94 protein-coding genes and 1 CRISPR repeat array (1 of these 95 running past the window's edge) are annotated in these 115,343 nt (G+C 68.6%); of the genes, 43 read left to right on the top strand and 51 right to left on the bottom strand.

Annotated elements, in window-relative coordinates; translation table 11 throughout:
• From EYW49_RS09450 to EYW49_RS09405, 10 genes are all read right to left on the bottom strand, one after another.
• Positions 1-760 carry the 5' portion of an isoprenyl transferase gene (locus EYW49_RS09450; protein ID WP_131308760.1) on the bottom strand. 11 nt of this gene lie to the left of the window's left edge, so only the first 760 of its 771 coding nucleotides appear in the window; its start codon is at positions 758-760; the stop codon falls past the left edge of the window.
• A gap of 40 nt (positions 761-800) precedes the next feature.
• Entirely contained in the window at positions 801-1,358 is a 558-nt protein-coding gene (gene frr, locus EYW49_RS09445) for a ribosome recycling factor (RefSeq protein ID WP_131308757.1), read from the bottom strand.
• Between the two features lie 136 nt (positions 1,359-1,494).
• Positions 1,495-2,220, bottom strand: a complete 726-nt coding sequence (pyrH, locus tag EYW49_RS09440) for a UMP kinase (RefSeq protein ID WP_131308754.1) — start codon at positions 2,218-2,220, stop codon at positions 1,495-1,497.
• A 160-nt stretch (positions 2,221-2,380) separates the two neighbouring features.
• Positions 2,381-3,310, bottom strand: a complete 930-nt coding sequence (tsf, locus tag EYW49_RS09435) for a translation elongation factor Ts (RefSeq protein WP_131308752.1) — start codon at positions 3,308-3,310, stop codon at positions 2,381-2,383.
• A gap of 231 nt (positions 3,311-3,541) precedes the next feature.
• A complete protein-coding gene (gene rpsB, locus EYW49_RS09430; RefSeq protein ID WP_131308749.1) occupies positions 3,542-4,312 on the bottom strand; it encodes a 30S ribosomal protein S2 in 771 nt (256 codons plus the stop codon).
• 186 nt (positions 4,313-4,498) lie between these two features.
• Positions 4,499-4,957: a type II toxin-antitoxin system RatA family toxin gene (locus tag EYW49_RS09425; RefSeq protein ID WP_131308746.1), complete on the bottom strand. Its 459-nt coding sequence runs from the start codon at positions 4,955-4,957 to the stop codon at positions 4,499-4,501.
• Entirely contained in the window at positions 4,944-5,483 is a 540-nt protein-coding gene (locus tag EYW49_RS09420) for a P-loop NTPase family protein (protein WP_131308743.1), read from the bottom strand. Before EYW49_RS09420 ends, EYW49_RS09425 begins: the two co-directional genes overlap by 14 nt.
• A gap of 23 nt (positions 5,484-5,506) precedes the next feature.
• On the bottom strand, positions 5,507-6,463 hold the full coding sequence (gene lipA / locus EYW49_RS09415) for a lipoyl synthase (RefSeq protein WP_131308740.1): 957 nt from the start codon (positions 6,461-6,463) through the stop codon (positions 5,507-5,509).
• A 131-nt stretch (positions 6,464-6,594) separates the two neighbouring features.
• Positions 6,595-7,026 carry a hypothetical protein gene (locus EYW49_RS09410; protein WP_131308737.1) on the bottom strand — a complete coding sequence of 144 codons (432 nt, stop codon included), beginning with the start codon at positions 7,024-7,026 and terminating at the stop codon, positions 6,595-6,597.
• Positions 7,027-7,120: 94 nt separating this feature from the next.
• On the bottom strand, positions 7,121-7,987 hold the full coding sequence (locus tag EYW49_RS09405; protein ID WP_131308734.1) for a xanthine dehydrogenase: 867 nt from the start codon (positions 7,985-7,987) through the stop codon (positions 7,121-7,123).
• A gap of 478 nt (positions 7,988-8,465) precedes the next feature.
• Here EYW49_RS09405 and EYW49_RS09400 point away from each other — a divergent pair, with 478 nt between their 5' ends.
• From EYW49_RS09400 to EYW49_RS09390, 3 genes are all read left to right on the top strand, one after another.
• Entirely contained in the window at positions 8,466-10,016 is a 1,551-nt protein-coding gene (locus EYW49_RS09400; protein ID WP_131308731.1) for a glucan biosynthesis protein, read from the top strand.
• Positions 10,013-12,262 (top strand): glucans biosynthesis glucosyltransferase MdoH, encoded by a 2,250-nt coding sequence (gene mdoH / locus EYW49_RS09395; RefSeq protein WP_131308729.1) that lies wholly within the window; start codon positions 10,013-10,015, stop codon positions 12,260-12,262. Before EYW49_RS09400 ends, mdoH begins: the two co-directional genes overlap by 4 nt.
• Before the next feature lie 129 nt (positions 12,263-12,391).
• Complete coding sequence (locus tag EYW49_RS09390) at positions 12,392-14,920, top strand: cation-translocating P-type ATPase (protein WP_131308726.1); 2,529 nt, start codon at positions 12,392-12,394, stop codon at positions 14,918-14,920.
• Positions 14,921-14,923: 3 nt separating this feature from the next.
• Here EYW49_RS09390 and tgt read toward each other — a convergent pair whose 3' ends face one another.
• The 14 genes from tgt to EYW49_RS09320 form a co-directional block, all read right to left on the bottom strand.
• On the bottom strand, positions 14,924-16,090 hold the full coding sequence (tgt, locus tag EYW49_RS09385; RefSeq protein WP_131308723.1) for a tRNA guanosine(34) transglycosylase Tgt: 1,167 nt from the start codon (positions 16,088-16,090) through the stop codon (positions 14,924-14,926).
• The gene (gene queA / locus EYW49_RS09380) at positions 16,087-17,169 is read right to left on the bottom strand and encodes a tRNA preQ1(34) S-adenosylmethionine ribosyltransferase-isomerase QueA (protein WP_131308720.1); all 1,083 of its coding nucleotides are present in this window, start codon (positions 17,167-17,169) and stop codon (positions 16,087-16,089) included. The genes tgt and queA overlap by 4 nt, the downstream gene beginning before the upstream one ends.
• Positions 17,170-17,224: 55 nt before the next feature.
• A complete protein-coding gene (locus tag EYW49_RS09375; RefSeq protein ID WP_228259553.1) occupies positions 17,225-17,461 on the bottom strand; it encodes a BrnA antitoxin family protein in 237 nt (78 codons plus the stop codon).
• On the bottom strand, positions 17,451-17,738 hold the full coding sequence (locus EYW49_RS09370; protein WP_131308714.1) for a BrnT family toxin: 288 nt from the start codon (positions 17,736-17,738) through the stop codon (positions 17,451-17,453). The genes EYW49_RS09375 and EYW49_RS09370 overlap by 11 nt, the downstream gene beginning before the upstream one ends.
• 197 nt (positions 17,739-17,935) lie before the next feature.
• Positions 17,936-18,412, bottom strand: a complete 477-nt coding sequence (locus EYW49_RS09365; protein WP_131308711.1) for a peptidylprolyl isomerase — start codon at positions 18,410-18,412, stop codon at positions 17,936-17,938.
• 138 nt (positions 18,413-18,550) lie between these two features.
• A complete protein-coding gene (locus tag EYW49_RS09360) occupies positions 18,551-18,931 on the bottom strand; it encodes a TfoX/Sxy family protein (protein ID WP_131308708.1) in 381 nt (126 codons plus the stop codon).
• Between the two features lie 4 nt (positions 18,932-18,935).
• Positions 18,936-19,601, bottom strand: a complete 666-nt coding sequence (locus tag EYW49_RS09355; RefSeq protein WP_131308705.1) for a LysE family translocator — start codon at positions 19,599-19,601, stop codon at positions 18,936-18,938.
• Between the two features lie 111 nt (positions 19,602-19,712).
• A complete protein-coding gene (locus EYW49_RS09350; protein WP_131308702.1) occupies positions 19,713-20,075 on the bottom strand; it encodes a HesB/IscA family protein in 363 nt (120 codons plus the stop codon).
• Positions 20,076-20,095: 20 nt separating this feature from the next.
• Positions 20,096-20,482: an SUF system Fe-S cluster assembly protein gene (locus tag EYW49_RS09345; RefSeq protein ID WP_131308699.1), complete on the bottom strand. Its 387-nt coding sequence runs from the start codon at positions 20,480-20,482 to the stop codon at positions 20,096-20,098.
• 56 nt (positions 20,483-20,538) lie between these two features.
• Positions 20,539-21,780 (bottom strand): cysteine desulfurase, encoded by a 1,242-nt coding sequence (locus tag EYW49_RS09340; RefSeq protein WP_131308696.1) that lies wholly within the window; start codon positions 21,778-21,780, stop codon positions 20,539-20,541.
• Positions 21,777-23,129, bottom strand: a complete 1,353-nt coding sequence (gene sufD / locus EYW49_RS09335) for a Fe-S cluster assembly protein SufD (RefSeq protein WP_131308693.1) — start codon at positions 23,127-23,129, stop codon at positions 21,777-21,779. The genes EYW49_RS09340 and sufD overlap by 4 nt, the downstream gene beginning before the upstream one ends.
• 10 nt (positions 23,130-23,139) lie before the next feature.
• Positions 23,140-23,895, bottom strand: coding sequence for a Fe-S cluster assembly ATPase SufC (gene sufC, locus EYW49_RS09330; protein ID WP_131308690.1), 756 nt, complete (start codon positions 23,893-23,895; stop codon positions 23,140-23,142).
• Positions 23,896-24,132: 237 nt separating this feature from the next.
• Entirely contained in the window at positions 24,133-25,602 is a 1,470-nt protein-coding gene (gene sufB, locus EYW49_RS09325) for a Fe-S cluster assembly protein SufB (RefSeq protein ID WP_131308687.1), read from the bottom strand.
• Between the two features lie 85 nt (positions 25,603-25,687).
• Positions 25,688-26,839, bottom strand: coding sequence for a cysteine desulfurase family protein (locus EYW49_RS09320; protein WP_131308684.1), 1,152 nt, complete (start codon positions 26,837-26,839; stop codon positions 25,688-25,690).
• Positions 26,840-27,083: 244 nt separating this feature from the next.
• On the opposite strand from EYW49_RS09320, the gene EYW49_RS09315 reads away from it, so the two are divergent.
• Both EYW49_RS09315 and dapB read left to right on the top strand, forming a co-directional pair.
• Entirely contained in the window at positions 27,084-27,740 is a 657-nt protein-coding gene (locus EYW49_RS09315; RefSeq protein WP_131308681.1) for an alpha/beta hydrolase, read from the top strand.
• A 158-nt stretch (positions 27,741-27,898) separates the two neighbouring features.
• Positions 27,899-28,708, top strand: a complete 810-nt coding sequence (gene dapB / locus EYW49_RS09310) for a 4-hydroxy-tetrahydrodipicolinate reductase (protein ID WP_131308678.1) — start codon at positions 27,899-27,901, stop codon at positions 28,706-28,708.
• Between the two features lie 3 nt (positions 28,709-28,711).
• Here dapB and EYW49_RS09305 read toward each other — a convergent pair whose 3' ends face one another.
• Positions 28,712-29,839 carry an anhydro-N-acetylmuramic acid kinase gene (locus EYW49_RS09305; protein WP_131308675.1) on the bottom strand — a complete coding sequence of 376 codons (1,128 nt, stop codon included), beginning with the start codon at positions 29,837-29,839 and terminating at the stop codon, positions 28,712-28,714.
• A 120-nt stretch (positions 29,840-29,959) separates the two neighbouring features.
• Between EYW49_RS09305 and tyrS the strand changes: the two genes are divergently transcribed.
• A complete protein-coding gene (tyrS, locus tag EYW49_RS09300) occupies positions 29,960-31,207 on the top strand; it encodes a tyrosine--tRNA ligase (RefSeq protein WP_131308672.1) in 1,248 nt (415 codons plus the stop codon).
• 134 nt (positions 31,208-31,341) lie between these two features.
• On the opposite strand, the gene EYW49_RS09295 is transcribed toward tyrS, so the two are convergent.
• The gene (locus EYW49_RS09295; protein WP_165498194.1) at positions 31,342-33,039 is read right to left on the bottom strand and encodes a methyl-accepting chemotaxis protein; all 1,698 of its coding nucleotides are present in this window, start codon (positions 33,037-33,039) and stop codon (positions 31,342-31,344) included.
• A gap of 460 nt (positions 33,040-33,499) precedes the next feature.
• Here EYW49_RS09295 and EYW49_RS09290 point away from each other — a divergent pair, with 460 nt between their 5' ends.
• The 4 genes from EYW49_RS09290 to gltA all read left to right on the top strand — a co-directional run bounded on the left by EYW49_RS09290 (position 33,500) and on the right by gltA (position 40,356).
• Entirely contained in the window at positions 33,500-34,174 is a 675-nt protein-coding gene (locus EYW49_RS09290; protein ID WP_206365430.1) for a GntR family transcriptional regulator, read from the top strand.
• 548 nt (positions 34,175-34,722) lie between these two features.
• Positions 34,723-35,697 (top strand): 2-hydroxyacid dehydrogenase, encoded by a 975-nt coding sequence (locus EYW49_RS09285; protein ID WP_131308666.1) that lies wholly within the window; start codon positions 34,723-34,725, stop codon positions 35,695-35,697.
• Between the two features lie 33 nt (positions 35,698-35,730).
• Entirely contained in the window at positions 35,731-37,095 is a 1,365-nt protein-coding gene (locus tag EYW49_RS09280; protein WP_323052987.1) for an MFS transporter, read from the top strand.
• Between the two features lie 261 nt (positions 37,096-37,356).
• Positions 37,357-40,356 (top strand): NADPH-dependent glutamate synthase, encoded by a 3,000-nt coding sequence (gltA, locus tag EYW49_RS09275; RefSeq protein WP_131308663.1) that lies wholly within the window; start codon positions 37,357-37,359, stop codon positions 40,354-40,356.
• Between the two features lie 93 nt (positions 40,357-40,449).
• Here gltA and EYW49_RS09270 read toward each other — a convergent pair whose 3' ends face one another.
• Positions 40,450-40,842 (bottom strand): DUF4280 domain-containing protein, encoded by a 393-nt coding sequence (locus EYW49_RS09270; protein ID WP_131308660.1) that lies wholly within the window; start codon positions 40,840-40,842, stop codon positions 40,450-40,452.
• A 344-nt stretch (positions 40,843-41,186) separates the two neighbouring features.
• On the opposite strand from EYW49_RS09270, the gene EYW49_RS09265 reads away from it, so the two are divergent.
• Positions 41,187-41,615 (top strand): hypothetical protein, encoded by a 429-nt coding sequence (locus EYW49_RS09265; RefSeq protein ID WP_131308657.1) that lies wholly within the window; start codon positions 41,187-41,189, stop codon positions 41,613-41,615.
• A 393-nt stretch (positions 41,616-42,008) separates the two neighbouring features.
• Entirely contained in the window at positions 42,009-42,272 is a 264-nt protein-coding gene (locus EYW49_RS09260) for a hypothetical protein (protein ID WP_131308654.1), read from the top strand.
• Between the two features lie 286 nt (positions 42,273-42,558).
• Here the strand turns inward: EYW49_RS09260 and EYW49_RS09255 are convergent, their stop codons facing one another.
• The 5 genes from EYW49_RS09255 to EYW49_RS09235 form a co-directional block, all read right to left on the bottom strand.
• Positions 42,559-44,214 (bottom strand): methyl-accepting chemotaxis protein, encoded by a 1,656-nt coding sequence (locus tag EYW49_RS09255; protein ID WP_131308651.1) that lies wholly within the window; start codon positions 44,212-44,214, stop codon positions 42,559-42,561.
• Positions 44,215-44,999: 785 nt separating this feature from the next.
• On the bottom strand, positions 45,000-45,605 hold the full coding sequence (locus tag EYW49_RS09250) for a hypothetical protein (RefSeq protein ID WP_131308648.1): 606 nt from the start codon (positions 45,603-45,605) through the stop codon (positions 45,000-45,002).
• A 19-nt stretch (positions 45,606-45,624) separates the two neighbouring features.
• Positions 45,625-50,010: a beta strand repeat-containing protein gene (locus EYW49_RS09245; protein WP_131308645.1), complete on the bottom strand. Its 4,386-nt coding sequence runs from the start codon at positions 50,008-50,010 to the stop codon at positions 45,625-45,627.
• A gap of 1,096 nt (positions 50,011-51,106) precedes the next feature.
• Entirely contained in the window at positions 51,107-52,570 is a 1,464-nt protein-coding gene (gene hydA, locus EYW49_RS09240; RefSeq protein WP_131308643.1) for a dihydropyrimidinase, read from the bottom strand.
• A 31-nt stretch (positions 52,571-52,601) separates the two neighbouring features.
• Complete coding sequence (locus EYW49_RS09235) at positions 52,602-53,531, bottom strand: N-carbamoyl-D-amino-acid hydrolase (RefSeq protein WP_131308640.1); 930 nt, start codon at positions 53,529-53,531, stop codon at positions 52,602-52,604.
• Between the two features lie 316 nt (positions 53,532-53,847).
• On the opposite strand from EYW49_RS09235, the gene EYW49_RS09230 reads away from it, so the two are divergent.
• The 6 genes from EYW49_RS09230 (at position 53,848) to EYW49_RS09205 (ending at position 59,408) form a co-directional block, all read left to right on the top strand.
• The gene (locus EYW49_RS09230; RefSeq protein WP_165498193.1) at positions 53,848-54,789 is read left to right on the top strand and encodes a MurR/RpiR family transcriptional regulator; all 942 of its coding nucleotides are present in this window, start codon (positions 53,848-53,850) and stop codon (positions 54,787-54,789) included.
• Between the two features lie 126 nt (positions 54,790-54,915).
• Positions 54,916-56,001: an extracellular solute-binding protein gene (locus tag EYW49_RS09225; RefSeq protein WP_228259552.1), complete on the top strand. Its 1,086-nt coding sequence runs from the start codon at positions 54,916-54,918 to the stop codon at positions 55,999-56,001.
• 2 nt (positions 56,002-56,003) lie between these two features.
• The gene (locus EYW49_RS09220; protein WP_228259551.1) at positions 56,004-57,122 is read left to right on the top strand and encodes an ABC transporter ATP-binding protein; all 1,119 of its coding nucleotides are present in this window, start codon (positions 56,004-56,006) and stop codon (positions 57,120-57,122) included.
• Positions 57,112-57,981 (top strand): ABC transporter permease, encoded by an 870-nt coding sequence (locus EYW49_RS09215; protein WP_131308634.1) that lies wholly within the window; start codon positions 57,112-57,114, stop codon positions 57,979-57,981. The genes EYW49_RS09220 and EYW49_RS09215 overlap by 11 nt, the downstream gene beginning before the upstream one ends.
• Before the next feature lie 2 nt (positions 57,982-57,983).
• The gene (locus EYW49_RS09210) at positions 57,984-58,769 is read left to right on the top strand and encodes an ABC transporter permease (protein ID WP_131308631.1); all 786 of its coding nucleotides are present in this window, start codon (positions 57,984-57,986) and stop codon (positions 58,767-58,769) included.
• A gap of 171 nt (positions 58,770-58,940) precedes the next feature.
• Complete coding sequence (locus EYW49_RS09205; protein WP_131308628.1) at positions 58,941-59,408, top strand: hypothetical protein; 468 nt, start codon at positions 58,941-58,943, stop codon at positions 59,406-59,408.
• A 46-nt stretch (positions 59,409-59,454) separates the two neighbouring features.
• On the opposite strand, the gene cls is transcribed toward EYW49_RS09205, so the two are convergent.
• Both cls and EYW49_RS09195 read right to left on the bottom strand, forming a co-directional pair.
• Positions 59,455-60,915: a cardiolipin synthase gene (gene cls, locus EYW49_RS09200; protein ID WP_165498192.1), complete on the bottom strand. Its 1,461-nt coding sequence runs from the start codon at positions 60,913-60,915 to the stop codon at positions 59,455-59,457.
• Between the two features lie 70 nt (positions 60,916-60,985).
• Positions 60,986-61,855: an ADP-polyphosphate phosphotransferase gene (locus EYW49_RS09195; protein WP_131308622.1), complete on the bottom strand. Its 870-nt coding sequence runs from the start codon at positions 61,853-61,855 to the stop codon at positions 60,986-60,988.
• 258 nt (positions 61,856-62,113) lie between these two features.
• On the opposite strand from EYW49_RS09195, the gene EYW49_RS09190 reads away from it, so the two are divergent.
• Both EYW49_RS09190 and EYW49_RS09185 read left to right on the top strand, forming a co-directional pair.
• Entirely contained in the window at positions 62,114-63,010 is an 897-nt protein-coding gene (locus EYW49_RS09190) for a DnaJ C-terminal domain-containing protein (RefSeq protein WP_131308619.1), read from the top strand.
• Positions 63,007-63,285 (top strand): chaperone modulator CbpM, encoded by a 279-nt coding sequence (locus EYW49_RS09185; protein ID WP_131308616.1) that lies wholly within the window; start codon positions 63,007-63,009, stop codon positions 63,283-63,285. The genes EYW49_RS09190 and EYW49_RS09185 overlap by 4 nt, the downstream gene beginning before the upstream one ends.
• Positions 63,286-63,307: 22 nt before the next feature.
• Here the strand turns inward: EYW49_RS09185 and EYW49_RS09180 are convergent, their stop codons facing one another.
• The 8 genes from EYW49_RS09180 to EYW49_RS09145 all read right to left on the bottom strand — a co-directional run bounded on the left by EYW49_RS09180 (position 63,308) and on the right by EYW49_RS09145 (position 71,003).
• On the bottom strand, positions 63,308-64,153 hold the full coding sequence (locus EYW49_RS09180) for a GNAT family N-acetyltransferase (protein ID WP_131308613.1): 846 nt from the start codon (positions 64,151-64,153) through the stop codon (positions 63,308-63,310).
• A 116-nt stretch (positions 64,154-64,269) separates the two neighbouring features.
• Positions 64,270-65,520 carry a 6-phosphofructokinase gene (locus tag EYW49_RS09175; protein WP_131308610.1) on the bottom strand — a complete coding sequence of 417 codons (1,251 nt, stop codon included), beginning with the start codon at positions 65,518-65,520 and terminating at the stop codon, positions 64,270-64,272.
• Positions 65,521-65,807: 287 nt separating this feature from the next.
• A complete protein-coding gene (locus tag EYW49_RS09170; RefSeq protein ID WP_131308607.1) occupies positions 65,808-67,304 on the bottom strand; it encodes a heterodisulfide reductase-related iron-sulfur binding cluster in 1,497 nt (498 codons plus the stop codon).
• Between the two features lie 87 nt (positions 67,305-67,391).
• A complete protein-coding gene (locus tag EYW49_RS09165; protein ID WP_131308604.1) occupies positions 67,392-67,691 on the bottom strand; it encodes a MoaD/ThiS family protein in 300 nt (99 codons plus the stop codon).
• Positions 67,688-68,449, bottom strand: coding sequence for a HesA/MoeB/ThiF family protein (locus EYW49_RS09160; protein WP_131308601.1), 762 nt, complete (start codon positions 68,447-68,449; stop codon positions 67,688-67,690). Before EYW49_RS09160 ends, EYW49_RS09165 begins: the two co-directional genes overlap by 4 nt.
• A 7-nt stretch (positions 68,450-68,456) precedes the next feature.
• Complete coding sequence (locus tag EYW49_RS09155) at positions 68,457-68,681, bottom strand: MoaD/ThiS family protein (protein ID WP_131308598.1); 225 nt, start codon at positions 68,679-68,681, stop codon at positions 68,457-68,459.
• Positions 68,682-68,715: 34 nt separating this feature from the next.
• Complete coding sequence (locus tag EYW49_RS09150; protein WP_131308595.1) at positions 68,716-70,446, bottom strand: aldehyde ferredoxin oxidoreductase C-terminal domain-containing protein; 1,731 nt, start codon at positions 70,444-70,446, stop codon at positions 68,716-68,718.
• Between the two features lie 167 nt (positions 70,447-70,613).
• On the bottom strand, positions 70,614-71,003 hold the full coding sequence (locus EYW49_RS09145) for a winged helix-turn-helix domain-containing protein (protein WP_131308592.1): 390 nt from the start codon (positions 71,001-71,003) through the stop codon (positions 70,614-70,616).
• Positions 71,004-71,142: 139 nt separating this feature from the next.
• Here EYW49_RS09145 and EYW49_RS09140 point away from each other — a divergent pair, with 139 nt between their 5' ends.
• From EYW49_RS09140 to EYW49_RS09100, 9 genes are all read left to right on the top strand, one after another.
• The gene (locus tag EYW49_RS09140; protein WP_131308589.1) at positions 71,143-72,393 is read left to right on the top strand and encodes a molybdopterin molybdotransferase MoeA; all 1,251 of its coding nucleotides are present in this window, start codon (positions 71,143-71,145) and stop codon (positions 72,391-72,393) included.
• Between the two features lie 110 nt (positions 72,394-72,503).
• Positions 72,504-73,208 (top strand): ABC transporter permease, encoded by a 705-nt coding sequence (locus tag EYW49_RS09135; protein ID WP_407695469.1) that lies wholly within the window; start codon positions 72,504-72,506, stop codon positions 73,206-73,208.
• A gap of 5 nt (positions 73,209-73,213) precedes the next feature.
• Entirely contained in the window at positions 73,214-73,942 is a 729-nt protein-coding gene (locus EYW49_RS09130; protein ID WP_131308586.1) for an ATP-binding cassette domain-containing protein, read from the top strand.
• A gap of 23 nt (positions 73,943-73,965) precedes the next feature.
• The gene (locus tag EYW49_RS09125; protein WP_131308583.1) at positions 73,966-74,793 is read left to right on the top strand and encodes a substrate-binding domain-containing protein; all 828 of its coding nucleotides are present in this window, start codon (positions 73,966-73,968) and stop codon (positions 74,791-74,793) included.
• Positions 74,786-75,886 carry a molybdopterin-binding protein gene (locus tag EYW49_RS09120; protein WP_131308580.1) on the top strand — a complete coding sequence of 367 codons (1,101 nt, stop codon included), beginning with the start codon at positions 74,786-74,788 and terminating at the stop codon, positions 75,884-75,886. Before EYW49_RS09125 ends, EYW49_RS09120 begins: the two co-directional genes overlap by 8 nt.
• Positions 75,887-75,899: 13 nt before the next feature.
• On the top strand, positions 75,900-77,837 hold the full coding sequence (locus EYW49_RS09115) for a molybdopterin biosynthesis protein (protein WP_228259550.1): 1,938 nt from the start codon (positions 75,900-75,902) through the stop codon (positions 77,835-77,837).
• Between the two features lie 230 nt (positions 77,838-78,067).
• Positions 78,068-78,322: a hypothetical protein gene (locus EYW49_RS09110; protein WP_131308574.1), complete on the top strand. Its 255-nt coding sequence runs from the start codon at positions 78,068-78,070 to the stop codon at positions 78,320-78,322.
• A gap of 207 nt (positions 78,323-78,529) precedes the next feature.
• The gene (locus EYW49_RS09105; protein ID WP_131308571.1) at positions 78,530-80,335 is read left to right on the top strand and encodes a gamma-glutamyltransferase family protein; all 1,806 of its coding nucleotides are present in this window, start codon (positions 78,530-78,532) and stop codon (positions 80,333-80,335) included.
• Positions 80,336-80,431: 96 nt separating this feature from the next.
• On the top strand, positions 80,432-81,436 hold the full coding sequence (locus EYW49_RS09100; RefSeq protein WP_131308568.1) for a bile acid:sodium symporter family protein: 1,005 nt from the start codon (positions 80,432-80,434) through the stop codon (positions 81,434-81,436).
• A gap of 79 nt (positions 81,437-81,515) precedes the next feature.
• On the opposite strand, the gene EYW49_RS09095 is transcribed toward EYW49_RS09100, so the two are convergent.
• The gene (locus tag EYW49_RS09095) at positions 81,516-82,085 is read right to left on the bottom strand and encodes a TetR/AcrR family transcriptional regulator (RefSeq protein ID WP_131308565.1); all 570 of its coding nucleotides are present in this window, start codon (positions 82,083-82,085) and stop codon (positions 81,516-81,518) included.
• A gap of 122 nt (positions 82,086-82,207) precedes the next feature.
• On the opposite strand from EYW49_RS09095, the gene EYW49_RS09090 reads away from it, so the two are divergent.
• Together EYW49_RS09090 and EYW49_RS09085 are read left to right on the top strand one after the other, a co-directional pair.
• Positions 82,208-83,416 carry an MFS transporter gene (locus tag EYW49_RS09090; protein WP_131308561.1) on the top strand — a complete coding sequence of 403 codons (1,209 nt, stop codon included), beginning with the start codon at positions 82,208-82,210 and terminating at the stop codon, positions 83,414-83,416.
• Between the two features lie 662 nt (positions 83,417-84,078).
• A complete protein-coding gene (locus tag EYW49_RS09085) occupies positions 84,079-85,374 on the top strand; it encodes a tyrosine-type recombinase/integrase (protein ID WP_131308558.1) in 1,296 nt (431 codons plus the stop codon).
• Between the two features lie 21 nt (positions 85,375-85,395).
• On the opposite strand, the gene EYW49_RS09080 is transcribed toward EYW49_RS09085, so the two are convergent.
• Positions 85,396-86,976 (bottom strand): hypothetical protein, encoded by a 1,581-nt coding sequence (locus EYW49_RS09080; protein ID WP_131308555.1) that lies wholly within the window; start codon positions 86,974-86,976, stop codon positions 85,396-85,398.
• Positions 86,977-87,016: 40 nt separating this feature from the next.
• On the bottom strand, positions 87,017-87,280 hold the full coding sequence (locus EYW49_RS09075; protein ID WP_131308552.1) for a helix-turn-helix domain-containing protein: 264 nt from the start codon (positions 87,278-87,280) through the stop codon (positions 87,017-87,019).
• 877 nt (positions 87,281-88,157) lie between these two features.
• Here EYW49_RS09075 and EYW49_RS09070 point away from each other — a divergent pair.
• The 11 genes from EYW49_RS09070 to cas2 all read left to right on the top strand — a co-directional run bounded on the left by EYW49_RS09070 (position 88,158) and on the right by cas2 (position 99,671).
• The gene (locus EYW49_RS09070) at positions 88,158-88,370 is read left to right on the top strand and encodes a helix-turn-helix transcriptional regulator (protein WP_206365428.1); all 213 of its coding nucleotides are present in this window, start codon (positions 88,158-88,160) and stop codon (positions 88,368-88,370) included.
• On the top strand, positions 88,367-89,029 hold the full coding sequence (locus EYW49_RS09065; protein ID WP_131308546.1) for a hypothetical protein: 663 nt from the start codon (positions 88,367-88,369) through the stop codon (positions 89,027-89,029). The genes EYW49_RS09070 and EYW49_RS09065 overlap by 4 nt, the downstream gene beginning before the upstream one ends.
• Positions 89,026-89,343 carry a hypothetical protein gene (locus EYW49_RS09060; RefSeq protein WP_131308543.1) on the top strand — a complete coding sequence of 106 codons (318 nt, stop codon included), beginning with the start codon at positions 89,026-89,028 and terminating at the stop codon, positions 89,341-89,343. The genes EYW49_RS09065 and EYW49_RS09060 overlap by 4 nt, the downstream gene beginning before the upstream one ends.
• Positions 89,336-91,612: a DUF6371 domain-containing protein gene (locus EYW49_RS09055; protein ID WP_131308541.1), complete on the top strand. Its 2,277-nt coding sequence runs from the start codon at positions 89,336-89,338 to the stop codon at positions 91,610-91,612. The genes EYW49_RS09060 and EYW49_RS09055 overlap by 8 nt, the downstream gene beginning before the upstream one ends.
• A gap of 350 nt (positions 91,613-91,962) precedes the next feature.
• Positions 91,963-94,230, top strand: a complete 2,268-nt coding sequence (gene cas3 / locus EYW49_RS09050; RefSeq protein ID WP_131308538.1) for a CRISPR-associated helicase Cas3' — start codon at positions 91,963-91,965, stop codon at positions 94,228-94,230.
• Positions 94,231-94,241: 11 nt separating this feature from the next.
• Positions 94,242-94,907: a type I-C CRISPR-associated protein Cas5c gene (gene cas5c, locus EYW49_RS09045; protein ID WP_131308535.1), complete on the top strand. Its 666-nt coding sequence runs from the start codon at positions 94,242-94,244 to the stop codon at positions 94,905-94,907.
• Positions 94,904-96,688, top strand: coding sequence for a type I-C CRISPR-associated protein Cas8c/Csd1 (gene cas8c, locus EYW49_RS09040; RefSeq protein ID WP_131308532.1), 1,785 nt, complete (start codon positions 94,904-94,906; stop codon positions 96,686-96,688). Before cas5c ends, cas8c begins: the two co-directional genes overlap by 4 nt.
• A complete protein-coding gene (gene cas7c / locus EYW49_RS09035; protein WP_131308529.1) occupies positions 96,685-97,638 on the top strand; it encodes a type I-C CRISPR-associated protein Cas7/Csd2 in 954 nt (317 codons plus the stop codon). Before cas8c ends, cas7c begins: the two co-directional genes overlap by 4 nt.
• 17 nt (positions 97,639-97,655) lie before the next feature.
• Positions 97,656-98,327 carry a CRISPR-associated protein Cas4 gene (gene cas4, locus EYW49_RS09030; protein ID WP_131308526.1) on the top strand — a complete coding sequence of 224 codons (672 nt, stop codon included), beginning with the start codon at positions 97,656-97,658 and terminating at the stop codon, positions 98,325-98,327.
• Positions 98,324-99,358 carry a type I-C CRISPR-associated endonuclease Cas1c gene (gene cas1c / locus EYW49_RS09025; protein WP_131308523.1) on the top strand — a complete coding sequence of 345 codons (1,035 nt, stop codon included), beginning with the start codon at positions 98,324-98,326 and terminating at the stop codon, positions 99,356-99,358. The genes cas4 and cas1c overlap by 4 nt, the downstream gene beginning before the upstream one ends.
• A 22-nt stretch (positions 99,359-99,380) precedes the next feature.
• Positions 99,381-99,671 (top strand): CRISPR-associated endonuclease Cas2, encoded by a 291-nt coding sequence (gene cas2, locus EYW49_RS09020; protein ID WP_131308520.1) that lies wholly within the window; start codon positions 99,381-99,383, stop codon positions 99,669-99,671.
• Between the two features lie 208 nt (positions 99,672-99,879).
• A CRISPR array of direct repeats spans positions 99,880-103,128; the repeat unit is 31 nt; unit sequence GTCGCCCCTTCACCGGGGCGTGGATCGAAAC.
• A gap of 96 nt (positions 103,129-103,224) precedes the next feature.
• Here cas2 and EYW49_RS09015 read toward each other — a convergent pair.
• The 6 genes from EYW49_RS09015 to EYW49_RS08990 are packed head-to-tail and all read right to left on the bottom strand — an operon-like array spanning position 103,225 to position 114,491.
• On the bottom strand, positions 103,225-105,690 hold the full coding sequence (locus tag EYW49_RS09015; RefSeq protein ID WP_131308517.1) for a hypothetical protein: 2,466 nt from the start codon (positions 105,688-105,690) through the stop codon (positions 103,225-103,227).
• Positions 105,683-107,248, bottom strand: a complete 1,566-nt coding sequence (locus tag EYW49_RS09010) for a DUF2357 domain-containing protein (RefSeq protein WP_131308514.1) — start codon at positions 107,246-107,248, stop codon at positions 105,683-105,685. Before EYW49_RS09010 ends, EYW49_RS09015 begins: the two co-directional genes overlap by 8 nt.
• 3 nt (positions 107,249-107,251) lie before the next feature.
• The gene (locus EYW49_RS09005) at positions 107,252-109,327 is read right to left on the bottom strand and encodes an AAA family ATPase (protein ID WP_131308511.1); all 2,076 of its coding nucleotides are present in this window, start codon (positions 109,325-109,327) and stop codon (positions 107,252-107,254) included.
• Positions 109,324-111,075 carry a coiled-coil domain-containing protein gene (locus EYW49_RS09000; RefSeq protein ID WP_131308508.1) on the bottom strand — a complete coding sequence of 584 codons (1,752 nt, stop codon included), beginning with the start codon at positions 111,073-111,075 and terminating at the stop codon, positions 109,324-109,326. Before EYW49_RS09000 ends, EYW49_RS09005 begins: the two co-directional genes overlap by 4 nt.
• Entirely contained in the window at positions 111,041-114,154 is a 3,114-nt protein-coding gene (locus EYW49_RS08995) for an AAA domain-containing protein (RefSeq protein ID WP_165498191.1), read from the bottom strand. The genes EYW49_RS09000 and EYW49_RS08995 overlap by 35 nt, the downstream gene beginning before the upstream one ends.
• Positions 114,155-114,206: 52 nt before the next feature.
• A complete protein-coding gene (locus tag EYW49_RS08990) occupies positions 114,207-114,491 on the bottom strand; it encodes a recombinase family protein (RefSeq protein WP_131308806.1) in 285 nt (94 codons plus the stop codon).
• 141 nt (positions 114,492-114,632) lie between these two features.
• Between EYW49_RS08990 and EYW49_RS08985 the strand changes: the two genes are divergently transcribed.
• Positions 114,633-115,058: a hypothetical protein gene (locus tag EYW49_RS08985; protein WP_131308503.1), complete on the top strand. Its 426-nt coding sequence runs from the start codon at positions 114,633-114,635 to the stop codon at positions 115,056-115,058.
• The last annotated feature ends 285 nt before the right edge of the window (positions 115,059-115,343 follow it).

Raw genomic sequence — 115,343 nt, 5'->3', positions numbered from 1 at the left:
CCTGCCGCGCGCCGACGCCGCCGAAGCGTCGCTCACGGGCGTTGTATTCGCGGATCGCCTCGTCGAACCGGGCCTCGTCGAAGTCGGGCCAGTGGACGGGCGAGAACACCAGTTCGGAATAGGCCGACTGCCACAACAGGAAGTTCGACAGCCGCTGTTCGCCGGAGGTGCGGATCACCAGATCGGGATCAGGCAGGCCGGCGGTGAACAGCCGTTCGCCGATCGCGTCCGAATCGATCGCCGCCGGATCGAGGCGCCCGGCCGCGACCTCGACCGCCAGGGCGCGCACCGCCTCGGCGATCTCGGCGCGCGAACCGTAGTTGAAGGCGATCACCAGGGTCAGGCCGTCGTTGCCGGCAGTCAGCGACTCGGCCTCGTCGAGGAGCGCGGCGATGTCGGGGGCGAGCCCCTCGCGCAGGCCGATCACCCGGATGCGCACCCGCTCGGCATGGAGCTCGGCGAGGTCGCGGCGGATGAAGAACCGCAAGAGGCTCATCAGGAAGCCGACCTCCTCGGCCGGCCGCCGCCAGTTCTCGGAGGAGAACGAGTAGAGCGTGAGATAGCCGACGCCGATCCCCGAGGCGTGGCGGATGATCCGCCGGAGCGATTCCATGCCCCGACGGTGGCCCTCGGTGCGCGGCAGGCCGCGCGCCTGGGCCCATCGGCCGTTGCCGTCCATGATCACGGCGACGTGGCGCGGGATCTCTCCCGGCCCTTCGTCGCTCACGTGTCCGGCCGGGTCTTCCGTGGCCTTGGTCATATCTCGGGCCTCCGCCCTGCCTTCGCGAGATCGACCGCGCTCAGACCTTGGTGATGTCCTGTTCCTTGGCGATCAGGAGCTTGTCGATGTCCGAGATGACCTCGTCGGTGAGCTTCTGGACGCGGTCCTGGAGGCGGCTCTCCTCGTCCTCGCTCATGCCGTCCTTCAACGCCTTCTTCAACAGGTCGATGCCGTCGCGGCGGATGTGGCGGATCGAGACCCGGGCCGCTTCCGCGTATTTGTGGGCGACCTTGACCAGTTCCTTGCGGCGGTCGGCGTTGAGCTCGGGGATCGGCACCCGCATGGTGGCGCCTTCGACGATCGGGTTGAGGCCGAGGTTGGCCTCGCGGATCGCCTTCTCCACCGCATGGGCCATGCTGCGATCCCACACCGAGACCAGCAGCATGCGCGGCTCGGGCACCGAGACGGTGGCGACCTGGTTGAGCGTCATGCGCTGGCCATAGGCCTCGACGGTCACCGGCTCGAGCAGGTTGGTGGAGGCGCGGCCGGTGCGCAGACCGGCGAGTTCGTCCTTGAAGACTTGCACCGACTGGGTCATGCGCCGCTTGAGGTCGTCGATTTCGAACTTGTGTGCCATGGGATTTCCTCGAGGATGGCCCTCTGTTGTGACGGATCGACGGCACTCCCGGCGGGGAACGCGTCGGTTGCGACGTCGCGCGCCGTCGAACTCCGTCCGTCGCTGTCGAGAGGGCAGATGCGACGGCGGAGCGGGATCAGTCCCGGCCGGCGACCACGGTGGCCCGGCCCACGCCCTCCAGCACGCCGACCAGCGCGCCGGGCTCCTGCAGCGAGAACACGATTATCGGAATCCCGTTGTCGCGGGCAAGAGCGAATGCCGCGGTATCGAGCACCTTGAGATCGCGGCGGATCGCTTCGTCGAATGTCAGCCGGTCGAAGCGGGTGGCGGTCGGATCCTTCTTGGGGTCGGCGGTATAGACGCCGTCGACGTTGGTCGCCTTCAGCACCGCGTCGCAGCGCATCTCGCTCGCCCGCATCGCCGCCGTGGTGTCGGTGGTCAGGAACGGCACGCCGAGCCCGCCGGCGAACAGCACCACCCGGTCGCGGGCGAAGGCGGCGAGCGCATCACGCTGCGTGAAGGTGTCGCACACGGTCGGCACCGCCAGCCCGCTCAGCACCCGCGCCGCCAGCCCACGGGCCGCCAGCGCCTCGCGCATCGCCAGGGCGTTCATGATCGTCGCCATCATGCCCATGTGGTCGCCGGTGACGCGGTCGGTGCCGCGGCTCGCCAGCCAGGCACCGCGGAACAGATTGCCGCCGCCGATGACGATGCCGATCTCGGCGCCGAGCGCCGTCGCCGCGACGATGTCGTCGGCGATCCGCCCGACCACCTCCGGATCGATGCCGAACGGCGCGCCGCCGGCCAGCGCTTCGCCGGAGAGTTTGAGGATCACGCGTTTCCAGGCCAGTGTCTCGCCCATGCCTTGCCCCCGAGGTGTGAGGTCGACGTCGCCGCCGAACGGATTCGCTCGTCGCCCCCCGCCGATACACGAAGGGCGCCGGTTCGTCACCAGCGCCCACGTCGTCTCTGCCGATCGGAAGGTCGACCGCCGCCCGCGCACTTCGCCGGCGGCAGGGGGATCAGACGCCGGCGGCCGCCGCGACTTCCGCCGCGAAGTCGCTGGTTTCCTTCTCGATGCCCTCGCCGATCACCATGCGCACGAACGCCTTGACGACGATCGGCGCGCCGATGTCGGCGGCGGCGGCGGCGACGGTGCCTTCGATGGTCAGATCCGGGTTCATGACGAAGTTCTGCTTCAGCAGGGTGACTTCCTCGTAGAACTTGCGGATGCGGCCCTCGACCATCTTCTCGACGACCGCGGCCGGCTTGCCGGACTCGAGCGCCTGTTCGGAGAAGAACTTGCGCTCGTGCTCGACCAGCGCCGGCTCGATCTCTTCGGTGCGGACCGCGACCGGGGTCGGATCGTGGGCGGCGACGTGCATGGCGATCTGCTTGCCGAGCAGGGCGAGCTTGGCCTTGTCGCCGGTCGACTCGAGCGCCACCAGGACGCCGATCTTGCCGAGGCCGTCGGCGGCCTGATTGTGGACGTAGGAGGCGACCACGCCGTCGGTCACCGACAGAGCGGCGGTGCGGCGCAGCTGCATGTTCTCGCCGATGGTGGCGACGGCGTCGGTGATCGAATCGACGACCGGCTTGCCGGTGGTCGGCAGGATCAGCGCGCCGAGCTTGGCGACGTCGCCGGCGGCGTCGAGCGCCACCGAGGCGACGCCCTTGACCAGCGTCTGGAAGCCTTCGTTGCGGGCGACGAAGTCGGTCTCGGAGTTGACCTCGACGACGGCGCCGCGGGTGCCGTCGGTGACGACCCCGACCAGGCCCTCGGCGGCGGTGCGGCCGGACTTCTTGGCGGCCTTGGACAGGCCCTTCTTGCGCAGCCAGTCGATCGCCGCCTCGACGTCGCCGTCGTTCTCCTTCAGCGCCGTCTTGCAGTCCATCATGCCCGCGCCGGTCAACTCGCGGAGGTCCTTCACCTGGGAAGCCGAAATCGTCATGTTCGCCTCTGAATGTGCTTCAGACAGAATCTTCGGGGGGATCGGATCGGCGGTCTCGCGGCCGGGGACCCGGGGCCGTGGCGGCCCGCCGTCGGGAGGATCGATGCCACCGATGGGGCCGGGTCGCACGCTGGGTGCGCCCCTGTCCCGGGCGGCGACGGTGATCGAACCGGACACTCCACGACGGCATGATGACGACCGGCCCGGAGCGCGTCCGGGCCGGTCGAGAGATCAGCCGGCGGCGGTCTCTTCCGAGAGCACCGGCTCTTCGATCGGCGTCTCGGCCTCGCCGAGATCGAGGCCCGAGTCGCCCTGAGAGCGCGACAGGCCGTCGATGGCGGCGCGGGCCACCAGCTCGGTGTAGAGGGCGATCGCCCGGCCGGCGTCGTCGTTGCCCGGGATCGGATAGGTGATGCCTTCCGGATCGCAGTTGGAATCGAGGATCGCCGCGACCGGGATGCCGAGTCGCTTGGCTTCCTGGATGGCCAGACCTTCGCGGTTGGTGTCGATGATGAACACCAGATCCGGCAGGCCGCCCATGTCCTTGATGCCGCCGAGCGACCGGTCGAGCTTCTGACGCTCGCGATCGAGGTTCAGGCGCTCCTTCTTGGTCAGCAGGTTGGCGTCACCGGCGAGCATCTCGTCGATCTTGCGCAGGCGCTGGATCGAGTTGGAGATGGTCTTCCAGTTGGTCAGCATGCCGCCGAGCCAGCGGGCGTTGACGAAGTACTGGGCCGAGCGGCGGGCCGCATCGGCGACCGGCTCCTGGGCCTGGCGCTTGGTGCCGACGATCAGCACGCGGCCGCCACGGGCGACGGTGTCGGAGATCGCCTTCAGCGCCTGATGCAGCAGCGGAACGGTCTGCGCCAGATCGATGATGTGGATGTTGTTGCGGGTGCCGAAGATGAACGGCGCCATCTTCGGGTTCCAGCGATGCTTCTGGTGGCCGAAGTGGACGCCGGCTTCGAGCAGCTGACGCATCGTGTAATCGGGCAGAGCCATGGGCCCGTATCTCCTGTTTCACCGGTTGAACCGCCGCGAGCCGGTCATGGTTCCCCTTCGGGAAACACCGGTAGGGACGCTTGACAATCGGACCCGGGGATCCGATCGAGCGCCCTCGGCCCGCGTGTGGAATGGTCGCGCTTATAGGGTGGCTTCACCGGCTTGGCAAGTCTCGGGGCGGAAAACTCAGGCGGCCCGTCCGTAGATCGCGTCGGCGCGGGCCTCAAAGGCTTCGGCGAACTTGCGGAAGGCGCGGTCGAACACCGCGCCCATCAGGGCGCCCAATGTGCGGCTGCGGAACTCGTAGTCGATCAGGAAACCGATGTCGCAGGTCCCCTCCCCGGTCGCGGTGAACAGCCAGCGATTGTCGAGGTGGCGGAACGGGCCGTCCAGATAGGCGACGTCGATGCGCATCGCCGCCGGATCGAGCCGGACGCGGCTGGTGAAGGTCTCGCGCACCAGCTTGAACGACACCGTCATGTCGGCGACGAGCAGGGTCGCGCCTTCGTCGAGGTCCTGGCGGCCGCGGACCTTCAGGGCCTCGCACAGCGGCAGGAAGCGCGGGTAGGATTCGACGTCGGCGACGAGGTCGAACATCTGGCGGGCCGAATGGCGGACCCGCCGCGACGTCTCATATCTGGGCATGGACTCGATTTCCGGAGATCGCGACCCCACCCGAGAGATAGGACGCGACGTCGGCGCAGGTGGCGAAGCGATGGATGGTGAGGTGGGCGCCGTGATGGGTCAACGCCTCGAGGATGCGCGGCCGATGGATGCGCCGGAAGCCCGCGACATAGCGCAGGAACTCGCGGTCGAAGCGCTCGGGGCAGTCCGGCGCCATGTCCGGGCGGGTACGGCCGTAGCCGGCGATCGCTCGCCGGATCACCCGGCCGAGGCAGAACAGGGTCGGGAAGTCGAACCAGAACACCGTGTCGGCACGGGTCAGCCGCTGCTCGAGGCAGCCGCCGTAGTTGCCGTCGAGGATCCAGGCGTCGCGCGCCACCAGTTCCGTGTGGCGGCCGAGCCAGGCCGCGCGGTCGGTCGCCTGCCAGCCCGGGCGCCAGAACTCGGCGTCGAGATGGACCAGCGGCAGGCCGGTCACCTCCGCCAGCGACCGCGCGAAATGTGACTTTCCCGCTCCCGAACAGCCGATCACCGCGACTCGACGCATCGCTCGCCCCCTTCTCGCGCCCGTCAGCGGGCTCGGCTCGCCGCGCGCGCGTCCCGCAGGCGGGCGAAGTCGTCGCCGGCATGGTGGGACGAACGGGTCAGCGGGCTCGCCGACACCATCAGGAAGCCCTTGGTGTAGGCGATCGTCTCGTAGCTCTTGAACTCGTCCGGGGTGACGAAGTGGGTCACCTCGTGGTGCTTCTTGGTCGGCTGCAGATACTGGCCGATGGTGATGAAGTCGACGTCGGCCGACCGCAGGTCGTCCATCAGCTGCAACACCTCGGTGCGCTCCTCGCCGAGGCCGACCATGATGCCGGACTTGGTGAAGATCTCCGGATCGAGCTCCTTGACCCGCTGCAACAGCCGCACCGAGTGGAAGTAGCGCGCGCCCGGGCGCACCGTCAGGTAATTGCCGGGCACCGTCTCGAGATTGTGGTTGAACACGTCGGGCTTGGCCGCCACGACCAGCTCGAGGGCGCCCTCCTTGCGCAGGAAGTCGGGAGTCAGGACCTCGATGGTGGTCGCCGGCGAGCGCGCCCGGATCGCCCGGATCGTCGCGGCGATGTGGGCGGCGCCGCCGTCCGCGAGATCGTCACGGTCGACCGAGGTGATCACCACGTGGAGCAACCCGAGGGTCTCGACGGCGATCGCCACGTTCTCCGGCTCGGCCGGGTCGAGGGGCTGCGGCACGCCGGTGGCGACGTTGCAGAAGGCGCAGGCGCGGGTGCAGGTGTCGCCCATCACCATGAAGGTGGAATGTTTCTTCGACCAGCACTCGCCGATGTTCGGGCAGCCGGCCTCTTCGCACACCGTCACCAGATTGTTGGCGCGGACGATGTCGCGGGTCTCGTTGTAGACCGGCGATCCCGGCGCCTTGACGCGAATCCATGCCGGCTTGCGGGCGACCGGCTGATCCGGACGATGAGCCTTCTCCGGATGGCGCGGACGCCGGCCTTCGATCGTGTCGACCAGGGTGACCATGAAACGCCTTTCTCGTGGAGCGGGCATTGGTCGAGTGGTCGGACCACGTTCCGACTTCGACTTTCGGCCCTACTCAAGACATTTCAGATATAGGGGAGACGCGGCGAGAACAAGCCGCAGATCGCGCCGATTCACTCGATTCGACGTCCTTCGACCACGCGAATCGGGGTCGTCGGACGTCCTTTGAGGTCGAGCGGCACCGAAATCGTCGCATTCCCGTCGAATGGGGCGGCGAGATCGATCCGACCTGTCAGACCGCTCTGGGTCCAGGCGGTCGGTGCCGGTCCGCCCTCGGCCTCGTAGACCAGGGTCGAGACGCCCTTCGACGGCACGATCCGCAACTGCCACACCACCCGGCCGGCGCCGCAGTCCGACCGCGCCACCTCCCAGGCCGCGCCGTCGCTCACGCCGCGGGTCGTGACCGTCGCCGGGCACAGGTCGCGGGCCAGCCGATCGCGGATCAGGCTCGGAGCGATGGTCAGCGCCGCCGCCGCGACGACGAACGCCGCCAGCCACCAGCGACCACGCCGACGCCGCCGTGCCGAGCCTTCGTCGTTCGCCATGTCGCCCATGTCCCTCCGCCCGCGTCGGCGGCACTCTAGCGCAGCGCCGCCGCGCGACAAGCGGCGGATGGGACCCGGGACGTACGCCCCGCGCTCAGTGAAGCTGATCGAGCCCGACGGGCGACCGGCGGTCGGCGGAGGCGCGGGCCGCCGCGGCGACCACGGCGGAAGCGATCGCCCGGCCGCGCTCGTCGATACCGGTCCAGCGCGCCGCGCGACCACGCGGATCGATCTCGACCAGTTTGGCGCGGATGGTCACCTCGGTCGCGTCGCGCACCACACCGCGCAGGATCCCGTCGAAGGGCGCGACGATCGCCTCGCCGTCGACCCGCCCGACCACCTGGCCGCGGTAGATGCGCTGGCCGATGTCGTGGGGGGTGTGCCAGCGGCCGGCCTGCGGCGCGCGCAGCAGGCGATCGCCGCCGACCGCGCCGAGCAGCGGCGAGCATCCGTCGGCCCGCCGCGTCGCGCCGCCGAACAGCACCCGCCCGACCACTTCCGGATGGGTCTCGATGGCCACGTCGCAATTGACCCCGACCGCGAAATTCGGCCCGACGCCGATGGCGATCGCCGCCAGACCGCGCAGGTCGGGGGCGGTGCGGTCCTTCTGCAGCCGCGCGTCGACCAGCACGGCGGGCGAGCGCAGCGCCAGGAGATGCGACAGATCGAGCAGGGTCGGGGCGACGCGATGGGGCTCGGCCAACGCCGCCACCACCTCGAGGGTGGTCTCGCAGCGCAAGCCGGTGATTCCCTCGACGGTCGCCGGATCGCCGTAGAGCGCGTCGTCGAAGGCCATCGCCCGGCGCAGCACCGGCGGGTGCGGGTCGTGGACCAGAGCCACCCCGTCGCCGGCCCGGGTCAGGTGCACGGCGATCGCCGAGGCGATCTCGTTGGTGCCGAGCACCACCGCGAAGGGGCGCCCCCTCCCGCTCAGAAAAGTCGCCAGATCGGATCCCAGCATGGTCGCTCCCTCGTCGGTCGGCCAACCCCAAGCAAGGCACGTGCCGCCCCGCTGCGGGGTGCGCGCCGTCGTTCCCCCGTCGAATCGGGGCCTTATCGGCGATCGTCGCACGGCCGCCGCGTCGCGAACCGGACGTCGCGGACCATCGGTGTGCTGTATTGTCGAAGACACAACAAGCTTCGTCGGCTCGCGTCCCGCCGCCCGTCGCGCCGGTGATCGTCGGCTCCTGCTACCGTCGCAGCGGCGACCGGCTCAGCGACGCTCGCGCGACCGTCACGGGAGCGTCGAAACCACCCGCGGCGACCGATTGAAGTCTTTGACCGGTCATCGGAATGGGCTATGGTCCGCCGCTCGCCGGACGCGCGGATCCGGTGGCGCCGCGCGTTCTTCGACCAAGGGCGGGCGACCCGCTCCGCCGAAGCTCGCCCCCCTCCCGATGCCGTAATTCCGGCCATGTTTCGTCCGACGGATCTCCACCATGGATCGCCGAGACTTTCTCACCTCGTCCCTGGCCGCAGCCGCCGCACTCGGGCTCGGCGTGGCGCCCGCCGCCGCGCAGGACGCGCCCATTCCGGAAGTGCCCGCGCGTCGGCCCGAGCCGCAGGAGCAGCCCGCCGCGTTCTCCTTCGCCGGCCTCAAGGACGAGGCCCGCAAGATGGCCGCGGCCGCCTGGAACGATCCGGGCGCCGATGTGCCGCAGCGGTTCCGCGACCTCTCCTTCGATCAGTATCGCGACATCCGTTGGAAGCGCGACCGGATGATCTGGCGCGACGATCGTGTCGGCTTCCGCCTCGAGCCGATGGCCGCCGGTTCGGTCTACAACCGCGCCGTCCGCATCTATCTGGTGGAAGGCGGTCAGGCGCTGCCGATCGGCGCCGACCGCGACAGCTTCGACTGGGGCGCCTCGATCAAGGCGCCCGAAGAGGTCGTCGCCATGCCGCTGTCGGGCCTCAAGCTGCGCCGGCCCGGCGACAACAACCGCAACCCCGAATTCGCGGTGTTCCAGGGCGCGTCCTATTTCAAGGCGCTGGCCCGCGGCCTGCAATACGGCCTGACCGCCCGCGGTCTCGCCATCAACACCGCCGATCCCGAGGGCGAGATCTTCCCGGTGTTCACCCGCTTCTATGTCGAGAAGCCCGAGGAGAACGCCCAGTCGATCCGCCTCTACGGGCTGCTCGAGAGCCGCCCGGTGGTCGGCGCCTACCGCTTCACCCTGCGCCCCGGCGACGAGACCTCGATCGACGTGGAACTGACGCTGTTTCCGCGTGAGGAGATGTCGCACATCGGGCTGGGCGCGCTCAACACCATGTTCCTCTACGGCGGCATCGGCCGCAGCCGCTTCGACGACGTGCGCCAGGCGGTGCATCTGTCCGACGGGCTGGCGGTCCAGACCGGTCAGGGCGAACGCCTGTGGCGGCCCACCGCGAATCCGAAGAATCTCCAGATCTCGGCCTTCGGCGACGAGAATCCGCTCGGCTTCGGCCTCGTCCAGCGCGCCCGCGACTTCACCGACTATCTCGACCTCGACAACCGCTGGGACCTGCGCCCGACCGCCTGGGTCGAGCCGGTCGGCGACTGGGGCAAGGGCTCGGTGGTGCTGGTCGAGATCCCCTCCGACGGCGAGATCCACGAAAACATCGTCGCCTATTGGCGCCCCAAGGCCAAGCTGCCGGCCGGCCAGGAGTTTTCCGCCGCCTACCGGCTGCGCTGGCTCGCCGACGGCAGCCTGCCCGCCAGCCTCGGCTGGGTCGACGACACCCGCGAGGGCCAGGGCGCCGAAGGCAACTGGCGGCGCTGGATGATCGACTTCGTCGGTCCGATGCCCGCCCCCGCCCAGGTCAAACTGGTCGCCACGGCCTCGGCCGGCAAACTGGTCGCGCCGACCCTGAAACCCAACCCGGTGACCGGCGGTTATCGCGTGACCTTCGACCTCGATCCGCGCAACGCGCCGCTCTCCGAACTCCGGGTGCAACTGACCGACGGTACCAAGCCGGTCAGCGAGACCTGGCTCTATCGGTGGGTGGCATGACCGATCTGCCCGTTTCCGCCGACCTCCGGATTGCCCCTTTGACCGCCGAGCCCCTCGCTTCGCCGCCCGCCTTCCCGTCGCCGGTTCCGCCCGAGGCGCCGATCCCGATGCCGGTCCAACGTCTCGACCGCTGGACCGGGCCGAGCGCGACCGAGGTCGACGGCCCGCCGACCTCGGCGACGCAGGTCACCCGGATCTTCGTGTTCGGCGTGGCGGCGCTGCTGTCGGCCTATGGCGTGCGCGAAATGGTCGGAGTGGTCTCGGCCGGCGGCATCGTCGGCCTGGAATGGCCGTTGATCGTGTTCTTCGGCCTGACCTTCTCGTGGATCGCCCTGTCGGCGGCGAGCGGCATCGCCGGATTCGTCGCCGGCTTCTTCGAGCGCCGCCCGACCGACCTCGACCGCCCGCTCGGCGTCGTCACCGCCCTGGTGATGCCGGTCTACAACGAGAGCCCGGCCCGCACCCTCGGCGCCCTCGAGGCGATGGCCGAGGAGATCATCGCGCTGGGCGCCGGCGAGCACTTCGAGATCTTCGTCTGTTCCGACACCACCGATCAGACGGTTTGGGTCGAGGAGGAACTGGCGATCGACCGGCTGCGCGGCCGGCTCGGCGGGCGCATGAAGGTCTGGTATCGCCGCCGTCACAAGAACATCGCGCGCAAGGCAGGCAATCTCGAGGATTTCGTCACCCGCTGGGGCGGCCGCTACGAGCACATGCTGGTGCTCGACGCCGACAGCCTTATGATGGGCGAGACGCTGATCACCCTCGCCCGGCTGATGGAGGACGATCCCAAGGCCGGGATCATCCAGACCCTGCCGGTGATCGCCAACCGCAACACCCTGTTCGCCCGCCTGCAGCAGTTCGCCGGCCGCATCTACGGGCCGGTGATCGCCCGCGGCCTCGCCGTGTGGCACGGCCGCGACGGCAACTACTGGGGCCACAACGCGATCATCCGCACCCGCGCCTTCGCTGCCTGCTGTGGCCTGCCGGAGCTCAAGGGCCGCAAGCCCTTCGGGGGTCACGTGATGAGCCACGACTTCGTCGAGGCGGCGCTGATCCGCCGCGGCGGCTGGGCGGTCTACATGGTGCCGTGGCTCGGCGGCTCCTACGAGGAGAGCCCGCCGTCGCTGCTCGACGTGGCGATCCGCGACCGCCGCTGGGCCCAGGGCAATCTCCAGCACATCGCCGTGCTGCCGACCCGCGGTCTGGTGTGGCCGTCGCGCGTCCACTTCGCCACCGGCATCATGAGCTACCTCGCCTCGCCGATCTGGCTGGCGCTGCTGATGGTCGGCCTGGCGCTCGCCCTGCAGGCCCGGTTCATCCGGCCGGAATATTTCTCCAAGGAATTCTCGCTCTATCCGGCCTGGCCGCGCTTCGACAGCGAACGCGCGCTCCAGCTGTTCATCATCACCATGGGGGTGCTGCTGCTGCCGAAGCTGCTCGGCACCATCGAGTCGATCCTGCGCTCCGACATCCGCAAGCGCTCCGGCGGCACCGTCTCGATCATCGTCGGGATGCTGCTCGAGACCGTGGTCTCGGCGCTGGTCGCCCCGGTGATGATGTTGCTGCAGAGCCGCCACGTCGCGGAGATCCTGCTCGGCGCCGATTCCGGCTGGAAGACCCAGCGCCGCGACGACGGCGGCATTCCGCTGGCCGAAGTCATCCGCCATCACTGGCAGCACGCGGCGATCGGCGCGATGATGGCGCTCGCGGCCTATGTCATCTCGCCGGCGATCCTCGCCTGGATGGCGCCGACCCTGATCGGCCTGCTCTTCGCCGTGCCGATCTCCTGGACCTCCGGGTCGCTGGCCGCCGGTCTGTGGCTGAAGCGCCGCCACCTGCTGCTGATCCCCGAGGAGACCGATCCGCCGGCCATCCTCGCGGCCGCCGCGCACGCCCAGAGCCTCGCCCAGGCCGACCTGCCGGAGGTCGAAGACGGGCTGACCGCGGTGGTCGAAGTGCCGGCGATCCGCGCCGTTCATGCGCGCATGCATCTGCCGATCCCGCTCAGGGCCCGCGGCCGGCCGGAGCTCGATCCGGTGATGGCCGCCGCCAAGATCGACGAGGCGACCCATTTCGACGAGGTCCTGGCCTGGCTCGGCCAGAAGGAGCGCATGGCGGTGCTGTGCGATCCCCATCTGATCGCCGCCATCGACCGGCTGATCGTCGAGCCGGAGCCGACCCCGACGATCGTGCCGGCGGAAGCCGCGCCGGCCGCCGCACCGTCGCCCCTTCCGACATCCTGAACGCCACCGACATTCGTCGTCCGCAACCGCGCCGCCTGCCGTTGCGACTGGAACGTCACCCGATCGGACCGCCATCCGTGCTAGGTTGAGGCGTCCCGGCCCCACCGGGACGCCAGCCTGGACGACGCCATGGCCGATGACAGCGCCGTCGATCCCTCCCGCGGATTGACCGGACCCGAGGCTGCCGCCCGTCTCGCCGCCGAAGGCGCCAACGAGCTTCCCGCCGCCGGGCGCCGCGACATCCTGCGGATCGTCCTGGAGGTGCTGCGCGAACCGATGCTGGCCCTGCTGATCGGCGGCGGGGTGATCTATTCGATCCTCGGCAGTCTCGCCGAAGCGCTGGTGCTCCTGGTCTTCGCCGGCCTGTCGGTGGCGATCACCGTGGTCCAGGAGAGCCGTACCGAGCGGGTGCTCGAGGCGCTCCGCGATCTGTCGGCGCCCCAGGCGCGGGTGGTGCGCGACGGCGCGGTCCGCCTGATCGCCGGCCGCGAGGTGGTGCGCGGCGACATTCTGGTGCTCGCCGACGGCGACCGCATCGCCGCCGACGCGGTGATCGTCGACGGCTGGGAGCTCGAGGTCGACGAGTCGTTGCTGACCGGCGAGTCGGTGGCGGTGCACAAGCGCCCCGCCGCGGCGGACGAGGCCCTGGTCGCCCGCCGTCCCGGCGGCGCCGATCTGCCCAACGTCTATGCCGGCACCTTCGTGGTGCGGGGCCAAGGCCGCGCTCAGGTGATCGCCACCGGACCGGCCGGCGAGATCGGCCGCATCGGCAAGTCCCTCGACGAACTCACCACCGAACCGCCGCGCCTGCGGCAGCAGATGCTGGTGATCGTGCGCTGGTGCGCCATCGGCGGCGGCGGCGTCGCGCTGGCCGTGGTGGGGCTCTACGGCCTGTTGCGCGGCAGTTGGCTCGACGCGCTGCTCGCCGGCATCGCCATCGGCATGTCGATGCTGCCGGAGGAGTTTCCGGTGGTCCTCACCGTGTTCCTGGCGATGGGCGCCCGCCGCATCTCCGAGGCCCGGGTGCTGACCCGCCGCGCCGCGGCGATCGAGACCCTCGGCTCGGCGACCGTGCTGTGCACCGACAAGACCGGCACGCTGACCCGCAACCGCATGACCATCGCCGAACTGCACCCCGACGGCCGGGCGGCGGCCGCCGCCGAGGACGATGCCGCGGCGCTGGCGCTCGTCGCCTGTGGTCGCCTCGCCTCGTCGGTCGATCCGACCGACCCGATGGAAAAGGCCTTCTTCGCCCATCCGCTCGCTGCCGCGGCGACCCCGGCCGAGCGACCGCTCCACACCTGGGGCATCAGCCGCGACCTTCTGGCGGTGACCAACCTGTGGCCGCGCGCCGCGGGTGCCCCCGGCTTCCGCCTCGCCGCCAAGGGCGCGCCGGAGGCGATCGCCGGCCTGTGCCGCCTCCCCGAGGCCGCTCGCACCGAAATCCGCGCCACCGTCGAGACCATGGCCGCCGCCGGCCTGCGGGTGCTCGGCGTGGCCGAGGCCGAGACCGACGGGATCGCGCGGCCGGCGGCCCCCGGCGACGTCGCCTTCGCGTTCCTCGGGCTGGTCGGCCTCGCCGACCCCTTGCGCGAGGGGGTGCCGGCGGCGGTCGCCGAATGCCGCGCCGCCGGGATCCGGGTGGTGATGATCACCGGCGACCATCCCGCGACCGCCCGCGCCATCGCCGCCGGCGCCGGCATCGGCGCCGAGCGGGTGGTCACCGGCACCGAGATGTCCGAGATGTCGGACGCCGATCTCGCCCTCCGGGTGCGCGACACCTCGGTCTTCGCCCGCATCCTGCCGGAACAGAAGCTGCGCATCGTCGAGGCCCTGAAGAGCGACGGCGAAGTGGTCGGGATGACCGGCGACGGCGTCAACGATGCCCCGTCGCTGAAGGCCGCCCACATCGGCATCGCCATGGGCGGGCGCGGCACCGACGTCGCCCGTCAGGCCGCGTCGATGGTCCTGCTCGACGACGATTTCGGCTCGATCGTCCGGGCGATCCGGCTCGGCCGTCGCATCTACGACAATCTGCGCAAGGCGATGGGCTTCATCTTCGCCATCCATGTGCCGATCGCCGGCCTCGCCCTGATGCCGCTGATGCTCGGTTTGCCGCTGCTGTTCGGACCGATGCACATCGCGGTGCTGGAGATGGTGATCGATCCGGTGTGCTCGCTGGTGTTCGAGGCCGAGATCGAAGAGGCCAACGTCATGAAGCGGCCGCCGCGCGATCCCGCGGCGCCGCTGTTCTCGATCCCGCTGGTGGTGTGGAGCGTGCTGCAGGGCGTGCTGGCCTTCGCCACGGTGGCGGCGATCACTCTCTTCGCCCTCCATCGCGGCATGCCCGAGACGGAAGTCCGGGCGCTCGCCTTCTTCTCGCTGATCATGGCGCTGATCGGGCTGGCGCTGGTCAACCGCAGCTTCGGCACCTCGCTGGTGACCGCGCTGATCCGGCCCAACGCCGCGCTGATCGCCGTGCTGGTCGGCATCGCGGCGATCGCGGCGGTGACCCTGACCTGGCCGCCGGCGAGCCGGCTGTTCCGCTTCGGCCCGCTGCACGGCGACGATCTTCTGGTGACGCTCGCCGCCGGTGCCCTGGTGCTGGTGGTGCTCGAAGGGCTCAAGCGGCCGTTCCGGGCGCGCTTCGCGGCGTGAGATTCACAGCGCGGCGATGTCGCCGCGCGCCCAGTCGGCCTCGATCTGCGCCTTCACTTCCGCGAAGCGGCCGGTCTCGATCGCCACCCGCAGCTCGGCCATCAGGCTCTGGTAATAGGCGACGTTGACGTGGGTCAGCAGCATCGCGCCGAGCGCCTCGCCGGTGCGCACCAGATGGTGGAGATAGGCCCGCGACCAGTCGCGCGCCGCCGGGCAATCGGAGGCCGCGTCGAGCGGTCGGGGATCGTCGGCGTGGCGGGCGTTGCGCAGATTGACCTTGCCGTAGCGGGTATAGGCGAGCCCATGCCGGCCGGCCCGGGTCGGCATCACGCAGTCGAACATGTCGATGCCGCGGGCGACGCCGCCGAGGATGTCCTGCGGCGTGCCGACCCCCATCAGATAGCGCGGCCGGTCGGCCGGCAGGGCCGGGGCGGTCGCCTCGATCACCCGGAACATCACCTCCTGCGGCTCGCCGACCGCCAGGCCGCCGAGCGCATAGCCGTCGAAGCCGATCTCCACCAGCCCGGCCGCGGAGCGGGCGCGGAGCTCCTCGTCGTCGCCGCCCTGGACGATGCCGAACAGGCCGTGGCCGCGGCGCCCGAAGAACGCCGCCTTGGAGCGCGCCGCCCAGCGCAGGCTGAGCTCCATCGCCCGTTCCATCTCGCGCCGGTCGGCCGGCAGGGCGACACATTCGTCGAGCTGCATCTGGATGTCCGAGCCGAGCAGACCCTGGATTTCCAGCGATCGCTCCGGCGTCAACTCGTGGCGCGAGCCGTCGACGTGGCTCTGGAAGGTGACGCCCTTCTCGGTGATTTTTCTGAGCTTGGCGAGCGACATGACCTGGAAGCCGCCGGAATCGGTGAGGATCGGATGGGGCCAGTTCATGAAGCGGTGCAGGCCCCCCTGCCCCGCCACCCGCTCGGCGCCGGGGCGCAGCATCAGGTGATAGGTGTTGCCGAGCAGGATGTCGGCACCGGTCGCGCGCACCTGCTCGGGATAGAGGCACTTGACCGTGCCGAGCGTGCCCACCGGCATGAAGGCCGGGGTGCGGATCTCGCCGTGGGCGGTCGTCACCGTGCCGCGCCGCGCGGTGCCGTCGGTGGCGTGTAGCGCGAAGCCGAAGGCCGGCGCTTCGGAAGGGGCCGCGTCGGGACGGGTGAGTTCGGTCATGTCGGATCCGGAAACAACAGCGAGGCGTCGCCGTAGGAATAGAAGCGGTAGCCGGTGGCGACCGCATGGGCATAGGCCGCGCGCATGCGGTCGAGCCCGGAGAAGGCCGAGACCAGCATGAACAGCGTCGAGCGCGGCAGGTGGAAGTTGGTCATCAAGGCGTCGACCGAGCGCACCCGCCGGCCGGGCGTGATGAAGATGTCGGTGGCCCCCGACCACGGCGCGAGCCGCCCGGCTTCGTCGCAGGCGCTCTCGAGGATCCGGAGCGAAGTGGTGCCGACCGCGACGATCCGCCCGCCGCGCGCCCGCACCGCATTGAGTGCCGCCGCGGTGTCGGCGCCGAGCGTGCCGCTCTCGAAATGCATCTTGTGATCGGCGGTATCGTCGACCTTGACCGGCAGGAAGGTGCCGGCGCCGACGTGGAGGGTGACGAAGTGCCGTTCGACCCCGAGGGCGGCGAGCCGGTCCATCAGCGCCGGCGTGAAGTGCAGCCCGGCGGTCGGCGCCGCCACCGCCCCCTCTTCGCGGGCGTAGATGGTCTGGTAGTCGCGGGTATCGGCGTCATCGGCCTTGCGCCGCGCCGAGATGTAGGGCGGCAGCGGCATGCTGCCGAGCGCCCGGATCGCCGCGTCGAGATCGGGTCCGGCGAGATCGAAGGCGAGATCGACCACCCCGTCGTCGTCCTTGGCGGTGACGCTGGCCCAGGCCTCGCCGAGCTGGCAGGCGGAGCCGGTCGCCCCGAACAGCACCCGGTCGCCGGCCTTCAGGCGTTTGCCCGGCCGCGCGAAGGCCCGCCAGTGCGAGGCATCGACCCGTTCGATCAGGTTGAAGGCGACGCCGGCGCGCGCCTCTTCGCGGATGCGGACGCCGTGGAGTTCGGCCGGGATCACCCGCGTGTCGTTGAACACCAGGGCGTCGCCGGCGCGCAGCCAGGACGGCAGGTCGGCGACAGTGGCGTCGACGAGCGGTGGCTCCGCGCCCGGCCGGACGACGAGCAGCCGCGCGCTCTCCCGCGGCGAGGCGGGGCGCAGGGCGATGCTTTCCGGCGGAAGTTCGAAATCGAAGAGGTCGACGCGCATCGGGGTGTCTTACCCGAAGCAGGGGCCGAAAAGCCAGCGCCTCCCGCCCCGGCCCTCACCCGGCCTCGGGGTGCGCCGCCAGCCAGTCCTTCAGCGCCGCGTCGATCCGCGTCTGCCAGCCGCGGCCGCCGGCCTTGAACCGGGCGACGACGTCGGCCGACAGGCGGATGTTGACCGCGACCTTGGGGGTGGCGGATTTCGGCCGGCCGCGCCGGATCAGCGTCTCGCCGACGTAGAGATCGGCGCGCTCGAACATCTCGTCGGTCCACTCCGGCGCGTCGTCAGGATCCACCCATTCGCCGGAGGGCTTCTTCGAAACGCCTGCGTTCCCGGTCATTGGCATACCTCATCGAAATGATCCGGCGGCTCTCGCCGCGCGCCGTCCACACCACCGACACCATCCGCAGACGCAGAAAGCCGAAAGTGGCGATCCGCACCTCGCCGTAGTCGAAGCGTCGGTCCGGGATGTCGAAATGCACGCCGTCGAAGACCAGCGCGGCGTCGGCGAAATCGAGGCCGCGCTCGGCGAGCGTGGCGTCGCGCTTGGCGGGATCCCAGGTGATCTCCACGATCGACCTCCGCGAAGATTAGGCCGACTCCGATTAAATGTCACTACAAGAATGGAGCGCCCGACCGAATCTCGCGCCGGGCGCGGGAAAAAGCAATCGCAGATTGCAGAATTCACGCACTCCAAAAGCAAACGGCCGGAGCGTGAGGCTCCGGCCGTCGCAGGACTCGCATCGGCAGGCGCCGCGGCGCCCTCGGCTCACGCCGCGATGTCGGCCAACACCTTGACCGAGATCATCTTGTCGGGATCCTTGACCGGCTCGCCGCGCTTGATCTTGTCGACGTTCTCCATGCCTTCGACCACCGCGCCCCACACCGTGTACTGACGGTTGAGGAAGCCGGCATCGCCGAAGCAGATGAAGAACTGCGAATTGGCCGAATTCGGGCTCTGGGCGCGGGCCATCGAGGCGGTGCCGCGGACATGCGGCTCGGCGTTGAATTCGGCGGGCAGGTTCGGGTACTTCGAGCCGCCGGTGCCGGTGCCGTTCGGGCAGCCGGTCTGGGCCATGAAGCCCTCGATCACCCGATGGAACACGATGCCGTCGTAGAAGCCTTCACGCACCAGGGTCTTGATGTGGGCGACGTGCTTGGGGGCGAGGTCCGGACGCATGGCGATCACCACGCGGCCCTTGGTGGTTTCGATGACGAGGGTGTTTTCCGGGTCGAGATCGCTCATGTGGCTCGGTCCTTGGTTCGTGTGTCCCGTCTCGCGGGTCGCCGTCACGGCGGCACCTCGCGAGGCCGCCCGCCTTATCGACCGAAACCGCCATCGGGGCAACCACGCAAGTCGCAGGATCTCGCCGGCGACCGCCGATCACTCGACCGGAAACGCCGGGCGCCGCGCCCGCCGCCGCGGTTCGGCCGCCGCCAGCGCGGTGCGTCGGGCCGCGGCGATCGCCGCCTGCGCCCGCTCGGCGAAGGCGTCAGGGTCGTCGAACACCTCTTCCGGCGCCCGGGCATAGCTCATCACCGTGCGCCGCCCGCCCTTGGTGGTGTAGGCGAAGCGCTCGAGCCCCCGCGCCTCGTAGAAGCCGGCGCTCTCGTCGTCGACCTTGAAGTGCAACACGTCGCCGGCGACCAGCGCGAACATCCGCCCCTCGGCCATCAGGCCCCAACCGCCGAACATCCGCTTGAAGGCGACCGGCCCGAGCGGCTCGCAGAACTCGCGCAACAATTCGATGGTGCCGTCGTCCATGGCCTCACCCCCGGATGCCGAACCAGCCGGCGATGTCGACCGCCGCCGGCCACAGCGACACGATCAGCAGCGCCGCCATGGTCACGTTGAAGATTCGAAGCCGCATCGGCTCGCGCAGGAACCGCGCCACCAGACTGCCGAAGGCCGCCCACTGGACGGTCGAGATCACCCCGGTGATCAGGGTGACACCGAACAGCAGCGCCGCTCCGCCGATCGCCGTATAGCTCTCGGGCACGTAGACCGACACCGCCGAGATGGCGATGATCCAGGCCTTGACGTTGACCCATTGGAAGGCGACCGCCGCGAGGAAGCTCATCGGCCGCGCCGACGAGCGCGGACGGCCATCCGCGGCGTCGGGGGCACTCGGGCCGATCTCGACGCCGACCGGCGCCGCGGCGATCTTCCAGGCGAGCCACAGGAGATAGACGACGCCGATCACCTCGATCACGTCGTGGATCCGCGGTTCGGCGCGAAACGCCGAGCCGAGCCCCAGCGCCACCGCCGCCATCATCACCGGAAAGCCGATCGACACCCCGGCCATGTGCGGCACGGTGCGCCGGAAGCCGAAATTGACCCCGGAAGCGAGCAACATGACGTTGTTCGGCCCCGGCGTGCAGGCCGAGATCAGCGAGAACAGGAACAGAGCGACGAAGGGATCGGCTGCGGACATGGCGGTTCTCGACCCCGACGATCAGGTCAGGATTGCTGACATGAGGCCCGCACGCGGTCAAGGCGCCGCCACACGCCACCGCGGCAGAGCGCGGAAGCGCCGCTGCTCGCCTCACACCTTGGCGGGTTCGATCGCCACCGATTCGCCGCAGCCGCAGGCCGAGACCTGGTTGGGGTTCTCGAACACGAAGGTCGAGGCCATCTTGGTGGTCTGGAAGTCGACCGTGGTGCCGAGCAGGAACAGCGTCGCCGACGGGTCGACGAACACCTGGACGCCGTCGATGGCGACCACGTCGTCGCGCGGATCGGGCGTCTCGACCATCGTGAAGGTGTAGGTCATGCCGGCGCAGCCGCCCTTCTCGAGGCCGAGCCGCAACCCGGCGAGCGGCGTCGCCGAGGCGGCGACGATCGCCTTGACCCGGGCCACCGCGGCATCGGTCAGCTTGACCACCGGAAGATCACCGAACAGTCCCATTCCTCGTCCTCTCTGGTCGCTCAATACATGTCGAGGGCGATGCGCGCCTCGTCCGACATGCGCGTCTGGTCCCACGGCGGATCGAACACCATCGCCACCGTGACTTCGTTGACGCCCGGTACCGCCGACACGGCATTCTTGACCCATTCGGGCATCTCGCCGGCCACCGGGCAGCCCGGCGCGGTCAGCGTCATGTCGATCGCGATGTTGCGATCGTCGTCGATGTCGACCTTGTAGATCAGACCGAGCTCGTAGATGTCGGCCGGAATCTCCGGGTCGTAGACGGTCTTCAGGGCGCCGACGATGTCGTCGGTCAACCGTGCCAGTTCCATCGGCGGGATCGCCGAGCCGCCGGAGGTGGTCACCGCGGCGGGTCCCGCCGAGAAGTCCGGTTCTGCTGAGTCCATCGTCCGCCCCCTGGCGATCGGTCCCGCGTCGACGACGCGGGGAGCTTGTGGGAAGGTCACGAGAAGAAGGCCTGGGCCCGGGCGAGGCCTTCGACCAGCTGGTCGACCTCGTCGCGGGTATTGTAGAGGCCGAACGACGCCCGGCAGGTCGACGACACGCCGTAGCGCTTCAGCAGCGGCTGGGCGCAGTGGGTGCCGGCCCTGACCGCGATGCCGTAGCGATCGAGGATGGTCGCGACGTCGTGGGCATGGGCCCCGGTCATCTCGAAGGCGACGATCGCCCCCTTGCCCGGGGCATTGCCGAAGATCCGCACCGAATTGAGGCTCGACAGCCGGCGATGGGCATAGGCCGCGAGATCCGCCTCGTGCGCGGCGATCGCCGCCCGCCCGAGCTTCTCCATGTAGCGCAGCGCCGCGCCGAGCCCGGCGGCTTCGACGATCGGCGGCGTGCCGGCCTCGAAGCGCTGCGGTGGCGCGCCGTAGGTCACCCGGTCCTCGGCGACCTCGAGGATCATCTCGCCGCCGCCCAGGAACGGCGGCATCGCCGCGAGCACTTCGGTCTTGCCGTAGAGCGCGCCGATGCCGGTCGGCCCATAGAGCTTGTGGCCGGTGATGCAGTAGAAGTCGCAGTCGAGATCGACCACGTCGACCGGCAGATGCACCGCGCCCTGGCTGCCGTCGACCAGCACCTTGGCGCCGACCGCATGGGCGAGGCGGGCGACCTCCTTGACCGGCACCACCGTGCCGGTGACGTTGGACATGTGGGTGATCGCCACGATCCTGGTCCGCGGCGACAGCAGCTTCTCGAACTCGTCGAGGAGGAAGCTGCCGTCGTCGGCGATCGGCGCCCACTTGATCACCGCGCCCTTGCGTTCCCGAAGAAAATGCCAGGGCACGATGTTGGAATGATGTTCGAGAATCGACAGGATGATCTCGTCACCCTCGCCGATCGACTGACCGAGCGAATTGGCGACCAGATTGATCGCCTCGGTCGACGACTTGGTGAACACGATCTCGTCGACGGACGCCGCACCGATGAAGCCGCGCACGATCTCGCGGGCGCCTTCGTAGGCCTCGGTCGCGGCATTGGCGAGGTGATGCAGACCGCGATGGACGTTGGCGTAGCGCCGGCTCATCACGTCGACCATCTCGTCCATCACAGCCTTCGGCTTCTGGGCCGAGGCGCCGTTGTCGAGATAGACCAGCGGATGGTCGTTGACCGTGGTGGCGAGGATCGGGAAGTCGCGGCGCACCGCCTCGACGTCGTAGGTCGCGATCGGACCGGCGTTCACGTTCATGCGCTTCTCTCCCGTCCGTCGATCCACGCCTCGACGTCGGCCTCGATCACCGCGCGCACCGGCTCGCTGGCGACGGCATCGGTGACTTCGCCGAGGAAGGCGCGGATCAACAGCTTCTCGGTCTCGGCGGCGGGGATGCCGCGGCTCATCAGATAGAACTTCAGCGCGTCGTCGAGCGCCCCGACGGTGGCGCCATGGGCGCAGGCGACGTCGTCGGCGAAGATCTCGAGCTCGGGCTTGGCCATCGCCTCGGCGCGATCGGAGAGCAGCACGGCGTGCGCCCCCATCCGGCCGTCGGTGCCCTGGGCGACCGGATCGACGCGGATCCGCCCCTGGAACACCGAGCGCGCCTCGTCGTCGACCGCCGACTTGTAGAGTTCGCGGCTGACCGCGTCCTCGCCGACGTGATCGACCACCAGCGTCGCATCGGCGTGCGCCCGGCCGCGCACCAGCGTGGCGCCGCGCGAGGTCAGTTGCGTCCGCGCGCCGAGCCGGGCGAAGACCTGGGTGCGGGCGAGCCGCGCACCCAACGTCACCACCGTGTGGTCGAGGACAGCGTCGTCGGCGACCGCCACCGCGAGCGTCGAGAAGCGCATCGCCTGGTCGCCCTCGCACTGGCGATCGACCAGCGACAGGGTCGCGCCGGCGCCGATCGTCGCCTCCGTCAGGCCATGGGCATGGATCTCGACGCCGTCGGGGCTGGCGTGGGTCTCGAGGACCTCGGCCGCGCCGCCGTCGCCGACCACGATCAGGTGGCGGACATGGGCCGACACCGACGCGCCGGAGGCGAGATGGCGGATCTCCAGCGGCCGGGCCATCCGCGTGCCGGGGGCGACCCGCAGCACCACGCCGTCGGTGTAGAAGGCGCAGGCCAGCGCCACCAGCGGATCGGCCGCCGCGCCGCCGTCGGCGAGGCGCTCGCCGAGCCCGTCGAGGCCGCGGCCGGCGAGCTGCCGCCCGCCGAGCAGGCCGGCGCCGACCGAGGATACGCTCACGCCGTCGCCGAGGCCGGCGAGATCGGACAAATCGGGGCAGAACCAGCCGTCGACGAGCACGAAGCGCGCCGCACCGGCCGCCGCGAAGGCGTCGACCCCGGCGGCGAGCGCGGTGGCGCGGGCGACCTCCGGGCTCGGCCGGCGCGCCGGCTCGGGCGCCGCGGTGACCAGAGTGTGCAGGTCGGTGAAGTGATAGGCCTCGATCCGCCGATGCGGCAGACCGTCGGTGGCGAAGCGCGCGAAGGCCTCGGAGCGACCGGCTCCGGGCAGATCGGCACGCACCGCCGCGAAGGCGGCGTCGATCGCGGTTTCGGCGCGGGTCCGGCGTTTCAGCGCGGCGGGAACCAGGGTCATGTCCGCTCCTTCACGCCGCTTCTTCGGCGAAGTCGGCATAGCCCTTCGCCTCGAGTTCGAGCGCCAGCTCCGGCCCGCCCGACTTGACGATCCGGCCCTTGGCGAGCACGTGGACGAAGTCCGGCACGATGTGGTCGAGCAGGCGCTGGTAATGGGTGATCACCACGAAGGCGCGGTCCGGCGAGCGCAACCCGTTGACGCCCTCGGCGACGACCTTCAGCGCGTCGATGTCGAGGCCGGAATCGGTCTCGTCGAGGATGCACAATTTCGGCTGCAGGATCGCCATCTGCAGGATCTCATTGCGCTTCTTCTCGCCGCCGGAGAAGCCGACGTTGACCGGCCGCTTCAGCATGTCCTGGGAGATCTCCAGGCGGCCGGCGGCGCCGCGCAGCAGGCGCATGAAGTCCGGCGTCGAGATCTCGCCCTCGCCGCGGGCGCGGCGCTGGGCGTTGAGCGCCGCCTTGAGGAAGGTGACGTTGCCGACCCCGGGGATCTCGACCGGATACTGGAAGGCCAGGAACACCCCGGCCGCGGCGCGCGCCGCGGGATCGAGGCCGAGGAGGTCGACGCCGTCGAGGGTGGCGGTGCCTTCGGTGACGAGATAGCCGGGCTTGCCCGCCAGCACGTGGCTGAGCGTCGACTTGCCGGCGCCGTTCGGCCCCATGATCGCGTGGATCTCGCCGGGCTTCACCACGAGGTCGAGCCCGCGCAGGATCTCGCGACCCTCGGATTCGATCTCGGCATGGAGGTTGGTGATTTCGAGCATCGCGTCGTCCTTTCGTCGCGATCGCAATCGGCGATCCAGCGAATTCATGTGTTCTTTCGCCCACCTCGCCACGTCGTCCCTCCCCCCTTGTGGGGGAGGGACAGGGAGGGGGGTATGCGGCGCCCCATTCGATCGCTGCGGAGGAGGAGAGCTCTCACCCCCCTCTCTGTCTCTCCCCCACAAGGGGGGAGAGGACCACCCCTCAGAGGCTCGAGACGAAGGCGACGCAGAGGTCGGTCATCCCACGCTGCCCTCGAGGCTGACCCCGATCAGCTTCTGGGCTTCGACCGCGAATTCCATCGGCAGCTGCTGGAGCACGTCGCGGACGAAGCCGTTGACGATCAGCGCCACCGCCTCCTCCGCCGAGAGCCCGCGCGAGATGCAGTAGAACAGCTGGTCGTCGGAGATCTTCGAGGTGGTCGCCTCGTGCTCGACCTTGGCCGACGGCGTCCGGCTCTCGATGTAGGGCACGGTGTGGGCGCCGCAGCCCTGGCCGATCAGCAGACTGTCGCAGTTGGTGAAGGAACGCGCGCCGGTCGCCTTGCGGTTGACCGAAACCTGACCGCGATAGGTGTTCTGCGAATGGCCCGCCGAGATGCCCTTGGAGACGATGCGGCTCTTGGTGTTCTTGCCGAGGTGCAGCATCTTGGTGCCGCTGTCGACCTGCTGGCGGCCGTTGGACACGGCGATCGACCAGAACTCGCCCTGCGAATCGTCGCCGCGCAGGATGCAGCTCGGATATTTCCAGGTGATCGCCGAGCCGGTCTCGACCTGGGTCCAGGAGATCTTGGAGCGGTCGCCGCGGCAGTCGCCACGCTTGGTGACGAAGTTGTAGATGCCGCCCTTGCCGTCCTTGTCGCCGGGGTACCAGTTCTGGACCGTCGAGTATTTGATCTCGGCGTCGTCCATGGCGATCAGCTCGACCACCGCGGCGTGCAGCTGATTCTCGTCGCGCTGCGGCGCGGTGCAACCCTCGAGGTAACTGACGTAGGAGCCCTTCTCGGCGATGATCAGGGTGCGCTCGAACTGGCCGGTGTTGCGCTCGTTGATCCGGAAATAGGTCGACAGCTCCATCGGGCAACGCACGCCCTCGGGGATGTAGACGAAGGATCCGTCCGAGAACACGGCGGAATTCAGAGTCGCGTAATAATTGTCGGTGACCGGCACGACCGAGCCGATGTACTTCCGCACGAGCTCGGGATGCTCACGCATCGCCTCGGAGATCGAACAGAAGATCACGCCCTTCTTGGCGAGCTCTTCCCGGAACGTGGTGACCACCGAGACCGAATCGAACACCGCGTCGACGGCGATCTTGGCGCCCTCGACCCCGGCCAGAACCGCCTGTTCCCTCAACGGGATGCCGAGCTTCTCATAGACCTTGAGCAGCTCCGGATCGACCTCGTCGAGGCTCTTGGGTCCGGCGGTGCTCTTCGGCGCGGAATAGTAATAGATCTCCTGGAAGTCGATCTGCGGGTATTCGACCCGCGCCCAGGTCGGCTCGTCCATGGTCAGCCAACGCCGGTAGGCGTCGAGGCGCCACTCGAGCATCCACTCCGGTTCGTTCTTCTTGGCGGAGATGAAGCGGACGACGTCTTCGCCCAGCCCCTTGCGCGCACGATCCGACGCGATGTCGGATTCGAAGCCGTACTTGTATTGATCGACGTCGATCGCCCGGACCTGGTCGACCGTTTCCTTCACAGCAGCCATCTTGCTCTCTTTTCGCAGCGCGGTTTCAAGGACCGCGGGTTCGAGAAGCCGTCGTCACTCTAGTCCATCTCGGCGCGGCCGTCGCTCACGTTCGCGCCAACCGTCCCATCACCTCGGCCCAGGTCGCGACCAGGCGTTCGAGATCGGCGCGGGTCGTCTCCCGCCCCAGCGAGATCCGGATCCCCGAGCGGATCAGATCCGCCCCCAATCCCATCGCCTGCGCGACGTGGCTCGGTCCGACCTTGCCCGACGAACAGGCCGAGCCGGCCGATACCGCGATGCCTTCGAGATCGAAGGCGATCACCGCCGTCTCCGCCGCGACCCCCGGCACCGCCACCATGGTGGTGTTGGCGATGCGCGGCGCACCGGCGCCGAAGACTTTCACATCGCCAGATATAATACGCAACTGCGTCTCCAACCAGTCCCGCTTCTCAACTGTCTGCGTAATTTCCCGTATGCCAGCCCGCGCCGCCGCCGCGGCGACCCCGAAGGCGACGATTCCGGGGGTGTTCTGGGTGCCGGCGCGGCGGTTGGATTCCTGGCCGCCGCCGGGCAGCAACGGCGCCAACTCGAGGTCGGGCCGCCTGAGCAGAAGCGCGCCGACGCCCGGTAATCCGCCGATCTTGTGGGCCGACAGCGACAGCATGTCGACGTCGAGGGCGGGATCGTCGAGGGCGATGCGCCCGGCCGCCTGGACCGCGTCACAATGCAGCAGTGCGCCGGCCGCATGGACGAGGCCGGCGATCTCGGCGATCGGCTGGATCACTCCGGTCTCGGAATTGGCCAGTTGCACCGCCACCAGCACCGTCTCGCCGGCGGCGCGACACTCGGCGAGGCGACGGGCGAGGTGGGCGCGATCGATCACCCCGTCGCCGTCGACCGGCAAGGGCTCGAGCGCTTGCGCCGCGAAACGGCCGCCGGCCAGCACCGAGGGGTGTTCGGTCGCCCCGACCAGCAGGCGGTCGACCCGGATCTCCGCCGCCCCGAGGCGCAGGCGCGGCGACAGCCCCGTGGCGTTGGCCTCGGTCGCGCCGGAGGTGAACACCACCCGGGCGGGGGCCACGCCGCCGAGCAGGGCCACCTCGCGCCGTGCCTCCTCGATCCGCCGCCGCGCGGCGCGGCCTTCGCCGTGCACCGACGACGGGTTGCCGCCGGCTTCGGCCGCCGCCACCGCCGCCGCGAGGGCATCGGCTCGGACCGGCGCACCGGCGTTGTGGTCGAGGTAGAGACGGGTCACGGCGGTACCGATCGGCGGGAGGAGGAGGACGCGGGCGGGGCGGCGGAGCGATCGCAGGCTCGGCTCGACGGAATTGCTTGAAAGTCGCCCCCCCGGTCATGCTAACAGTGGCGATCGGTCGGGCGGATGGCCCGACGCCACCACATACCCCAGGGGATGTGGCCGACGCGCCTGGGGTCGATCGGGGTCGATCGCCGCCACGAGGCCGACGTCCGGTCCTCCCGATCACAGGACGATCCTATCCATGCCCGAGGTGATCTTCAACGGACCGGCCGGTCGCATCGAAGGGCGATTCCAGCCCGCCAAGGTGCGCAACGCGCCGATCGCCCTGATCCTTCATCCCCACCCGCAGTTCGGCGGGACGATGAACAACCAGATCGCCTATCAGCTCTACTACATGTTCGCCAAGCGCGGCTTCGCGGTGCTGCGCTTCAACTTCCGCGGCGTCGGCCGCTCCCAGGGTGCCTTCGACCACGGCGCCGGCGAGCTGTCGGATGCGGCCTCGGCCCTCGACTGGGTCCAGACCATCCACCCCGACGCGCGCTCGTGCTGGATCGCCGGCTTCTCCTTCGGCGCCTGGATCGGTATGCAGCTCTTGATGCGCCGCCCGGAGATCGAGGGCTTCATCTCGATCGCCCCGCCGGCCAACCTCAACGACTTCTCGTTCCTCGCCCCGTGCCCGTCTTCCGGCCTGATCATCCACGGCGACATCGACAAGGTGGTGCCGATCAAGGACGTCCAGACCCTGGTCGATAAGCTGAAGACCCAGAAGGGCATCGTCATCGATCAGCGCATCATCGAAGGCGCCAACCACTTCTTCGAAGGCAAGGTCGACGAGTTGCTCGCCAACTGCGAGCAATATGTCGACATGCGGCTGGCGGCCAACGCCGAGAGCGCCTGACCGTCCCACCACCGTCCGTTTCGTCCGACGCCGGCGACCCACGCGGTCGCCGGCGTCGTCACATCAGCGCGACGTGATCGATCGGTGCGTCGAATTCGATGGCCGCCGTCGCCGCGCTGCGGCAGTCTCGGCGCAAATCAACCCTCGGGAGCCGTTCCATGAGCCTTCGCATCGTCGTCGCCGGCGCCACCGGCTGGGTCGGCCGCGCCCTGATCACCGCGATCGCCGCGGCCCCGGACCTCGAACTCGCCGCCGCGGTGTCGCGGGCCCGCGCCGGTGAGGACGCCGGCACGGTCGCCGGCGGCGCGCCCCTCGGCGTGGCCCTGGTCGGCAGCCTCGAGGAGGCGCTGACCGTGCCCTCCGACGTGGTGATCGACTACACCGCCCCGGACGCTGTCGCCGCCCATGTCCACGCCGCGCTCGCCGCCGGCCGCCACGTGGTGGTCGGCACGTCGGGTCTCGGCTCGGCCGACTACGGGGCGATCGACGCCGCCGCCCGCGCCGCAGGCCGCGGGGTGGTCGCCGCCGGCAATTTCTCGATCACCGCGACGCTGTTGAAGCGCTTCGCCCTCGAGGCGGCGCGCTGGGTCGACGACGTCGAAGTGATCGACTACGCCTCGCCGCGCAAGCCCGACACGCCGTCGGGCACGGCGCGCGAACTCGCCGAAGCGCTGTCCGAGGTGCGCCGCCCGGCCACCTCGCTGCCGCCCGAGACGCTGGCCGGCCTGCCCGCGACCCGCGGCGCGACGATCGCCGAGCCGACGCCGATCCAGGTCCATTCGCTGCGATTGCCGTCCTTCGTGCTGTCCTGCGAAGCGATCTTCGGCGCCCCCGACGAGCGGCTGGTGATCCGCCACGACGCCGGCTCCTCGCCGACGCCCTATGTCGCCGGGACGCTGCTCGCCGCCCGCCGGGTGGTCGAGCGGGTCGGGCTCACGCGGGGGCTCGATCCGCTGCTGGTCGGGTGATCCTCACCAGCGTGCCGATACCCCGCCGCGCATCGGATGCGGCACGCCGGTGGTGCGGGGGAAGCTCAGCGGCAGGCCTTCGAGATGGCGCACCGCCAGATGCGCGAAGGCCTGGGCCTCCAGGAAGTCGGTCGACCAGCCGACCGCGTCGGCGGTGGTGACGGCGGCGTCGGTGCGCGCGCGGATCATCGCCAGCAAGGTCGGATTGTGGGCGCCGCCGCCGGCGACGATCAGGCTCGCCGGCCGCGTCGGCAGGAGGTCGAGGCCGCGGGCGATCGCCGCCGCGGTGAAGGCGGTCAGCGTCGCCGCGCCGTCCTCGAGGGAGAGCCCGGCCACGGCGTCCGATCCGAAGGCCTTGCGGTCGAGCGACTTCGGCGCCGGCAGATGAAAGAACGGATCGGCGAGCAGGCGGGCGACGATCGCCTCGTCGACCCGGCCGGCGGCGGCGAAGCGGCCCTCGAAGTCCATCGCCCGGCCGGCCCGCGCCAGACACCAGTCGTCGATCGATCCGTTGCCGGGGCCGCAGTCGAAGGCGACGAGATCTTCGGCGGTCGGTTCCGCCCCGGCCGCGGTGCCGATCCAGGTGAGATTGGCGACGCCGCCGACGTTGAGCACGGCGATCGGCCGGTCGACCGCGAGCGAGGCGGCGAGCGCGGCGTGATAGATCGGCACGAAGGGCGCCCCCTCCCCGCCCGCCGCGACGTCCGCCGCGCGGAAGTCGTAGACCACCGGAATGCCGCTCGCCCGCGCCAGCGCCAAGCCGTCGCCGAGCTGGATGGTCAGATGCCGCTCGGGGGCGTGCAGCACGGTCTGGCCGTGAAAACCGACCACCGCGACGTCGGCGGCGGTCAGGCCGTTGTCGGAGAGGAAGGTCTTGACCGCATCGGCATGGGCGGCGGTGACGATCTCTTCGGCACGGCGCAGATCGTCGGGCCGCGCGGCGCGATCGGTCGCGGGGGCGGCGACCACCACGGCGCGGCGGATGGTCGCCCGCTCGCCGTCGCCGTAGGGGCGGAACAGAGTCGGGCCGAAGCCGGCGACCCGTCGCCCGTCGGTCTCGATCGCCGCGACGTCGACCCCGTCCATCGACGTGCCGCTCATCAGCCCGATCGCCACCCGTACGCCACTCATCCTCGATCTCCGTTCTTCGCCGCCGCCGATCCGCGCCCGGGGGTGCCATCCCGCGCCGCGAGATGCTATGAGCCGAAGCGAGGGGTCGCCCCCACCGCTCGTCCCAGGGTTTCGCCGATCATGACCGCATTCAAGTCCGATTTCCTACGCGTTCTGTCGGAACGCGGCTTCGTACACCAGATTTCCGATGCGGAAGGCCTCGATGCCGCCTGTGTCGCGGGTCCGATCACCGCCTATATCGGTTTCGACGCCACCGCCCCGAGCCTCCATGCCGGATCGCTGATCCAGATCATGATGCTCCACTGGCTCCAGGAGACCGGGCACCGGCCGATCGCCCTGATGGGCGGCGGCACGACGATGATCGGCGACCCGTCGTTCAAGGACGAGGCGCGCAAGCTCCTGACCGTCGAGGACATCGACGCCAATCTCGCCGGGATCAAGCGGGTCTTCGCCAAGTTCCTCGACTTCGACGGCGGCCGGTCGATCATGGCCAACAACGCCGACTGGCTGCGCAGCCTCAACTACGTCGAGTTCCTGCGCGACGTCGGCCGGCATTTCTCGGTCAACCGGATGCTGTCGTTCGATTCGGTGAAGCTCCGGCTCGACCGCGAACAGTCGCTGTCGTTCCTGGAATTCAACTACATGATCCTCCAGGCCTACGACTTCGTCGAGCTCTATCGCCGCCACGGCTGCATCCTGCAGATGGGCGGCTCCGATCAGTGGGGCAACATCGTCAACGGCATCGATCTCGGTCACCGCATGGAGGACGCCCAGTTCTATTGCCTGACGACGCCGCTGCTGACCACCTCGTCGGGCGCCAAGATGGGCAAGACCGCCTCGGGCGCGGTGTGGCTGGAGCCGGATCTGCTCGCCCCCTACGACTACTGGCAGTACTGGCGCAACACCGAGGACGCCGACGTCGGCCGCTTCCTCAAGCTCTACACCAAGCTGCCGATGACCGAGATCGCCCGGCTCGAGGCGCTCGGCGGCGCCGAGATCAACGACGCCAAGAAGATCTTGGCGACCGAGATCACCAGCCTGGTGCATGGCCGCCCGGCCGCCGAGGCCGCGGCCGAGACCGCGCGCAAGACCTTCGAGGAAGGGGCGCATGCCGCCGACCTGCCGTCGATCGAGGTGCCGCGCGGGGAACTCGCCGAGGGGCTCGGGGTGCTCGCCGCCTTCGTGCGCGCCGGCCTCGCCGCCTCCAACGGCGAAGCGCGGCGTCTGGTCACCGGCGGCGCGGTGAAGGTCAACGACCTCGCCGTCGCCGACGAAAAGCGCCGCCTGAGCCTCGACGATCTGACCGCCGACGGCACGATCAAGCTCTCGTCGGGCAAGAAGAAGCACGTGTTGCTGAAGCCGGTGTGAGCGGCGGGCCGCCACCGGCCCGACCCAGACACCCACTCTGAACGGGCGGGAGCGAGGATCGTGCGATCCTCGCTCCCGTTTCGTCATCCGGACGACCGACCCATCGACCGCGCGGGTCCGATCGGCCGATCTCCTCAGGCCGACTTCAGATCGACGACGAAGCTCTCGACCGTCCTCTGCAGTTCCGATGCCTGGGTCTCCAGACCACCCGACAGGGTCATCAGCTGCGTCGACGCGGTGCCGGTGGATTCCGCGGCTTGGCCGACGCCGGCGATGTTGCTGGTCACCTGGGCCGTACCTTGCGCGGCGCGCTGGCAGTTGTGGGCGATCTCGTCGGTCGCGGCCCCCTGCTCCTCGACCGCGCCGGCGATCGACGCGGCGATCGCCTTCATGCTGGAGATGGTCCGGACGATCTCGTCCATCGACTGCACCGTCGCTTGCGTCGCCTGCTGGATCTCGGCGACCTTCGACGAGATCTCGCCGGTGGCGCTGGTCGTCTGCGCCGCCAGCTGCTTCACTTCGGAGGCGACCACGGCGAAGCCCTTGCCGGCCTCGCCGGCGCGCGCGGCTTCGATCGTCGCGTTGAGGGCGAGCAGGTTGGTCTGGTCGGCGATGCCCTTGATCAGGTTGACCACGTCGCCGATCGCCGCGGCGGCGGTGGCGAGCGCGGCGATGCGCGAGTTGGAGGCTTCGGCCTCGGTGAAGGCGCTGTCGGCGACCTGGGCCGAATGGGTCACCTGACCGTTGATCTCGTGGACCGAGGCGGCGAGTTCCTCCGAGGAGGCGGCCACGGTCTGGACGTTGGTGGCGGCTTCTTCCGCAGCGGACGCCACCGCCTGCGCCTGGCGCGAGGTCTCCTCTGCCGTCACCGACAAATTCTTGGCGGCGTCGGCGACGTCGCCCGAGGAATGGGCGAAACCGGCGGCGAGCGCCTGCATGCGAGCGACGAAGGCGTCGGCGAGCTTCGCCCGCTTCGCCGTCATCTCCCGCGCCGCCGCGTCGGCCCGCGCCTGTTCGACGCGCGCAAGTTCGGCCGCGCCGAGCTGACCGCGCAGCACTTCGAGCGTCTTGGCGATGGCGCCGACCTCGTCGAGGCGCTCGGTGCCGTCGACGGCGGTCCCGAGGTCCCCGTGACCCATCGCGGCCATCGTGCCCATCATCCGACGGATCGGCACCACCAGGCGACCGCGCACCAGAACCACGGCGAGGCCGATCACCGACATGGTGCCGATGGCGATCAGAGCGATGGTCAGGGTCACGGCGAAGGTGACTTTCCGTTGGGCGACCGCGGACTCCGCCTCGAGGAATTTGGCGAGTTCGCCATAGACCTTGGCCGCCTGACCGAAGACCTCTTCGAGTGCCGGCGCGCAGGTGGACTGCATCGCCGCCGCCGCCTTGCCGACCGATGTCGCGTCGGTCGCCGCCCGCGAGAGCCGGATGGTCTCGCCGCAGGCGCCGTCCAGCGTCGACTCGAAAGAGCGGCCGACCGCGGCCATGGCAGTGCTTTGGATCGGGGCGAACTTCATGGCTTCGGCGATCCGGTCCTTGAACCCTTGCCGGGCCTCGGCGAAGGCCTTGGCGGCCGCGGCGTTGTCGGCGTCGGAGGTCGCCACGGCGTCACGGTAGATCGCCACTTCGGTCTGGTAGATCAGACGGCCGGCCCGCGCCAGCGCCAGCACCGCCTGGCTCGGTCCGTCGAGGAGCGCCACGTAGCTGCCGCTGATCGCCCGCATCTGCGATCCGGAATAGACCGCCCCGCCGAGACCCACGGTTGCGAGCAACAGAAGCAGGCTGACGACCTTCCAGATCATCGGCCAATTTTTGAACGACATCGAATTATTCCCCCGGACGCACATTCATTCGACGCGGCGTCGATGGCACGCTGGGAGCGCGGAATTAATTTTCGATTAACCAATCGCGATCACCCGAAATGAACCGGTTGAATTCGCATGAATTCGATCGAATGAACCGGCGAATTGTGCCTCTCGAGAGAATTTCAGACGCGAGATGCGTCGTCATGGGACGCGCTCTACGCAGAATGACCGAATTCCAACGAACAAATCATTCGGGAATACGCCGTCTTTATTACGCCGCGGAAGTCTTCTGTGAAGGCCATCGGGCGCGACCGACCGACCGGGGGGGACGAATCCTCCGGCATCACCGCGATGCCGAGATCGACCGCTGCGCGACCAAGTGGTCGGCCGCCCGAATGCTGCCCTGCAGCAACGAATTTCGGCCGGCCCGAGGAACTACCGATGGCGCAGACTGCTAAACTGCGATAGCAGTTTGGCCATGACGACGATGAAGCTGCCGCCCCTCCTCCAAGACGATCCGCCGACGCTCGCCGACCGGGCTTATCTCAGCCTGCGCGAGGCGATCGTCGAGGGCACGCTGGCCCCGGGCATGAAGCTCTCCGAGCGCGGCCTCGCCGCCATGCTCGGGGTCTCGCCGCAGCCGGTCCGCGAGGCGCTGCGACGCCTCGAGGGCGAGGGCATGGCCGAGTCGCGGCCGCGCAGCGGCACCTACGTCGCCGAACTGTCGATCGACCGTCTGCTCGAAATGGGCCGGATCCGCTCGGCGCTGGAAGGCGTCGCCGCCGGCATCGCCGCCCGCCGTCGCACCCCGATCGACATCGCCGCCCTGCGCGCCCGTCTGATCGCCGTGCAATCGGCATCGGCCTCCGGCGACGAACGCCGGCTGGCGGCGGTCAACGCCTCGCTCCACGAGACCCTGCACGCGATCACCGGCAACGCCCTGCTGATCCGCAGCCTCCAGGCGGTCAACGCCTACTACCACATCAGCACGCGGGTGATCCTCACCAGCAAATACGAGGTCTCCGCCTCGCTCGCCGAACATTCCGCCATCGTCGCCGCCGTCATCGACGGCGATCCCGAGACGGCCGAGGCGCTGATGCGCGCCCATACCGGCCGGTCGGTCGACGTGGCCGCCATCGAATTGGCGCGCTGATCCGCTTCGGCGGTCGGCGGCCATGGACGACGGATCGTAAGCGCCGCCGACGCGCGCGATCCCGCACTCGGACGATCGGCAGAGACGCGATGCACCGCCCCTCAGAGGTGGTCGTCGCGACCAGGGACGAAACACCGGGCCGCTCGGGGCATGTTCCCCGGATCGACCTCCAGAACGTGCCGGACATCCGGCGCCACGACCGCCGTTGCTCTTCGGAGGACCGGCGAAGCTGCCGCGTCGGCGATGCGGCGGCGGAAGACCACGCATGCCGCGACGATCCTGCCCGAGACGAGGAGAACTCCGCATGAAGACGTACGACGTCTGACGCGTATCGCGTCGCTCCTTCGGTCGCGACCCCTCCTCGCGAGGGCGTAACGACCGACCCCGACATGGCCCGTCCGTACCCGCTCGGCGTTTCGCCGCGCGCCGGTCGACGTGTGCCGTTTCGCCCCGAACCTGCCCTTGCCGCGCCCGCCGGATGCCTCGTCGCGCCCGCGTTCGTCGGCTCGTGCCCGCAATCCCGAGATACCCCCGAAGGAAGGAAACCGATGCCCGCCGAGATCGAGACCCCGAAGAAGCGTCGTCTGGTCGTCGCCCGCCGCGTCCCCGCGGCGGTCGCCGAGCGCGCCGCCCGCGACTACGACGCCCTGATCGCCGACCACGACCTCGACGTCGAGGAGGCCATCGCCGCAGTGATCGCCCACCGCGCCGACGCCATCCTGATCGGCCACAAGGTGGGGCTCACCGCCGCCCACATGTGGCGCCTGCCCGATCATCTCAAGATCATCGCCAACCCCAGCGCCGGCTTCGACCACATGGACGTCGCCGCCTGCAAGGCGCGCGGAATCGTCGTCACCAATGCGCCCGACGGCCTCACCGAATGCACCGCCGATCTCGCGGTCCTGCTGATCCTCGCCGCCTGCCGCCGGGCCGGCCCCAACGCCGAGGTGATGCGGACCGGGTGGCGCCGCAGCTTCGGCATGCCCGACAACCTCGGCAAGCGCGTCTCGGGATCGATCCTCGGCATCGCCGGGATGGGCCGTATCGGTCGCGCCGTCGCCCGCCGCGCCCGCGGCTTCGGCATGACCATCCACTACACCGACATCGCCCGGCTGCCGGCCGAGGTCGAAGAGGGAGCCGAGTTCCACGCCTCGCTCGCCGAGATGCTGCCGAACGTCGACATCCTCTCGCTGCACATGCCCGGCGGCAACGGCACGGTGATGACCGCCGAGATGTTCGCGCTGATGCGGCCCGGCTCGGTCTTCGTCAACGCCGCCCGCGGCTCGCTGGTCGACGAGGACGCCCTGATCGCCGCGCTGAGCTCCGGCCATCTGTCCGGCGCCGGCCTCGACGTCTATCGCAACGAGCCGGACTTCGACCTGCGCCTGCGCGACATGCCCAACATCTTCCTGACCCCGCACACCGCCTCCGCGACGGTCGAGACCCGCGACCGCATGGGCTTCGACGCGCTCGACAACATCGACGCCGTCCTCGCCGGACGCCCCGCCCTCAACCCCATCTGACGCACGTCGCCAGGCTCCTCGAAAGGTCCCATCATGACCGACATGACAGCCACCCCCGCCGTCGCGCTGACGGAGAAGAGAACGCGGGTCCGCATCTGGATCCTGATGTTGATCCTGTTCCTGTCGACCGTCGCCTATGCCGACCGGTCGATCCTGTCGATCTCAGGATCGGGCATCAAACAGCAGTTCGGCCTGTCGACCGTGCAGCTCGGCTACATCCTCTCGGCCTTCTCCTGGGCCTATGTGGTCGGGCAGATCCCCGGCGGGCTGATCCTCGATCGCTTCGGCACCAAGACCGTCTACGGCGTCACCCTGGCGCTGTGGTCGCTGTCGACCTTCCTGATGGGCTTCGTCGCCGAGTTCGGCGTCGGCGTCACCGGCGCGGTGACGGTGTTCTTCGTGCTGCGTCTGGCGCTCGGCCTGATCGAGGCGCCGAGCTTCCCGGCCAACGCCCGCGTCGCCGCCATGTGGTTCCCGAAGTCGGAGCGCGGGCGCGCCTCCTCGCTGTTCGCCTCGTCGCAGTATTTCGCGGTCGGCATCTTCTCGCCGCTGGCCGGCTGGCTGGTGTCGCAGTTCGGCTGGCAATGGCCGTTCTTCGTGCTCGGCGGCATCGGCTTCGCCGCCTTCTTCGTCTGGCAGAAGGTGATGGACACGCCGCGCCATCACCCCGGCGTCAGCCGCGCCGAACTCGCCTACATCATCGAAGGCGGGGCGCTGATCGACGTCGACGACGCCGGTGAACTGAAGAGCCGGACCCGGGTGAGCTGGCCGCTGGTCAAGAGCCTGCTCAACAACCGCATGCTGTGGTGCGCCTACATCGGTCAGTACTGCGCGGTGGCGCTGAGCTACTTCTTCATCACCTGGTTCCCGATCTATCTGGTCCAGGCCCGCGGCATGTCGATCCTCAACGCCGGCTTCGCCACCGTCGCCCCGTCGCTGTTCGGCTTCCTCGGCGGGATCTCCGGCGGCATCATCTCCGACTGGCTGATCAAGCAGGGCTGGTCGGTGTCCTGGGCCCGCAAGACCCCCTACATCGTCGGCATGCTGGTCGCCGGCACCCTGGTGCTCGCCGCCGTCTCCGACAGCAACGTCATGGTCATCGCGCTGATGTCCTTCGCCTTCTACGGCAAGGGCGTGGCGGCCGGCGCCGGCACCTGGGCGGTGGTCTCCGACACCGCACCGAAGGACGCCATCGGGCTGGCCGGTTCGATCTTCAACTGCGTCGGCAACATCGCCGGCATCGTCACCCCGATCGTGTTCGGCTACATCGTCGCCGCGACCGGCGGCTACGGCGCCGGGCTGTTCTTCGTCGGCGCCCACTGCATCGTCGCGGCGTTCCTGTTCCTCTTCGTGATGGGCAAGATCGAACGCGTCGGCGGCGAAGCCAAGGTCGCCTGACGCCTCCGATCACGGCCGACGACGGGGCCTCGGCCTCGCCGTCGGCGACCGTCTCGCCGAACCGCCGGCGACGCGGCGCGACGACGGGTCGCGGGGGCGGCCATCGCTTCGGCGCGACGAACCGAATACGCACGCCTACGGACGGTGCCCATCTGTGTCGCACCGAAGCGCCGAGACGAGTAATCATCGAGCGTTCCGACCGCGGCCCTCGCCGCGATCTCACGTCCGGGCCGACACCGCGACGAACTGCAGGGGAAGTCGATGTATCCGATCGTCCGCCGTGAACAATTTTCCGAGACCTCGTTTCTCTGGGAGGTTCTCGCCCCCGACGTCGCCCGTGCCGCGCAGCCCGGCCATTTCGTCATGGCCCGGCTCTACGACGGCGGCGAGCGTATTCCGCTGACCGTCGCCGACTACGACCGCGACAAGGGCACCGTCACCATCGTCGTCCAGGCGCTGGGCAAGACCACCCGGGAGATGCGCGACGACTACCGCGAGGGCGACGACTTCGACGATTTCGTCGGGCCGCTCGGCCTGCCGCAGCACGTCGCCAAGGTCGGCCACGTGGTGCTGGTCGGCGGCGGCCTCGGCGTCGCGCCGGTGTTCCCGCAACTGCGCGCCTTCAAGGCGGCCGGCAATCGCACCACCTCGATCATGGGCTTCCGCAACCGCGATCTGGTGTTCTGGGAGGACCGCTTCCGCGCCGAGAGCGACGAGCTGATCCTGTGCACCGACGACGGCAGCTACGGCCGTCCGGGCTTCGTCACCGACGCGCTGAAGGACGTGCTCGAGCGCGATCCGCCGGATCTGGTGATCGCCATCGGCCCCTTGCCGATGATGCACGCCTGCGTCGAGGTCACCCGCGCCTTCGGCGTCAAGACCATGGTGTCGCTCAACACCATCATGGTCGACGGCACCGGCATGTGCGGCTCCTGCCGCGTCACGGTCGCCGGCGCGGTCAAGTTCGCCTGCGTCGACGGCCCCGACTTCGACGGCCATGCGGTCGACTTCGTCGAGTTGAAGGCGCGCCAGAAGCGCTTCAAGACCGAGGAAGACGCGGCCAACGCCGATTACGCCCACGTCTGCAATCTCGAGAAGCAGCTGATCGGCGAGGGCAAGCGGCCGTTCCGCAAGATCACCCAGATCGCCCCGCATCAGCATCCGATGCCGGAGCGCAATCCGGCCGAGCGCGCGACCAACTTCAAGGAGGTCAACCTCGGCTACAGCATGGAAGACGCCTATGCCGAGGCCGAGCGCTGCATGCAGTGCCGCAATCCGACCTGCGTCGCCGGCTGCCCGGTCGGCATCGACATCCCCGGCTTCATCCGCAACCTGCTGGTCCGCGATCTCGAATCGGCGATCGCGACGATCTACGAATCGTCGATCTTCCCGTCGATCTGCGGCCGCGTCTGCCCGCAGGAGAGCCAGTGCGAAGCGCAGTGCGTGATCGGCCGCAAGCTCGAGCCGGTGGCGATCGGTCGGCTCGAACGCTTCGTCGGCGACCATGCCCGTCCGCCCAAGGCGCGTCCGCCGATCGGTGCCGGACGCCTCGGCAAGGTGGCGGTGGTCGGCTCCGGCCCCGGCGGCCTGGGGGCTGCGGCCGATCTCGCCCGCTTCGGCGCCGAGGTCACGGTCTACGAGGCCCTGCACGTGGTCGGCGGGGTGCTGCGCTACGGCATTCCGTCGTTCCGCCTGCCGCGCGACATCATCGACCGCGAGGTCGAGCGGCTGAAGGACGTCGGCGTCCACTTCGAGACCAACAAGGTCATCGGCAAGACCTTCACCGTGCCGCAGCTGATGGAGGAGAAGGGCTTCGACGCGGTGTTCGTCGCCGCCGGCGCCGGGGCGCCGTCGTTCCTCGGCATTCCCGGCGAACACGCCGGCCGGGTCTATTCGGCCAACGAGTTCCTGACCCGCGTCAATCTGATGGGCGGCGACCGCTTCCCGTTCCTCGACACGCCGATCAGCGTCGGCAAGAGCGTCGTGGTGATCGGCGCCGGCAACACCGCGATGGACTGCCTGCGCGTCTCCAAGCGGCTCGGGGTGCCGACCGTGCGCTGCGTCTACCGCCGCTCGGAAGCGGAGGCGCCGGCGCGTATCGAGGAACTGCGCCACGCCAAGGAAGAGGGCATCGATTTCCACTTCCTGCATTCGCCGGTGGAGATCCGGGTCGATGCCGAGGGCGAGGTCCGCGGCATGCGCGTCCAGAGGATGGAACTCGGCGAGCCCGACGAGAAGGGCCGGCGCAAGCCGATCCCGGTCGACGAATTCGTCGAGCTCGACTGCGACACGGTGATCTACGCGCTGGGCACCAACGCCAACCCGATCATCGGTCAGGCGACGCCGGGGCTCGGCCTCAACAAATGGGGCTACATCGTCGCCGACGACGAGACCCAGGCGACCACCCTCCCCGGCGTCTTCGCCGGCGGCGACATCGTCACCGGCGGCGCCACCGTCATTCTGGCGATGGGCGCCGGGCGGCGCGCCGCCAAGGCGATCACCACTTGGCTCGAGGGCGGCAAGTCGGTGTGGCCGATCCGCGCCGAACACGTCGCCGCGCGCTTCGGCAAACCGGCCGAAGACGAGGAGGAGGAGGACGCCGAGGCCCCGACGGAGGCGGCGGTCGCAGCTCTCTGCCCCAAGTGCCATCGGCCGCTCGAAGGCACCGAGAGCTACATCTGCTGCGCCGAAGAGACGCTGGAATGGCGCTGCCAGGACTGCGGCAAGGTCTCGGAAGGCTTCGCCTTCCCCTATGGCTCCTGCCCGCACTGCGGCGGCCGGCTCGACGTGCGCTCGCCCCGCATCGCCGAGAACGCCGAGGCGATCACGGCGATCCGAACCGCCTTCGAGATCGAACTGGGCGGCCGGGCCTTCTATCGCCGTGCCGCCGAACGCTCCGCCGATCCGATCCTGAAGGACCTTTTCTTCCGCTTCGCCGACATGGAAGACGAGCACATGCGGACGCTGTCGCGCCGCTATCACGCCACCGTGCCGGAGAGTTCCGACACGTTGAAGCTCGAGGTCCTCTCGCTCTACAGCGGCGTGGCCGGCTCGCCGGACGATCCGGCGATGCTGTTCCAGACGGCGATCGGCCTCGAGAAGCGGGCGGTGGCGTTCTTCGCCGAGCGCAGCGCGGCGGCCCCGCAAGGCGCGCCGGAGCATCAGCTCTACCTCGAGCTGGCGGCGGAGGAACGCGAACACGTCGATCTGCTGACCACCGAATTTGCCCGCTGGAAGGCCGGCAAACCCGGGCTGCTGTGACGCCGGCGGTCCGCAGCGAGACGACAGGCGTGCGGCCGAGCCCGGGCTCGGCCGCCGCATCGCGATTCGAACGGTCGTGATCCGGCGTGGCGTTCAGGGCACCAGCGTGTGGGTGGTCGCGGCGAAGGCGATGGTGATGACGCCGCCCCAGGTGCACATGCAGACCGAGGGCTGATCGAGCACCGGCACCGGTCCGAGATTGACGGTGACGCCGCCCGGCGTCCACGGCGACGGCGTGACCGGGATGCAGGGCATCGGCGTCAGCACCCCCAAGGCGGCGGTCGTCGCGGCGGCCACGGCCGGATTGCTCGGCGTCATGCACACGCCGAAGGGCATGATGTTCACCATCGGAACGTGGTCGTTGATGTTGGCCCCCGGCGGGCCTTCGACCAACACCCGGTTGACCGGCAGGACCACCAGCGACGACGGCGCCGCGCCGAACGAACACATGAGCATCGCACCATGGGTGACTTCGGGTACCGGCACGGCCAAACCTCCCCGTTCCACGATCGGCGGCGAAGGGAACCCGCCCCGGTGATCGTCGCCGTGTGATTGAAACACGGGCTTTTCCTGATGTCCAACCGAGGATGACGGCCGAACACGGCGAGACCTGGGCGAGCGCGCGCCCTGCGGGCAGGTATCTGCAGCGCCCGCGCGCGACGATTCCGGCGGCGCGACGGTCGATCGAACCCCGGGCGGCGGCGCGATCGCGCGAAACCAAGATGGTTCCCAGATCAATTCGCGCGTCCCGACAGTCGCTTTCATGAAAACGAAAGTCTTTGAATCGATATTGATCGATATCTCCCGTGGCGGATCGAGGAATCGTGCAGATGCAGTCTACCGCCCCGCGTCCCGTCGGTTCCCCGCCCCCCAAGGCCACGCGTCCTGCCGGACATTCGGAAGGCTCGGCGAAGGCGCAATCGAAGGTGCGGCGCGACAAGCCGGGCGTCGGACCGTGGCCGGCGGTGATCGTGGCGGCCTGTCTGGCGGTGGCCATGACGGGGGCGGTGCTCTTCTACGGCCCGGCCGGCGATCCCGGAACGAAAGCGAGCGGTGCACAGACCGCGCAGGCCGAACCGGACACGATCCTCTATCGATCCGATGGGGCGGGACGGCTCCTGAAGATGGAACTCGGTCAGAAGTCGACGCGGATCCAGGGCACCGTGGACCGCAACGACGTGCCGATGGCGGCCCAGTTCGGCAAGCCCGGCCTCGCCTCGGTCGACCGCGTCAACGCCATCGGCGGCGCCTTCCACTGAGTGCCCCCGGTCGACCCGCCTCGCGGGTTACGCACCTCCGTCACCGTCGGCGAACCCCGTCCCGACGCCCGTCGACCGTCTCCGGCCGGCTCCAGGTGTCGCGAGACCTCGCCGCCACGAGTTCCTGACCTCTTCCCCGTCGGCTCGCCCGGTTCGCTCGCCGCGGCCAGCGCCACGCCGCCGCGGGCCGGACGCGCCGACGCGGCATCGATCGGCCGTCTCCCGATTCGCCGGCACCCAGATCGGGCGAGAGAAAGTCGTGAAGTTACCGAATCGTTAATATTCTGTTCGAATCAGCAAAATTGATGTATTCGTTGGCCGTACTCAATTCGGCACCTGCACGGGTGCTCGTCTTCGGCACCCGTGAGGTCGGCCGGACGGGAGGATGGAGCCATGTCAGCCAAGATCGTTTTCGACGAATCCGGCGAAGTGCCGGCTTGTATGGTGTGGGGTCCGTCCTTTGCCGATGGCAAGGACGACGACTTCATGACCTGTGATCCCGAAGGGGGCTACGCGCGGATCTTCCTCGACGCGCAGGCCGGTGGTCGTCTGCCCTGGCATTGGCACGTCAGCGGCGCGATCGTCGTCCGCGACGGCTTCGCCGCGACCGCGCGCGACGCGGCCCTGGCGGCCGAAGCGGCCATGGCGCGGCACTGAGAGACCGAGCCCCGCGGCCGCCGGCCTCGGCACCGCCGACCGCGACGAGGACGGATGCGCACGCCGCGACGGGATCGGACCGCCACGCGATACGATCGCCCTCGGCGTCGGGGCCGGTGGTGGTTGCCGATCCCAACGGCAGAACCCGCCCGGCGATCGGCAGCGAAACCCACGAGCGCCCCTCCGCAGCCGTCGCCGCGAATTCGAACGCCCCGGAGATCCTCCGGGGCGTTTCGGTATCGTCGACTCCGACCGGGGTCCGATCGGGCCGGATCGGGCGTTCGGATCAGGCCGCAGCGAAATCCTTGACGAAGCTCTCGACCACATGCCGGAGGTCGACCGCCTGTCCCGAAAGCCCCGTCGACAGCGTCATCAACTGGGTCGAGGCGGTCCCGGTCATTTCCGCCGCGTGACCGACGCCGGAGATGTTCTCGGTGACCTGCTGCGTCCCGCTCGCCGCCTGTTGGCAGTTGCGGGCGATTTCGGCGGTCGCCGCGCCCTGTTCTTCGACGGCTCCTGCGATCGCCGACGAGATCTGCTTGATGTCGGCGACGACCCGGACGATTTCGCTCATCGAGGCGACGCTCTCGCCGGTCGCCTTCTGGATCTCCTGGACCTTGGCTCCGATCTCGCCGGTCGCCTTCGACGTCTGGTCGGCGAGTTGCTTGACCTCGGCGGCGACGACGGCGAAGCCCTTTCCGGCCTCGCCCGCGCGCGCCGCCTCGATCGTCGCATTGAGCGCGAGGAGATTGGTCTGTGCGGCGATGTTGGAAATCAGGTTGACGACGTCGCCGATCGCCGAGGCCGCCGTGGCGAGCGCTCCGATGCGAACGTTCGAGGTCTCGGCTTCCGAGAAGGCGGTATCGGCGACCCGTGCCGAGTGGCCGACTTGGGAGCCGATCTCGCGCACCGAAGCAGCCATTTCTTCGGACGCCGCCGAGACGGTCTGGACGTTGGAGGCCGCCTGTTCGGCCGCCGCGGCGACCGACTGCGCCTGTCGCGAGGTTTCTTCCGCCGTGGCCGAGAGGTTCTTGGCGGCGTCGGCGACTTCGCCCGACGATTGAGCAAAGCCGCTGGCGAGCCCCTGCATCCGCCCGACGAAGTCGGAGGCGAGCTTCTCGCGCCGGGCGAGTGCCTGCCGCTCGGCCGCTTCGCGCGCCGCCTGCTCCTTCCGGGTCTGCTCGGCCGCCGCCAAGCCGTCGCGGAAGGCGAGGAGCGCGTTGCTCATCAGGCCGATTTCGTCCTTTCGCTCGGTCCCGGAGATCGCAGCCGCATAGTCGCCGCTGCGCAGCCGGTCCATGATGCCGACGGTGGTGCGGATCGGGGCGGCGACGAGTTTGTTCAACGCCAAAGCCGCCCCGATCGCCAAGACCAGACCGGCGACGATCGACAGGACGACCGAATAGACGATGGTCGATTGAGCCGACGCCATGGCGTCGCTGCGGGCGCCGAGGAGCGAGGACTCGGCGTTCTTGACCTCGGCGACGCCGGCGCGAATCTGATCGAAGTTCTTCTTGCCCTTGCCGGAGCGCTCGATCTCGCGCGCCGCGTCTTCCGAGCCCGGCTTGTTCATCAGATCGATCGCGGTGTGGGCGACGGTGCGCTGCCACTCGTCGACTTCCCTGCGGATCTCGTCGAGCCGCGTCTGCTGAGCCGGATTGTCGCTCGTCAGGGACTTCATCTTGCTCCAGGACTCGCCGAAGGTCTTCTCGCCAGCTCGCAGCGGGTCGAGGTTGGCGTCCTTGCCGGTGATCAGAAAGCCGCGCAGGCCGGTTTCCTGATCGACCATCGACGCCATCATGCGGTCGGTCTGTTCCAAGACCTGATAGGTGTGGACCGTCCACCCGACGTTCTTTTCCACATTCGTATTGGAATAGAGAACGGCACCGCCGGTGACGATGTTGGCGGCGAGGACGAGCCCGAAGGCGGACAAGATCTTCATGGCGATTGAAATGTTGTTGATAGACACTTATTGTTTCCCCAAGGTAATGATGTTCGGAGTACTTCCGTGCTTCGACATCGCCCCGGTTGTCAATCGGTTCGATCGCTCATCACGCAGAATAATGTGCGTGCTTCGTGGTAAACTTTTCATAAATTCGAAATTTATTGTGCTCTGCACGGTGGAATAAGTTGTGCGGGTGCTCATGTAAGCAGGTGTATTTCAGCCGAGTTCAAATCTGGCGTGGTACTCGTTCGCAACTCGGACGTCTATCCCGACGGCAATGGGGGCGATCGCGTCGGCTCGAAGTCGCCACCGATGCTGGTGCGACTTCACAATATTGTCGATATCGAAATTTCGCCCCGCTGCGCCGAAGGTCGGCGCGTCGGCGCCCCGTGCAGGTCGGCCTCCGATCAACCCCACCCCGCCCCGGGGACGTCCGCCGGCCGAGCCGATGCGCGATCGGCGACCCCCGCGCCGTGACGCCCGAGCCGCGCTGCGAAGCCGGACAAGGACGCGCGTTCGACGTCGGGGATGAGCCCCCTCGGCACGCGGCGAGCGCCTCGGGCGCCGGGCGGCGCCAACCGGCGGAAGATGCGGGTGGCGAGGTCGGCGGCGGCGGCGAGGTCTCGACCACCGGCAGCAGTCCGAGCCTCCGAACCGCGGCGAGCGACCACGGGAGGTTCGGAGAAACCGATGGGATCCTTCTACGGCCCCGAAGATCGATCGCGAGGACTACAGGACATCGACGGAATCGACCGCGATCATAAATATAAAATCGTATTATGCTAATTTCCGCCAGATCGAATCCACTTTTCTATTCCATCATTGAACCACATATACATAGGCATTGCTTTTTCTTCGATCTTTTTATTGACTTCCTTGCTTATCCCGCATTGTTCGTCCATCTTGTATACATCATAACCAAGGCTTCCAACTTCAACAAGGGAGGCTCCGAGCGTCGGTTCGGCGGCCAGAAGCGCTCCTGATGCCTTCAAGACGCCGATTCCCACCACGCCGACCGAGATCGCGCAACTGTGCTTGCTGTCCTTGTCCATGATCTTCCCAATTCCAACTCCAAATTGACCTGACAATTGAGCTATCTTCAAAGGATTGAGTTTCAAACCGGACCGCCCGATCTCGTAGACCACGGTAAAATGATCGGACAACCCGTCAGCCAAATGTTCCGATTGAGGACTGATCTGACCCGCACTGATCACACCGATCTTGAGGGCCTCGGCTCCACCTTTCTTGACTATGCTATGAAAAAATTCGTATTTGTCCGACTCCTTCAATAAATTCTTCACAGCTTCGGTGCCGATTTTACCACCAGAACTCATCAATACTTCGCCAATTGATTTCTGCTTTTTTGAACCATCACTTGCCTCTGCCATGACCGTCTCCCAATCGCCCTCAGAACTGGTACCTCAGCCCTGCCGTGATCGACTCGCCGGCGATCTTTTCGCCGAAGCGATAGTCGGCGCGGATGAAGCCGGTGGCGCCGGTGTCGAGGATCTGACCCGCCACCGTGGCGCCGATCTGGCCGAAGGTGCCGACGCGGCTGGTCGAGATCGACGCGGTCGGGCCGGCCGGGCCGTCGGTGTAGAGGGCCGTGGCGTTGCCCGCGAACTCGTGCCAGACGCTCGCCTGGACCGACGGACGCAGAACCAGCTTTTCGGTCGCCTGGAAGACCGCCCCGACGCGCAGGCGCAGGCTGCCGATCAGGCTGTCCATGTCGGCGACCGCGATGGTGCCGCCGCCGGGCAGGCCGACGTCGCCGACCGAGGCGCGGACGTAGTTCAACGCCACCGACGGTTCGACGAACCAGGTCGCGTCGATCGGCAGAACCGCACCGGTCGAGGCGACGGCGGTGTAACCCTGCCCCGCCACCTTCTTGCCGTTCAGCCCGGCCACCGCATTGGTCAGGCGGATGTCGTAATAGTTGCGCTGGATCTGGAGGTCGGCGAAGACGCCGTGCCCGGTCAGGGCGGTGTAGACGCCGAAGAACGGCGCATCGACCTTGGCCTTCGAGGTCGTCGCCGACAGGCGATCGGCGTCGTAGAGCGTCACCGACCCGGCGGTCAGACCGAAATGGGCGTTCCAGCCACTCTCCGAGATGTCGGAGAGGCTGCCGTCGACGCCCGCCTGGAAACCGGCGAAGGTGGTGCGGAACCGCGAGGCGCCGTTCGTCGCCGCGACGCCGCCGGCCCGGGTCGCGGTGTCGCTCGACACGTCGTAGCGGCCGGCCTTGGTCCGCGCCCAGACGGCGAGCGCCAATTGGTCGACCTTGGGATCGGTCGGCCCGGTGATGAAGGCGCTGGTCGGCTCGATGAATCCGGTGCTGATCGAGGTCAGCGTCGCGGCGACGCTGCCGGCCGCCGCGGCGGAGCCGCTGGGATTGAGGGTCGAGACGACCGCCCAGGCGCTGCCGACGCGGGTCAGCGCGTAGTCGATCAGGCCCGACGACTGGAGCGTACCGGGCGCGGCGACGAAGCCGGCGCTGGTGCCGCCGTCCTGCACCACCACGATCGGATTGGAGAACAGGCCGCGGCCGCCGACGTCGTGGAACTCGACGACGGTCGTGCCGGAGGTGGTGCCGCCGACCTGCAGCTGGTCGGCGCGTTGGGCCGCGGAGGCGGTGCTGGAGCGATCGATGTCGACGGCGATGGTGCTCGCGCCGGAACCGGAGAAGGTGCCGCCGATCTTCAGCACGTTGTCGACCGTGCCGTTGTTCAGATCGATCCGGCCCTGGTTGACGAAGTTGCCGTTGGTCAGGGTCAGGGTCGAACCGGCGGACAGCGCCACCGTACCGGTGGCGGTGTTGGTGAAGGTCAGGGGGCCATTGATCGTCGCGGTCGCATTGGGATTGGCCACGCCGATCCGGAAGGTGCCGCTGTTGTCGAAGGTGTTGACGCCGGCCAGCGTCCAGGTGCCGGTGGTGGCGTTGCCCGCCCCGTTCTGCGCCGCGGTCGGCAACAGGTTCCAGATGCCCTTGTTGACGAAGGCGTTGGTGCCGCCGGTCGTGGTGAAGCCGCCATTGATCACCCCGCCGACCTCGTTGGTCACGGTGGCGGTCTTGCTGCCCTTCTGGTCGAGCGCGATCGCCACCGGATCGACCAGGGCCTGCGAGGTGATGGTGCCGCCGTTGGTCACGGTCAGCGTGCCGTCACCGGACGCCGTGAGCTTCACGCCGGTGGTCGTTGCGACGATCGCGCCGGCATTGGTGACGGTCAACGCCCCCGACACGGTGGTGAGATCGACGCCGACCAGCGGATCGATGGTCGCGGCGGTCGCGATGGTCACGTCGATCGCCCCGCTCGTCGATGTGCCGGCGATGCCGGTGGCGACCGCGAAGAGGTCGCCGTCGACCGTGACGGTGGTCTTGCCGGTGGTCGCCGCGGTGACGATGCCCTTGCCGGCCTCGGCGAGGCTGGTGCCGATCGTCCGGCCGGCGGACAGGGTCACGTCGATCGTACCGGTGCCGGTCGCCGTGGCCGCGATGCCGGTTCCGGTGGTCGCCGTGGCGATCGAGGCGGCGACGATGGTGGTGGCGCCGTCGACCGCCGAGGTGCGGATGCCGCCGCCCGTCGGGGCCGAAACCGTGGCCACGGTGGTCACGGTGATCGTGCCCGCGGCCTTGGTCGAAGCGTCGATGGCGAGGGCGCCAGTGGTCGCCGTGACGGTCGAGGCCGGCGTCACCGTGACGTTGCCGCCCTGCGACGACGCGACGATGCCCGTGCCGGTACCGGCGAGAATCGCGCCGGTGCCGTTCACGACGACGGCCGCGAGTTTGGCATCGGTGCCGGTACTGACGGCCGAGATGCCGCCGGACTTGCCGGTCACGGCGCCGGTGGTCTCGATGTCGATCGAGCGGACCGTCGACGCATCGATGCCGCGCAAGGTGGTGCCGGTGACCGTGCCGGCCCCGTCGATGACGATGTCGCCGCCGGCGGCGAAGATGCCGTTGGTCTGACCGAGGGCGCCACCGTTGGCGTGGACGGTGTTCGGGACGGCACCGGCCCCGGTGACGGTCGACGAGATCCCGTTGGCCGCGGAACCGGTGGCCAGCCCGTTTGCGGTGATGGTCGAGCCGGTCTGGGCGACGACGACGATGCCGTTGCCGGTTCCGCCGGTGGCGGCGCCGTTCACGGTGATCTTCGCCGCCCCGCCGGTCACGGTGACGTCGACACCGTCACCGCCGGTGCCGGTCGCGCTGGTGACCGTGACCGTCGCCGCCGTCGACGCCTGGACGTGGACGCCGTCGGCGCATCCCGAAACGTTGCCGGCCGAGAGGGAGATCGTGCCGCCGCTCAGGCCGACCCCGTTGCCGCAGACCGACGGGGCGCCACCGCCACCGGTCACCGCAGCGACGACGTCGGCGAAGGCGGTGATGGTCGTCGCGGCGGAGGCGGCGGAGGTCGAGATGCCGGTGGCGATCGCCGTCGCTCCGCCGGCGGTCTGAGCGACGTCGCCGAGCTTCAGATCGGTGCCGCTGCCGCCCTGGACGACGACCGAGCCGGTGATCGTGCCGGAGCGATCGATGGTGACGGTGCCGCCCGAGGTCACGTCGATCGCCACGCCGTCGAGACCGGTGGTGGTGCCCGCCCCGGTGATCCGAATGTCGCCCGAGGTCGAGGTCGCGCGGATGCCGGTGGCGCCGGTGATGGCGCCGGTGCCGCCGACGGTGATCTTGCCGTCGGTCGAGGTGGCATCGACGCCGGCACCGCTCACGGCCTTGCCGGTGGCGGTGACGGTTCCGACCGTGGTGACGGTGAGGATCGCCGCGGTCGAGGTCGCGGCGGAGGTCGCCACGATTCCGGTCGCCGAGCCGAGCACATTGGTCGCGGTGGCCTTGGTGACGTCGGCGATCACCGACACGTTGGAGGTGCCCGAAGTGCCGGCGTTGGCGGCGCGAATGCCGATCGCCGTGTCGGGGGCGACGACGGCGATGGTGGCGCCCTGGGTGTCGACCCCGACGCCGTTGGTGGCCCCCGCCCCGAGGATGGCGGCATCGACGCCGGTCGAAGCGGTCGGCGCGCCGGAAGTCACGACGGTTCCTTTGACGGAGACCGAGACCCCGCCGGTGGTGCTGGTGGCGGCGATGCCGTTGCCGCCGACGACGGTGCCGTCGTGGTCGACGACGACGCTGCCGCCGGTGGCGGTGGCGATCAGGGCGGTGCCGTTGGTGCCGGCGACCAGAGTGCCCTGGCCGAGGACGAAGATGTTGCCGGCGTCGCTGGTTGCGCGCAGACCGGCGGTGACGCCGGAGATCGTCGAGCCGGCGCCCTGGGTCAGGCGAATGTCGCCGTTTCCGCCCACGGTGGTGGCGCGCAGACCGTCGGCCACGGTCGAGGTCAGGTTGCCGAGAATCCCCGCGCCCGACGGCGTCGTGGTGCCGATGTCACCGCCGGTGTTGCGCAGGATCAGGGCGGTGCCGTCGAGCGTCAGGCCGGGCTCGATCACGACGGCAGGATTGGTCGTCGAGGTGATCGACGAGGTGGCGTCCAGGAAGACGTTCAGCCCTTGGGCCGCTCCGCCGGAGGTGGCGGCGAAACCCAGGGTACTGGTCTCGGCGTTGACGAAGGAGGTGGTGAGGGCACCGACCGCCCCGGCGAAGGAAACCGGCCCGCTGCCACCGTCGCAGACGATGTTTCCGCCTCCGGGGACGCAATCGGCCAAGGCCGCGGTCGAGAACGACAGCAGTGTCGTCGAGAGAAACCCGAGACCCAGCGCGGTGCCGCTCGAGAGAGCGCCGATGCGCGAACGGCCGCGCGAACCAGTGTCCGTCAAATCGAACATGTATCCCCCAAAACCAAAACGCAGAATTCTCAGGATCGCGGCCCGATGACGCGAACATCTCGACGAATGCCAGAGATGAACGAGCCCCCTTCACGATGTCGCGCGCATGCGATCTCGCTGGTCGACGATCGGTAAAGGTCGAAGCTCGGCACATCACCGATGTTGTCGAGACCGAAGTGATCACGGGCCGGCGCACACCGGTCTCGCGACCGCATTTCGAATAGATCGAGCCCGATCCCCCCGGCTCGTACACGGCAGTCTCGGAAGATCTTCGGGCCGGGGCCGAAACGGCGCATACCCCAACCGGGGGAGGAGGAAGAAATACCCGTTTCTGTTGCAAATCCGCCACCGATCGTCACTCGGTGGCCGCGAACGGGTCCACTCCGCCGCACCCGGCGTGACGAGTACCGGCGGAGCCGGTGGGCGGGACATGCGGAGACCCAGGGGGATGACGATTGGGGGGGCGCTGATCGTCGGCGGCTGGTTCGCCGCCGCGCTCGCCGCCTCGGGGCCCGGGGACCGGGCGAGGGCTCCCGGCCGGGTCGTGAAGGTGTCGACGAGATCGAAATCCGAGAGTCGGGTTTTCGGATATTTCGAAAAGAGATCTCAGACGATCAGGTTTTTCATCGCGATTCCGGCATTCATCCGGCTCACGAGTACCGCATCGGCGGGTCTGATGATCCCGTCACCTCGGACAATGAAGGAATCGAACGAGCGATCGATCGCGGAGCAAACGTCGAAGTCGTCGCGTCGTTCGCGACGAAGTGCTTCTCATTCACCGATTCCAGATCTGTCGCTCCCGACGCGTATGGCGATGAAGTAAAGACGCAAATATTCGAACGGGCCGCTCAGAATATCAATTCGCATTTCAAATCGTACTAGGTCGCTTGCGGCGACGGTGCGTCCGATATCATCGCCAAACCCGGATTCGGCGTGAGACCGACTTTGCCGGACGCGACCCCGCGGCCGAGTCTCCGACCCCGGCCGGCGCTCTCGGCAAAGCCCGAGCCGCGGGTGCAGCGGCTCGAACGATGCGGGCCGGGCCTGGGATCGGGCAGCGCGGCGGGGCGCCCGCAGGCGCCCTGCCCCGTTGCCGTCAGACCGCTTCGGCCTTGAACCGGCCGGAGTCGCGGGGGATCGCGCGGCGCGAAGACGGCCGCGCCGGATCGGGGCGATCGCAGGGCAGGAATTGGCCCTGGCCGGGCGCGACGTGCAGCGCGCCGTCGTCGCAGACCACCGTGCCGCGCGAGATCACCGTGATCGGCCAGCCGCGCACCACCTGACCCTCGTAGGGCGTGTAGTCGACGTCGTGGTGGAGCAGGTCGTTGGTGATCGTCACCTCGCGCTCGGTGTCCCAGATCGCCAGATCGGCATCCGACCCGACGGCGATGGTGCCCTTGCGCGGATAGAGGCCGTACATCCGGGCGGGATTGGTCGAGGTCAGTTCGACGAAGCGGGTGAGCTCGATCCGCCCCTCGCCGACGCCGCCGGAGAACAACAGCGGCAGCCGCGTCTCGACCCCCGGCACGCCGTTCGGCACGGTGCGGAAGGGGGCGCTCTCGCCGCCGAGCTTCTTGCCTTGCGGATCCTCGTAGCGGAACGGCGCGTGGTCGGACGAGAACACCTGGAAGGCGCCGTTTGCCAGCCCGTCCCAGATGTACTGCTGGTTCGCCTTGTCGCGCGGCGGCGGCGAGCAGACGCATTTCGCCCCTTCGAATCCGGGGGCGGCGAGATCGTCGGCGCTGAGGAACAGATATTGCGGGCAGGTCTCGGCGTAGAGCCGCAGGCCCTTGCCCTGGGCCCAGCGGATCTGTTCGGTCGCCTCGCGTCCGGAGACGTGGACGATCAGGATCGGCAGATCGGCGAGTTCGGCGAGCGAGATCACCCGGTGGGTCGCCTCGCGCTCGACAACTTGCGGCCGCGACACGCCGTGGAAGAACGGCGCGGTCTTGCCCTCGGCCTCCAGCCGCTCGGTCAGCCAAGCGATGCAGTCGGAATTCTCGGCGTGGACCATGACCATGGCGCCATGGGCGCGGGCGGCGGTGAAGACGTCGAGGATCTGGCGATCGTTAAGCTTCATGCCCTCGTAGGTCATGTAGATCTTGAACGACGTGTAGCCTTCGGCGATCAGCTCCGGCAGCTCGCGCTCGAGCACGTCCGGGGTCGGATCGGCGATGATCAGATGGAAGGCGTAGTCGATGTGCGCCCGGCCGTCGGCTTCCGCGTGATAGGCGGCGACGGCGTCGCGCAGGCTCTGGCCCTTGGCCTGGGCGGCGAAGGGGATGACCGTGGTGTTGCCGCCGAAGGCCGCCGAGCGGGTGCCGGTCAGGAAGTCGTCGGCCATGCGGCTGCCGTCGCCGGCCGGCTGGGCGAAGTGGCAATGGCCGTCGACGCCGCCCGGCAGCACCAGCCGGCCGGTGGCGTCGATGTCGCGCATCCCCGGCGGCAGCGCCTCGGCGAGGGCGACGATGCGTCCGTCGCGGATGCCGATGTCGCAGCGCGTGACGTCGGCGGCGGTGGCGATGGTGCCGCCGCGAATGGTCAGATCGAATTCCGCCATGGGGTCTTCTCCTTCATCCGAGATCGCAGCGTCAGCGACGGGTGGCGATCGGCGCCGACAGGAGCGGGTACATCTCCGGGCGCCGATGCTTGGCGAAGTCGAAGATGTTGGCGCGGATCTCGGTGCAGCGGTCGAAGTCGCAGTCGTGGATCACCAGTTCGTCGTGGAGCGTCGAGGCCTGAGCGACGATCTCGCCGGTCGGGGCGACGATGCAGCTCTGGCCGATCAGGTCGCAGTTCTCTTCCTTGCCGGCCTTGGCGACGCCGACCACCCATAGGCCGTTCTGATAGGCCCCGGCCTGGAGGCTCAGGTGATTGTGGAAGCACTGGAGATGATCGTGCTCGGGGGCGAGCGGATAGTGGACCGGCGTGTTGTAACCGATCAGCACCATCTCGGTGCCGCGCAGCGCATGTTCGCGGTAGGTCTCGGGCCAGCGGCGGTCGTTGCAGATGGCCAGCCCGATCTCGCCGCCGAGCGCCGTCACCGGCGAAAAGACCTCTTCGCCGGGCTCGAAATAACGCTTTTCGAGATGCTGGAAAGCGCGCCAGGGTTCGTTCTCGGTGTGGCCGGGCAAGTGGATCTTGCGGTAGCGGTGGACGATCTGCCCTTCGCCGTCGACCAGGATCGCGGTGTTGAAGCGGCGGATGCGACCGCCGATCTCCAGCTTCTCGGCGAAGCCGAAGGAGAAGCCGATGCCGAGCGCGCGAGCGCGCTCGAACAGCGGCAGCGTCGCGGCGTTGGGCATCTCGGTCTCGAAGAAGGTGTCGACCTCGGCCTGATCGGGCATGTACCAGCGCGGAAAGAACGTGGTCAGCGCCAGTTCGGGAAAGACCACCAGGCCGCAGCCGCGCGCCGCCGCCTTGTCGAGCAGCGCGATCATCCGCACCACCACCGCCTCGCGGGGCTCGGCGCGGGCGATCGGGCCGAGTTGGGCAGCGCCCACCACCAGATTTCTGGGCATCTCGGAAGTCTCCTCATGAAGCGGCGGCGGATGCCTCGGCATCTCCCCGACCGGCCCGTTCGGGCAGAACTGCAGCAGCCCCGGCGCGGCCGTGGGCGAAGGGGCGGCGAAGCCGAGCACGCCGCCGAGCCGGACGCAAGCGCCGGCCGGCGATCGGGCGAGGTCGAGGCGGGACGATCGCGGGAAGCGATCCGGCCTCCGCGGAGCTCGTGGTCATGGTCTCGCCGTGGCTCGTTTTCGGATGGCACCCATTTCCTTTCAGGGGTACCGTCCTCGGCGTGGCCGTCAAGCACAAATGAAAGGACATTTTCACAGAATGGCGCCTTCGAAATCACCCCCTCTTGTCGACGACACCGATCGGACCCCCGACACGGCGGCCGACGAACGGCCGATCGACGCCCGAATCCATGCGGTTTTCGACAGTCTGACGGGCAGCGAGAAGCGCCTCGCCGAGGTGGTGATGGAGGCGCAGGGCAATCTCTCGGCCTTCGCGGCGCGCGAGCTCGCCGATCGGGCCGGCGTGTCCAATGCCACCGCCGCGCGGTTCTTCCAGCGCCTCGGTTACGACAGCTACAACGACGCCCGCCGCGCCGCGCGAGTCGCGCACGATTGGGGGTCGCCGCTCTACGAGCTGACCGGCATCGGCGAACGCCGCCTCGCCGCCGGCGATTTCGGCCTGCACATCGCCCAGGACCTGCAGAATCTCGCCCGCACCGCCGAGATGTTGACGCCGGCCATGCTGGCCTCCGCGGTCGACGTGATCGTCGGCGCCAAGCGGCTGTGGATCCTCGGCTTTCGCAACTCGATGGCGCTCGCCGGCTATGCCCGCGGGCTGCTCGTCCACGTCAAGCCGGACGTGCGCCTGCTGCCGATCGCCGGGCAGACGCTGGCCGAAGATCTGGTCGGGCTCGGCCCCGACGACGCCCTGCTGGTGCTGGGCTTCCGGCGGCGGCCGGTGATTCTGCGCGAGGTGATGGCGGTGGCCCGGGAGGCGGGCACGCCGACGGTGCTGATCGCCGACCTCACCGCCGGACGCACCGCCCAGCTCGCCACCGTGACGCTGCGCTGCCACAACCGCGGGCATTCGCTGTTCGACAGCTACGCCGCGCCGATGAGCGTGCTGAACTACCTGTGCTCGACGGTCGGCCTGGCGCTCGGCGAAGACGCGGTGGCGCGGCTCGCCGACATCGAGCGGTTGCACGAGCGGCTCGATCCGCTGGTCAAGCAGAGCTCTGTGCGAGGCAGGTCGAATAAATAGGCAATTGCCCGAAAACGGAACATCGATTTCATATTGCCTGTCCTCCGAAATTAACTTTTCATGGACGCGACGGGATGGGAGCGACGAGGTCGCCAGCCCCACCGCGAACGACGAGGACCAGAGCCGATGACCTTCGAGATGCGCCGCAGGGAATTGTTGAAATCCGTCCTGGCCGGAGCCGCCCTCTCCGCGGTCGGCCCGCTGCGCGGCGTCGCGCAGGCGGCCGGCGAAACGGTGGCCTGGCTGACCTGGGAGAATCTCGCCAAGGACGACTATCTCGCCGCCCTGGTGGAAAAGACCGGCATCAAGATCGAGAAGAGCTTCATCGGCTCGGACGACGAACAGTTCGCCAAGCTGCGCGCCGGTGGCGCCTCGTCGGTCGATCTGATCACCCCCGGCCTCGACAAGGTCGAGTTCTACGTCGCCTCCAACCTGCTGCAGCCGCTCGACCTCGCCAAGATCCCCAACGCCGCCAAGCTCTACGACACCTTCAAGACGACCAAGCTCGGCAAGAAGGACGGCAAGACCTACGGCATTCCGTTCTATTGGGGCATCAACCCGATCGTCTATCGCGCCGATCTGATGGACGCCGAGCCCGACTGGTCGGTGTTCTTCGAAGGCGAGAAGTACAAGGGCAAGCTCGCGATGCGCGACTACGCCCTCGAAGGAATCATGATCGCCGCGATGTATCTCGGCATCCCCAAGGACAAGATGTTCGATCTCGGCGACAAGGAACTGGCCGAAGTCAAGAAGGCGCTGATTGCCCAGAAGAAGCTGCTGCGCACCTATTGGACGTCGATCGGCGATCTGACCAATCTCTACGCTTCGGGCGAAGTAGTCTGCGCCTTCTCGTGGGTCCCGCCCTATTACGATCTGACGGCGCGCGGCCTGAAGATGGGCATGGCCAAGCCCAAGGCCGGCGTCATCGGCTGGTGCGACACCATCGCCATTCCGGCCGGCGTCACCGGCGCCAAGCTCGATGCGACCCTGAAGGTGGTCGACTATCTGCTCGGCCCGGACTACGGCAAGAAGCTCGCCTTCGGCGGACCCTATGCCCAGTCGACCTCGGCCACCCGCGACGCGCTGCCGGTGGACCAGCAGGAGAAGATCTTCATCAAGGATCTGTCGGTGATGGACAGCTTCGTGTGGAAGGCCAATCCGCCGCGCTACACCGAGTGGGTGGCGCTGTGGAACGAAGTGAAGGCGAGCTGACGATGACCCGCACACGGCCCGATCCGGAAACTCGCGCGGCGGCCCGTCCGCTGCTCGAGGCCATGGCTCTGCACAAGAGCTACGGCCCGGTCGCGGCCGTGCGCGGCATCGACTTCGCCCTGCCGGTCGACGCCTACGTGACCCTGCTCGGCCCCTCGGGCTGCGGCAAGACCTCGATCCTGCGGATGATCGGCGGCTTCGAGACGCCGTCGTCGGGGCGCCTGCTCCTCGACGGCGCCGATCTCGACGGCGTTCCCTCGGCGGCGCGGCCCGTCAACACGGTGTTCCAGAGCTACGCGCTGTTTCCCCACCTGACGGTCGCCGACAACGTCGCCTTCGGGCTCGAGGTCAAGGGCCGCGGGCGCGCCGAAGTGGCCGAACGCACCGCCAACGCGCTCGCCCTGGTGCGCATGTCGGAGATGGCGTCGCGGCGGCCCAATCAGCTCTCCGGCGGGCAGCAGCAACGGGTGGCGCTCGCCCGCGCGATCGTCAACGAACCGCGGCTGTTGCTCCTCGACGAACCGCTGTCGGCGCTGGATCGGCGGATGCGCAAGGACATGCAGATCGAACTCAAGGATCTGCAACGCCGCCTCGGCCTGACCTTCGTCCACGTCACCCATGATCAGGAGGAGGCCTTCGCGCTCTCCGACCACATCATCGTGATGAACGCCGGCCGGATCGAGCAGCAGGGCACACCGGAAGAGATCTACCGCCGCCCGGCCACCGCCTTCGTCGCCGACTTCATCGGCGGCGCCAATCTGTTCGCGGGGCCGATCGTCGGGCTCGGCGAGGGGGTCGCGACCATCGCCACCGCCTTCGGTCCGGTCACCGCACCGGCGGTCGCGGGGCTCGCGGTCGGCGCCGACGCCGCGCTCTGTCTGCGCCCGGAGATGCTGGCGCCGGCGGCGGGTGGACCGCTCGCCGCGACGGTGCGCCACGTGGTGTTCCAGGGCGCCGACTGGCTGGTCGAACTCGAGGCGGCCGGTCGTTCGGTGGCACTGCGGCTGGAGAGCGAGCGCGGCCCGACGGTCGGCGACCGCGTCGACCTCGGTTTCGACGCGGCCGGCGCCTGGATCACCGCGGGCGCGCCGGTCGCCGGGGACGCCCGCGATGGCCACTGACAGCGATCGCGGCGGCCGGCTCGCCCTGCCGGTGGTGCTGGTGCTGGTCGCCGGCTGCGCCCTGCCGCTCGCGGTGCTGTTCGTCTTCTCGTTCTTCCAGGTCGATTTCGTCGCCATCCTCAAGGTGCCGACGCTGAAGAACTACATCAAGGTGGCGTCGAGCCCGACTTATCGCAGTCTGATCGGTCAGGCGATCGCCTCGGGGCTGACGGTGGCGGCAATCTCGGCGGTGATCGGCTATCCGCTCGCCTGGGTGATCGCCAAGCGCGTCCACTTCATGAAGTCGGCCTGCCTGACCCTGCTGCTGATCCCGCTCTACACCGGCGATCTGGTGCGCATCTTCGCCTGGCGGGTGGTGCTCGGCGCCGAGGGGGTGATCAACGCCTTCCTGATGTGGGCCGGGCTGGTGCGCGAGCCGATCCGGGCGCTGCTGTTCTCGCCCTTCGCCACCCATGTGGTGCTGACCTACGACTATCTGCCGTTCATGGTGCTCGGCCTGTGGCTGGCCTTCGAGAGCCTCGACGATCACCTGCTCGAGGCGGCGCGCGATCTCGGCGCGAGCGAGGCGACGATCTTCCGCCGCATCGTCCTGCCGCTGACCTCCCCCGGGCTGATCGCCGGGGGCATGATGGTGTTCGTGCTGGTGGTCGGCGACTACCTGACGCCGCAGCTGATCGGAGGTTCGTCCGGGGTGACGGTGATCAGCGCCATCAACGATCTGTTCGGCACCGCCTTCGACTGGCCGCTCGGCTCGGCGATCGCCTCGTCGCTGCTGCTGATCCTCGGCGTGTTGATCGCCGCCGCAGCGCTGGTGGTCGGGCGCTCGACCTGGGGTCGCGCCGTGGTGGGAGGCGAATGACCATGGCCCGCTCGCCCCTCGGCACCCGCTTCGCCTGGACCCATGTCGGCCTCGTCTATGCCTTCATGTATCTGCCGGTGGCGGTGATCGCGCTGTTCTCGTTCAACGCCTCGGCGATCATCGCCTTCCCGCTCCAGGGCTTCACCCTCGACTGGTACGCGCGGATCCTGGTCGACGCCCGCATCCTCGGCGGGCTCGGCGTCACCTTCGCGGTGGCGATCCCGACGGCGGTTCTTTCGACCGTCCTCGGGGCGATGGCGGCGCTGGCCCTGACCCGGCACGCCCTGCGCTGGCGCAAGACCTTCGCCTGCCTGCTGTTCCTGCCGTTCCTGGTGCCCAAGGTGATTCTCGCCGTGGCGCAGCTGATCGTGCTGTCGGAGCTCGGGATCACCAAGGGCGTCACCACCATGGTGCTCGGCCAGACGCTGATCATCCTGCCCTTCACCACGCTGGTGATCGCCTCGGTGCTGATCCGCCTCGACCGGCGGCTCGAGGAGGCCGCCGCCGATCTCGGGGCGAGCCGCGCCCAGATCTTCCGGCGGGTGCTGTTTCCCTTGATGAAGAACGGCCTGCTCGCCGCCTTCTTCGTCGCCTTCGTGCTGTCGTCGTCGGAATATGTCGTGACGTCGTTCCTCAGCGGCCGCTCGCAGCCGCTGTCGATCCTGGTCGCCTCGGATTTCCGCTTCAACCTGTCGCCGACCCTCGACGCCCTGGCGGTGCTGATGGTCACCGCCAATCTGGCGCTGGTGGCGATCGGCGAAATCATCCGCCTGCGCGCCCGCCGCTGAGCGACCGCCGGCGCCCGCCGATCCGCGTACGACGCCGAAGCACGCCCGCCCCGACGATCGCCGCGGCCGGAAACGGCTCAGCGCGGGCGCGTTGAAACGAGAGCTTCCCCAACGGAAATCTGCTAGCCTTTGGTATGGCACGCAAGTGATTCCAAGCCAGAGAGATTTTTCATGTCCGACGCCTTGGTTCCTTACAGACGTCAGGTCCTCCACGTCTTCGTCGCCCTCGCCCGGGCCGCCCCGCACGACGCCAAACTGTCGGCGGCGACCACCCACCCGAGGATCTCGACCGCGAACTACGACGACTACCGGCGCGCCGTCCGCGAATCCTCCGAGACGCTCAAGCGTTTGCTGGCCCGAGATCTGATCACCGGCACGCTGAGCGGGCCGCACGGCATCGAGTGGGTGATGGACGCCCGCCTCTCGCCGTCCGCCGAGGCGCTTCTGGCGCATCCCGAAGCGGACGGCGGCCGCCCGCTCCTCGCGACGCTGGCGGCCGGGCTCGCCGACGGCGACGCGGCGGAGATCGACGGGCTGGCGGAGCGCGTCGTCCGGCGGCTCGCCGGCGACGTCGATCCGGAGCGGCTGCGCGGCGAGCCGGGCCACGACCTTCACGCGGACGGCTCGTCCGTCCCTTGATCCGGCCAGCACTCCGGCGCCTCCGGCGGGCGGCGCGTACCGCCCTTCAGAGCAGCGGGCTCGCCAGGCGCACGAGGTTCTCGACGAAGCGGCGGACCGGCGAGCGCGCCCGCCAGGCGATGAGATCGACGGCGACCGACCGCCGCTCGTAGTCGGCCTGGAGCGCTCGCACCGCGGCGGTCACGGCCGGATCGAACACCACCAGGGTGATCTCGAAATTGAGCCGCAGGCTGCGGATGTCGAGGTTGAAGGTCCCGAACAGGGTGGTCTCGCCGTCGACGGTCAGGCTCTTGGTGTGCAGCAGGCCGCCCTGGAACTGGTGGATGCGCACGCCGCTGGCGAGCAGACCGTCGAAGAACGACCGGCTGGCATAGCGCACGAGGCGCGAATCGACCTGTTCGGGCACGATCAGGGTGACGGTCACGCCGCGCATCGCCGCCGATTCGAGCGCGGTGGTCACCGCTTCGTCGGGGACGAAATAGGGCGTGGTGACCACCAACTCGCGGGTCGCGCCATAGGCGGCGGCGAGCACCAGACGGCGGATGTCGTCGCCGACCAGATCGGGACCGGAGGGCACCACCGCCGCGGCACCGACGGTGACCGCCGGCACCTCGGCCCAGGCGGCGAGCGGATGGACCGGCGGGGTCGGCAATTCGCCGGTCTCGGCCAGCCAGTCCTCGAGGAACACCGTCTCCAGCGCCACCACCGGCGGGCCTTCGATGCGGATCATGGCATCGACCCATTCGCCGACGCCGGCTTCGCGGCGAAAGACGTGCGGATCGACGAGGTTCATGCTGCCGGTATAGGCGATGCGGCCGTCGACGATCAGCAGTTTGCGGTGAAGGCGCAGGTCGGCGCGCACGAACAGGGCGCGGATCGGCCCGACCGGCAGCGCCGCCTCGATGCGGACCCCCGCGGCGCGCAGGCGGGCGATGCGCTCGCCGCGGAAGAACGGGCGGCTGCCGACGGCGTCGAGCAACACGCGACAGCGCACGCCGCGGCGGGCGGCGCGCTCCAGGGCGTCGGCGACGCCGTCGGCAAGGCCGCCGTCCTGCCAGATGTAGAAGATCAGGTCGCAGGCCCGCCGCGCGCCGTTGAGATCGGCGACGATCGCCTTCAGGATGGTGTCGGCGCCGGCGATGACGTCGACGCGGTCGCAGCGCAACAGCGGAATGCCCGAGGTGGCGGTGCCGAGCCGGGCGAGCTGGCCCTGTTCGACGGTCAGAGCGGCGAGGTCGCCGAAGGCTCCGGCCGGCAGGGCGGCGAAGCGCGCCAGGAACGGCCGATGGCCTTCGACCATGCGGCGCAGGCGCAGCCGCCCGAGCGGGCGCTCGCCGACCAACACGTAGAGCAGGAAGCCGCCGACCGGGAACAGCGCGACCAGGAGGATCCAGGCGAGGCCGGTGCTCGGGGCGAGGTTGTGGCCGACCACCCGCAGCGACACCGTGAGGAACAGCACGGTGTGCAGGCCGAGGAAGGCATATTCGAGCGTCGCGGCATTGGTCATCTCGACCTCCCTCCGTGCCATCGCACCGCGAGCGCCGCCGCTCGATCGACGGCGCCGTCCGCGCGCACCGTCACGACACGAGGCGGGCGCGGATCGCCTGAAGGGCCGCCCGGCGTTCGGCGTCGACGCTCGGATAGCTCATCTTCAGCCCGACCATGGCGTCCAGCACGATCTGCGACACGATCAGCCGCGCGGTCGGCTTGTCGTCGGCCGGCACCACGTACCACGGTGCTTCGCGGGTGCTGGTCGCCGACAGACAGCGCTCGTAGGCCTTCATGTAGTCGTCCCAGAAGGCCCGCTCGGCGACGTCGGCGTCGCTGAACTTCCAGTTCTTGTGCGGGTCGTCGATGCGCTCGAGGAAGCGCTTGCGCTGCTCGTCCTTCGACAGGTGCAGGTAGAATTTGATGATGTGGGTGCCGTTGCGGTGGAGATGGCTCTCCAGATCGACGATCGAACGGTAGCGATCGGCCCACAGGTCGCCGCCCTTGCGCGGCGCGTCGGGGAGACCTTCGCTCTGCAGGATCTCCGGGTGGACGCGAGCGATCAGCACCTCCTCGTAATAGGAGCGGTTGAAGATGCCGATCCGCCCCCGTTCCGGGAGATCGCGGGTGGTGCGCCACAGGAAGTCGTGCTGCAGCTCGGCCGGGCTCGGATGCTTGAAGCTGAAGACCTGGCAGCCCTGGGGATTGACCCCCGACATCACGTGGGCGATGGCGCCGTCCTTGCCCGCCGCGTCCATCGCCTGAAAGATCAGCAGCACCGCATGGCGGTTGGAGGCATAGAGCAACTGCTGTTGCGCGCTCAGCCGCGCGACGTGGTCGGCGAGGGCCGCCTCGTAATCGGCTTTCGAGCGATGGACCGGATCGATCCGCGTCGGCCATTTTTCGAGGTCGACGCGATCCCCTTGGCGCACACGGAAGTTCTTGGACTTGATCTTCATGGTGGTCCTTTCCAGGCCGATCACGGTCGAGGGTCCGGCGTTTCCGCCGATCGGCCGCGCCGAGTCGCGCATTCTACGCGCAAGGGCACCGATCTCCGTCACCGGCGCGTAGATTCCGATCCTGTCGCCGCCCGACGCCGCGGCTTAGCCTCTCTCCGGCGGGACGAGCGGATCCGGCCGGATTCGGTCGGCCGATCGGGCCTGCCCGGGTCGTGGCGCGACGGCTCGCGGCCCGCTCGCGCGCAGAGAGGTGTTCCCTTGGACGATCCCTATGGCACGCTCGGCGTGGCCCGCGACGCGAGCCAGGACGCCATTCGCCGCGCCTACCGCAAGCTCGCCAAGCAGCACCATCCCGACCTCAATCCGGGCAAGCCGGAGGCCGAGGCGCGGTTCAAGAAGATCACCGCGGCCAACGAATTGCTGTCCGATCCGGTGATGCGCGGGCGTTTCGATCGCGGCGAGATCGACGCCGAGGGTCACGAGCCGCCGCCGCGGCCGTCCTATCGCGACTACGCCGAGGGCGACGCGGGCGCGCGCTACGGCGGCACCGACGATTTCGCCGACATGTTCGGATCGATGTTCGACGAAGCCCGACGCAAGGGCGGCGGGCGCCGGCCGGGACGCGACGAACTCTTCGCCCTCACGGTCGACTTTCTCGAGGCCGTCAACGGCGCCACCCGGCGGCTGACCTTGCCCGACGAACGAACGCTCGACGTGGCGATTCCGGCGGGCACCGAGGGCGGGCAAGTGCTGCGGCTGCGCGGTCAGGGCGCCGAGGGGCACGGCGGCGCCGGGCGGGGCGACGCGCTGATCGAGGTCCACGTGACGCCGCATCCGTGGTTCGTGCGTGACGGCGCCGACATCCGGCTCGATCTGCCGGTGACGTTGGCCGAAGTGGTGCTAGGCGGACCGATCGAGGTGCCGACGCCGGGCGGGCCGGTGCGCATGCGCATCCCGCCGCATTCCGACAACGGCACCAAGCTGCGGCTGCGCGGCCGCGGCGTACCGGCCCATGGCGGACAACCCGCCGGCGACCTGCACGCCACCTTGCGGGTCCAGATCGGGGGCGCCGACGCGGCGCTCGACGCGTTCCTGAAAGATTGGACGCCGGAGCATGCGGTCGACCCGCGGCAGGCGATGGAGACGACGCCATGATCGATATCGACATTCTCGTCATCCGCGAACCCGGTCTGCTGCGCCAGGACCTCGAGCGCTGGATCTCCAACGAATGGGTCCGGCCCGACCGTTCCGAAGGCCATGTGGTGTTCCACGACATCGACGTCGCGCGAGTGCGACTGATCCGCGAATTGCGCGACGATCTGGCGATCGACGAGGAGGCGCTGCCGCTGGTGCTGTCGCTGCTCGACCAGATCTACGACCTGCGCCGGCATCTGCGGATGGTCGGCGGCTTCACCGGCGTCGGCGCCTGACGGCGGGCGTTCGTCCGGACCTTCAGCCGAGTTCGAAGCTGGAAATGCCCCAGATCTCGGCGAGCGGCAGCGCGGGCGCGGGGCCGCGATACATCCGCGCCGTCTCGAACACCGGCGCGAGGCCATGGCGTTCGGCGAGCGCCCGCGCCGCGGCATTGGGCTCGGGCGGATCGATCACCAGGGTGGTGTCGCCGACCGCACCGGCGAGCGCCACGAACAGGGCCTCGGCGACGACCGGCGTCTCGGCGTAGAGCGGGCCGATCTTGTGGCCGACGCGGGCGGGACGCACCACGCCCCAGCCGCGGATGCGGCCGTCCTCGACGAAGATCCGGGCGATGCGTCCGCCGCCGCCGTCGCACCAGGCGGTGACGAAACCCGCCCGTTCGGCGCCGAAGCGCGGCGCATCCCAGGTGATCAATGCCGGCAGGTGCGCGGCCGTGACCGCGGTCACCCCGGGCGGGGTGACCGGCGGCAGGTCGACGCGGCCGGCGTAGCGGATGTTGCGATGGGCGAGCGCGAAGCCGGAGCGGCGGTAGTTGTCGAGCTGCGCGACGACGCCGTCGAGACCGACGGTGCGGGCGCCGGCATGGGCGAGCCCGGCCTGCCAGGTCGCCCAGCCGAAACCGCGGCCGCGATGGGCGGGCGCGCAGATGTAGAAGCCGAGGAAGGCGAAGGCCTCGTCGTAGGTCACCACCGAGATCCCGGCGACCGGCTCGCCGTCGAGGCGGGCGAGGTGAAAGCCGTCGGGATCGCTCGCCCGGAACGGACCCGCGTCGCCGAGGCCGGGGTTCCACCCCTCGAGGGCCGCCCATTCGACCAGCAGGTCGACCTCGGCGGGGGTGGCGGGGGCGATTGCGAGCGGCGGCATCGGCGATCCTCGGGCGCGGGCTAGAACCCGCGGCGGCGGGTCGGAGGCGCAGCCTAGCATCGCCGGCGCGCGCCGCGCCTGCCCGGATGTTCGGCAAGTGCCGCCGTCGCGCCGGTTCAGGAACAGAGGCGCGGGGCGGGTGCCGTGTCCTGGGTCGGGGCGGCGGCGGCTTCGCGCTTCGGCACCCGATTGGGGCGCAGGAGATACATGTCGGGCATGCCCGAGCCGAGCAGCGGCCGCAGGTAGAAGCGGAAGGCGTCGGTGACGCCGGTGTTCGACGGGGCGATGAAGGCGTCGTCCATGGTGCGCGTGCGGCCGCCGACGTCGGCGAGCGGCACCAGCCCGTAGTCGACGGAATAGAAGCCGCGGCGCCGGATGGTCACCGAGCCGTCAAGCCTACCGCGCACCCCGTATTGCACCGCTTTTTCGCCGACCTCGCGCGCCTCGTGCTGATCGACGTCGGAGACGCAGCCGACGAAGGAGCGCTGGGCATAGCCGAGGGTCAGGCCGCTGACCTCGGCGATGCCGAGCTGCGAGCGGACCTCGTGGGCGAGCAGATCGGCGAGCGTGCCGGGCGCCGCCGGGTGACCGCCCGCTGCCACCGCGCGCGCCGCCAGATCCTCGACGATCGACCGGCCGGCGGCGTCGCGGATGCCTTCGGAGATCGCGACCACGCAACGCCCCTTCTCGGCGTGGATCGACCGCACCTCGGCGAGGAAGTCGTCGAGGACGAAGGGCCGTTCCGGTAGATAGATCAGATGGGGGCCGTCGTCGGGATATTTCTTGCCGAGCGCGGAAGCCGCGGTCAGGAAGCCGGCGTTGCGCCCCATCACCACCACCAGTCGGACGCCCGGCAGCGCCCGGCTCTCGAGATTGACGCTCATGAAGGCCTGGGCGACGAAGCGCGCCGCCGAGGGGAAGCCGGGGGTGTGATCGTTGCAGGCGATGTCGTTGTCGATGGTCTTGGGGATGTGGATGCAGCACAGATCGTAATTGGTGCGGCGGGCTTCGCGAGCGATGATCTCGACGGTCTCGGTCGATTCGTTGCCGCCGATATAATAGAATCCGCCGATCTCGTGCGCCTTGATCACCCGCAGCATCTCCATGCAATACTTGTGATCGGGACGATCACGGGTCGCACCGAGGGCCGACGACGGCGTATTGGCGACCAATTCCAGGTTCTGCCGGGTCTCGCTGGTCAGATCCGAGAAGTCTTCGTCGATGATCCCGCGGGCACCGCGCATCGATCCGTAGATCTGATCGATCTGATGACACTTCCGAGCCTCCAGAACCACGCCGACGATGGATTGGTTGATGACGGCCGTCGGGCCACCACCGAGAGAGACCAGAATTTTGTTGTAGGACATGTCGGTATTCTTCTCGGGTGTCATATTTGCAGGAATGGAACAAATTGCGCGTATCGATCGCTTTTCGCGCAGGTAATTCCATCGTGTACTCAAATTTCATTCGGGTTTTCACGGGAATTCAGCATAAGGACCATCGGTCGGTCAGATCAATACGAAAAATGCAACCCTCGACCCGCGACTTGCCTCGCGGCGGGCGTTGCCGGCGGTCGGCGGGCCATGGCGCAGCCGGGTTCGGCCGCGCGGCGACGGTGCCGGCGCGGGGCCTACGAGGCGGGTCGCGGGGGGGCTCACGGGGTCGGGCGACCGCCCTCTCCGTCCGTGGGCGGCGGCGTCCCGGGCGCGGCATCGGCGGCGCGATAGGCCGCCGCCAGCAGTTCGACCGGGTGGCTGACCGGATGGGCGGTCATCTGCTGGAACTGGACGCGGCAGCCGAGGCATTCGGTGACGACGCGGTCGGGGGCGGCCGCCTCGGTGCGGGCCATCAACCCGCGGCCCATGGCGAGCGAGGCGAAGTGGAAGGTGGTCTTGTAGCCCATCACCCCGCCGAGGCCGCAGCAGTCGTCGGAGCGGCCGACCGTCTCGACGCGGGTCGCCGGTACCGCCGCCAGGAGCTCGGACCAGGGGTGGCCGATGCCCTGTTCGCGCAGGTGACAGGGCGGGAAATAGGCGAGTTTCTCCGTCGAGATCGCCTCGACCGGGCGCAGTTCGCCGGTGCGGGCGAGATCGCGCAAGAATTCGCCGAGCTCCCAGGTGTGCGACGCCACCGCGATGCGGCGTTTCGCGTCGAGGTCGGCGAAATAGCCGTCGTCGAGGCCTTCGCCGGCATAGGGGCGCATCGCGATCTGGTTGAGGATCCAGGTGGCGTGGAAGCCGGCGGCGGCCGAGCTCACCCGCCCGGTCGGCGCCAGAGCCTCGGCTTCGAGCCGCGCCTTGACCCGGGCGACGTCGCCCCCCTCCTCCGCGAGCATCTCTGTGACCGCGGCGCGACGCTCGGCCGAGAAGCGGGCGTTGTGGGCGAGCACGCTCTTGAAGGCGTAGCTGCAGGTCGGACAGGCGGTCACCACGTCCCAGCCGTCGGCGATCGCCGCTTCGAGCACCGGCAGATTGGTTTCGGCCAAGCGGTGGGTGAAGTCGCGGTCGCCCTCGAGGTAGGTCGGCATGCCGCAACAGGTCTGGGGCGGCATCCACACGGTGATGCCGTTGGCCTCGAGCACCTCGACCGTGGCCTTGGCGACCTCCGGGAACATGTGGCGAGCGGTGCAGCCGACGAAATAGGCGACCTTGCGGCCGGTCGCCGGCCGCTTCTCGGTGAGGCCTCGGCGCTCGGCCCAGGCGTCGAAGTTTTCGGGCGGGAACACCGGCAGCTGCCGATCGGGGTGGATGCCGAGCAGGCGCTTGAGCAGGCCGGCGAGCGGCTTCACCGCCATCAGGGCATTGGTCACGCTCGGCAGCGTGCCGCACAGGCGGCCGACCAGACGGACGTCCTCGACCAGCCGCACGCCGAGCGGCAGACCGTCGCGGGCGACGAAGGCGTCCTTGGCTTCGCGGATCTTCAGCTGGACCGAGGCGCAGGGGCACTGGCCGCAGGCGTTGCACATGTCGATCAGTTCGGCGAGCTCGCGGTCGCCGGGCTCGGTGCCGTGGGCGCGGCTGCGGTCGGCCAGCATGTAGAGGCGCGGGAAGAACTGGCAGGGCGCGTCGTCGAGCAACTCGCGGCACTGGTCGCAGTTGGCGCACAGCATCACGACGCTGCGGGCGATCGACTGGGGGGTCTCTGGCGACATGGCATCGGCCCTGGAGAAGAGGAATCGACGGCGTCGACTTCACCGCCCGGAGGCCCCTGTCGAGGCCGAGAGCGGCAGCCGGCGGCCTCAGTCGCGGTGGCGCTGGTAGATCCCGAGGCAGAAGCGGTGCGGTCCGGGCACACCGGGCGGCACCAGCGCGACGCGGTCGCCCGGGCGGATCACCGCGTCGTCGACGCCGATCGCCTTGTGATTGACGAACAGCGATTCGACCGCGGCCTGGGGAACCTCCAGCAGGTCCAGCAGTTCGGCGCCGCCGACCGGCACGGCGAGCGCCACGAGATGGGGCGAGGCCCAGCCGCGGGCGCGGAATTCTCCGGCGAGATCCATGAAGCCGACGACCTCGATCGCGCTCGCGGGATTGGTCATGGCGTCGCCCCCGCGGCCGGATCGGCCTCGGTGTCGACGAGGTCGAAGCTCATGTCGAGGAGATCGACGGTCAGCATCCGGCGCACCAGCGGTTCGCCGATGCCGATCACCAGTTTCAGCACTTCCGCCGCAGCGAGGGTGCCCAGCACGCCGGGCACCACGCCGAGGATGCCGACCTGGGCGCAGGTGCGCATGCGGCCCTCCGCGGGCTCGTTCATCAGCGACCGCAGTCCGGGATTGCGGAGCCTGTCGGGGCCGATCTCCCAGGGCTTCAGCACGGTCAGCCAGCCGTAGAACTCCTGCACGCCGGCAGTAACCAGTGGCTTGGCGAGGCGCTCGCAGGTGTCGGCGAGGAGGAAGCGGGTGGGATAATTGTCGACCCCGTCGACCACCACGTCATAGGCGGCGACGAGTCCCGCGGCGTTGTCGGGCGCGAGGCGCAGCGAATGGCGCTCGACGGTGACGGTCGGGTTCAGTCGCGCGATGGCCTCGGCGGCGCTGTCGACCTTGGGGCGGCCGACGTCGGCGGTGGCGTGGATCACCTGGCGCTGGAGGTTCGACAGCGAGACGGCGTCGTCGTCGACGATTCCCAGGGTGCCGATGCCGGCGGCGGCGAGATATTGGAGGATCGGCGAGCCGAGGCCGCCCGCGCCCACCACCAGGACCCGAGCGGCCTTCAGTTTCTGTTGGCCCGGACCGCCGACGTCGCGCAGGACGATGTGGCGGGCATAGCGTTCGACTTCCTCGGGCGTGAACATCGCGGGTTCATCCCCCGCCGACGAGCGGGAAGACCGACAGGGTTTCACCGGCCGCGAGGACACGGTCGACGTCCACGTGACGGGCCCGGACGAACATCATCCCGACCTCCGGCTCGTCGATCTCCAGCGAGCGCAGGACGTCGGCGACGGTGGCACCGTCGGCGACCTCGCGGGTCGCGACCTTGAAGCGGCCGTCCCGGAACGAGGCGAACAATTTGATGGTGATCAGCATGTTCCCTCGATCCGGTCGGTTCGCAGCGAGGCGATCAGAAGTTCCAGAAGGTCGCCAGTTCCTTCTGGTCCATGTCCCAGGTGACGTCATGGGGCGCCAGGGGCTCGAGCTCGAAGAACTCGGGCAGGCGATCGGTCTCCGGCCCGAGGCCGGCGGCGAGATTGAAGGCATGCTCGACCTTGAGGACGTGCTTGCCGAGCGCCACCACGTCGTCGCCGGTGAGCGACAGGCCGTAACGGGCGTTGAGCATGTCGACCACCGAGCCGAGGCACTCCGGGATGTCCAGCGCCGGGAAGGCGATGAACAGGCAGAGGCCGGTCGAATCGACCGCCGCGGTGGCGATCTGCAGGTTGCGCGACAGTTCCACCTGACCTTCGTTCTTGAGCGGATCGACCTTGCCGCCGACGTTCAGGATGTTGGTGGCGATGGCGTAGCCGGCGGTGTGGTCGGCACCCTGGGTGGTGGTGGCGTAGGTGACGCCGATGCCCTTGATCGGGCGCGGGTCATAGGCGGGGATCGCCTGGTTCTTGACCACCGGGATGCGGGTCAGACCGAAGGCGCGGCCGACGTGACCGGTGCCGCCGCCGAGCAGACGGCCGAGCGGCGTCGCCTTGGCGATGTCTTCGCGCAGAATCTGGAGCATGCGCTTGCCGTCGCCCCAGGGCAGGAGCCCGGCTTCCATGGCGACCGCGAACATCACCGGGGTCTCGATCGAGTCGACCCCGAGGTCGTCGAAGACGTTGTCGATTTCGGCGATGACGTCGAGGTCGGTGATCAGGCCGTCGGCGCCGAGCGCCCAGATGGTCTCGTATTCGAAACCGGACGTGAGGTACTTGCCGTCCTTGTCGTTGTAGACTTGGCTGCACTGGATCTGGCAGCCGATCGAACAGCCGTGGCTCGGCTCGCCGCCGCGGGCGACGATGTTGTCGTACATCGTCTCGCCGGAGAAGGCGTCGTGGTTCTCGCACTGACCGCTGGTGAAGTTCTTGGTCGGCAGGCCGCCGGCTTCGTTGATGACGTTGACCAGCACCGCGGTGCCGTACTTCTTCAGGCCCTGGCCCGACACCGGATGATCGTTGAGCGTCTTGGTGAAGGTGAGGTTGGCCGCCTTGAACTTCGCCGGATCGGCGAGCTTCAGCGCCGCGCCGCCGGTCGGATCGACGGCGATGAACTTGATCTTCTTGGAGCCCATGACCCCGCCGAGGCCGCCACGGCCGAAGCTGCGGATCTTGCTCTCGGGGTCCTTCACCGAAATGTTCGAGATCGCCATCAGGTGCTCGCCGGCCGGGCCGAGGGTGATGACCGCGAAGTCTTCGCCGAGCCGCTCGTTGACCTTCTCGACCACCGCGAAGGTGCCCATCCCGAGGGTCTCGGTCTCCGGGCGGATCTCGACGCCGTCCTTGGAGACCACCAGGGAATACCAGGTGTCGCCGGCCGGTTGGCCTTCGATGACGATCGCCTTGATGCCGAGGCGGGCGATGATCCGCGAGGCGGTGCCGCCGGCGGAGCTCTCCTTGATGCCGCCGGTCAGCGGGCTCTTGGCGCCGCACGAGAAGCGGCCGGCGTTGGAGGCGGCGGTCCCGGACAGCAGACCCGGGGCGAAGACCAGCTTGTTGTTGGGGCCGAGCGCGTGGGCGGTCGGCGGGACTTCCGCCGCGACGATGGTCGAGGTGAGCGCACGGCCACCGAGGCCGGCCCACGCTTCCGGAACGGGCTCGATCTTGACCGACAGGTCGGTCATGTTGACGCGATAGATCTTGTGCATTTCGAACTCCCGTCTCGGGTCCTCGCTCGCGGTCGCCCTCGGCGACGAAGGCGACGCGGCACCCTTGTCGAGACGCATTGAATGCTTCGGCGATCCGGAAAACCACTTCGCACGAGACATTATTATGCCGTAGGAATCACAACCGGCGTCGGATAAGTTTCGCCCGGTCAGTCCTTCGGAGGCGGCAACGACCTTGCGGAAGAGGCCAGATCCGCGTCGTTTTCGCCGGGATTCGTCCAAGCATTCATCGCTTCCACGTGAGGTGTCGCAATTCGCAACACTTCGGTCTCCATCGCCCGGTACCGAGCTATGATGTCGCGCCCCAGATCGGTCAGTTCCGCGCCGCCCAGGCTGCCGGTGGTTCCGTTGACCACCGGGCGGCCGAAAGCCTTGTTCATGTGGTCGATCAGACCCCAGGCGCGACGGTAGTTCATGCCCAGGACGCGCGCGGCGGCAGAAATCGATCCGCTCACCTCGATTTCCTCGAGCAGTCTGACCTTGCCGTGTCCTATGCGCGTGTCGGTACTGATCTTGAGTTGGAGCCTGAGCGAGACCATGCCGTCCTCCGTCGGATTCGATGGAGACCTTAGCCGATCGAAGGGACCGCGAGAACGTCCGTGAAACCCTGAGCTTGTTTATCTTCCCCGTAGTCGACAAGGGTCGCGCTCGCGCCCACCGACCCACCGGAGCCGATGCATGGTCCAACTCAGCAGCGATACCTTCGCCTTCGGCGGTGAGTTGATGTCGATCGACACGGCGATCGGCCTGATGGTGGCGCGCATCCCGCCGGTCGCCGAGGTCGAATCGGTGGCGCTGGCGGAGGCCGAGGGCCGTATCCTCGGCGCCGCGGTGGTCGCGCCGATCGACCTGCCGGTGTTCGACAATTCCGCCGTCGACGGCTACGCGGTGGCCTTCGCCGACCTCCTCGAGGGCAACGAGACGGTGCTGCCGATCGCCGGCCGGGTCGCCGCGGGCGAAGCCGCCGGTACCGCCTCGCGCGGCTGGGCGACGCGGATCTTCACCGGCGCGCCGATGCCGGCCGGCACCGACACGGTGTTCATGCAGGAAGACGTGCGGCTCACCGAGGCCGGCGAGGTGGTGTTGCCGCGCGGCCTCGCGAAAGGCGCCAACGCCCGGCCGGCCGGCGAGGACATCGCCCGCGGCACCCTGGCGATCGCCGCCGGGCGCCGGCTCGAGCCGCGTGACGTGGCGCTGCTGGCCGCCCTCGGGCTCGATCGGGTGTCGGTGCGGCGGCGTCTCCGGGTGTCGGTGTTCTCGACCGGCAACGAGTTGCGCGAGCCGGGCAGTGCCCTCGGCGAAGCGGCGATCTACGATTCCAACCGCTTCGCGCTGATGGCGCTGATCCGCCGGCTCGGCTGCGAGGTGCGCGACCTCGGCATCCTGCGCGACGATCGCCGGGCGATCGAGGCGGCGATCGGCGAGGCGGCGCACTCCTCCGATCTGGTGGTGACCTCGGGCGGGGTGTCGACCGGCGACGAGGACCACGTCAAGGCGGCGATCTCGGCGGCCGGCTCGCTGGTGTTCTGGCGATTGGCGATCAAGCCGGGCCGGCCGGTGGCGATGGGGCTGATCGGCGGGACGCCGCTGGTCGGCCTGCCGGGCAATCCGGTCGCGGTGTTCATCACCTTCGCCCATGTGCTGCGGCCGCTGATCCTGGCGCTCGCGGGAGCGACGCCGAGCCCACCGATGCCGGCGCTGGTCACCGCCGACTTCGCCCACGCCAAGAAGGCGGGGCGGCGGGAATATGTCCGGGTCACCCTCGAACGGCGCGGCGCCGGGGTGATCGCGGTCAAGTACCCGGTGGACGGGGCCGGCGTGCTCACTTCGCTGACCCGTACCGATGGTCTGGTCGAACTGCCCGAGGCGCTGACCCGTGTCGAGCCCGGCGACACGGTCGCCTTCTACGACTATCGCCATCTCGCCTGAGGGCGCGGGCGAGGCTACCCCGACGCAGAGCCCTGCGCCGGAGACGATCGTCGCGGTGCCCCCTGCCCGTCCGGGCCGCGGGGACTGCCCGGAACCACGAGACCGAGACCATGGACGGTGGCGCCACCCTGACGACGATGACCGCGAGCCTGATCCGCGCCGTGGATCCGGCCTTTCTCGGCATCGTCCTGATCTCGCTCAAGGTCACTTTGACCGCGGTCGGCTGTGCCGGGCTGGTCGGCTTTCCGCTCGGTGCCGCTCTGGCGCTCGGCCGCTTCCCCGGGCGCTCGCTGCTGATCGTCGTCACCAATGCCTTCATGGGCCTGCCGCCGGTGGTGGCGGGGCTGGCGGTGTTCCTGCTGCTGTCGCGCTCCGGGCCGTTCGGCGGGCTCGGGCTCCTGTTCACGCCGGGGGCGATGATGGTCGCCCAGTTCGTGCTGGTGCTGCCGATCATCGTCGCGCTGACCCGCCAGACCATCGAGGATCTGTGGCTCGAGTATCGGGATCAATTGACCTCGATGGGCGCCGATCGGCTGCGGGCGATCCCGACGCTGCTGTGGGATGCGCGCTTCTCGCTGGTCACCACGCTGCTCGCCGGGCTCGGCCGAGCCAGCGCCGAGGTCGGGGCGATTCTGATCGTCGGCGGCAACATCGCCGGCTTCACCCGGACGATGACCACCGCGATCGCGCTCGAGACCTCCAAGGGCGATCTGCCCCTGGCGCTCGGTCTCGGCGCGGTGCTGATGTCCCTGACCTTCGCGATCAACGGTCTGGCCTATGCGGTGTCGCGCCTCGGCGCGCGGTATGCGGGATGACGGCGATGCGCGAAACCACGTCGATTCTGCCGCTGACCCTCGCCGACGTGACCTGGGCGGTCGACGGCCGGACGTTGCTGACCGTCGCCGCCGCCGAGATCCACAAGGGGCGCCGCACCGTGGTGCTCGGCCCGAACGGCGCCGGCAAGACGCTGTTCCTCAAGCTCTGTCACGGGCTGATCCGGCCGACCGCCGGGCGCGTCGCCTTCTCGGGCAGCGGCGGCGACGCCCGCGCGCCCAAGCGCCACGCCATGGTGTTCCAGAAGCCGGTGATGCTGCGCCGGTCGGTCCAGGGCAACCTGCGCCATGCGCTCGGCCTCGCCGGCGTCGGCTTCTTCGACCGGCGCCGGCAGGTGCCGGCGATCCTCGCCGAATTCGGCCTCGCCGAACTCGCCGGACGGCCGGCGCGGGTGCTGTCGGGCGGCGAGCAGCAGCGATTGGCGATCGCCCGGGCCGCGGCGGTCCGGCCCGAGCTCCTGTTCCTCGACGAACCGGCCTCGGCCCTCGACCCGACCGCGACGCGCCAGATCGAGGAGTTGCTGCTGCGCCTCCACGGCGAGGGGCTGACCTGGGTGATGACCACCCACGACCTCGCCCAAGCCCGCCGGCTCGCCGACGACGTCCTGTTCTTCCACGGAGGACGCCTGCTCGAGGCGGCCCCCGCCGCCACCTTCTTCACCGCGCCGCGGACCGAAGAGGCCCGGGCGTTCCTGGAAAGCCGCCTGTTCTGGTGACCTCAACCCGCAAGGAGACCGACATGCTCCGCCGATCCGTTCTGACCGCCGCGCTCGCCCTCGCTCTGCTGCCCGCCGTGGCGGTGGCCGAAGAGCGGACGATCACCGTCGCCTCGACCACCTCGACGCTCGATTCCGGCCTGTTCGGCCACATCCTGCCGATCTTCGAGGCCAAGACCGGCATCAAGGTGCGGGTGGTGGCGCAGGGCACCGGCCAGGCGCTCGACACCGGCCGGCGCGGCGACGCCGACGTGGTGTTCGTCCACGCCCGCGCCCAGGAGCTGAAGTTCGTCGAGGAGGGCTTCGCCACCAAGCGCCTGCCGGTGATGTACAACGACTTCGTGATCGTCGGCCCCGCCGCCGATCCGGCCGGCATCGCCGGCTCCAAGGACGTGGCGGCGGCGCTGAAGACCATCGCCGAGAAGAAGGTGCCGTTCGTGTCGCGCGGCGACAAGTCGGGCACCCATCTCGCCGAAGTGGCGCTGTGGAAGGTCGCCGGGCTCGATCTCGCGGCGATCCGCGGAGAGTGGTATCGCGAAGTCGGCCAGGGCATGGGCGCGGCGCTGAACACCGCCGGGGCGATGGGCGCCTACACGCTGTCCGACCGCGCCACCTGGATCGCCTTCAAGAACAAGGGCGATCTGAAGATCGCCGTCGAAGGCGACAAGCGGCTGTTCAACCAATATGGCGTGATGCTGGTCAATCCGGCCAAGTTCCCGACCGTCAAGGTGGCCGACGGCCAGGCCTTCATCGACTGGCTGGTGTCGGCGGAGGGTCAGGGCGTGATCTCGACCTATCAGATCGAGGGCAAGCAGCTGTTCTTCCCCAACGCCGGCGATCCGAATGCCTGAGGCGGCCGGCTTCGTACCCAGGATCGCCGTCGCCGAGGTCGTCGCCGCGTGGATCGCCGGGACGGCGCCGCTCGCCGCCCGCTCCCTGCCGCTCGCCGAGGCCGCGGGGGCGGTCGCCGCCGAGCCGGTGACGGCGCCCGGGTCCCTGCCCGCGTCCGCAATCGCGCTGATCGACGGGCGGGCGGTGATGGCGCTCGAGACGCTCGGGGCCTCGCCCTATGCGCCGGCCGAGCTCTCCCGCTCGCTCGCCGTCGCGGCGGGCGACGCGGTGCCGCCGCCCTTCGACGCGGTGGCGGCGACCGACGAAGGCACGGCGACCACCGCCGACGTCGCTCTCGGACCGGGCACCGCTCTGCGCCGGTCGGGCGCCGACGCCGGCGCCGGGACGGTGCTGATCCCCGCCGGCACGCGGCTCGGGGCCCGCGCCCTCGCGATTGCCGCTGCGGCAGGGCTCGGCTCGCTCTCGGTGCGGCAGGCCCGGGTCGTGCTCGCCGCCGACGGCGGCGGCGACGATCCGGTGATCGCCCTGGTGCGCGGCTTCCTCGCGGCGCGTGGGGTGGTCACGACGGTCGTCGCGCTCGCGGAAGCCGGCACCGCGAGCGCCCTCGAGCCCGATCTGATGCTGCTGTTCGGCGGCGCAGCGATCGGCGCGACCGATCCGGCGCTGAATGCCGCGGTCGCCGCGCCCGGCTGGCGGGCGATCGGACGGCCGGCGCTGCGGCCGGGCGAGACCCAGATCGCCGGACGGATCGGCGGCGCGCCGGCGCTGGTGCTGCCGTCCCGTGTCGACGAAGCCCTCGCCGCCGGCCTCGCGCTGATCGCGCCGCTCCTCGACGCGCGCGCGCGGGCCGCGCCCGACCCGCGCGCGACCGTCCGGCCGCTCGCCCGCAAGCTGGTGTCGGCGATCGGCTGGACCGAGCTCGCGCTGTTCGCCGCCGTCCCCGACGGTGGCGCCTGGGAGCCCCTGGGCGTCGGTCTGCTCCCCGCCGCGACCCTGGTCCGCGCCACCCATTGGAGCCTTCTGCCGCCCGAGAGCGAAGGCCACGACGCCGCCACCCCCCATGCCGCCGATCCCTGGCCGGACGGACTGTGAAGGACACGCCCCCATGAGACAGGACCAGTTCCTCACCGTCGTCGGCCGCGAAGAGGCACGCCGCCGCTTCGACGAAGCCCTGCGGCCCGCCCCGGTCGGCATCGAGACGGTACCGCTCGGGGAGGCCCACGGCCGGGTGCTGGCCCGGGCGCTGGCCGCGCCGATCGACGTGCCGCCGTTCGACCGCTCGACCGTCGACGGTTTCGCGGTGCGTGCCGCCGACGTGGCGACGGCGAGCGAGACCGCGCCGGTGCGGCTCGCCCCGACCGGCGACGTGGTCGCCTGCGGCGTCGCGCCGACCCGCGCGGTCGACCCCGGCACGGCGACGACGATCGCCACCGGCGGGCCGATGCCGCGCGGCGCCGACGCGGTGGTGATGGTCGAGCAGACCGAACCGGACGGCGCCGGCGGCGTGCTGGTGCGCCGGCCGGTGGCGAGCGGCCAGAACATGGCCTTCGCCGGCTCCGATCTCGCCCAGGGCGAGACCGTGCTGCGGCGCGGCAAGGTGATCGGTGCGCCGGAGATCGGCCTGATGGCCGCCTGCGGCACCGGCACGGTCGAGGTCTTTCGCCGGCCGATCGTCGCGGTGATCTCCACCGGCGACGAGTTGGTGCCACCCGGCGGGCGCCTCGGTCCTGCGGCGATCTACGACACCAACGGCCCGATCGTCGCCGCGGCGGTGGCCGAGAACGGCTGCGTGCCCCTGGTCTTCCCGATCGTCCCCGACGACGAGGCGCGGCTCAGGGCGGCGCTGACGGAAGCCCATGCGCGTGCCGACTTCGTGATCCTGTCGGGCGGCACGTCGAAAGGCACCGGCGATCTCACCGCCCGCCTCGTCGCCGGGGTCGGCGCGCCGGGCATCGTCGTGCACGGGGTGGCGGTGAAGCCCGGCAAGCCGCTGTGTCTGGCGGTCGCCGACGGCAAGGGGCTCGCCGTGCTGCCGGGGTTCCCGACTTCGGCGATGTTCACCTTCCACGAATTCATCGTGCCGGTGCTGCGCCGCCTCGCGGGGCTGGCGCCACGGCGCGAAGGACGTGTCGAGGCGACCGTGCCGGTGCGGGTGCCCTCGGAGATCGGCCGCACCGACTATGTGATGGTCGGGCTCGGCACGGGCGCCGACGACGGCCTCGTCGCCCATCCGGTGTTCAAGGGCTCGGGCGCGATCTCGGCCTTCGCCCAGGCCGACGGCTTCGTGGCGATCGAAGCGCTGGCCGACCACTTGGCCGCCGGCAGCGTCGCCGAGGTCACGCTGTTCTCGCCGGAGGTGCGGGCGCCCGATCTGGTGATCGCCGGCAGCCACTGCGTCGGGCTCGAGCCGGTGGTCGACGCGGTGATCGCCGAAGGGTTCGACGCGCGGATCCTGGCGCTGGGGAGTACCGGCGGGCTCGCCGCGGCGCGGCGGGGCGAATGCGACGTCGCGCCGATCCATCTCCTCGACGCGGCGAGCGGGATCTACAACCAAGCCTTCCTCGACGAGTCGCTGGAACTGGTGCCCGGCTGGCGACGGCTGCAGGGGGTGGTGTTCCGGCCCGGCGACCGGCGTTTCGAGGGCCGAACGGCGGCCGAGGCGGTCGCGGCGATCGCCGAGGATCCGACCGCGCTGATGGTCAACCGCAACACCGGCGCCGGCACCCGGCTGCTGCTCGACGGCCTGCTCGGCGGGCGACGTCCCGACGGCTGGACCAACCAGGCCAAGTCGCACAATGCGGTGGCGGCGGCGGTCGCCCATGGCCGCGCCGACTGGGGGATGGCGATCGCCACGGTGGCGAAGGCCTATGGTCTCGGTTTCCTGCCCTTCGCCGACGAGCACTACGACTTCGCGGTGGTGCGTGCGCGGCGCGACCGGCCGGCGGTCGCGGCCTTCCTCCTGGCCCTGGCGAGCGCGCCGGTCCGCGAACGGCTCGCCGCGCTGGGGTTCGCGGTCGCCCGAGGGGAATCAGGATCGCCGTGATCGAAGGAACGGCGCGAAATCGGTGGCCTCCCTCCGGAGAGGCACTTAGAGATGCTCTGCCGACCGTCGGCGCATCGGGATTCGTGGCCGTCGTCGGCGCGCGGGTCGAGCCCAAACCGAGGGCTCGGCGCGGGGACGCCGTCGAGCCGGCCCCGCTGACCGCGATCTCGACGAGGGTCGGCCCCGGACGATGTCCCTCGAACCGCACCCTCGCGTGCAGGAGCCCCACCATGCGTATGCCCGTCCTCTTCGTCGCCCTGACGTTCCTCGGCCTCGCGCCCGTCTCCGCTCAGGTCACCGACCCCGAGATGACCTGCGCCGCCTATCTCGACATGGTCGCCAAGGCCGGGCCGACCCCGAAGACCGGCGATGCCGCGACCGACAAGATGGCCGCCGACATGGACGGCAAGATGAAGGCCTATTGCACCGCCAATCCCAAGGCCAAGGCCAGCGAAGCCGCCGAGAAGGCGATGATGGGCGGCTGATCCCCGTTTCGACCCTCGGGCCTCGGCCGGCCCTGCCCCTCCCCGACTTGCGGCGCGCCACCGGCGCGACCGCGACGGCCGGGGGCGGCCCGCTCCTCGCGGCCGACATTCGAACTTCCCCGGCGCCGCGGGATCCGACATGTTGGAGCGCGACCGGCGGGATACGCTCCCGCGAGACGCCCGCGTCACCCCTCGAGAGGATGCCCCATGTTCACCACCCGTCCGGAAATCCAGGGCACCTTCGGGGTCGTCACCTCGACCCATTGGCTCGGCTCGCAGTCGGGCATGGCGATGCTGGAGCGCGGCGGCAATGCCTTCGACGCCTGCGTCGCCACCGCCTTCGTGCTGCAGGTGGTCGAGCCGCATCTGGTCGGGCCGTGCGGCGACGTGCCGATGGTGTTCCATTCGGTCGCGACCGGCCGCACCGAGGTGCTGTGCGGCCAGGCGCCGGCCCCGGCCGGGGCGACCATCGAGCATTATCGCAACGAAGGCCTGACCCTGATCCCGGGCAACGGCCTGCTCGCCACGGTGATCCCCGGGTCCTTCGACGCCTGGATGGTGCTGTTGCGCGATCACGGCCGGATGCGGCTGCGCGACGTGCTCGAACCGGCGATCTTCTACGCCGGCCGCGGCCATCCGATCCTCGGCCGGGTCTCGGCGACCATCGCCGGCCTCGCCGACTTCTTCCGCACCGAATGGCCGACCTCGGCGGCGACCTTCCTGCCCGGCGGCTCGGCGCCCGAGGCCGGGGCGCTGTTCCGCAACGAGAAGCTGGCGGCGACCTGGGAGCGGATCCTGCGCGAGGCGGAGGCCCCCGGGCGATCGCGCGAGGCGGAGATCGAAGCGGCGCGCGACGCCTTCTATCGCGGCTTCGTCGCCGAGGCGATCGAGCGCTTCGCCACCTCCAATGCGGTCATGGACCAGTCGGGGGCGCGTCATCGCGGGGTGCTGACCGCCGCCGACATGGCCGGCTGGCAGGCGAGCTACGAGGCGCCGGCGACCTACGACTACGGCGACTACCGGGTCGCCAAGATCGGCCCCTGGGGCCAGGGTCCGGCCTTCCTCCAGACCCTGTCGCTGCTGAAGGGCTTCGATCTCGCCGAGATGGGACCGGCCGGCTCGCCGTTCATCCACACCGTGACCGAAGCGATGAAACTCGCCTTCGCCGACCGCGAGGCCTATTACGGCGACCCGCGCTTCGTCGACGTGCCGCTCGAAGCGCTGCTCTCCGACGCTTACGCCGACCGACGCCGCGAACTGATCGGCCGCGACGCCTCGCTCGAACTGCGTCCCGGCATTCTCCCCGGCTTCGAGGATCAGGTGGCGCGCAGCCTCGCCAATCTCGCCCGCGTCTCGGTCTCCGACGGCAGCGCCCAGAACTACGAGCCGACCGCCGCCGACATGCGCGCCGCCCATCCGTCGGTGAAGCGCGGCGACACGGTCCACATCGACGTGATCGACCGGGACGGCAACATGATCGCGGCGATGCCGTCGGGCGGCTGGCTGCAGTCGTCGCCGGTGATCCCCGAGCTCGGCTTCATGCTCAACAGCCGCGCCCAGATGTTCTGGCTGGAGCCCGGCCTGCCGTCGTCGCTGGCGCCGGGCAAGCGGCCGCGCACCACGCTGACCCCGACGCTCGCCGAGAAGAACGGCAAGCCCTACATGGTGTTCGGCTCGCCGGGCGGCGATCAGCAGGAACAGTGGCAGTTGCTGATGTTCCTGCGCCACGTCCACCACGGGCTGAACCTCCAGGAAGCCATCGACCTGCCGATGTCGCACACCGCCCATTTCCCGTCGTCGTTCTATCCGCGGGCGCAGCAGCCCGGCAGTCTCACGGCGGAAGCGAGCTTCGGCCGCGAGGTGCTCGACGATCTCGCGGCGCGCGGGCACCGGCTCGAGGTGGTGCCGGAATGGACGGTCGGGCGGGTGGTCGCGGCGCGCCGGCGCGAAGACGGCGTGCTCTGCGCCGCCGCCACGCCGCGCCTGATGCAGGCCTATGCGGTCGGGCGCTGACAGAACCGCTCGATGGTGCTATTGCGCCGGTCCCGCGCCCGTCGCGGGGCCGCCCATCCGGCGGCGTCCCGCCCGCACCCACCTTCGGATACGTCCATGACCCTCGGCCGTCTGCGCCCCGACAATTTCACCCTGGCGATCGCCGGCGCCGTGCTCGTCGCCTCGATCCTGCCCGCCGTCGGGACCGCCGAAGTGGTGCTGACCCAGGTGGTCAATCTGGCGATCGCCATCCTGTTCTTCATGCACGGCGCCAAGTTGTCGCGCGCCGCGGTGATCGCCGGCCTGACCCATTGGCGGCTGCATCTGCTGATCGTCGCCTCGACCTTCCTCCTGTTCCCGCTGCTCGGAATCGGCATCCGGGCGCTCGGCCTGCCGCTGCCGCCGGAACTGATCGCCGGAATCGTCTATCTGACGCTCCTGTCCTCGACCGTGCAGTCGTCGATCGCCTTCACCTCGATCGGCCGTGGCAACGTCGCGGCGGCGGTGTGCGCGGCGTCGGCGTCCAATTTCCTCGGCATCTTCCTGACGCCGGTGCTGGTCAGCGTGGTGATGCGGACCTCCGGTGTCGCCATCTCGATGGACTCGCTGGAATCGATCGTGCTGCAACTGCTGTTGCCGTTCATCCTCGGACAGGCGGTCCAGCCGTGGATCGGCGGCTTCATGAAGCGCCATTCCAAGGTGCTCGGCTATTTCGACCGCGGCTCGATCCTCGGGGTGGTCTATCTCGCCTTCGGCCATGCGGTGATCGGCGGCATCTGGCACCACCTGACCCTGACCATGCTCGCCGCCCTCCTGGCGGTGCTGTTCGGGCTCCTGGCGATCGTGCTGGCCACCACCACCTGGGCCTCGCGGGTCTGCGGCTTCTCGCGCGAGGACGAAGTGACGATCGTCATGTGCGGCTCGAAGAAGAGCCTGGCGAGCGGCGTGCCGATGGCCAACATCCTGTTCGCCGGCCTCGACCTCGGGCTCCTGGTGCTGCCCCTGATGATCTTCCACCAGATCCAGTTGATGGTCTGCGCGGTGATCGCCCAGCGCTACGCCGCGCGCGCCGAGGCGGAAGCGGCCGCCGAGGCCGCGGCGGCCGTGGAACCCGCCGCCTGACGCCACGATCCGACGAGACACCTCGGCGCCCCGCCCGAGCCCGACCCGGGATCTCCCGACAGAAGCCGGGTGCCCCCCGCTAAGCGGCGACCGGCGCTCGCAGACATCGGTCGAGCAGCGATCGCCAGAAGGCGTCGGACGGTGGCACCTCGTCGAAGAGGATGCGGAACACGATCGGCGCGACCACGTGATCGACCAGCGCATCGAGATCGAGGGCCGCTTCGCCGCGGCCGGTGGCGCGGTCGCAGATCACCTGCAGCTGCTGCCGCGTGAAGGCGACACACTGGCCGGCGTTGCGGGGACCGGAGGTCCCGGCGAGCACGTCGCGGGTCATCGCCCGGCCCGGCGCCGAGCTCATTTCGTCGACATACTGCGCGAACCACGCCTCGAGATCGCCGCGCGTCGATCCGGTGTCGGCGGGATCGCAGTCGGGGCGCAGGCGCTCGACCGCGACGTCGGCGAGCAGATCGGCGAGATCGCCCCAGCGCCGGTAGATCGTCGAGGGCGTGACGCCGGCTGCCGCCGCGATCTGCGGAATGGTCAGCTCCGAGCGATCCTGGACCTCCAGCAGCCGGCGAACCGCCGCGTGGACGCTGGCCTGGACGCGGGCGCTGCGGCCGCCCGGACGGATGCTCTCTCTCGCCACCATGGCATTCCTCGTCTCTTCGCCGCCGCGCCCGGCCGAGTCTAACGCATATTATTTGCTTTTATGTCGACGGCGGTCTATGTCGGACAAACGCAGCTTCTTTGCTTTAGCTCCAGTGAGGCCTCATGTCGATCCTTCTCGCGTCCCGACGCGAAGCTTCCGCTCCGTGGAGCGGTCCGGCGGCGACGCTGTTCCTCTCGGCGACCCTCGTCACCTTCATCGCCGCGGCCAGCGCCCCGACGCCGCTCTATCGGCTCTATCAGGAGCACTGGGCCTTCTCGCCGGCGGTCCTGACCCTGATCTTCGCCGTCTATGCGGCCGGCCTGCTCGCCGCCCTCCTCACCGTCGGATCGCTCTCCGACCACGTCGGGCGCCGCCCCGTGCTCCTCGGCGCCATCGCCCTCGAGGCCGTGGCGATGGGCCTGTTCGTCGCCGCCGATTCCACCGTCGGACTGATCGTGGCGCGGACCCTCCAGGGCTTCGCCACCGGCGCCGCGACCAGCGCGCTCTCGGCCGCCCTGCTCGACAGCGATCGGGTGCACGGGCCGCTGATCAACAGTCTGGTCAATCCGATTGGCATGGCCGTCGGCGCCCTCGCCACCAGCGCCCTGGTGGTTCTGGCGCCCTGGCCGATGCGGACGGTCTATGTGGTGCTGCTCGCCGTTCTGGCAATCGAGGCGGTCCTGGTCCGGCGCCTCGCCGAGACCGTGGCGCCGCGCCCGGGCGCCTGGCGGTCGCTGTGGCCGAGCATCGCCGTGCCGCCGCAGGCGCGCCGGATGCTCGCGGCGATCACCCCGATCAACGTCGCGGTGTGGGCGCTCGGCGGCTTCTACATGTCGCTGGCGCCGTCGCTGTTGCGCGAGGCCACCGGTTCGGCCTCCCCGTTCCTCGGCGGCGCCATCGTCGCGACGCTGACCCTGAGCGGCGCCGGGGCGATGCCCTTGCTGCGTCGCCTCGCCGCGCCGCGGATCCTGACGTTGGGCACCACGATCCTGGTGCCGGGCCTCGCCATCGTCCTCGCCGGTGTCCACCTGCATCTCGTAGCGCCGATCTTCATCGGCACGGCGGTGGCCGGGTTCGGCTGGATCGCCGCCTTCCTCGGCACCCTGCGGTCGCTGCTGCCGCTGGCGGCACCGAACGAGCGGGCCGGACTGCTCGCCGCCTATTACATCGAGAGCTATCTGGCGATGAGCGTTCCGGCGATCCTGGCGGGAATTCTCGCCCGCTCGATCGGCCTGATCGCGACCACCGACATCTATGGCGGCGCGCTGATCGCGCTGGCGATCACCGCCCTAGCCGTCGCGGCGGTGACGGCGCACCGGCGCGACCGGTGATACCGGTGAGACCGGTGAGACCGGGGGAAAAACGACCGCCCGATTCGACGCGAACAGGCTCGCGAGTGGGTGGCGGTGCGCCGCGACGTCCGCGCCGACATACCCGCGAAGTTGCTCCGCTTGGTGACCTATTGGTGACCCGACGGCGAAAGATGCCGCCAAGCCAAGCCGTTCAAAACGAATTTCTATTCAGTTTCATACCGATAGATGGTGGGCGGTGAGGGGATCGAACCCCCGACCAACGGCGTGTAAATCTGTATTCGCAAGTACTAACTGCTTCTATTGAGCACGCCACAGTACGAAAAACGGCAGTATTCAGCCGGTTTTGACTACGACACAGTCCGTTTGCGCCCCCTTGATTTCTGCGCCGCTTGGTTACAATGTGATTCCACGCTTCCAAGTAACTCGGGATGGTGCACGAAAATGTCAGGGGGTCTTTCGGGAATTATGAATTATCGGAATATGCCGTGCAATATGCGCCGTCCACACCGTCCATCGCTGATACACATTTCAACTCAATGTGTTAATGGAATTGACGCTGTCCAGATCGGGCGCCTCGCCGTCCAATCGCTGTCCAAGCGGCGAGCCACCCGCCTTCCCACCACCATCCATGACGGCTCGCGCCATGGTAGTGGCTTCTGCCGTCGAGTAGAGGGGCATCAATGAAGGGGAAGCTCACAAAGAGAACCGTCGATGCGGTTCGGCCTTCGGATACCACAGCCTTCGTGTGGGATATCGAGTTGAGGGGCTTCGGGTTACGGACCTCCCCCGGCGGAAAGAAGGCCTACGTCGTGCAATACCGCGCGGAAAACGGCCGCCAACGGCGCCAGACGCTCGGCGCCGCCACCGTCTTGACGCCCGATCAGGCCCGCGATCTGGCGCGCTCGGCGCTGCATGAAGTCACCATCGGTGGCGATCCCGCCGCCACCCGCCGCGCGCTTCGTAGTGCGCCGACCGTCGGCAAGCTGCTCGACGCTTACCTCACCGACCATGCCGAAATGCACTGCAGCCCGAAGACGGTCGCCGAAAACCGTCGGCTGATCGAAAAACGCATCCGGCCCATCCTGGGAAACTACAAGGTCGAGGCGCTCGATCGGCAGGATATTGCGCGATTCCACCTCGCGCAGAAGGATGCGCCGGTCTCAGCGAACCACTGCATCATCATCCTGTCGAAGGCCTTCAACCTCGCTGAGGAATGGGGCTGGCGAAAGCTCAATACCAACCCGTGTTCCAAGGTTCGGAAGTTCGCCGAGGCGCCGCGCGAAAGGTTCCTCTCGCCCGCCGAGGTGCAGCGGCTGGGCAAGGCGCTCGCCGAAGCCGGCGCCTCCGGTCTGCCGTGGCTGGTCGACGAGGCGGCAGCGAAGGCAAAGCACTTGGCGAAGCCCGAAAACCGCTTCACCAAGATCGACCCCGACGCGCTCGAAGTGATCCAACTCTTGCTGTTGAGCGGGTCGCGCCTGTCCGAGATCACAGAACTCGAATGGGATCACGTCGACTTCGACGCCGGCACCCTCGCCTTGCCGCGCCAGAAGGGGAAGGCCCGACGGCCCCATGTGGTTTCCACGGCCGCCCTCGCCGTCTTGGCGCGCCGCGCACGGGTCGAAGGCTCACCCTGGGTGTTCCCTCGCGCCCGAGATGCTACGCGGTCGATCTCAATCTATGTCGTCGAAAACGCCTGGGACCGCCTGCGGACGGCCGCCGGTCTCATCGACTGCCGTCTTCACGATCTGCGCCACACCACCGGCACATGGGCAGCGCGGACGGGCGCCAACGCCTTCCAGATCCGCGACGTTCTGCGCCACAGTGGCGTTGCCATGACGGCGCGCTATGCCAACCGCGACAACGACCCCTTGCGAGACATCACCGAGACGGTCGGCGATGCCCTCTCGTCGGCGCTCGCCGGCAAGTCGGCCGCTGTGGTAGCGCTCGACGAACGGCGGCGAAAGGGGCGAGGATGACGGCCGAAGCTGCGGGTGCGGTTACACCAGCGGGCGCGCCCGGCGGGCGAGAATCGGCCAGAACTCGCGCATGTGCCGGTTGATCTCGTCGCGCGGCGGGGCAGCTGCACCGATCTCGTCGAACGCGGCCTCAATGGCTTCGGCCAACCCGCCGAGCGTGTCGAAGGCGGTTGCGGCGACATGTGGCGATAGCACTTCGTCGAAAGCGCGCTCCCACTGGTGAGTAGCCTTCCGCCCGCCCCTACCCTTCTCTTTGACCTCCGGCGGCAAGCCGTCAGAGCTCTCGCCGGTAAGTTTCCGGAAGAGCATCGGCCAGTATTTTTCGACGCGATCCCATACCGCCCGGTCTGCAACATTTGATGATCCGAGGGTTTCGAGCTTGGCTTCAACCGCTTCGACCAGTTCATTCTTTGTGGCGGGCGCCGAGGGTTCGAACCTCGACCTCAGAAGCGCATCAAGTGCTTGTTCCCATGGATTCTTCATCGGGTCGACCGGTGCGCGAATCGTTACAGGCGACCTTATCGCCGCGGCCATCTTCACCTTCCACTCGGGTGCGGACAGCTCGGGGGTGTCATCCGGTTCGCACCCGCCGTCGGTCTCTGCCATCGGTAACGCAAACACCACCGCCGATCGCACCGCGCTCCATTCGCCATCGGCCGCTTGCTGCACCACCCGGCCGCGCCGGTAGTCGAGCCGCATGTCTCCCGCGGCCATGGTGGCGAAGGCGATCGCCGCCGCCGGAGCCCCCTCGGAGGGGGGGCCGGCGAGCACCAGTTCGCCCGCCCGAAGCAGATCCACCACCCGCCCGTGCAGTCGCGCCACATCAGCGGCGAAAGGCTCGCCGTGGCGTGGTCCCTCTGCCCCCATCATGGCGCGATCATTCAGAGCTGCCTGATCGACGGTGCCGGGAAAGGGTGTTCCGACGAGGCGCCCGGTTTCAGGATTTCCCCGAAGGCGCGACACATATCGCCCCGTCCACACGTCGAGCAAACTCGAAGCGCCGAGCGCGAGCGGCCAAAACGCCGCACCGGCGCCCATCTCACCCTCTTCGAAGGAGCCGAGGCCAGCGCCCAACTCCCGCTTCACGTGGGGAAGGTCTCGGCACACGACGGGGTCCATCATGACGAAATGCGGCCACAGGTCGCCGAGCAAAACCGCGTTCAAACGCTCGGCGGTATCGGGCGCGATCAGGGGGCGGAAGATGCGAATGTCTTCATAGGTCCGGCGGGGGTCGTGCCGGCCGCCTGGCAGGGTCGCGGTGTTCGCTTCTTCGTCGGGAAGGAGGCGGCTCCAAAGAGGCCGCGGTATCGCTTCGTGGTCGCCGTTCGTCTCGCGTCGCCCGAACGCAACGAGCCGGCCGATGGAAAGCAGGTTGCGCAGATCCATCACAGCCGGCCCCAGGGCCATCCGATTTGCTACGACTTCCTGATCGATGGTCCGCCGCACCCTCCGCGCCGCCATGATGAGGAGGCTCGCCGAACCGAGGGCCGCACCGTCGAGAAACGCCGAGATCGCCTCGGCGATGGTGAGGCCGCTGTTCTGCTCGGTCGCCAACGGGTCCAGTTGGTCGCGGATTTCGAGGATTGCCGGCTTCGGGTCCATGTCGGGTCTCGATCTGCGCTTCACCACCGCCCGGCGGTGGTCACGACACGTCACCGGCCGTGCCGTCGGTGGTGCGCTTGGCCAGCCGGACACCCGGTCCCGCGCCGTTTTCGGCGATGAATTGCGCTCCAGCGGCTTCGAGTGCTCTCCGAATTGCTTCGACTGCATCGGCGGAAGCGGCTGGCTTTCCCGACCCTTCGGCACGTTTTACCGTCATTGAAGACACACCGGCGGCGGCGGCAATGTCGGGCTGTGAAAGCCCGAGAAGCGCTCGGGCCGCCCTTAGCTGCTCCGGCTTAGTCATGTCGTATTGACCTAATTAGAACACTAGAGGTATGTTCTAAAAGTAACACGAACCGCTCACCAGGAGCAACCCAAATGGCGAGACCCACTGTCTCGGCAGCCGCCGCCGGCTCGCCCGATGTACCCGCCTCGACGCCATCTACCGACGCCCGCACCGGCCTTTCGCCGGATGCCGACGACCATCCCGAAACCCTCTGGCACCCCTCCGAGGGGGCATGCCTCGCCGCCCAAGGGCTGGCACGGATGGTTGAGGACAGAACCGTGACGGGCTCGGAATGCGATGGGCTGGTGGAGCTTTGTTCGCTGGTCGCCGCCGAGGCTCACGCCATCGTCGGGTTGAGGGAGGGCATCCCACCCAAGTTCGCCTCGAATATTCAGATCTCAACCCGTCGCCCTGCCCCCACAGGGCGCTGATCCGTCGCGACACCTCCAGATCTCGAGGAGATCAACCCGCGCCCAATGCTGTCGACTTCTACTCGGATCTGCACGACCCAGCTCGCCGCAACGTCCTCCTTCCCCTCGAAACCCATCTCCCTGCCGTCGCAGACTTCACGCGGATGACGTGATTGTTCTTGAGTGAGGGCTTTCAATTCACCGACCGGCGCGACCATGCCGCCCTTTTGGCCGTCGCCGACGCGGCGGCGGATCACGCGTCGGCGGCGTTGGCGATCTGCCTCACCGCCGCCGCCGAACGGGCCAAATCGGGCAGAGAGGCATGAACGCCGAAAAACGCCGAAAGCTGAAAATTCTCATGATCTCAACACGATGTCTGGGACGGAACAACACGGTTTATCCGGTTGTTCCTAGGCTCCGATCGGCGGCGCGTCTTTCTTGGTCGGGCGTTGGCGATGGGGCCGACGCGTACCAAGGAGGTTTCAATGAACGCATCGACCTTGCCGGCCATGCTGAGCACGACGGAGGCCGCTGCCCGTCTGAACGTCAGCCCCCGCACCCTCGAAAAGTGGCGCACCGTTGGCGGCGGCCCCCGCTATCACCTCGTCGGCGTCCGACGCGTCGCCTATGCCGAGTCGGACCTCGTCGCCTTCGTGGAAAAGGGCGCCCGCGCTCATACCAGCGAGGTGGCGCGATGAGCTACCACGTCCCTCGCCGCTTCCTCGCCACCATCGTGCCGCGCGCATGGACGACCCACGGCCAGATCGTCATCTTCGACCCGTGGGGCGAGGAGGCCCGCACCTGGGATTACGATCCCGCCTGCGCGTTTCGGGGCACCTTGACCACCTGTGCCGGTTACTCCAAGCAGCATCACTACAACCGCAATCCGCTCATCGGGCGGCCCATCGAGTTCGTCATCACAGGTGCGGGTAGGAGCCTGCGCGATCTACCGCACATCGCTCATGCACCACTTTGCGAATTCGGCGTCTTCAACCGCCGCGCCAACGTCGCAGACAGCCTCACGGCCGCCGGCCCGGAGATCCGCGGCGCCGTGATCAAGGCTCTCGTCGGCGGCGTGCCGGGAAATGATGGCGAGGTTCGCGCGAAGATCGGCGCATCGGAGATCGTGGTGAACCCGACCACGGGTGCGTGGTCAATCACCCACGCCGACGGCCACCGCCGCGCCGGTCGCAACCTGCGGCGCTTCGTCCTCGCGCTCGGTGCCGTGCCCGACGGTGTCGCGGCGGTGCGCCTGCTCGAAACCATCTTCAAGTGGAAGATCCCGCCCGATGCCGCCCTCAAGATCGCCGACGCGATCGACGAATGCGCGCCGATCCCGAAGGAGGTGCGCCCATGAACCGTCGCCTGGGTCGTTCCGTAGACTTCGCCCGGATCGCTTCCGCCGCCCTCGGTCGGGCGGCGGCGATCGTGCCGCGCTGGGTTCCCAACGGCCGCCGTGAGGGCCGCGAGTGGGTCGGCCTCAACCCGCGCCGAGGCGACAAGCACCTCGGCTCGTTCAAGGTCAACCTGAGCAACGGCCGATGGCTAGACGCCGCCGACGGCGCTTCGGGCGGCGATCTGATCTCGCTCGCCGCCTACCTGTTCTCGATCGACCAGCGCGAAGCTGCGATCAAGGTCGCCGAAATGATGGGGGTCGACCCCTTTGAGTGAAAACCCCTTCGCGCCACTGGGCTCCGAACCCCCCGAGAATACCGGCGACGGCCTCCCGCCGCCGCCGGTCTACACGTGTGTGATGCCCGTGCCGGTGGACGCTCCGAAGCCGGTGTTCAACCATCCCAAACTCGGCGAGCCCTCTGGCGTGTGGACCTATCGCAACGCCGAGGGTGCCATCCTCGGCTATGCGCTCCGATTCGATGGTCCCGACGGAAAGCAATTCCGCCCGCTCGCCGTGTTCAGCCCCGAGGGCTCCAGGCGCCTGATCTGGCGCTACGAAGCGTTCCCCGCGCCGCGCCCGCTCTTCGGCCTCGACCTCCTCGCCGCTCACCCCGATGCCACCGTGGTGGTCGTCGAGGGCGAGAAGGCCGCGGAGGCCGGCCGCCGCCTGTTGCCCGACCACGTCGTCGTCACCTCCCCGAATGGTTCGAAGTCGGCCAGTAGGGCGGATTGGTCGCCGTTGAAGCGTCGCCCTGTCGTCATCGTCCCCGATGCGGACGAGCCGGGCACGCGCTACGCGGCCGACGTAGCCCGTCTGGTGGCGGAGGCTGGCGCCATATCGGTCACCGTCTGCTCACCCCCGGAGGGCGTGGCGAAGGGATGGGATCTCGCCGACCTCGAAGCCGAGGGCGAGGGTGCTGCCGCGCGTGCGCTCGCCTTGATCATCTCTGCTCGCCCAATCGGCGGCGACATCGCCGAAGCCGAGGGGACGGGCACCACCGCCTCGAACGTGATTTCGCTCGCCGCCGTCAAACGGGGCCGGGGTCGGCCGCGCAAGATCCGCCCGGCAGAAGCGTCGGCCGACAGCATCGAGAACGAAATCGCCGCCCGTGTCCGCGACAGTGACGTCTTGCTCGCCTATCTCGCCGACGCCTGCCTATGGCGAGATCTCCGCGAAGTCTCCTACGCTACGTTTCCGATCGCGGAGCACTACGAGAGTTGGCCCGTCGATTCGACGCCCTTCCGAAGGTGGCTCACCGCCAGGTATCTCGACGAATACGGACGCGTCCCGTCCTCCGTCGCCATCGACAGCGCCTTGCGTGGTGCCGATGCGCTATCCTACAAGAACAAGCCGACCGGAGTGTGGGTCCGGGTCGGCGCGCGGGGCGGAAACTACTACATCGATCTATGCGACAAGGAATGGCGAGCGATCGAGATCCGACCGGACGGCTGGTCAATTCTCAGCAATCACGACCTTCCGTTCATCCGCAATCCCGGTATGCGCGCGCTGCCCGAGCCGGTCGAATGTGTCGAACACGACATCAAGACGCTGCTCGCCCCGTTCACCTCCAATGTCGAACCCGACGATTTCCCCATCGTCGTCGCCTGGATGCTGGGCGCACTCCGGTCGATCGGACCGTTCCCGATCATGGTCTTGAACTCACGGCAGGGCTCCGGCAAGTCGACACTGTCGAACCTGCTGCGGTCCTTGATCGACCCGAACGAAGCCGACGCCCGGACGCCGCCGCGCGACGAACGCGACCTCTTCATTGCGTCGATGAAAAGCCAAGTCCAGTCGTTCGACAACATCTCGGCCTTGGCCGCATGGCTCGGTGACGCCCTCTGCCGCATCTCGACCGGAGCCGGCTACGCCACGAGAAAGCTCGGCTCCGACACAGAAGAGGTCATCATTCGGGTCTGCAAACCAATCCTGTTGAACGGAATTCCCAACATCGTCACCCAACCGGACTTGGCCGACCGCGCCATGGTCGTCCGCCTCCGACCGATCTCCGATGCACACCGCATATCGAGTGAGGACTTCGATCGCCTATGGGCCGAGGCGCGCCCCAAGGTGCTCGGCGTGCTGCTCGACGCCATGTCGCGCGGCCTCGCCGATATTGACAAGCGCGAGTTCGACAAGATGAGCCGCCTCGCCGGCTTCATGAAATTCGCCTGTGCCGCCCTCCCCGGCGCCGGCGTCGACCCCGAGGAGTTCCTCAAGGCCTACGCACAAAACCGCAGGGAAATCTCAGAGGCCGCCTTCGAAGCAAATCCCGTCGCCACCGCGATCTTCGCCTTCGTGACGAAGGAATACCCGACCGGCTGGCACAACACCGCCACGGCACTCCTCCGCGAGATCGAACGGGAAGAATTCACCCCGTTCTCGACGCAGAAATCGGCGGCGTGGCCGAAGGGCGTCGCGTCCCTCGGAAACCATCTCGAGCGCGCGATCCCACTCCTCGACCACGTCGGCCTGAGCGTCATCAAGCGCCACTCAGGTGAGCGCCTCATCTCGATCGTCCCGCGCGAGAAGCGCTCCTCATGAAACGCTCCGCCGCCGAGCCGACTGGATCAATTGTCATTTCGCACGGTAGCCATACGGCTCCCTGCCACCGGTGGTGCGGCGCTGGGCTATCGCTCGGCACCATGCCGAAGCGGAGCAAATCGAAAGCCAGCCGACTTGATACATTCATCAGCGAGGAAAGCTTCAGACCCAGGTCGAGGGCTACGCCGGATTTGCTGCAAATATGTTCTGCTCAGCTTGAGGTCCCATCTCCGACCCTTCCGAATTTTCCTCGGCAGAGCATTGAAGAATCGGAGATTTTCTTGCTCCTCATTCGTTGCGAAAATACGAAAAACAGCGTTTGATTGTTATTGTCCTGAGTCGGTGCCCCCATGTTTCACGCCCATTCTCTGACAGAACGTCCTGAGTCCGGTTGGCAGCCCCTCGCGGATCACCTCGTTGCCGTCGGCGCCCTGGCGGGGGCGCGAGGTGGCAAGTTCGGCGCGACGACGGCGGCTCGGTACGCCGGTCTGTTGCACGATCTCGGTAAATACACTCTCGCCTTCCAGAGGCGCATCCGTGACGACTGGGGCAAGGTCGATCATGCCACGGCCGGCGCCAAGATGGCTGTGACGCTCGCCACGCCGTCGAACCCGAGGCTCCAGACCCCGGATCTCTTGATCGCCCGCATCCTCGCCCATGCGATCGCCGGGCACCACGCCGGCCTGCCCGACAGCATCGGCACCGTCGGTGCGCTCGATGATCGGTTCTCGCGCGAGTTGGAGCCATTGGTCGATCAGTGGCGGAATGAGATTGCGCCAGACGCGACCGGACTGATGCCACCATTCGATCTCTCGGACGTGAAGAGTGGCCCGGAGCGTCTACCCCGCGCCCTGGCATTCTTCGGCCGTATGGTCTTTTCCACCCTGGTCGACGCCGACTTTCGCGACACTGAGGCCTTCTATGCGGCCGCGGAGGGCAAACCGGTCGATCGCGATTGGCCGCGACTGCCCGACGTCGTCGATCGGCTCATTGTCCGGCTCGACGCCCACATGGCGGCCCTCGCCGCGGGGGCTGCCGATACCCCGGTCAACCGGCTGCGCGGGGAGATTCTCGGCAACGTCCGGGCCGGCGCGGCGAAGTCGACCGGCCTGTTCACCCTGACGGTGCCGACCGGCGGCGGCAAGACTCTGGCGTCGCTCGCCTTCGCGCTCGATCACGCCAAGCGCCACGGCCTCGATCGCATCGTCTATGCCATCCCCTTTACTTCGGTGATCGACCAGACGGCGGAGATCTTCCGCGACGTACTCGGCGACGACGTAGTGCTGGAACATCATTCCTCGATCGACGAAGAGAAGCTCGGCGGGCGTACGGCGCGCGACAAGTTGCGCCTCGCCATGGAGGACTGGGCGGCACCGATCGTGGTGACCACCAATGTCCAACTGTTCGAGAGCCTGCATTCGCATCGCCCGTCGCGGGCGCGGCGGCTGCACAACCTGGCCCGCGCGGTGATCGTCCTCGACGAGGCGCAGACCATCCCGCGGCCGGTGCTGCGGCCCTGCGTCGCGGCGATTGGAGAATTGGCCAAGCGCTACGGCACATCGGTGGTGCTGTGTACCGCGACCCAGCCGGCTTTGGGGAAAGCCGACGGATTTCCCGACGGGCCCGACCTCGACCCGAGCCGCGAACTGGCGCCGGAACCGGATCGACTGACCAGGGCGCTGGCGAGGGTACGGCTCGCCCGGGTCGGAGATCTCGACGACGAGGCGCTGGTGAGCGCGCTGGAGGCGAGCCGCCAGGGCCTCGTCATCGTCAACAGTCGGCGCCATGCTCTGGCGCTATTCGACTGCGCGCGCGCCGCCGGGCTCGACGGCGTGACCCACCTCTCGACCCGGCAATATGCCGCCGATCGCGTCCGCATCCTCGCCGGCGTACGCCAACGGCTGAAGGACGGCCGCCCTTGCCGGGTGATCGCCACGAGTTTGGTCGAAGCCGGGGTCGACGTCGACTTTCCGCGCGTCTGGCGGGCCGAAGCCGGGCTCGACCAGATCGCCCAGGCCGCCGGGCGCTGCAACCGCGAGGGCAAACGGCCGATCGACGAGAGTCTGGTCACGGTGTTCCGAGCCCCTGATCATCCGCCGCCGCGCGAGATTGCCGGCCTCGTCGCCGACATGGGGCGGGTGAGCGCGCGTCACGACGACCTCCTGACCAATGCGGCGATCCGCGACTATTTCGGCGAAGTGTTCTGGCGGATCGGGCCGGAGCGGCTCGACGTGCACGGCGTGATGAAGGCTTGGCGGCTCTCCGCCGGGGTGCCGTCGTTCGACTATCGCAAGGTCGGCGAGGCGTTTCGGCTGATCGACAGCGAGATGGCGCCGGTGATCGTGGCGATCGAGGCCGAGGCGAAGCAGGCGATCGACGATCTCGAGCGGAGCTTCCTGCCGCCCGGCAGCGCCGCACGCAAGCTACAACGGTTCCTCGTCCAGATACCCCCGCGGATCCGCTTCGGCCTGATCGCGCGCGGCGATGTCCGCCTGATCCGAGAAAGAGACCTCGGCGACCAGTTTGCCGTGCTCGTCACCGACAAACTCTACCGCGCCGACGTCGGCCTCCATTGGGAGGCGGCCGACGGCAACGACCTCGATCTGCTGATGGCTTGAGAAGGACCGCCATGCCCTACGGCATCAGACTTCTGGTATCCGGCGACTACGCCTGCTTCACTCGGCCGGAGATGAAGGTCGAACGCGTCTCCTATGACGTGATGACGCCTTCCGCAGCGCGCGGAATTCTCGAGGCGATCCATTGGAAGCCGGCGATCCGCTGGGTCGTCGACGCCATCCATGTGTTGAAGCCGATCCGTTTCCAGTCGATCCGCCGCAACGAGGTCGGCCACAAGGTGCCGGCGTCGAAGGCGCGGGCGGCGATGAAATCGGGCGATCTCGGCGACCTGCGCCTGCGCGTCGACGAGGATCGCCAGCAACGCGCTTCGACCGTTCTGGTCAGCGTCGCCTATGTCGTCGAGGCGCATTTCGAACTAACGGCCAAGGCGGGGCCGGAGGACAACGAGGGCAAGCACCTCGACACGTTCAATCGGCGCGCCGCGCGCGGTCAGTGCTTCCACCAGCCGTGCCTGGGCACGCGCGAGTTCCCCGCCGCCTTCGAGCTTCTCCCCCCCGATGCCCCCCTGCCCCCGGCGATCGACGAGAGCCGCGACCTCGGCTTCATGCTGTGGGACATCGACCACGGTGGTGATCGCTCGTCGCTGTTCTTCCGCGCCCGGCTGGAGAACGGCGTGATGCGGGTGCCACGTCCCGATTCGCCGGAGATCCGCCGATGAGCCCCCTCGCCTCTCTGGTGCGCGCCTACGAGCGTATGGAAACCCGCGGCGAGGTGCCGCCCTACGGCTTCTCGTCGGAGAAGATCGGCTTTCTCATCCCGTTGAACGACGACGGCACCGTCGCAGGCGCGCCTATCGACTTGCGCGGCGGCGAAGGCAAGAAGCGCGAGCCGCGGATGATGCGGGTGCCGCAGCCGGTGAAGCGGACGTCGGGGCCTTCGGCAAATACCCTTTGGGACAAGACCGCCTACGTCCTCGGCGTGACGGCGATTGAAGGAAGATCCACGGCGAAGGAACATGCCGTCTTTCGCGCCCGCCATCTCGATCTCCTGGCGGCGGAAACCGACCCCGGCCTCGTGGCGCTGCGCCGCTTCGTCGAAGCCTGGACGCCGGAAGCCTTCGCCGAGCGCGGCTGGCCGGAGGAGATGAAGGACCAGAACACCGTCTTCGCCCTGGAGAGCGAACGGCGCGGCCCCGGCGGCACGATCGCCTGCATCCACGATCGGCCCGCGGCGAAGGCATTGTGGGCGCGGTTGGCAGCCGCGGGTGAGAGCAAGGAAGTCGCCTGTCTGGTGACGGGCGAGCCCGGTCCGATCGCTCGGTTGCATCCGGCGATCAAGGGCGTGTGGGGGGCGCAGTCGTCGGGCGCCTCGCTCGTCTCCTTCAATCTCGACGCCTTCACCTCCTACGGCCACGAACAGGGCGAAAACGCGCCCGTCTCGGAAGCCGCCGCCTTCGCCTATGTCAGCGCCCTCAACCGCTACCTGGAGAAGGGCAGCGGCCACCGCATCCAGATCGGCGATGCCTCGACCGTGTTCTGGGCCGATGCGTCGAACGCCGAGGCGGCGGTCTTCGCCGAGGACTGGTTCGCCGAGATCATGGGAGCGAGCGCCGAGGTCGACGAAAGCGCCGAGGCGACCAAGGTCGGTGCGGTGCTGGAGAAGATCCGCCAGGGCCTACCGATCACCGACCTGACGCCCGACCTGCCCGAGGGCGTGCGTTTCTTCGTCCTCGGCCTCGCTCCCAACGCGGCGCGGGTGTCGGTGCGGTTCTTCATCGCCGACGACTTCGGCGCGATCGGCCAGCGCTATCTCGAACATCTCGAACGGTTGCGCATCGACCCGCCGCCGAGGGAGCCGCTGCCGTCGATGTGGCGGCTGCTGATCGAAACCGCGACATTGCGCAAGTCGGAGAACATCGCCCCCAACCTTGCCGGCGAATGGCTGCGCGCGATCCTCTCCGGCACGCCCTATCCGCTGACCCTGATGTCGTCGGTGATCACGCGGTTGCGTGCCGATCACGACGTCAACGCGCACCGCGTCGCCATCCTGAAATCCGTGCTCGTCCGCAATCTCGAATGGGAGGTTCCCGTGTCGCTCGACCCCACCAACCGCGACCCGGGCTATCTGCTCGGCCGGCTGTTCGCGGCCTACGAATATGCCCAGACCCAGGCCCTGCCCGGGCTCAACGCCACCATCCGCGACAAGTATTACGGTACCGCCTCGGCCAGCCCGCGGGCCGTCTTCCCCCTCTTGCAGCGTACCGCGACCCACCACCTCGCCAAGCTGCGCAAGGAAAAGCCGGGACTGGCCACTTCGCTCGATCGCCGCATCGGCGAGATCTTCGAACTGGCGGATGCGACCAAACTGTTCGTTCCGACGCTGCCGGCGGCGCATCAGGCGCTGTTCGCCATCGGCTACTACCACCAGAAGAACGATTTCTTCCGCCCCCGGCCGAAGCCGGAGGAAACCCTTTCCGTGCCTGAGGAGACGCAACAATGACCACGCTCGGCCGACGCCACGACTTCGTCTTCTTCTTCGACGTCTCCAACGGCAATCCCAATGGTGACCCCGATGCCGGCAATCTGCCGCGCCTCGATCCGGAGACCAACCAGGGCCTCGTCTCCGACGTCAGCCTGAAGCGCAAGGTCCGCAACTACGTCGAACTGGCCAAGGGAGACGCGGCCGGCTTCCGCATCTACGTCTCGGAAGGGGCGATCCTCAACGAGAAGCATCGCGAGGCCTACAAGGCGGTGCGCGACGGTGACGCCAAGGCGGCGACCGACAAGAAGCTCAACCCCAAATCCGACGACGAGGCGGCGAAACTCAACGCCTTCATGTGCGACAATTTCTTCGATGTGCGCACCTTCGGCGCGGTGATGTCGACCGGCATCAACTGCGGTCAGGTGCGAGGCCCCGTGCAGATCGCCTTCGCCCGCTCGATCGAGCCGATCATCCCGCTGGAAATCTCGATCACCCGCATGGCCGCGACTTCGGCCGAGGAAAAGTCGAAGCTCGCGGACGGCTCCGACGGCGACGAACGCACCGACAACCGCACCATGGGCCGCAAATACATCGTGCCCTACGGACTCTACCGGGTGCACGGCTTCGTCTCTGCCAAGCTCGCCGAGCGCACCGGCTTTTCCGAGGGCGATCTCGCGCTGTTGTTGGAGGCCCTGCAGAACCTGTTCGAGCACGACCGCTCCGCCGCACGCGGCGAGATGGCGGCGCGGCGGCTGGTGGTCTTCCGTCACGCCTCGGCGCTCGGCAACGCGCCCGCGCACAAGCTGTTCGAACGGGTGACGGTCGGCCGCGCCTCCGGTGACGACACGGTGGCGATCGGCGATCCGCGCCTCGACAACCTGCCGCCGGCCCGCGCCTTCGCCGACTACCGCATCTCGGTCGATACTACGGCCCTGCCCGAGGGCGTCGAGGTTCTCGACCTGCTGTGAGCGGTGGAGGGGGAGCGATGGACGACGGCGACGACGACCTGCTTCCCCTCTCGGCGCTGCAACACATGGTCTTCTGCCCGCGTCAGGCGGCGTTGATCCATGTCGAGCGGCTGTGGGCGGAGAACGTCTACACCGCCGAAGGCCGCATTCTGCATCAGAGTGCCGACGAACCCGGCGCCAAGCGCCGACGGGGCTTGCGCCGCGTCACCGCTCTGGCCCTGCGCTCGCGCCGCCTCGGGGTTGCCGGCGTCGCCGATCTGGTCGAGTTCCTGCCCGCCGACGACGGTGGCGAGACCGCCCTGCCGGTCGAGTTCAAGCGCGGCAGCCCGAAGCTCCACCGCGCCGACGAAGTCCAACTCTGCGCCCAGGGCCTCGCTCTCGAGGAAATGATCGGCCGGCCCGTTCCGGAAGGGGCGCTGTTCTACGGCGAGACACGACGGCGCCTGCGGGTGCCGTTCGACGCGGAACTCCGCACGGAGACGGAAGCGACGGCGGCGGCGCTCCGATCGATGGTGACCGAGGGGCGGACGCCACCGGCGGTCTATCGCGCCGATCGCTGTCGCGCCTGTTCGCTGATCGATCTCTGCGCCCCGAGGGCCGGCGGACGTTCGGCGCGGACCTGGATGGAGCGACGCATCGCCGCCGATCTCGCCGACCCTGCACCGGTCGACGACGAGGGCCGGCCATGAAGAAACTGCTCAACACCGTCTATGTCACCACCGAGGGTGCGGCGGTGAAGAAGGACGGCGAGAATTTGGTCGTCGAGATCGACGGTGCCGAGCGGATGCGGGTACCGCTGCATCGGCTGCAGTCGATCGTGACATTCGGAGCGATCCTGCTCACGCCACCGCTGATCCAGGCCTGCGCGACGGCCGGCATCACCATCGTCCTGCTCGATCGTGCCGGCCGGTTCCAGGCGCGCATCGAGGGTCCCGTCAGCGGCAACGTGTTGCTGCGCCGGGCGCAATACGCACGCGCCGACGACGCGCACGAGATCGTGCGCGGCTTCGTCTGCGGCAAGATCGCCAATCAGCGCGCCGTGCTGCAACGCGCCTTGCGCGATCACGGCGCCGACATGGAGACGACCGCCCGGGCTGCCACCGAGGACACCGTCGATCGGCTCGCCCGGGCGCTGCGCCGGGCCGCCCTGGCGCCGATCGAAACCGACGAGTTGCGCGGCCTGGAGGGCGACGCGGCGCGGCTCTATTTCGCGGTGTTCGGCGGCCTGATCCGGTCACCGGACCCGGAGATCGGCTTCGCCGGCCGCTCGCGCCGACCGCCGCTCGATCCGGTCAACGCGCTGCTCTCGTTCCTCTACACGCTGCTGGTCCATGACTGCCGCAGCGCGCTGGAGGGCGTCGGCCTCGATCCCGCCGTCGGCTTCCTCCACCGCGACCGGCCCGGCCGCCCGAGCCTGGCGCTCGACCTGATGGAGGAACTGCGCCCGGTTCTCGCCGATCGACTGGCGTTGTCACTGGTCAATCGGCGGCAGTTGCGCATCCGCGATTTCGACCTGCGGGACGGCGGCGCCGTCTGGCTCGGCGACGAGGGCCGCAAGACCGTGCTGACGGCTTGGACCGAACGCAAGAAGGAGGAGCGGCGGCATCCGTTCCTCGACGAGGTCGCACCGCTCGGGTTGGTGCCGCATCTCCAGGCGCAACTGCTCGCCCGTCACCTGCGCGGCGATCTCGACGCCTATCCGCCGTGGCTGTGGAAGTGAACCGGGAGGCGCGGGCGAAGCCATGATGGTTCTGGTGACCTACGACGTCGCGACCTCCGAGGCGGGCGGTGCCCGTCGGCTGCGCCGTGTCGCCAAGGCCTGTCTCGACTGGGGGCAACGCGTGCAGTATTCGGTTTTCGAGATCGAGGTCGATCCGGCACAATGGACGGCGCTTCGGGCGCGGCTCGAAGCGATCATCGACCGGGAGCACGACTCGCTCCGTTTCTACTTCCTCGGCTCGAACTGGGAACGTCGTGTCGACCACGTCGGCGCCAAGCCGGCGAGCGACTTCCATGGTCCGCTGATCGTCTGACGTGACCCGCCGCCGTCTCCTCTGCGGCGGCGCGCGAACTGGAAGCGGACGCGGAAATCCCGGTGGGTTCGCACTTGCGCCAAGCTCCTGATTTTCCAGAGCTTACCGGTGCACGGCCGGAATCCACCATGCTTTGGAGCATCTCGGCTCTGACCTCCGCGCGGCAGCGGTGGTTTCTCCCTTGAGCCGAACGAGTTACGATGAGCCGGTCGCCCCTTCACCGGGGCGTGGATCGAAACGTCAATGGCGCGGCGGCAACGCAGGTGCACGACGGGTCGCCCCTTCACCGGGGCGTGGATCGAAACTCTCACGGAAGGCATCGTGACCATTGGCTCGCTGGTCGCCCCTTCACCGGGGCGTGGATCGAAACTACGCGGGTCGTATCAAGTCCGTTGAATTCATCCGGTCGCCCCTTCACCGGGGCGTGGATCGAAACTAAACGCCGTGCAACAGACCGTCATTGCCGACGCGTCGCCCCTTCACCGGGGCGTGGATCGAAACGACATGCTCGTCAACAGCCATCCGCGCTTGATGGCGTCGCCCCTTCACCGGGGCGTGGATCGAAACAGTTGAGAGTCTCGGTGACCTTAAGGATCCCACGTGTCGCCCCTTCACCGGGGCGTGGATCGAAACTTGGGGGTGGTGAGCGTCGCAACCGGAGCCATTGGTCGCCCCTTCACCGGGGCGTGGATCGAAACGATGTCCTCATCGGTCACGTTGGACCAGATGCCAGTGTCGCCCCTTCACCGGGGCGTGGATCGAAACTCTCTGCACATCGACACCGAAGACGCCCACGAGCTGTCGCCCCTTCACCGGGGCGTGGATCGAAACACGACCTCGAGGGTATCCGAGAACGGCGACAGCTGTCGCCCCTTCACCGGGGCGTGGATCGAAACTCCCCAGTGGTGGAGCCGGCATCAGGCGCCGGAGGGTCGCCCCTTCACCGGGGCGTGGATCGAAACAGTTGAGAGTCTCGGTGACCTTAAGGATCCCACGTGTCGCCCCTTCACCGGGGCGTGGATCGAAACGCTATAGCGGCGCTCCGCGGTCTTACGGTCGCGGAAGGTCGCCCCTTCACCGGGGCGTGGATCGAAACTTCTTCGACGTCCTGCCGGCCGCGCTGACCGGCGGTCGCCCCTTCACCGGGGCGTGGATCGAAACTTCCTGCTATGCTCATTTTGAGCATAACCCGCTGTCGCCCCTTCACCGGGGCGTGGATCGAAACGGCGCCCTCGCGATCGGACTCATCGGAGGGCCGAGGTCGCCCCTTCACCGGGGCGTGGATCGAAACCCGGTCGTCGTGATCGTACGCGAGCCGGCGCCGTGTCGCCCCTTCACCGGGGCGTGGATCGAAACCGCGAAGCTGAAAATACAAGAGCACGGCCGCGACACGTCGCCCCTTCACCGGGGCGTGGATCGAAACAGTTTGACCGCGGGAGGCATGCGCGGTTACTTGACGGTCGCCCCTTCACCGGGGCGTGGATCGAAACGCTGGCTGCGGAGGGATGGGGAGTGAGCCTAGCGGGTCGCCCCTTCACCGGGGCGTGGATCGAAACATCGCGGCTATGTCGCCGGACAGCCAGGCGGTGACCCGTCGCCCCTTCACCGGGGCGTGGATCGAAACCCATGGCCGCCACCGACCCGACCCCCTCGGCTCTGTCGCCCCTTCACCGGGGCGTGGATCGAAACTCTCCAAAATCGTCGGCGTGATCGTCTCGCCGCTGTCGCCCCTTCACCGGGGCGTGGATCGAAACTTTAAAGTGGTCGGAGCGTCGGCGGCAATTGTGCGTCGCCCCTTCACCGGGGCGTGGATCGAAACACCAGGGGTGGGTGTTTCAAGCGGACGGATACGGGGTCGCCCCTTCACCGGGGCGTGGATCGAAACTCCGGTTAGCCGGGGGACCGTTTGCTCCCCCCTCTGTCGCCCCTTCACCGGGGCGTGGATCGAAACATTCTTGCATACTAATTCCAAATCCAGAGTACTAGGTCGCCCCTTCACCGGGGCGTGGATCGAAACTACATAGTCATATCTCATGGCTCCACACTCCTCACGTCGCCCCTTCACCGGGGCGTGGATCGAAACACCGTGAAAGAGGAGGGTGGATTTTCGAACGATGTCGCCCCTTCACCGGGGCGTGGATCGAAACTCCTCATTGGTGGTGACCACACCGAGGGTCACCACGTCGCCCCTTCACCGGGGCGTGGATCGAAACCTTGGTGGTCCAACCATCGAGGTAGCGCTCGACGGTGTCGCCCCTTCACCGGGGCGTGGATCGAAACTTCGACAGCGCCACCTTCGAGACCGTCAAGAAGGTCGCCCCTTCACCGGGGCGTGGATCGAAACGAGAATTGGGAAGAAGGTCGCGCCGAGTTGGAAGTCGCCCCTTCACCGGGGCGTGGATCGAAACGTCATGATGACCACGGCCCATTCCGCCCTCTACGGTCGCCCCTTCACCGGGGCGTGGATCGAAACCTCGGCGCGGAGACCGCCGGCACGCGCCAGCGCGGGTCGCCCCTTCACCGGGGCGTGGATCGAAACGTCTATAATGCTCCGGGGTACAACCATGTGCGGCAGGTCGCCCCTTCACCGGGGCGTGGATCGAAACGCCCGCGTTTGGATCGTCCCGCATAGATCGCGCGGTCGCCCCTTCACCGGGGCGTGGATCGAAACTATCCAAGCCGTCTCGGCGGGGCGGAACGCGCGAAGTCGCCCCTTCACCGGGGCGTGGATCGAAACGGTCGCCAGATCAGATACCGGGCGTCGTGCTGCGGTCGCCCCTTCACCGGGGCGTGGATCGAAACCTCGAGAGTCGGTCCCCGGCGCGCGACGCCGCCGAGTCGCCCCTTCACCGGGGCGTGGATCGAAACGCCGCCGGCACGGCGTGGCACACGCCCGACAATCGTCGCCCCTTCACCGGGGCGTGGATCGAAACGGAACAGGCGCGGGGCGCGTAGCATGAAAAGACCCGTCGCCCCTTCACCGGGGCGTGGATCGAAACGTCCACCCGCGCCGCGGCATCACCTCTCGATGGAGTCGCCCCTTCACCGGGGCGTGGATCGAAACTTCACGCCATCCGCCGGTTGGGCGAGTGGCGTCGTCGCCCCTTCACCGGGGCGTGGATCGAAACATCACCGCGAGCGCGATGCTCGCCGCGGCTTCCGGTCGCCCCTTCACCGGGGCGTGAATCGAAACTCTCCGACCTCCATTGGGGCGAGAAGATCGCGCTCGTCGCCCCTTCACCTGGGCGTGGATCGAAACAACCGTGGCGGCGTGTGGAACGACGGGACCGGCCAGGTCGCCCCTTCACCGGGGCGTGGATCGAAACAGTCAAGCCGATCGCGACGCGCTCGCGAAAATCAAGTCGCCCCTTCACCGGGGGGTGGATCGAAACCTCGTCACCAAGTTTGGACGCCCCTACACCATGGGTCGCCCCTTCACCGGGGCGCGGATCGAAACGCTCGGCAGGCAATTGGAGCGATCCTGCGTAATCCACGGCAATCCGACCACCTGTTCCACGGGATCGCGACCACCTGTTCCAGAGCTGGGTACTCATCAAGCGTCGCCGTCATCGCGGTCTCCTCCATCCTTGTCATCGGACAGTGTCGCGACGTTGGTCAGGATATCGGGATTGCCCCCGGTACCGTTCAGGTACTCGATCAGGTCGCCCATGATCGCGAGTTTCGCCGCCCGGCCCGGCACGGGGCGACCGGGGCGAAGCTCGATCTGATCGGCGATCACCTCGATCTCGGTGAGCAATTGCTGAGCCTCGACCGATGATCGCACGATTAGTGCCCGCGGTAGCCGTTCTCGGATCCGGAGCAAGCCGGCGGCGCACAGAAGCGCGTATTTCAGTGTGACACCGAAGCTCATGCCCCTTCGAATGCGCCGGAACTGCTTGATCAACAGCCCGACGATATCGCCCATATCCTCATCGCTGAGGTGTAGCGGCGTCGCCACCGGCCGCGACAACAGCGCGCCGGCAGCCCCCAATGCATCGCTCGACGGTTCACCGTCGAGCAAGCTGCGGATGAGGCGAACGGCGAGCGCCCCATCGCTGATGCATCGCCCCAGGCCGTGGATCAGTGCGCGACGAGAGTGGTGCGTGATGACCAGCGGATGCGGTTGAGCATTCCGGTCCTGGAGATACGCGTCGACGAGCAAGGTCTGAACTGCCGCAGGACACCGGCCAAAGGCCCAGGTTGCCGTCAGGAGCAACTCATTGTTGGTCGGCGGGCGTCGCTTGGCCACCACCGTTGCCATGCGCTGGGCGACTGCGGCCAGGATTCGGTCGAGACGCGCCACGTCAGCCGGTGCGACAATCGACGGCACCTCGCCGTCACTGCCGATGGCGTAGACCTGTCGCGCCAATGGCAGGCCATCCTTGGTCTTCTCCCGCAAGGTGTAGGAGGACCGTAGCATGGCGACGAGACCCGACAGATCGTCTGGTGACGCAGCGTCGAGCGAGCGAAGTACGCTGAGTAGGCCGGGGCGGCGAAACTCACCATTCCAAAGCCCGATATGCGCCTCGTGTCGGATGCGGTTCGGTACGACGGGCGGCGGCCGTTCCAGGCTGTTAAGTATCTCCTCGGGGCTACGCTCATCGACCTTGAGCTCGTCGCTGTTCCAGTCGAGCACGATGGGTCGCGCGCGCAACAGCTCCCAAGTTGGCGACGTCACCGTCAATGTTGCCCAGCCCTGCGCCGGCGTCTGCCGCAGATGTAGGATGAGCGGCTGCGCCGTGCTCGGCGCTTCCATCTCCGCCGTCTTCCAATGCCGAATCTCGCGCTCGCCCTTCTGGATGTAGAAGTTCGCCTGCGTCATACCCGTCGCCCACATCAGGGTCGTGATCGGCTCGGAGACATATTCCCGATTGCCCGGCACGGTCGCGTCGCGCGGGATGAGGTCCTGGAACACCGGCTCGTCGTCGCGCAGCACCGCCAGCGCGATTGGGTCGAGCCGGTCAAGGTAGTGTGGGATGTCGCGGGCGATGCGCTCGGCGGCATAGAGTGCGCCGCGCGCCGCCGAGGCGGGATTGAGCGCCATCACCTCGACGCCGGGCCAGGCACGCCGGACATCTGCTTCGAGCCGGTCACGATGGCGCGCCGCCAGAGGGCTGGTCACCAGCACCAGATCGGCCGGAGGAAGGTCGGGATCGGCGACGTCGAAGTCGGGGGTGATCGGCCGTTCGACCGGGGCGTCGATCTGCAACCAGTCGCCGTTGTCGCGTCGAATGATCTCCGGCAACTCGAAGGGCGGCTCGATCAGCAGCAAGGTGAGCGGCAGCCGCGGCGTCTCGGCTCCGAACTCCTCAAGCGCCGGATTGGCCGCGTGTAGCTCGCGCGTCAGCGTCTCCAGGAGGCATTCCAGCCCCCAGGTGGGCCAGAAAACGCGCCCGACGGCGGCGCGTTCGGGGGCCAGGACGCCATCGTGGGCGTCGAGGCCGCGCAGCACGAAGCGCTGCATCGCGATGCCGTCACCCTCGTGCGTCAGCACGACGATCATCATGCCTGCCGCCACATTCGACAAGCGGCCGCCGTCGAGTGCGTCGAGCAACACGGCGACTGAACGCCACAACAGCGTCGGCCGCGATCGGCCTCGGCCGGTCAGGCCGCGCAGCAACATCTGCTGCGGCCGTTCGCTCATCTCCGGCCGGTCGGGAACGCAGAACAACACGCGCTCGGCGCCGGCGGCCAGTGCCGTGACGCCGGCGGCGAAGTCCGTCATGTGCGGCTCCGCCGCCGCGCAGCCGAAGAGGTCTTTCCACCGAGCCCGCAACGAACGCCGGGCTTTCGGGTCGCCGATCTTACTCCAACCGTAGCCTCGGCCGATCGGCGAGAGGATCGCCTGCGGACCGGCAACGGCGCACTTGGTACCGCCGACCGTCATGTCGACCACCACGGCTCCGATACCGCCGTCGACGACCACGCCCTCCGCCGTCGCCTCGCCGCTGGCGAGGTCGTAGTTGCAGCAGGCGGCGTCGTGCCATCCGGCGAGGTCGAGCCCGGCGAGTTTAGCCATGACCGCGACCACCACCGATGTCGGCGACCACGATATCGCGCAGCGCCTCGATGCCCTGCCGCAAGGCGTCGCCACTGGCGCCGAGCGTGACAACGGTCGCCCGCTTCGACGACTGGCGTTCGATCCCCCCTGCGGCGCGTGTCGGGCGTACGACGATGCCGCGCACCACGGTCTTACCGCCGGCCTCGAGCACACTCTCGATCTCCTCGGCCTCTTGCACGTCCGGATCGATGCCGCCAACCGCATCCCAGAGCGGCCACACCACCCAGTATGGCTGATTCTCCAACGGCACGTTCAGCCGGCCGACCCTGAGCCAGATCGGCGCAGCGAACGACCTGAGACTCCCTTTGTAGTGCGGTCGATAGGACACTTCGGCCACGACGCCCTGTTCTGCCAGAAACACGGTGGCGAGCGGGTTGACGTGCGTCAGCCAGCAGCCGCGCCGCTGCTCCTCCTCGAAGATGAGCGGGGACGTCGCCAGTATCCGCGCGCCCGGGATGCCGTGGAGCGCCACGACGAGCGCCAGCGCCGTGAATTCCTCCCAGGAGCGCGCCTGCCAATGCCAAAGATCGTCGATGACGCGATGGTGGCGCAGAAGTTCGCGCCAGGCGATCCAGACCGCATGATAGGCGGGGTTGTTCTGCAACACGAAGTTCGGCGTGACATCCGGGTTGGCGGCGATCACGCCCATGTCGGCCAAATTCTGCGCCAGACGCTGCGTCTTGCGCCGGAAGGCCAGCACCGCCGCATAACGGCTCGACTGCGCCGCCGAGCGGTTGCGGTTGCAGTAATCCCGCGCGAGGTGGTCGGCGAGCCGCGCGTAGCTCAGCACGACGCGGTTTTCGAGCGTGTTGAAATTCTCCTCACGCGTCACCGCCCGGATGCGCTGCCGTGACCCTGCTCGCTCCACCACCGTCTCACCCGGCTGGCGGATCAGCCAGGTGATCGCCTTGCGGTCCAGCTCCTGGACGCGCGACAGCGGCACGAGTTGCTGCGTGCGGCGCAGGATGCGGCGCGGCCGCTTGTCGATGATGTCGAGCGTCTGCCCGAGCTTGCGGGCGTGCCGCACGATGACGTCGCGCTTCGGATCATCCTCCGCCGCGCCGCTCATCCACAGCGCCGCCAGACGCTGCCAGATCGTAGCGGGGTCGCCGAGCACGTCCTCGACGTCGCTGAGCCGTGTCCACACCGCCTTGACCCGCGTGAACAGCTCGACCGCCCCCAGGTCGGCCTGCCCCTCCTTCGGCGGCCGCATCAGGAGGCCGCGCGGCACGATGCTGACGTGGCCACGGCTACGACCGGGGCGATCGAGCTTGAGACCGACGGTCGGCCGCAGAGGCAGTGGTAGGGAATAGACACGCCGTCCGTCGCCGAGATCGGTGATGACCTCCGCCAGCTTCCGCTTGCCGTCGACCACCGGCTCGTCGCGCTCCTGCAAGCACAACCAGAGTGGCCCGGTCTCGCGGGCGTCACGCACGAATGCGTCGCCGTCGATCAGTGTGTAGCGCCGCCCGCTACGATCGAGCTTCGCCCATGGGCGGTGCCAGAGTTCGATCACGCCTCACCCCTTGCGGCTGATGCCGCGCCAACTGAACTGGTTGGACTGGCCTTCCTGCCGCGCTACGTACTCGCCGATCTTGGCGGCGAACGCCGGATCGTTGAGCTGCGTCCTGATCAGCGATTGGAGCTCGTCGAAAACCTCGTGGTGATTGTCGATCTGGAGCCCACGCAACTTCGGCAGAATGCGGAACTCGATCTGGTCGACGAGCGGTTCTTCGACCTGACCGGCGACGCGCAGTGGATAGTTGGCGACATAGGCCAGCGTCGCCTCGTTGAGGCGATGGCCGAACGGGCGGCCGCAGCCCTGCATGATCACGGCGAGTTTGTTGATGACGTCGTCGACCTTCGGTCGCAGCCCCTCCCGGTCGAGATGACTGATCGGGCGGATCCAGCTCTGCCATGAGTGAAGATCACGATAGCCCGTCATCCGAACGGCCTTCGCGTCGTCGGCCGGCTTGGCGAACGCCTCCGGTGCGCTGAACTGCATCACGTTGCTTCGGTCTAGCACCTTGTCGGACAGCGACTGTGTGCTCTCGTCGTCGTTCATCGTGCCGACGAACAGCACGTTGTGCGATGGATAGAGCCGTATTGGCTTCGCACCGACGCTGCCGATGTCCAGAACCAACTCGGCATCCTTGTGCGCCCCCTTAGTGTCGCCGCGTCGCGGCCGTACTTCGAGGCGGCTGAGGAACTCGGAGAAGTAGTACTCGACACGCGCAAGATTCATCTCGTCGAGGAGCACGACCAGCACCCGGTCCTTCTGCGGCGTGTCGCACAGAGTCGAGGTGTTTCTCGGGTCCATGTGGACGAGGGCGCGCGCCAGTTCGGTGGCACGGTAGCGCTTCTCGATATAGTTGTAGAAGCCGAGCAGATCCTGCGGGCTGTCCCACCGCGGTTCGACGGCGAGCTGGAGGAAGTGCAGGCCCATCGCCTCCGAATAGCGGCGTGGCAAGAGGCTTTTGCCGGTACCGGACACACCGGCGAGGACGGTCATCTGTGCATTGTCGTTGATTTTCAGTGCGGTGTGGAATGCCCGCAGAGTGCGGTCGTCATAAGCAAGCTTTTGTTCTTCGAGTGCTCTGGAAACGTCGTAGAGCGCGCTCTCCTCGGTCTGCGGCTCCTTGTGGACCAGCGCCGGGCTGCCAGACGGCACATCCAGGAAAGATGGCCGGCGCTTCAGCTCCTCCAGCATTGCGGTCAGATCCGCCGGTGCCTTGTCGGGGGCGGTCTCGGCTTCGACACGCCGACGTTCGAGGCTCTCGACCTCCGCGTCGAGCGCCGCCTTGCGGGCAACGAGGCGTTCGATCCGCTCCGCCTCCGCCGACAGGGCCGCGCGTCGGGCGGCGATCTCTTCCACCGCGCGACGCTGCGCTTCGACCTGTTTGCGCAGGTCATCCAGGGTGCTTTGCAGGCGGCCAGCCTCGGCCAAGGTCTCCTCGGCCATGCCACGCTCGGCGACCAGCGCTCCCCGTGCCGCACGCAGCTCGGCGACCTCGGTATCGAGCGCTGCCTTGGTGGCCTGCGTCGTCTCGATCTCCCGGCGCAGGGCGTCCAGAACCTCCTTGTCGACGCCGTGCACCTTCTCGGCTTCCTTCCGAAGCTGTTCCACCCGTGCTTCGAGGTCGGCGATCTCGTGCGTCAGCTGCGTACGCCGATCCTTCAGATCGTCGCACTCGGCGCGGATGGCGTCGCGGTTGGCCGAAGCTTCCGCGAACTCACCCGCCGCCTCGGCCGCCTGCCGCTTGACGTCGTCGATCTGCTGCCGCGCGTCGGAGAGGCTTTCGTACTCGGCCTTCACCGCATGCAACCGCTCCTCAAGGGCTGCCAACTCGCCGACCAGACGGTCGCGATCCGTGATCTTCTGATCCAGGATGCGCAACTCGTCCTCTTTCTGTTCGATCTGCGTCGCCAACTCACGATTGCGTTCGGTGAGTCCATCATAGCGTGTCGCCTCCGGGAGGCGCGCGCGCTGGACCTCCCAGCGGTACGCCAGGAAGACCGTCGTGAGCGCCAGCGCCATCGCCACGAGCACGGTGAATATCATCAGGCTGGGATTGGCGGAGAACATCGCAATCATTGAGCGGGCTCTTGCGGCTTGGCCGGGGTGCGAGGCGCGGGGGTGAGGGGCATCGGTACAGTCGTACTCTGCGGCGCGCGCCGCTCAGGCGTGCGTGCCGGCGCCTTCGTTGGTGCCGCCGCGGGCTGCGGGGCCGGGGCCGGCGATGGGGCGGGGACGGGACCAGGTTCCACCGCGCCCTCGGTCGGCGGCGCGGGTGGAGCGTCGGCGTGTTCGATCGTATCGGGTGGCCGTGCCGCGTCGCCGGCGGCGCCACTCTTCACGAGATTGTCGCGCTGGGCGGTGAGCCGCGCTATGACGGCGCCGAGCCGCACTTCCTCCTGATGGAAACCGTCCAGCGACCGGCGCAACACGTCCGCCGCCGCCTGCAAGCCGCCGGCCTCTCCGCGCACCTGCTGCAAGGCCGCACTCGCCTGCCGCAGATCCGCCTGGGCCCGTTCGGCCTCGGCGCGTGCCTTGCCCGTCTGTTCCTGCACGTCCTGAAGCGCCCGGTCGAGATCCGCTTTTTTGGCAAGGTCCGCCGTCAGCCGGTCCTTCAGCGCTGTCAGGCTCTGTACATCGCTGGCGAACGCATCGCGCCGCGCGCGCACTTCGTCGCCCTGCTTGCGAACGGCATCGAGATCGGCCCGGGCTTGCGGCAGGGCATTGCGAGCATCAGTCAGGTCGCGCACGACCTGGCCGAGCTCAGCCTTCGCCGAAGCCAGCCGCTGTGCCTCCGCCTTGGCCGCCTCGATCTGACCGTTGAGCGCGACGAGTTCCTGCCGCGCCTGGTCGCGGGCCTTCTCCGCCGCCGCCAAATCGCCTTGCGCCGCCGTCAGGCGGACGCGCGCGTCCTGTTCCTGCTTCGTCGCCGTTGTGATCGACGTCTGGAGCGTGGTCAGCTCGTTTCGTGCGCGGCCAATATCGTCGGTTACGGCCTTCAGCTTGCCGCGTGCCTCGTCCACCTCCTTCTGCGCCCGTTGCGCAGCCGAATCGGCTTCGGCCTTGGCGCGCACTGACCCGGCCGCGTCGTCACGCGCCTTCCTCGCCTCGGCCAAGGCATTCTGGACGTCTGCTCTGGCGGCATCGAGATCGCGCAGCGCCTGCTCCTGGTCCTTGCGCATCGTGTCGCGCCGCCGCGTCAGCCCGTCCAGATCGGTCTGGACCTCTGCCCGCCGCGTCTCCGCGGTGCGGGTATCGGCCGCGGCCGTATCGCGAGCACCGGTCAGCTTGCGCAGCTCGTCGTCGAGCGCCGCCTTGACCGCTCGCGCCCGATCGACGTCGCCCTGCACCGCCTTCAGATCCGCCTGCGCCTGCTGAAGCTCGCTGCGGGCACGCTTGGCAGCGGCATCGGCCTCCGCCTTGGCGGCTTCCGCTTCGACGAGTCCCTTGCGCGCCGCCTCCGTATCGGCGATCGCCTGTTCGCGTTGCTTGGCCAGCCGCTCCAGATCGCGGACCTGCTCGTTCAGTTGCGCCAGCTCGGACTTGCGTGTGCTCTGCTGCCGGCCGAGTTCGCCGATCTGCTGTACGAGCGCGTCACGCTGGCCGAGGAGGCTGGCTTGTGCGCCGCGATCCGCCTCTACCTGAGCGCGGTCGGCAGTGATCTGGCTCCGCTGTGCGCCGATGATCAGCTGATGATCCTGCAAGAACCACAGCACCCCGCCGTTCACCAGCAACAGCGACGCCGAGAGCACGACCGCGGTGATCGTTGCCGAACCGAACCGGCGCCTTCGCTCAGCGCTGTCCGAGAGCTCGCTCGATTGCGTCAACGCACGCCTCCATGTCTGCCGAAAGCTCATGAACCCAGAAATGTCGCATGGTCCAGCCGCGCGCCCGCAATTCGGCATCGCGGAGGCGGTCCGATACCTTGCGGCCACCGTCGCGGTCGGTATGCCAGCGCTGCCCGTCGACCTCGACAGCGAGCTTGCGGCCGTCGGGATCGAGCGCGAAGTCGAGATAGCGCCGTCCGACGCTGTATTGCGGGAAAAAGGTCAGGCCGCGTCGCGTCATTGCCGCCGCCAGTCGCCGCTCCCACAGGCTGTCGTAGCCGGCACGCGGCTTCCCCGGTCGCTCGCTCCAGTCCGCCAGGTGTACCAGGGGGGCTATGCCTGATGACCTAACGTAACTCTTGTCGCCGACTACGAGGCACAACGCGCGCGCTCGGCTGACGGCGACGTTCAGCCGCCGTCGCTCGCGCACATAGAACGTCTTTGCCGATGCCGGCGCTCCCGCGGCCAGTACGGTGGAGAAGAGGATCACGTCCTTCTCGCCGCCCTGGAAGCGGTCGATGGTCAAAACCTGGAGATCGACGCCGACCGCCTCTATCCGCTTCAGATGCGGCTCCAGCAGGACATTGATCCGGTTCACCTGGCTGTTGAACGGCGACAGCACGCCGATCGAGCCGGTGTAGGCCCGTTCGGTCACCATGGCGACGACGAGGTCGACCACCGCCTGTGCTTCGGCGAGATTGATGTTGCCACCATCAGCCCGCGTCGCCCGCCCCGGCACATCGTGCCAGTGCAGACCGGCGCGATATCCGTTGGGCACTCTGAGGCGGCTTTCGTCGACCGCCGCCGTCAGTGCGCCCTGGTAGAAGTCGGCGTTGAGATAATCGACGATTGCCTCGTCCGAGCGAAATTGGTCCGCCAGGAAATGTGCCCGGCAGGTCGGGCGGCGGCGGGCAAAGGCGAACAGCGAGTTGATGCTCTGTGCCACATGGTGCCGGCCGACCTTGCCGAGCCCGGCCGCATCCATCAGCGCGTGCTCCTTCAAGCGCGACAGCTGCGGAATGAAACTCAGCTGCTCCGGATCGCCGACGACGGCGGCCCGCCGTGCCCGGGCCATCAGCGGCAGGGCGGAGGCGACGTCGCATTGGCTCGCCTCGTCGAAGATGACGAGGTCGAACAGGCCCGGTCGGAGTGGGATCCGGCTCGGCGCCGACAGCGTGCCGACCGCCCAGATCGGCCGGTGGGCGAGCACCTCACGGGCATCCTCGAGCGTCAGCCCATCCGGGCCGGCATCGCCATCGAACTTCATTTCCGCCAGACGGTCGGCGAGACGATGCCGCTCCTCGGCGGTCGGCGGCAGCTCATACGTCGCGATTTCGTCGACGGCCGCCGGGCACGCCGCGCGGATCGTCTCCGCTAACGCCGCCATCGACTCGGTCGATGGTGCGCCGAGCCGCTCCAGATCGAGCCGCCGTGCCTGGATCTCTCTGCGCAGAACGGTTAGGCGGGCTTCCCCCGTCGAGCCGTGGCCGCGACCGAACATCCGAGCGAGAAGGGTGCGCCACCAACCACGCGACGGTGGCGGTGTGTCGACCGGATCGCCCGCCTCCAGCTGGTCGGTCAGCTCCGCGAGCGCCAGCCGCAGCCGCTGCGCCTCCGCTGCGCTTGCTTCTGCCTCGGCCAGTGCCGCGGCCGACTGGCGTAGACGTGACCGCTCCGTCGCCTCCGTCGCCGCCGCTGGGCGCACGGGACCCGATGCGATGGCTGCCAGCTCGGCGAAGAAGTTGGTGTCGCGCTCGCCGTCGGCGTCGCGTGCCCGGGTGAGCAGCGGATGCTTGGGCACCAGATATTTCAGCCGGCGCTCGACCTCGTCCAACGCCTTGTGATTGTGCGACGCGAACAGGACGCTGCCGCCGTCGATCAGCGTCGACAGCATCAGCGACAGGATCACCTCGCTCTTGCCGGTGCCAGGGGGGCCCTGGATCACCGTCAGTGGTGCGCGGATGGCGTCGAGCGCGGCGGAATATTGGTGCGGTGTCAGTACCCGCATGGCGACCGGCGCGGCGGAGCCCGCAGTGCTGGCCGCAACGTCGCCCCGAAGCACGGTCTCCAGTGCCGTCGCCGCGAGCTTGTCGTCGGACCACTGCGCGATGGCGTCGAGGTCGCGCTCTGTGCCCTTGGTGAAGCGCGCGTCGGAGGGGAGAAAGAGCGCTGCGGCGTTGCAAAGGCCTTTGCCTTCGAGCGTCACCTCGGCCAGTAGATCGCCCGGCTTCAGGGCGCCGCCACCTTGCGTGGCGAGAACATGGCGCAGCCGGCCGGCTACACTGCCGAGGTCGTCGTCCTCGCCTTCCGGAATCAGCGCGTCGGTGAGCGATCCCTGTTTCCAAGAGGCCGAAGACCGCGCCGCGATCTTGAGCCATGCGGGATTGAGCGCCGGGACTTCCGCTGTCAGATCGACCAACAGCGCATCCCCGGCGACGGAGAAACTCGCCGGCAGCAGAAGCGCCGGCAGCACCCGCGGGCCATCGTCGTCGGTGACGCGCGCCAGAGGATAGCCGATGGTGCAGACCTTCTCCGGCCGCAGGTGCACCGCTTCGCGAAAGGTCTCCGGGCACGACGACAGCGGCAGGACGAGGCGGCGGCGCGGCGCCCACCAGTCGCCGCTGCCCCAGACGAGCTGCCAGGCCCTACCGTGATTGTCGGGGTATTCGGTGACCGAGCCGCGCGGGTCGGAGCGCTGGGTGGCGGCAAAATAACGCAGTAGGGCTCGCCAATCTGCGTCTGCCCGCTGACCGTCCTTCGCGTCGCCGAGATCGTCGCCGGCCGGCTGGTCCTCGTGGCGGAAGCGCACCGCGAGCAGGGGCTCCGTCCCGGCGGGGCCGAATCGTCCGTTCCGTGAGGCTTTCATCTGCGGGCCCGGGGGCGAGGAGAGCGCTACCGCTTGCCATCGCCTGGCGGACGTCAGTCGCGCCTCTCCACCTTCCGACAACAGTGTCAGGGAATCGAGGATATCGGCCGGCGACAGTCTCAGCCCGGAGCTGCGCAGACGCCACAGCAACTGATCATGTGACAGTCCGTTCGGCGCCAATTCCAGCAAACGTCGGATCGTTTGCGCATACATCCACCATCCCCCCCGGATGGCGACCATAGGTAACGAAGCCGTGTCGGTACGTCTACCTCAAGCTGCACAATTCCACAGTGACGGACGCCGCTGCGTGTCTCCGGCAGAATGTGGAGAACGGCGAGGGCGACCGGCCGCCCACCAGGATGTCGCCGGCACCCAGGACGGAGAGCGCCCGGCAAAGTTCGTCGCGGCCGGCGGTGGTCGTGGCGCCGGTGACCTTCTCGACCAAGTTCGCGATGCAGCCGGCGGCACGGAGCGCGGCATTCTGAATGGCCGTGTCCTGATCCCCGGTGGAGACGCGAGCGTAACCGTAGACGACGCGTGTCGACCGAATTTCGGTCGGCGTGGGGTCTCAAGCGATCGGCATGCGACCCAGTGATGGGGCGGTGTTAAGCGCGCGCGGATTGACATCGTGGGCCGTCTTCGGCGTTCTGAGTACGCAAGAGACCACAGATTGATCAGAATCAGAGACTCAATGAAGCGTCAAGCACGGCCGTTCATCGTCGAAATTAAACAGAGGCGGAACGGAGCCGGAAAATCTGTTCCAAATCCGCTGTGGAGCGGTCACGACCTCCTCCTACTGAAGGAAGCTCAACCGGAAGCGCGGGACGAAGTGCTCGTTGCGGCGGCTCCGGAGCTCGTTGTGGCGAAGGTCATCCTGCCGGCTAGGATTCTCAGCGCGACCGTCTCACCGCTGTCGATCGACGCGCCCGAGGGAGGCCCTGTCCCTGCCAAGCCCAGAAAATCGCGAATTCCGAAGCCGTCGGCGATGCCGGTGGTTGTCACTCCACCGGAGCCTAATCGTGCGCCGCGTTCGTCGATCCGCCTTCGTGACCGATCCGCAGATGCACTGCCGCGCGGACAGCGGTGGAAGCGGCGCCTACCGAAGATCATTCGCTGAGCGCTGCGGGCAGTTTCGGCAGTGTGATGGGTACTGTCTGCGGGTTTCGGTAATGTCCGGACAGCGTTTTCGGTAATCTCCGGACAGCTCTTTCACTAATTCCCGGACAGCAATTCCGGTAATTCCCGGACAGTTTTGATGGCCGGTTCTCGGCTGCGCCGTTTGGCAGGTTGGGCTCTCACGAAGAAGAGAGGCCGACATGCCCAGACGGAAGCAAGCGAGACGAACGACCGTGAGAGATATCCGGACGATCCTGCGCCTGACCCATGAGCAGGGCCTATCAGT

The organism is Siculibacillus lacustris, from assembly GCF_004328075.1.
In the GTDB taxonomy this organism is placed as follows: Bacteria; Pseudomonadota; Alphaproteobacteria; order Rhizobiales; family Ancalomicrobiaceae; genus Siculibacillus; species Siculibacillus lacustris.
The sequence above is the reverse complement of the archived record's forward strand: the minus strand, read 5'-3'. Positions and strand labels throughout refer to the sequence as shown.

Coding starts and splice junctions, on each gene's coding strand:
- EYW49_RS09255 (WP_131308651.1), bottom strand. CDS start 44,214: ATGAAGATCTTGTCCGCCTTCGGGCTCGTCCTCGCCGCCAACATCGTC.
- tgt (WP_131308723.1), bottom strand. CDS start 16,090: ATGACCGAACTCACCCGTCCCGACGCGGCCCCTTCCGAAGCGCCGGCC.
- rpsB (WP_131308749.1), bottom strand. CDS start 4,312: ATGGCTCTGCCCGATTACACGATGCGTCAGCTGCTCGAAGCCGGCGTC.
- dapB (WP_131308678.1), top strand. CDS start 27,899: ATGAGCCTTCGCATCGTCGTCGCCGGCGCCACCGGCTGGGTCGGCCGC.
- mdoH (WP_131308729.1), top strand. CDS start 10,013: ATGACCGATCTGCCCGTTTCCGCCGACCTCCGGATTGCCCCTTTGACC.
- gltA (WP_131308663.1), top strand. CDS start 37,357: ATGTATCCGATCGTCCGCCGTGAACAATTTTCCGAGACCTCGTTTCTC.
- EYW49_RS09285 (WP_131308666.1), top strand. CDS start 34,723: ATGCCCGCCGAGATCGAGACCCCGAAGAAGCGTCGTCTGGTCGTCGCC.
- tsf (WP_131308752.1), bottom strand. CDS start 3,310: ATGACGATTTCGGCTTCCCAGGTGAAGGACCTCCGCGAGTTGACCGGC.
- EYW49_RS09295 (WP_165498194.1), bottom strand. CDS start 33,039: ATGTCGTTCAAAAATTGGCCGATGATCTGGAAGGTCGTCAGCCTGCTT.
- EYW49_RS09005 (WP_131308511.1), bottom strand. CDS start 109,327: ATGATTGCGATGTTCTCCGCCAATCCCAGCCTGATGATATTCACCGTG.
- EYW49_RS09250 (WP_131308648.1), bottom strand. CDS start 45,605: ATGGCAGAGGCAAGTGATGGTTCAAAAAAGCAGAAATCAATTGGCGAA.
- hydA (WP_131308643.1), bottom strand. CDS start 52,570: ATGGCGGAATTCGATCTGACCATTCGCGGCGGCACCATCGCCACCGCC.
- EYW49_RS09425 (WP_131308746.1), bottom strand. CDS start 4,957: ATGCCCAGATATGAGACGTCGCGGCGGGTCCGCCATTCGGCCCGCCAG.
- EYW49_RS09175 (WP_131308610.1), bottom strand. CDS start 65,520: ATGTCCTACAACAAAATTCTGGTCTCTCTCGGTGGTGGCCCGACGGCC.
- EYW49_RS09060 (WP_131308543.1), top strand. CDS start 89,026: ATGAACCGTCGCCTGGGTCGTTCCGTAGACTTCGCCCGGATCGCTTCC.
- EYW49_RS09355 (WP_131308705.1), bottom strand. CDS start 19,601: ATGTCCGCAGCCGATCCCTTCGTCGCTCTGTTCCTGTTCTCGCTGATC.
- EYW49_RS09225 (WP_228259552.1), top strand. CDS start 54,916: ATGACCTTCGAGATGCGCCGCAGGGAATTGTTGAAATCCGTCCTGGCC.
- EYW49_RS09185 (WP_131308616.1), top strand. CDS start 63,007: ATGATCGATATCGACATTCTCGTCATCCGCGAACCCGGTCTGCTGCGC.
- cls (WP_165498192.1), bottom strand. CDS start 60,915: ATGACCAATGCCGCGACGCTCGAATATGCCTTCCTCGGCCTGCACACC.
- EYW49_RS09090 (WP_131308561.1), top strand. CDS start 82,208: ATGTCGATCCTTCTCGCGTCCCGACGCGAAGCTTCCGCTCCGTGGAGC.
- EYW49_RS09110 (WP_131308574.1), top strand. CDS start 78,068: ATGCGTATGCCCGTCCTCTTCGTCGCCCTGACGTTCCTCGGCCTCGCG.
- EYW49_RS09070 (WP_206365428.1), top strand. CDS start 88,158: ATGAACGCATCGACCTTGCCGGCCATGCTGAGCACGACGGAGGCCGCT.
- frr (WP_131308757.1), bottom strand. CDS start 1,358: ATGGCACACAAGTTCGAAATCGACGACCTCAAGCGGCGCATGACCCAG.
- EYW49_RS09195 (WP_131308622.1), bottom strand. CDS start 61,855: ATGAAGATCAAGTCCAAGAACTTCCGTGTGCGCCAAGGGGATCGCGTC.
- EYW49_RS09085 (WP_131308558.1), top strand. CDS start 84,079: ATGAAGGGGAAGCTCACAAAGAGAACCGTCGATGCGGTTCGGCCTTCG.
- EYW49_RS09350 (WP_131308702.1), bottom strand. CDS start 20,075: ATGGGACTGTTCGGTGATCTTCCGGTGGTCAAGCTGACCGATGCCGCG.
- EYW49_RS09400 (WP_131308731.1), top strand. CDS start 8,466: ATGGATCGCCGAGACTTTCTCACCTCGTCCCTGGCCGCAGCCGCCGCA.
- cas8c (WP_131308532.1), top strand. CDS start 94,904: ATGAGCCCCCTCGCCTCTCTGGTGCGCGCCTACGAGCGTATGGAAACC.
- EYW49_RS09420 (WP_131308743.1), bottom strand. CDS start 5,483: ATGCGTCGAGTCGCGGTGATCGGCTGTTCGGGAGCGGGAAAGTCACAT.
- sufD (WP_131308693.1), bottom strand. CDS start 23,129: ATGACCCTGGTTCCCGCCGCGCTGAAACGCCGGACCCGCGCCGAAACC.
- EYW49_RS09390 (WP_131308726.1), top strand. CDS start 12,392: ATGGCCGATGACAGCGCCGTCGATCCCTCCCGCGGATTGACCGGACCC.
- cas1c (WP_131308523.1), top strand. CDS start 98,324: ATGAAGAAACTGCTCAACACCGTCTATGTCACCACCGAGGGTGCGGCG.
- EYW49_RS09180 (WP_131308613.1), bottom strand. CDS start 64,153: ATGCCGCCGCTCGCAATCGCCCCCGCCACCCCCGCCGAGGTCGACCTG.
- EYW49_RS08985 (WP_131308503.1), top strand. CDS start 114,633: ATGAAGCGTCAAGCACGGCCGTTCATCGTCGAAATTAAACAGAGGCGG.
- cas4 (WP_131308526.1), top strand. CDS start 97,656: ATGGACGACGGCGACGACGACCTGCTTCCCCTCTCGGCGCTGCAACAC.
- EYW49_RS09365 (WP_131308711.1), bottom strand. CDS start 18,412: ATGAGCGATCTCGACCCGGAAAACACCCTCGTCATCGAAACCACCAAG.
- EYW49_RS09345 (WP_131308699.1), bottom strand. CDS start 20,482: ATGGACTCAGCAGAACCGGACTTCTCGGCGGGACCCGCCGCGGTGACC.
- EYW49_RS09160 (WP_131308601.1), bottom strand. CDS start 68,449: ATGTTCACGCCCGAGGAAGTCGAACGCTATGCCCGCCACATCGTCCTG.
- EYW49_RS09265 (WP_131308657.1), top strand. CDS start 41,187: ATGCAGTCTACCGCCCCGCGTCCCGTCGGTTCCCCGCCCCCCAAGGCC.
- EYW49_RS09095 (WP_131308565.1), bottom strand. CDS start 82,085: ATGGTGGCGAGAGAGAGCATCCGTCCGGGCGGCCGCAGCGCCCGCGTC.
- EYW49_RS09215 (WP_131308634.1), top strand. CDS start 57,112: ATGGCCACTGACAGCGATCGCGGCGGCCGGCTCGCCCTGCCGGTGGTG.
- EYW49_RS08995 (WP_165498191.1), bottom strand. CDS start 114,154: ATGTATGCGCAAACGATCCGACGTTTGCTGGAATTGGCGCCGAACGGA.
- tyrS (WP_131308672.1), top strand. CDS start 29,960: ATGACCGCATTCAAGTCCGATTTCCTACGCGTTCTGTCGGAACGCGGC.
- EYW49_RS09405 (WP_131308734.1), bottom strand. CDS start 7,987: ATGCTGGGATCCGATCTGGCGACTTTTCTGAGCGGGAGGGGGCGCCCC.
- EYW49_RS09290 (WP_206365430.1), top strand. CDS start 33,500: ATGACGACGATGAAGCTGCCGCCCCTCCTCCAAGACGATCCGCCGACG.
- EYW49_RS09260 (WP_131308654.1), top strand. CDS start 42,009: ATGTCAGCCAAGATCGTTTTCGACGAATCCGGCGAAGTGCCGGCTTGT.
- cas3 (WP_131308538.1), top strand. CDS start 91,963: ATGTTTCACGCCCATTCTCTGACAGAACGTCCTGAGTCCGGTTGGCAG.
- EYW49_RS09145 (WP_131308592.1), bottom strand. CDS start 71,003: ATGGTCTCGCTCAGGCTCCAACTCAAGATCAGTACCGACACGCGCATA.
- sufB (WP_131308687.1), bottom strand. CDS start 25,602: ATGGCTGCTGTGAAGGAAACGGTCGACCAGGTCCGGGCGATCGACGTC.
- EYW49_RS09080 (WP_131308555.1), bottom strand. CDS start 86,976: ATGGACCCGAAGCCGGCAATCCTCGAAATCCGCGACCAACTGGACCCG.
- EYW49_RS09170 (WP_131308607.1), bottom strand. CDS start 67,304: ATGTCGCCAGAGACCCCCCAGTCGATCGCCCGCAGCGTCGTGATGCTG.
- lipA (WP_131308740.1), bottom strand. CDS start 6,463: ATGGTCACCCTGGTCGACACGATCGAAGGCCGGCGTCCGCGCCATCCG.
- EYW49_RS09340 (WP_131308696.1), bottom strand. CDS start 21,780: ATGAACGTGAACGCCGGTCCGATCGCGACCTACGACGTCGAGGCGGTG.
- EYW49_RS09305 (WP_131308675.1), bottom strand. CDS start 29,839: ATGAGTGGCGTACGGGTGGCGATCGGGCTGATGAGCGGCACGTCGATG.
- queA (WP_131308720.1), bottom strand. CDS start 17,169: ATGCGCGTCGACCTCTTCGATTTCGAACTTCCGCCGGAAAGCATCGCC.
- EYW49_RS09075 (WP_131308552.1), bottom strand. CDS start 87,280: ATGACTAAGCCGGAGCAGCTAAGGGCGGCCCGAGCGCTTCTCGGGCTT.
- EYW49_RS09280 (WP_323052987.1), top strand. CDS start 35,731: ATGACCGACATGACAGCCACCCCCGCCGTCGCGCTGACGGAGAAGAGA.
- EYW49_RS09140 (WP_131308589.1), top strand. CDS start 71,143: ATGGTCCAACTCAGCAGCGATACCTTCGCCTTCGGCGGTGAGTTGATG.
- pyrH (WP_131308754.1), bottom strand. CDS start 2,220: ATGGGCGAGACACTGGCCTGGAAACGCGTGATCCTCAAACTCTCCGGC.
- EYW49_RS09130 (WP_131308586.1), top strand. CDS start 73,214: ATGCGCGAAACCACGTCGATTCTGCCGCTGACCCTCGCCGACGTGACC.
- EYW49_RS09210 (WP_131308631.1), top strand. CDS start 57,984: ATGGCCCGCTCGCCCCTCGGCACCCGCTTCGCCTGGACCCATGTCGGC.
- cas7c (WP_131308529.1), top strand. CDS start 96,685: ATGACCACGCTCGGCCGACGCCACGACTTCGTCTTCTTCTTCGACGTC.
- cas2 (WP_131308520.1), top strand. CDS start 99,381: ATGATGGTTCTGGTGACCTACGACGTCGCGACCTCCGAGGCGGGCGGT.
- EYW49_RS09410 (WP_131308737.1), bottom strand. CDS start 7,026: ATGGCGAACGACGAAGGCTCGGCACGGCGGCGTCGGCGTGGTCGCTGG.
- EYW49_RS09015 (WP_131308517.1), bottom strand. CDS start 105,690: ATGGCTAAACTCGCCGGGCTCGACCTCGCCGGATGGCACGACGCCGCC.
- EYW49_RS09105 (WP_131308571.1), top strand. CDS start 78,530: ATGTTCACCACCCGTCCGGAAATCCAGGGCACCTTCGGGGTCGTCACC.
- EYW49_RS09115 (WP_228259550.1), top strand. CDS start 75,900: ATGAGACAGGACCAGTTCCTCACCGTCGTCGGCCGCGAAGAGGCACGC.
- EYW49_RS09100 (WP_131308568.1), top strand. CDS start 80,432: ATGACCCTCGGCCGTCTGCGCCCCGACAATTTCACCCTGGCGATCGCC.
- EYW49_RS09120 (WP_131308580.1), top strand. CDS start 74,786: ATGCCTGAGGCGGCCGGCTTCGTACCCAGGATCGCCGTCGCCGAGGTC.
- EYW49_RS09360 (WP_131308708.1), bottom strand. CDS start 18,931: ATGGACGACGGCACCATCGAATTGTTGCGCGAGTTCTGCGAGCCGCTC.
- EYW49_RS09245 (WP_131308645.1), bottom strand. CDS start 50,010: ATGTTCGATTTGACGGACACTGGTTCGCGCGGCCGTTCGCGCATCGGC.
- EYW49_RS09135 (WP_407695469.1), top strand. CDS start 72,504: ATGGACGGTGGCGCCACCCTGACGACGATGACCGCGAGCCTGATCCGC.
- EYW49_RS09235 (WP_131308640.1), bottom strand. CDS start 53,531: ATGCCCAGAAATCTGGTGGTGGGCGCTGCCCAACTCGGCCCGATCGCC.
- EYW49_RS09065 (WP_131308546.1), top strand. CDS start 88,367: ATGAGCTACCACGTCCCTCGCCGCTTCCTCGCCACCATCGTGCCGCGC.
- EYW49_RS09155 (WP_131308598.1), bottom strand. CDS start 68,681: ATGCTGATCACCATCAAATTGTTCGCCTCGTTCCGGGACGGCCGCTTC.
- EYW49_RS09230 (WP_165498193.1), top strand. CDS start 53,848: ATGGCGCCTTCGAAATCACCCCCTCTTGTCGACGACACCGATCGGACC.
- sufC (WP_131308690.1), bottom strand. CDS start 23,895: ATGCTCGAAATCACCAACCTCCATGCCGAGATCGAATCCGAGGGTCGC.
- EYW49_RS09150 (WP_131308595.1), bottom strand. CDS start 70,446: ATGCACAAGATCTATCGCGTCAACATGACCGACCTGTCGGTCAAGATC.
- EYW49_RS09220 (WP_228259551.1), top strand. CDS start 56,004: ATGACCCGCACACGGCCCGATCCGGAAACTCGCGCGGCGGCCCGTCCG.
- EYW49_RS09165 (WP_131308604.1), bottom strand. CDS start 67,691: ATGACCAATCCCGCGAGCGCGATCGAGGTCGTCGGCTTCATGGATCTC.
- cas5c (WP_131308535.1), top strand. CDS start 94,242: ATGCCCTACGGCATCAGACTTCTGGTATCCGGCGACTACGCCTGCTTC.
- EYW49_RS09125 (WP_131308583.1), top strand. CDS start 73,966: ATGCTCCGCCGATCCGTTCTGACCGCCGCGCTCGCCCTCGCTCTGCTG.
- EYW49_RS09205 (WP_131308628.1), top strand. CDS start 58,941: ATGTCCGACGCCTTGGTTCCTTACAGACGTCAGGTCCTCCACGTCTTC.
- EYW49_RS09315 (WP_131308681.1), top strand. CDS start 27,084: ATGCCCGAGGTGATCTTCAACGGACCGGCCGGTCGCATCGAAGGGCGA.